Genomic DNA, 110,750 nt, shown 5'->3' on the forward strand with positions numbered 1-110,750 from the left:
TGCTCGAGCGCGAGCTGGCGGAGTGGACCAAGGCGCATGCCGCTGGGGGGCGATATTTCAACGATCCTGCCGCGTACGATGTCGCCGGGATGCCCTGACCTACCAGTTGACCCGTTCGTCCCAGCACGCGTCGCATTCGGTGCGGCCCGGCGGTGCCGCTTCGCCACAATCCCAGCAGATCCCGCCGTTGGGATAAGCCTTTCGACGCTGAAAGTATGCTCTGCGGTCAGCGACCATTTCGCGAAATGCGCTCAGCGCGGCTGACCAGAGTCTTTGGAACATCGCGAACATAGCCACTACGCTATCAGGCTAATTCGTGAAGAACAAATCTGCTCGGATCGCATCCGAAATGGATCGTTATTCCGCACATCATGCCGGAAGCGAAACAACACACTCCCAAATAGGCGAGGTACAGCTATGATCGAGGGCGCACCCTTTTGGCTGCAAGTTTTGTTGGGCCTTCTGGGTGCCGGGGGCGTGGGAGGACTTGCGGTTCGCGCTTGGGACCGTTGGCTCGGCTTCAGATCGGCGTCGCGCAAGCAAACTGACGACATGGCGCTTCATTCCAATGCGCAGTGGGAGGCACGCGTGCTGCGCGTGGAAGAGGAATGCCGGGCGCTGCGGGCTGAGCAAAAGGCAGAGCGCGAGTTCTGCGATCGCCAGCTTTCGGAACTGCGTCACAGCCTTTCGAACGAGTTGATGAGCTGGGAGGCGGTCGCCACCGGCATCCGCTTCCGCCCGGAGAGCGCGCTGGAGATCCTTAAGCACGTCGAAGAGGTTCGCGCCCGGCGCCGAACCGAGGGTCTGGAAGAACGGCGGTTGAGGTTGGCGGAGGCCCGGCACGCAGAACTGAGCGCGTTGAGGACAGAAGGGCAGCGCTCCGCCAGCACAGCTCACGTCGGCGAAGCCATCGCGGCGGCCGCTGCAGGATAGGCGCGCCAGCTCGGCGCAAAGATACGCGACAACCGAAAGGACAGACAGATGGACGTAGCGACGCTGCAGCGGCGCCTGGCGGCGCTTGGCTGCTATTCCGGCGCGATCGATGGGGTCTATGGCCCCGCGACGCGCGCGGGAGTGCTGAAGGCGCTGACCGATGGCCCCGACTATGCATTGACCGATCAGGACATTGCCGAGGCGGCCGCCACGCTGGGCGTCGATCCGGCGAAGATCTGGACGGTGTGGGACGTCGAAGCGGCAGCGAGCCCGTTCATCGACGGGCGACCGACGATCCTGTTCGAGCCGCACCGCTTCAGCCGTGCGACCGGGCACCGGTTCGATGCGTCGCACCCGCGCATTTCGTCGCGGGCGTGGAACAAGAAGCTGTATCCGGTCAGCCAGCAGGGGCGCTGGAACCAGCTGCTCGACGCTGTGGCGCTGGACGTCGATGCCGGGTTCGCGAGTGCCAGCTATGGCGGCTTCCAGATCCTGGGCGAGAATTATGCCGTGTGCGGGGCGCCGTCGCCCTGGGCCTTCGCCTGGCGGCAGTCGCAGACCGAGGGCGACCAGCTCGCCGCGTTCATCCTGTTCGTCGAGAACCGCGGCCTGAAAGGCGCGCTGCAGCGCGGCGACTGGGCGGCATTCGCGCGGGGTTATAACGGTTCGGCGTATCGCGCGAACCGCTATGACGAGAAGCTGGCCGCTGCCTATGCGAAGCGGCGGGCGGCATGAGCACGCGAAACTTCACGATGGCGCATGCGCGCGTGATCGCCGGCGGCGGATCCTTTGCCCTGACTATGATGGTCTTCGTCATGATGTGGCTGAAGCCCGAGCTGGCCGACAATGACCTGTTCAAATCGCTCTCGCAGGCGGTGGTCATTCAGGGGCTGATCGGCCTGGTGATGGCGTTCCTGTTCACCGGAAATTCGCGGGGCAACGATTCCGCGCCGACGCAGTCGGTGACGATCGACCAGCCCGCATCGAAGCCTGTCCCTGTCGAGGAGACCAAGCCATGATCCCCAATGTCGTTTCGATGAAGGCGACCGCGATTGCCGGCGCGGTGCTGCTCGCGCTTGGCCTCGCCGGCGGGTGGAAGCTCCACAATGCCTTCGTTCACCAGCCCCATCTTGCCACCGATCGCGCGGCCGAGCTGCGCGTCGTCAAGGCGGCCGCGCGGCTGACGGCCGAGGCGCAGCGGCTGGGCGAAGCGCGCCGCGCGCAGCTCGCCCGGCGCCAGGCCGAAATTCGCACTGTCACCAACACGATCCTGAAGGAGGTCCCCCGCTATGTCGAAGCAACCGTTCGGTGCCCCGCCGCGGATCCATTTGCCGGCGCCGGCAAAGCGATCGATCCGCCCCGGGTTGCTCTTGCTGACGTGTCTGTCGGCTTCGGCATGCTCCACAACTACGCAGCTGTCGGGATCGCTCCCCCTGCCACCCCCGCCGCCGGTGTCGACCTCGGCGCCCCTTCCGGCGTTGGCATGCCTGGAGTCGCCGCGGCTATCGTGTCCAACTACGGGCAATGCCACGCAGCCATCGCCGAAGTAGCGAGCTGGCGCGCGTGGCATCGGGACGATTTCAGCCCGTGGTGGATGCGGGTCGATGCGGAGCTGAGCAAGGCGGGGCGGCGGTAGGCGTACGCGCGGCCTGTTTTGAGAAGGATTGGTTCGATCCTGGTCCAAACCAGTAGGAAACTATTGCTTCGCCTTCCTCACTGTGTTCCCTTGCCCACCCTGATCTGAAGGGCGGACATGTGACAGCTGAGATTGCGATCCTAAACAAAACCGCAATTGCGCTAGCGGCAGATAGTGCCGTTACAATTTCTGTAGGTGCGGACCAGCAAAAGGTCTTCGATTCCGAAGACAAGCTTTTCGAACTTTCACGGTCAGACGCGATAGGCGTCATGATAAACAGCGACATGCATTTTCTTGACGCGCCACTCCCTGTATTAATCAAACGATACCGAACAAGCTGCCCGCGCTTTGAGAAGGTGAGCGATGCCGCGCAAAGCTTTCTCTCTTATCTCCATGAATTCGCCCAGAGCTCCTCACCTGAGGTTCGTCGCCGTTCTGTCGAAGGCGCGTTGACGCCTGTCCTTGTCCTGCTTCAGCGGCGCGCTGATAGAACATTTCAGCAGCGTCTTTTTGGTCCGGGGGCAGACCCCGAGGATATGATGAACGCCGCCAATCTCAGAGATGTCGTTCTTCTTGAAGAGGCGCTGGCGCTTAGTCGCCTTATTAACACCTTCCCCGAAACAATCGCTATAGGCGAATTTGTCGAAGACCCTGCCTTAGCTGATACGATCAATGGGGTGATTGACCAGAATTGGCCGGGAATAGGCGCCAATCTTCGCGCGGTACTTTATTCGTTGGCCGAATCCGTACTTGGGCGGAGGGTCCTTGCATCGGTTCATACCGGGATCGTCTTCGCGGGCTTTGGGTCATCAGAAATTTTCCCGACCCTGGTTTCGTTTGAGATGTTCGGCTGCGTCAATGGACAACTTCGCGTTTATCAGACGAACGAGGTAGACATTCGCAGGTCAGGGATACGCGCGAAGGTAATACCCTTCGCGCAGAAGGAGATGGTCGAGCGCTTTCTTTACGGTTTGGATGACCAGATCCAGCATGAGATCACCGATTTTGTGAAATCTGCGCTGCCACGAATCCGAGAGCGGACAATGGAAGGCCTCGTCATGTCCGAGGACGATCGAGAGGCGATGGTCACGGACATTCAGGAGGCTGAGCAAGCCGTACTTGAGGGGCTGCAGGTCGAAGCTTTTGAGGCCCTGCGCGAACAGTCACGCCGCGAGATCGAGGATATGGTTGAGTTCATGCCGAAGTCGGAGTTGGCCCGAATGGCAGAGGCGCTCGTTAACCTCACCTCAATAAAGCGCCGCGTATCGCGGGGTGTTGAGACCGTCGGTGGACCGATCGATTGCGCGGTCATATCGCAGGGGGACGGATTCGTATGGGTCAAGCGGAAACACTATTTTCCGAGTGAGTTGAACAACCGATATTTCGACCGTATGCGCGAGCAAAATTCGAAGAAGGAGGCCTGACATATGGATTTGAGCTGCAGTCTCGATGTCCTGATGCCGCAGGACGCTTCCGTTTATCGATCACAGCGCCATGCCCGGTTGATGGCGGCTGCGATTCGACACACACAAGAGAAAATTGACGCAGCATTCGCAGGCGCGCCGAAAGTGAAGGCGCAGCGAAAAGTTCGTTGAACAGTGACAGCTGTGGCTTCAAGTGTGAAGCCCGGATCGGTGCCATCCAGCCGCTTCTGGCTTACGCGTCGGCGGTGGATACATGCAGTGCCACGCGCCGCCCCATCGGCCTTCGCCCGTTCGACAGCAAGTCGAGCGCGTTCGTCACGAGCACTGTCGCGCGATAGTTCGGCAGGATTGAGCGAGCCCGGCCGTCCCAAGTAAGAAAGGGCGCGGCGGCACCGGAGGAATGCCACCACGCCCTTCGCTCGGCCCAATGGGGACTGTTCAGCCCGCCGGTGTCTGGAGCGGCTGCACGCGTTCGATCTTGGCCTTGAAGCCTTCGCGACGCTCGCGCTCCTGGGCGAGATCATAGGTATGCTGATAGGCGATCAACAGATCAGCGACCTGGTCGTTCATCAACGCCCCGAGCTTGTACGCCAAATCACGGCTGACGGCATATTTCCCGTCCAGGACGCCGGTAAAGCCGGCGCGATCGACGCCGATTCGCCGCGCCGCTTCCGACACCGACAGGCCATACTCGGGAAGTAGCGTGTTACGGATAAAGTGCCCGGGGTGCTGCTCGATCGGGGGCAATGCATCCACGATCATGTCAGCCGCCACCTCGATCTTGTATGCGGATTTGTCCCGCTCCATCACTGATCTCCTATCCAATGCCCAATTTATAGAGCCTTGCTCTACACGTTGCAAGCGAATTGTTTAGCATCACTCTACATTGCCGACCGGGTCAGGCGGGGGATTTCTCCCCCGCCCCTCCCCTCAGTGGTAATCTTCGTAGTCGAGGACGCTGACTTCCTGTTCGTCCAGATCGACCATGAAGGTCAGGCGGTAGTTCCGGGTGACGGTGAGGCTCCACTTCCCGGGCTGACCGGGGATCAATTCGTGCGCCTTCCACGAGGGGACCGCCAACAGCTGGAGCGGGTGGGACATGACCCGGATCGCGGTGATCATTTCAACGATCTTGCGCACTTCCATCTTGTCGAGCCCCTTGACCGAGGTGCGGTTGGGCTCTTCGACCAGAGCCTTGACCCGCTTATCCCGAACCGACACGATCTGCATTTCTTTTCCTCCGTTGTTGATGAGTGTCACTCTACAGCATCCAGCGACATTTGCAATATAAATGTTGAGTACCGCTCTACATTTTTGCAACCTGAGGCTGAAATCTGGCTCACTTCTTGCGAACGTCCGTGCCCCTCGACCTAAGGGTTTGTTCACTTCATGTTCCGTACCCGATGGACTGGCGTGATCACCGATTCGAAGAGATGGCCGGACACCCGGTCGAGCTTGGGCTGCGGTGCGATTGCACGCGCGTGCTGGTGGGCCGTCCGGCCTATTTCATCGATCGGCTGGGCGCGGGCGCGACCCCGCGCGACGCTGAACGGCGCATGGTGTGTCGCGCATGCGGGGCGCGGCCGCGCCTGTCGCTGGCGCTGATCTGGTCGGTCGCCGGCGGCCGCGATCGCCGGCCCAATCAGCCGCCCCTGCCCGAGTGGATCGCAGCGGCGGTATCAGCTCAACAGTCCGTCTATCAGCACGACTCCGACGCGGGCCGGTAGCCACCTCATCCGACATGATCCAGCGCCCATGCCTTTCACCGCATTGATACCCGAACTCAGGACATCGCGGCCGAGGCAGGACCCCGGATCGACATTCGCTGTCGATCGGTGCACGATCCCGGACATGGATGCGCCCGAACCGCAGAGCATGACTGACGACGAGCTGGTCAAGGAATGGCTGGCAGGGGATGGGGAAGGTGCGCGCGCCGAGGCGCTAGCGGCCGAAATGGCGCGGCGCGATATCGATTTCTAGGCCGCGGCGATGTGCAATCTCTACCGCATGCGCAGATCATCGGCCGAGGTGGCCGGGCTGTTTCGCGCTGCTGGCGTCACTGCGACCAATTCGGGTGAAGAGATTTACCCGGGAGCGCCGGGGCTGGTCGTGATCGAACACGAAGGCGCGCGAGCTCTCCGCTCGATGACCTGGGGGTTTCCGCTTCCGATGAAAAGCAAGCGCACCGGTCTGCCAATCAAACCAAAGCCGGTGAACAACATTGCCGACCTGACAAGCTGGATGTGGCGACACATTGCGCCGCACCCGGCGAATCGTTGCCTGATCCCGGTGACCGAGTTTGCAGAGGCGGAGGGTCAGGCGGGAAGCAAGACCCGCACCTGGTTCAGCGTGTCGGATGAGCCAATCTTCGCCTGGGCGGGCCTCTGGCGCGACAGCGACGAATGGGGGCCGGTCTATTCAGGGCTGATGACGGACGCCAACGCGGCGATCGCGCCGGTGCATGATCGGATGCCGGTCATTCTGCGGCCTGACGAACATGACGCTTGGCTCCATGGGTCGATTGACGATGTAATCGCGTTTCAGCGGCGCGTGTATCCACCCGAACGGATCTCGATGGACCGGACGCGTGACCCGTGGATCAGGAAAGCGGCAGTCAACGGTCCGCTGATCTAGGCGGCGGTCAGGCGAACAGGTTGGCAATTGTGATCGCAGCGCTGAGCAACACCAGCGCGGCGATGATCACCGCTTCCAGATGCTGCAGGAGCCGTTTCATCTGCGCCGCGCGGCGATCGTGATACCGAGTTCGCGCGCCTTGGCGCGGATCGCGGAAGGCGTTCGATGCAGGCGCGCTGCGATCATGTCGGTCGTCTCGCCCTTCGCGGTGAGTTGGCGCAGGCGATCGACATGATCCGGCGTCCATGGCTCGCCCCGATAGTCGCTGCGCGCCGGCGCCGCATCGTCGCGCCGTCCGCTGCGCTCTATGTCGGCCGGGACCGGCAGAAACCACTCGCGCTTTGATCGATCCCATGAGGCCAGGCCAAGCCCGATCGCATCCTGCAAAGCCTCGTCGCGGCTGGCGCGCCACGGCGCCCGGGGCTCGCCCAGGGTCGTGACGCGGAACAGCTCAGGCATGATTTGCGGGCGCAGCTGACACGGAAATCAGTGGGCCTCATGTTCCGACAAAAATCAATTGCCCAGAGGGGAGCAACGCAGTACAGAAAGAGAATATGTCGGAACGGACATTGAAATTGCTTGAATCCCGCTGACTCTTAATCAGCGGGTCCTAGGTTCGAGCCCTAGTGCGTCCACCATCCCCCCTCAGTGCTGACTGTCAGAGCGATGGCGCGCGCGGCCGGTGGCGCTGACCCCGACCGTCGGCGTGACGGTCAGGACTGGATCAGCGCTTCCAGCAGTTCGGCCTGAATCAGGTGCATCGCGGCGGCGCGCGTTTGTTCCGCGGTCGCGGCCGCCGCTTCGCGCTCGGCGTCGAGCAGAGCGAGGACGGGGGCGGCGCCAGCCTTGACCTCGAGCCGCGTGCCGCGCAGCGCCGTTTCGGCTGCGGCCATACGTGCCTGCGCCGCCACCAGCGTGTCGTGGGCGCTCATCAGCCCTTCATAGGCGGCGACGGTCTGCCGCTCGATCTCCGCCTCGGCCGCGCGCAGTTCGGCTTCGCGTTCGGCGAGCGCCGCGGCCGCGCCATCCTGTCGCGCACGATTGCGCCCGCCATCGAACAGCGTCCAGCGCGCGCGCACGCCCACACTGGCACTGTCAGCGGCATAGCCGGGGAAAAACTGGTCGCGCACGCTCGCCGCCTCGGCATAGGCGCCGACCGTGGGAAGCCGCTCCGCCCGCGCCCCGGCAACGCCGCCGCGCGCAGCATCGACCAGTTGGCGCGCCGCGCGGATGCGCGGGTTACCGCTGCGCGCACGCGCAACGGCCTCGGCACGCGACAGCTCCGGCACCGCCGCATCGGGCAGGCGCGCATCGGGCACCACGTCGACCCCGGCCAGCGCGCGCAGCATCGCCAGCGCCTGACGCTCATCCCCGGCTGCCGCCGACCGCGCCGCACGCGCTTCGGCGAGGCGGGCATCAGCCTGCGCGACTTCGGTACTGGTCGCCGCGCCGACTTCATAGCGCAGCCGCACCTGGCGCGACGCTTCCTCGAGCGCGCTGACCATCTTGGCATAGCCGGCGCCGGTCTCGCGCGCCGCAATCGCCGCAGCATAAGCGCGGACGACCGCGACCTTGAGCTCAAGCGCCGTCGCATCGACGCCGGCGCGCGCCGCCTCGACGCCGGCAACGGCCTGGCGCTGTGCTGCACCGATGCGTCCACCGGTGAACAGCGGGACGTCCACCCCGAACCGGGCCGAGCGGGGGGAGACATCATCCGCGGTCAGCCCGAAGAAACCCTGTGGGTCGATCCGGCCGACGCCGACCTGGCCCTCGATACTCGCGCTCGGCATGCGTTCCGCCCGCGCCGCGTCCACCCGCGCCTGTGCGCCGGCTTCGCGTGCCCGCGCCGCCGCAAGCTCCGGCGCCTGCTCCAGCGTGGCAGCGACGACGGCGTCGAGCGACTGTGCCTGTACCGACGCGGCAAGCAGCGGGGTGGCGGCCACAGCAACCAACAGCGCCGAGACCGTCTTCCTCATCGGAACGCCGCTCCCGAACGCAGCCCCATCGCCTTGAACAGCATCGCCGCGGGACAGAATCCGGTAACCGACGCCTGCAGCATGTTGAGCCCGGCAAAGGCGGTCAGCGCGATCCACCACGGGTGGACGGTCAGCGACAGGATCACGCTGGCCAGGACGACGCATCCGGCAAAGGCCATCACGGCACGATCGAGATTCATGGGAATCCTCCTTATTTGAAGTGAAGCTTTTTGATGCCGAGCACGTGCAGCGCGAGGCGTTCGTAGAAGGGCTCGCTCTCGCCGACCCGCACCTTGCGCAGGAAATATTTCTCGAACCCGATCTTCGCGAGATGCACCCATTTGCCCGATGCCGACCAATTGGTGTTGCGCGGCGGGATCTGGGGCTTGGCGACGAAGGCGACCCCGCCATCCCCGAAATCGGCAAGGCAGATGGCGTTCCACGTCGCCTCGTGCGTCGGAGCTTCGCCGTCCAGGATCTGCTTCAGATTCTGTGCGATCGCGGTGACCATGCTCTCGATCATGAAACCGGTCTTGGGCACGCCGACCGGCAGCGGGGTCGGCCCGACCGGCGGGATCGCGATGGCAACGCCCAGCCCGAAGATATTCGGCCAGGTCGGGTTGCGCTGATGCTTGTCGGTCAGCACGAAGCCGCGCGGATTGCTGAGGCCCGGCACGTCGCGCACTGCAGCAACCCCGCGAAATGCGGGCAGCAGCATCGCCCACCCGAACTCCAGATCATGCGCCTTGCGCAGCGATCCGTCCTCATTCACCTCTTCGGCATGCAGGACGCCGTCCTCGACCTGGGTGACGCGGGTATTGGTCAGCCATTTGATATGCCGGTCGCGCATCTCGCTTTCCAGCATCGACTTGGTGTCGCCCACCCCGTCCAGGCCGAGATGGCCGATATAGGGTTCCGGGGTGACAAAGGTCATCGGCACCTTGTCGCGGATCTTGCGGCGCTTGAGCTCGGTGTCGAGCACCATCGCCATTTCATAGGCCGGGCCATAGCAGGATGCGCCCTGCGCCGCGCCGACCACGATCGGGCGCGGATTGGCGCATAGCTCCTCGAACCGGATATAGGCCGCTGCGGCATGATCGGTGTGGCAGATCGACTGGGTATGCCCGTCCGGCCCGAAGCCGGGAATCTCGTCGAACGCCAGTTCCGGCCCGGTGGCGATGACCAGATAGTCATAGTCAATCGCGCTGCCATCGAGCAGTTCGACCCGGTTTTCCGCCGGATGCACCTTGGCGGCCCCGACATTGTTGTAGGCGATGCCGTGCTTTTTCATGACCGGCGGCAGGTGCACGCGGATCGCCTCGGGTTCGCGCCAGCCGACGGCGACCCACGGGTTGGAGGGGACGAACCAATAGTCGTCGCCCCTGTTGATCACCGTCACCCGCGCCCGGCCCTTCAGCGCTGCGCGAATTTCATAGGCCGCGATCGTGCCGCCGAGCCCGGCGCCCAGCACGACAATATGAGACTCCGACATCGCCCTCTCTCCCGTAAATTCGAATTGACTTATATTCCTGTAATTGCATATTAGCAACAATCAATTTATAGAGGATGCGATGTTCGGATTTTTCAGGAGACGATCGATGCGCGACGTGACGGCAACCGAGTTGCAGGGAATGATCGACCGCGGCGAAGCGATCGTGGTCGATGTGCGCGAGCCGGACGAATTTGCCGGCGGCCATATTCCCGGCGCGATCAACATTCCGCTCTCGCGTTTCGATCCGGCGGCCCTGCCCGATCCGGGCAGCCGGACGCTGGTGCTCAATTGCGCCGGCGGAAAGCGGTCGGCGATGGCGCTTGACCGCTGCGCGGTCGCGGAAGCTGCAGTCGACACCCATCTCGCCGGCGGCTTCGGCGCGTGGCGCCAGGCCGGTTTGCCGGTCGCGCAGGAGGGCTGATCATGCGGCGGCCCCTTGCCTCGCTCGCCCTGTTCGCGGCCGTCCCCCTTGCAGCCTGCGGGGACGCCGCAGAGGCGCCATCGGCGCCCGCTCAGCGCTATGCAGGGCCGACACTGACCGTGGCACAGGGGGAGACAGCCGATTGGCGCGACGTCAGCGCGATGGTGACGAGCGTCGATCAGGCTCAGGCAATGGCCCGGATCCCCGGCGTGCTGACGAGCCTGTCGGTCAAGGAGGGCGATCGTGTCGCGCGGGGCCAGGTGATCGGCCGCATCGTTGACAGCCAGCTCGGCTACCAGGGTAGCGCATATGGCGCGCAGGCCGCCGCCGCGGAGGCACAGGCCGCACAGGCACGCGCCGAACTGGCGCGCACCAAATTCCTCTATGACAATGGCGTCTATGCCCGCGCGCGGCTGGACCAGGCGGAAGCCGCAGCACGCGCGGCAGACGCGCAGATTCGTGCCGCCCGTGCGCAGCAATCGGCGGTCTCGGCCGTCGCAGGCCAGGGCGCGGTGACCGCGCCGTCGGCCGGGCGCGTGCTGATTGCGGACGTGCCGGCCGGGTCTGCGGTTGCGCCCGGCATGGCGATCGCAACGATCACCTCCGGGCCGGTCGTGCTGCGCCTCAGCCTTCCCGAAAGCCTTGCCGCGACGGTTCGTCCCGGCGCGGCCGTCATCGCCGATTTCGGCAGCGGCCAGTCGCGCCGCGGCAGCGTGACCACCGTGTACCCAGCGGTCAGCGGTGGGCAGGTCAGCGCCGATGTCGCGATTGACGGTCTCGACGACCGGCTGATCGGTCGTCGGGTGGCCGCCAAGGTCGAGGCGGGGCGCCGTCCAGCCATTCTCGTCCCCCGCACGGTCGTGAAGACCAGCTATGGCGTCGACAGCGTCCGCCTCGTCGGGCGCGACGGCAGCCTCGCCACGGTCCCGGTTCAGCTCGCGCCGACGGTTGACCCGGCCCGTGTCGAGATCCTGTCGGGCGTCGCCCCCGGCGACCGCCTCGCGACCGGAGGCGCACGATGAACCTTGGCATTTCGGGCCGGCTGACGCGCGGCTGGATCAACTCGCCGCTGACCCCCTTGGCGCTGCTCGCGGCCATTCTGGTCGGGCTGCTCGCGACGATCACCATCCCGCGCGAGGAAGAACCGCAAATCTCGGTGCCGATGGTCGACATCATGGTCGCCGCGCCTGGCCTGTCGGCGAGCGACGCGGTTGAGCTGGTGGCCAAGCCGCTCGAGACGATCGTGAAATCGGTCGACGGCGTCGAGCATGTCTATACCCAGGCCGAAGCCAGTGGCGTGATGGTCACCGCCCGCTTTCTGGTCGGCTCCAAGCCGGAGGACGCGGCGATCCGGATCGAGGAGCGGCTGCGCGCCAACAGCGACCGGATTCCGGTCGGCATCGCCCCGCCCCAGGTTACGGTGCGCGGCATCAACGACGTGCCGATCGTCGTGCTGACCCTGACCCCGGCCCCTGGCGCGCCGGGAAACTGGAACGATCAGGCGCTGGCACAGCTGGCGTCGCGCCTGCGCACCGAAATTGCCAAGATTCCCGACATCGGCCTCACCTCGATCATCGGCGGCCAGCGCCAGGCGATCCGCGTCACCCCCGACCCGGCGCGCCTCGCCGCGCTGCAGGTGCCGCTCGGCGCCGTGATCGACGCGACGTCACAGGCCAATCGCAGCTTCCCGGCCGGACAGGTCCGCGAAGCAGGCCAATCCGCCCAGCTCGTCGCCGGCACGATGCTCGGCTCCGTCGATGAAGTCGGTGCGCTGATCGTCCGCTCGGTCACCGGGGCTCCGGTCTATCTTCGCGACGTTGCAACCGTCACCAGCGCGCCGACCCAGGATCAGGCACGCGCGTGGCGCTGGGTGCGCGACGCACAGGGCAACTGGACCAGTGCGCCGGCCGTCAGCCTGGCGGTCGCCAAGCGCGCGGGTGCCAACGCCGTGACCGTTTCCAACGCGATCGTCGATCGGGTCGCGGCGCTCAAGGGCAGCCTGATCCCGGACACCGTCACCGTCGCGGTGACGCGCAATTATGGCGAGACGGCCGATCACAAGGCGAACGAACTGCTGTTCCACCTCGCCCTTGCTACCGTATCGATCGTCCTGCTGATCGGTTTTGCGATCGGCTGGCGCGAAGCCGCGGTCACCGCCATTGTCATTCCGACGACGATCCTGCTGACGATGTTCGCATCGAACCTGATGGGCTTTACGATCAACCGGGTCAGCCTGTTCGCACTGATCTTTTCAATCGGCATCCTTGTCGATGATGCCATCGTGATGATCGAGAATATCGCGCGGCACTGGGCGATGGGCGATGTCGCAACGGAGGGCGGGCGTACCCGCGTTGCCGCTGCAGTCGATGCCGTGGCCGAAGTCGGCAATCCGACGATCGTCGCGACGCTGACTGTGGTTGCCGCGCTGTTGCCGATGCTGTTCGTGTCCGGATTGATGGGGCCGTATATGGCGCCAATCCCGATCAACGCGTCTGCGGCGATGATCTTTTCCTTCTTCGTCGCGGTGATCATCGCGCCCTGGCTGATGATCCGCTTCGCCCGCAAGACGCTGGCCGGGGGGCATGGCGCGCATGATGCGCATGGCGGCAAGCTTGGCGCGCTATATGGTGCGGTCGCCGCCCGGGTCATCGCGACGCGGCGCAGCGCGTGGACGTTTTTGATCGCGGTCGGGCTCGCCACGCTGCTGGCCGGATCGATGTTCTACTTCAAGGGCGTGACGGTGAAGCTGCTGCCGTTCGACAACAAGTCGGAAGTGCAGCTCGTCGTCGACCTGCCCGAAGGCACCAGCCTCGAAGCGACCGGTCGCGTCCTTGAACAGGCCGCGGCGATCGCCCGCACGGTTCCCGAAGTCACCGCGATGGAGGCCTATGCCGGCACATCGGCGCCGTTCAATTTCAACGGTCTGGTCCGCCACTACTTCCTGCGCGCCAAGCCGTGGATGGGCGACCTGATGGTCACGCTCGCCCCGAAGGATGAGCGCGCTCGCAACAGCCATGACGTTGCCGTTGCGCTGCGCGATCGGCTGAAGGCGCTGCCGCTCCCATCCGGCGGATCGATCAAGGTCGTCGAAACGCCGCCCGGTCCGCCGGTGCTGGCAACGCTGCTTGCCGAAATCTACGGCCCGGACGAAGCCACGCGGCGCAAGGTCGCGGCGGAGGTGGAAACCCTGTTCCGCAGCGTACCCTTCGTCGTCGATGTCGACAACAGCTTTGGCCAGCCCGCGCCGCAACTGCAGCTGGTGCCGCAGCGCGACCGGCTCGATCATTACGGCCTGTCGGAGCGCGCATTGTTCGATTCGATCGGCGCGCTGATGGGCGATACCATCGTCGGCTATGCCCCGCAGGGCGATGGGCGCGACCCGTTGCCGATCCAGATCGGGCTCGACCAGGCGCAGCGCAGCTGGAGCCAGGCGCTCGCGGCAACCCCGGTTGCCGTCACGCGCGGCGCAGCCGGGCCGCAGCTGGTGCCGCTTGGCGAACTGGTCGAGGCGCGCATGGACAAGGCCGAACCGGCAATGTTCCGACGCGACGGGCGCGGCGCAACCATGGTCAGCGCCGAGCTGGCCGGTCGCTACGAAGCGCCGATCTACGGCATGCTGGCGATCAATGCGGCGATTGACGGCCATGACTGGGCGGCACGCGGCCTGCCCAAGCCGACCATCCACCTCAACGGCCAGCCCGAGGATGAAACCACCCCGTCGCTGCTGTGGGATGGCGAGTGGGAGATTACCTGGGTCACCTTCCGCGACATGGGCGCTGCCTTCATGGTCGCGCTGCTCGGCATCTATGTGCTGGTCGTGGCGCAGTTCGGCAATTTTAAGCTGCCACTGGTGATCCTGACGCCGATCCCGCTGACGCTGGTGGGCATCGTTGCGGGACACATGCTGTTCGCCGCTCCCTTTACCGCCACCTCGATGATCGGCTTCATTGCGCTGGCGGGGATCATCGTCCGCAACTCGATCCTGCTGGTGGATTTCATCCGTCATGCACGGTCTGCGAACAAATCGCTCCGCGACACGTTGCTGGAGGCCGGGATGATCCGGTTCAAGCCGATCGTCCTGACGGCGGCGGCGGCGATGATCGGTGCAGCGGTGATCCTGACCGATCCGATCTTTCAGGGGCTTGCGATTTCGCTCCTGTTCGGCTTGGCATCGTCGACGCTGCTGACCGTGCTGGTCATCCCGGCGATCTATGTGGTGCTGCGCGACGATGGGCGCGCGATGACAAGGGCAAGTGAATGACGACGTTGGACCTGACCCTCGATCAGATGCGCGAACAGGCCGACGGCCTGGCCCGGCACCTGCGCGCGCTCGCCAATCCCGCCCGCCTGCTGATCCTGTGCCGGCTTTCGGGCGGCGAGGCGTCGGTGGGCGAGCTGGTCGAGGTCACCGGCCTGTCGCAGTCGGCGGTATCCCAGCATCTTGCGATGCTGCGCGAAGCCGGCGCGGTCGCTGCGCGGGTCGATCAGCAGTCGCGCTTCTATTCGATCAGCGACCCGCATGTCAGCCGGATCTTCGACGCGCTGTGCAGCGCGTGCCAGCTGCCCGCAGCGGCGGAGTGAGCGCCGCGCCTGTGCCATGAACCCAATTGCGCGGGCGGGCGTTCGACACGCAGAGGAGACCGTTGATGCCCGTTGAGCCGCCAATCCCCGCCCAGCCGACCATTCCCCCGCCGGAGGCTCCGCCCCAGCCGTTGCCGGGGCAGCCGCAACCGGGCCAGCCCGCTCCAGCGACCCCGGAAATCCAACCCCCTGCGCCGGACATCGACATTCCCGCCCCCAATCCCGGCGGCGACCCGCCCGCTAGCCCGGTTCAGCCGGTGGCGTGAGCCGGGCGCAGAGCGCAGAGTGCCGTCGAGACAGGCACTTAGCGCTCCCCGCGCCTCCCCGCATTTCGCCACATCGCCGCGCGATCGGCAGTTGACCGCCCCGCCTTTGCAAGGCTAGCCTCTCGACCAAGGCGGGGGGAATCGCGAAAATGGGCGTTGTTTTTGTGGCAGCCGCAATGCTTGCGGCAGCCGGTGTTCAGGACGCGCCCGGCGCGACGACGTCGCAGACGACGGCGTGCGAACTCCATGTCTGGCCGGGATCGAAGCTCGGCTCGGTTTACAGCGGCTGGACCCGCGGCGGGATCGTCAACGGGGCGGTTACCGGGCGCGACGGCTATCCCCGGACTCCTGCCGACGCGATCAACACCCGCGAACAGGCTGAGTTGCTGCAGGCTGCCGATCTGCAAAACTTGCTGAAGCTGGAAAGCTATCGGGTCGTGATGCACCCGGATGCACTGCCCAGCAGCGTGATCCGCCGGACGCCGATCCGCATCGCCGCGTCCGCGACGCCCTGCTACGCCGAACTGATCGTCGATGACGTGATGATGCAGCATGACGACTTTGCGTCGGGACGGTTCCTGAAGGTCTTGTTCCGCTACCGCGAGTTCGGCAGCGACGCGGCGCCGGTGCGCAGCTTTGGAACCTGGGTCCAGACGCGGCTCGTCAAATTCCCCCCAAAGCTTCCGGAGGAGGAAGAGGAAGCACTCGCCGAGATGCGGCAGGCTTTCTCGAAAAACATCACGGCATTTGCCACTGCATTGCATGCCCCGCCGAAAAAGCGCTGAGCGCCTCGACATGGTGCTCGCGCGAACCCGCGCTCAATCCGCTTGCTTCGACGCTGCGAAGCAACCTGGTCTCGCTCCTCGGATGCCCGGGGCTCGGACAGCAACCCCCAGCGATCACCAAAGGGAAGAGTGAACAGGATGAACACATTCATCAGTCGCGTCGCAATCGCGGCCTTCGGCGCCGCGCTCTGCACATCGACCGGGGCGCTGGCTCAGGAAACCGCTCCGTGCGAACTTCATATCTGGCCAGCCGAGCGCATGAACTCGGTCACCACGGGTCTGCTCGGCGGGGGTCTGCTCGATGCCGCGATCCACAGCGGCCGCGATGCCAGCAACAAGGCGAGCATGGCGAGCGCGCTCGACAGCCCGTCGCAGCTGGACGCCCTCGAATCCCTGAACCTGCACGAACTGCTTGAGCTCAAGCCCGGGACCGTGCTCGTCAAGCACGACACGCCGCTTGAGCGGAAGACCATGAACAAGATCAAGACGCGCCGTTCGGACTCGACGGCCGCCTGCTACAGCGAGCTGATCGTGGCCGATGTTTTCTACCAGAAGGCCATGATCTACGGTCGTTCGCTCAATACGCTGTTCATGCTCCGCGAATTCGATCCGGCCCAGAAAATCGCGTTCCAGTACAAGGCATGGGGTGGCAACGGCCTCAAGCTGTTCCCGCCCAAGGAGGGCGAAGATTCGATCGCCGCGCTCGATGAGCTGGTGAGCGTGTTCAAGAAGAATTTCGAGGAATATGCGGCCAACGCGCGCAAGGCGATCGCGGCCCGTCCCAAGCCGAAGGCGAAGGCAAAGGGCTGACCGCGACACGCGACTGAATGACCGATCGCCCGGAGCCGCGCGCGCCATCGCGCGTTGTTCCGGGTGAAAGGATCACATGATGACCAGCCCCACGCCAAATCCGCACCCCGATAGCCCGCCCGAAGCGGACCATGACCGCCGCAGCGATCTTGAGCGCGCTGTCACCGACACGAACCGCGACATCGAGAACGTGCATGACGAGGCCCCACCCGCGGGCGTCGATGGTGCCGTCGGCGGGACCGGTGGCGTCACGAAGAATCAGGATGACACCGCGCAATAGGGGGCGGCCCGATCACAGACCCGATTTGCGATCCGCTTACCGTCCGGTGGCGCCACCGCGCGCCGGTTGCCCGGACTTGAGGTCGATTGGCCTGCCGCGCACATAGTCCAGCACCGCCGGCACCGGGCCGAGCCGGTTGACGCCGCCGTTGTTCAGATCGACGAAACTTCCCACGGCAAAATAGTCGGCAGGCGAGATCGCTACGCCGGACAGGACCGCGGGGAGCGCGCCGTCACGCCGATCTGGCCGAACCGTGCCACCGATCAGGAACCAGGGCGTGTCGCTGCTCGGCCCAAAGCCGGTCTCATCCTTCAGCTCCGGAATCTTCGACCGGAATTTGGCGGTGTCGAAGAACATGGTGCCAAGGTCGCTGACCGTGCCGGCTTTTGCCGTGAACCCGACCGTTCCCAGGCACCAGCATACCGCCAGCCCCTGCGGACCCGTGCCCCATGACGTTCCATAAAGCACGTAATCGCCCGGGATCGCCTCGATCAGATAGAGGTTGTCGGGGACACCCTTGGCCAATGGAAAATTGTGCCGAATCCCCGCAAGGTTGGCGACTGCGGGATAGAAATAGGTGAAATTATCCAAGGACGGTTCAGGCGGAATGCTCACGCTCGGCTTGCGCCCCTGGCGCTCCTGCTCCGCCCGACGTTGCAGGGCCTTTTCGCGTTCCTCGATCAACTTCGGCCGGGCTTCTTCGAACGCTTTCGCCCGCGCCGCGCGATAGTCCGCGAGTTCGGCCGGTGTCGGCTTGCGCAGAAAGATCGGCTCGAATGAAGGCACGCCCTTCGGCCGGTGCACGCGAAACAGCAGGTAAGCGCGATCCTGACGGATCGTCACCGGCTGCCCCTCGGTAATTTCGACCAGCATCGGCTGCGGCGTGGTGGGCGCCTGCGCGGCGGGCGGTGCCGATACCGACAACAAGGCGAATAGAGCGGGCAGCATCAACGGTCCTCCGGCAGCGGGTCGCCATCGGGCCGTGGGCCCGACGCCGCCTTTGCCTGCATCGCGATCGATGCGGGCGAGAAATTATCGGTGAGTTCCTCCCAGCGCCGTTCCTGCAGCGGATAACGCTGATAGCCGCGCGGTTCCATGCAGCGGCGAAGCCGGGACTGGTGCGCCCGCCGCACCAGTGGTCCGGCAATGATCTCACCGATCACCGCGCCGACAATGCCATAAGGCTGGATCGCCGGGGGCTGCACCGTCGCGACGCTGGCGGCCTCTTCCCACGGAACGAACCGCGGAACCGATGCCGTGGCATTGGGCGCCGGCATGAACCGATAGCAATCGGCGATATCGGCATAGGCCTCGGCGTAGCTCGTGTCGGCGCGCCAGAAATAGAAATATTTCCATCCGTTGGACACGACCGCCGGGTCGCGACCACCCGACAGATCCGGGATGGTCACCGTGCCGGGATCGGGCGGCTCAGCCGCTGTCTGAGCGAGGCCCGATGGTGCCGTCGCGATCAGCAGCAGCGATGCGCATGCTACCCTGAGCCCCATCCGTCCCTCCCTTTCGGGAACGGTATCGCGCGCATTCACAGCGCGCAATGCAGAGGATCAGCCCGCCAGCGCTTTCTTCAGCAGGTCGTTGACGACGCCCGGATTGGCCTTGCCGCCCATCGCCTTCATCGTCTGACCGACGAAGAAGCCGAACAAAGCTTCCTTGCCGCCGCGATACTGTTCCAGCTGGCCGGGGTTCTTCGCCAGCACTTCGGCGATCACCGCCTCGATCGCGCCGGTGTCGGACGTCTGCTTGAGCCCACGCTCCTCGACGATCTTGGCCGCGCCGTCGCCGGTTTCGAGCATGATCTCGAACACCTGCTTGGCAAGGCTGCCGGAAATGGTGCCGTCGGCGACGAGGCCAAGCAGTTCAGCCGCCTGCGCCGCGCTGACCGGCGACTCCTCGATGCTCTTGCCCAGCCTGTTGAGCGCGCCGAACAGTTCCGATGTCACCCAGTTCGATGCCGCCGCGCCCTTGGCACCCGCGTCGAGCAGCGCGTCGAAATAGCGCGCAGTCTCGACCTCGGCGGTCAGCACGCCGGCATTGTACGGCGTCACGCCCGCGGCGATGTAGCGCGCGCGCTTGGCATCGGGCAGTTCGGGCAGCGACGCGCGGCATTCCTCCAGAAACGCGTCGTCCAGCTCGAGCGGGAGCAGGTCGGGATCGGGGAAATAGCGATAGTCATGCGCGTCTTCCTTCGACCGCATCGACCGCGTCTCGCCGCGATCGGGATCGAACAGGCGCGTTTCCTGCACCACCGTCCCGCCGCTCTCCAGCACCTCGATCTGGCGCTTCGCCTCGATCTCGACTGTCTGCACCACGAAGCGAACCGAGTTGACGTTCTTGGTCTCGGTGCGCGTGCCGAACTCCGCACCGGGCTTGCGCACCGACACGTTGACGTCGGCGCGCATCGAGCCCTGGTCCATATTGCCGTCGCATGAGCCGACATAGCGCAGGATCGAACGCAGCTTGGCCAGATACGCCCCGGCCTCGGCAGGCGAGCGCATGTCGGGCTTCGACACGATCTCCATCAGCGCGACGCCGCTGCGGTTGAGGTCGACATAGGACAGGCGCGGATGCTGGTCGTGCATCAGCTTGCCGGCATCCTGCTCGACATGGATGCGCTCGACCCCGATCGTCTTGGTCGCGCCATCGACGTCGATCTCGATCGCGCCCTCACCCACCAGCGGGTGATAGAGCTGGCTGATCTGATAGCCCTGCGGCAGATCGGCGTAGAAGTAATTCTTGCGGTCGAAGCGCGACCATTTGTTGATCTTCGCGTCGATCGCCATGCCGGTGCGTACCGCCTGACGGATGCACTCGATATTCGGCACCGGCAGCATCCCCGGCATCGCCGCGTCGACGAGGCTGACCTGCGTATTCGGCTCCGCCCCGAACGCGGTCGCGGCGCCCGAGAACAGCTTGGCGTTGGACGTGACCTGCGCGTGGACCTCAAGGCCGATCACGACCTCCCACTCGCCGGTTTCGCCTTTGATGCGGTAGATGGAGTCAGTCATCTCGTTTCAATCCACGGGTCGAGCGACACAATAACCGATGCTTCGCTCTAGGTTCTTCATTCTGGTCCATCACAAACGTCGGTTGACGCTTTGCTGGTCGATCATCGTCGCGCTTCACGGTTCGATCGGAGATCAGGCTGGCGAGATCGCCAAGCCCGCTCACCCAATCGAGCAGATTTACCACCACTGCTCCGGCCGCGCCGTGAACCCCGCCCGCTGCTCGATCGCGAGGCTCGCGTTCAGCACGCCCTGCTCGTCCAGCGGCTTGCCGATGATCTGCAGGCCGAGCGGCAGCCCGTCCTTGTCCAGACCGCCCGGCACCGACATCGCCGGGATGCCCGCCAGCGAGGACGGCACGGTGAAGACGTCGTTCAAATACATCGCCAGCGGATCGGCGCTCTTCTCGCCCAGCGCGAACGCCGCAGACGGCGCGGTCGGGGTGAGCAGCAGGTCGCACTGCGTCCACGCCCGCTCGAAATCGCGCGCGATCAGGGTGCGCACCTTCTGCGCCTGGGTGTAATAGGCGTCGTAGAAGCCGGCCGAGAGCACATAGGTGCCGATCAGGATGCGGCGCTGAACCTCGGGGCCAAAGCCAGCCGCGCGGGTCGCGGCGTACATGTCCTGCAGCCCCGCCCCATCGGGCAGGTCGCGCAGGCCATAGCGCACGCCGTCATAGCGCGCGAGGTTGGACGACGCCTCCGCCGGGGCGATGATGTAATAGGCGGGCAACGCGTACTTCGTATGCGGCAGCGAGACTTCGACGATCTCCGCGCCGGCGTCCTTCAGCCAATCAATCCCCTGCTGCCACAGCGCCTCGATCTCGGACGGCATGCCGTCCACGCGATATTCCTTGGGGATGCCGACCTTCTTGCCGCGCAGATCGGGGTTCAGCCCCTGCTCCCACTTCGGCACGTCGAGCTTGAGCGAGGTCGCATCCTTGGCGTCGAAACCCGCCATCGCCTCCAGCATGATCGCGCAGTCGCGCACGTCGCGCGCCATCGGCCCGGCCTGATCGAGCGACGAGGCGAACGCCACCACGCCCCAGCGCGAGCATCGGCCATAGGTCGGCTTGATGCCGCTGATACCGGTGAACGCCGCAGGCTGACGGATCGAACCGCCGGTGTCGGTGCCGGTCGCCGCGGGCACGAGCCGCGCGCTGATCGCCGCCGAGCTGCCGCCCGACGAACCGCCCGGCGCGAGCGGGGCGTTACCGCCATCCTTGCGCCGCCACGGGCTGATCACATTGCCGAAATAGCTGGTCTCGTTCGACGATCCCATCGCGAACTGGTCGAGGTTCAGCTTGCCCAGCATCCCCGCGCCCGCGTCCCAGAGCTTCTGCGAGACGGTGGACTCGTAAACCGGCTTGAACCCCTCCAGCATGTGGCTGGCGGCAGTGGTCTGCACGCCCTTGGTGCAGAACAGGTCCTTCATGCCGATCGGCACGCCGGCGAGGGGCTTGAGCGTCTCACCAGCTGCCCGCGCGGCATCGGCTTCACGCGCGGCGGCGAGCGCATGCTCGGGCGTTTCGACGATGAAGGCGTTGAGCTGCTTGGCCGCGCTCACCTTGACGATAAACGCGTCGGCGACTTCGCGCGCCGAGAATTCGCCCGCGCGGATCCCGTCGCGCAGCGCGGCGACGCCGAGGTTGGTAAGGTCGGTCATTATTCGATCACCTTGGGCACGGTGAAAAAGCCATGCTCGGCGAGCGGCGCATTGGCCAGCACCGCGTCGCGCATGTCGCCGTCGTTCACGACGTCCTCGCGCAGGCGCAGCGTGTTGGGGATCACGGCGGTCATCGGCTCGACGGACGAGGTATCGACCTCGCCCAGCTGCTCGATCCAGCCGAGGATGTTGTTGAGCTCAGGCGCGAGCCGCTCGGCGTCGGCATCGCTGATCGCGATGCGCGCAAGGCTCGCGACCTTCTTCACGGTGGCGGGTTCTACGGACATGGGGAGCGCCTAGCAGCGACGCCCCCGTTTCAGCAAGCGGGGTTATTCGAACGGATCGCCGACTGGAACGCCACCGACGAAGACCTGGCGGCGTTGGACGGGGCGGACTTCGATCTGGCCCGAGTCCAGCCCGGCTTTCGCGCGTGGATCGGAGACGGTGTCGGTGGAAGACGCGATCGCTTCGTCCGCGTCCACCCATTTCCCGCCAAACAACAGGTACCGCTCAACGATATCGCTGCCCCCATACCGCGCACTCCTTACGACGCGGCTCGATGTGGCCGGCTTGGTGGCGGGGGTAGGTTCGGGCTGGAACTGCGAATGGACGAGCAGCACCGCCTCCTTGCCCTCCGGCAGAAAGGCCAGCGTGCAAGGTTCGCCGCGACACTTCCAGCTCTCGGCAATAGCTTCGCGCAACTCCGTGGGCAGCGGAGTCCCCGCAGGCAGGATCCGAAGCGTCTTGTCGAGCGACTCTTCCCGAACCGCCTGTGTCCCGTCCGGCGCATCCCAGCGATACGTGGCGGTTGCCGCTTCGGTCGCCCCCTTGCGGATCGCCTCGTTCTTCGACGCTTTAAAGCGCTCCAATGCCTTTCGACCCGGCTCACCGAAGTCAAACGCCAAGGCGCGCCAGTCAAATTTGTCCGGCGACACCTTCCCCGACTCCAGCCGTGCGACCTGATCGCGGGTCGAGATCGCGTTGAAGCTCACCAGCGGCGTCGCCAGCAGCAGCGCGACGCCGCACACGATCATCGCCAGATGCAGGTTCGCGGGCCGCACCCGCTGCGGCCAAGCCCGGCGCCCGCGGATCACGCTGACGAGGTACGCGACCGCGACCACGCTCGCGATGACGACAAAGGTGAGGCCCCACAGCCGCTCGGGCGTAAAGCCGTACTGCCCTATCCGCAGCCCCGTCGCGACGGCCGCAATCCCGATCAGCGGCAGGATCGCCACCGCCAACACCAACGCCGCCCAGCGCAGCACGCGGTTGCGCGGGGCATCGTCGCCGCCATTGCCGATCACCGCATTGACCAACAGCAGCGCCCCGACCGCACAGGCGAGCAGGATCGGCGTGGTCGACTTGGTCGCCTCCCACAAGGGCTGCAACCCCGTGAACGGCAACGCGATCAGGAACAGCCCCAGCCCCACCGCCAGCACCGGCGCGAGCACGCCCAGCACCAGCATCGCGACATTCTGGAGCAATCCCACGATGCGCCGCTGCTCGCGCAGCAGGGCGAGGCCCAGCCCGAACGCCAGCCCGACCAGCGGCCGCCAGAACCATTCCTCCCGCAACAGGTCCGAAAGCAGGTCGATGCCGATCAGGTCGAACAGTGCGGCGAGCAGGAACGACAGCAGCAGAACGACACCGACAAACGCCCAGCCGAGGCACCACAGCACCGCATTGGTCCAGGCATGGTCATGCGCCAGAGGATAGGAGATCGGCCGAAACCCGCCCTCACGCCCCGCTTGAAACAGCGGCGCGGCGATGCCGATGGCAAGCGCGAGGCACACGACGCGCCACCCCTCGGTCGCGCTCCACCCCGATGTCGCGCCGTTAAAATAGAGGATCAGCGCAGCAACCGCGCCGCAGCCCAACGCGAACAGGGCCGAGCGAACCAGATCGCTGCGGATCACGACGAACCCGAACAGGATCGCCGAAACGGTGACGAAGCTGAGCAATGCGAGTCGCACCGCGCCAACCTCGGCCTGATAGCCGATGCCGATGATCCAGTGCGCAATCAGCCCAGCGACCAAGCCCAGCGCGGCAAGGATCGGCGGCAGCAGCGGCCAGCGCTCATCCCGTTGTTCGACCGCTTCGCTCATCCCCAGCCCCCTCGTTATCCGTCCCCGAGCTTGCATCCTTCGCAACCATCGCGCAACGGAAAGCGATTGCCCGGCAGCTCCTCATGCTGCATTGCACAATGGAGAGGCCCGAGTGGCACGCAAGTTCCTCTATATCGTGGCGGTGTTGATCGTGCTCGCGCTTGCAGCGACCTTTGCGTACCGGATCTGGGGTGTGGAACTGCTGCGGCAGGCCATGGTCCCGGGCGGTCGCTTTGAAGCGCAGGCGGCGCTGCCGACCGACAGCTACGCCCGCGCCGACATGTGGCTCGCCCGCCCCGACAAGCCGGGCAGCCCTGCGCTGTGGACGCCGCAGGGGATCAAGCCCGCTGCCAGGCCCGAAGCGGCGGTGTTCTTCATCCACCCGACCTCCTACCTCAACCGCGCCAAATGGAACGCGCCGCTGGACGACACGGAGGCGAACGACCGCGCCAACCTGTTCCTGCGTGGCCAGGCAAGCCCGTTCAACGGCGCCGGCGCGATCTGGGCGCCGCGCTATCGCCAGGCGACGTTCGGCGCATTCCTCACGACCAAGGCGGATGCGCAGCAAGCGCTCGACCTCGCCTATCGCGACGTGACCGCCGCGTTCGACCAGTTCCTCAAGGAAGCCGGCGACCGCCCGATCATCCTTGCCGGACACAGTCAGGGCGCGCTCCACCTCACCCGCCTGTTGCATGACCGCGTGGCGGGCAAGCCGCTGGCGAAGCGGATCGTCGCGGCCTATGTCGTCGGCTGGCCGGTATCGCGGACCGCGGACCTGCCCGCGCTCGGCCTGCCCGAATGCACCGCCGCCGACCAGAGCGGCTGCATCCTGTCGTGGCAGAGCTTCGCCGAGCCCGCCGACCCCTCGCTTGTCGTCGAAAGCTTCGATCGCTCGACCGGCTTCACCGGGGCCCCGCGCAAGGGCACGACCATGGTCTGCACCAACCCGGTTACCGGCGCTCCGGCGTCCGGCGAGGCTACCCGGTTCGACATCGGCAATCTCGTTCCCAAGTCCGACCTGTCGAGCGCGACGCTCGGAAAGGGCGCGACGACGCTGCGCTGCGACGCGCGCGGCATCCTGCTGCTCGGAACGGTGCCGGACGGCGTGGGCGGGCAGTATGTCCTGCCGGGTAACAATTATCACGTGTTCGACTATGCGTTGTTCTGGGCCAATGTCCGCGCCGATGCGGAGCGGCGACTGGCGGCGCATCGTGCCAAGCGCAGCGCATGGATCGATCTGTTCGTGCGCCGGGCGGTCGGATGATCACGACCGACGCTGCCACGTTCCGCGACGCACTGCCGACCGGCGGGCGGCTGCTCGGCCTTGACGTCGGGACCAAGACGATCGGCACGGCTTTGTGCGACGCCGGCTGGTCCTTCGCGAGCCCCGCGCACCTCATCAAGCGGACCAAGTTCACCGCCGACAAGGCCGAACTGGCAACGCTGATCGCGCAGCAGCAGGTCAAGGGGCTGGTCATCGGCCTCCCGCTCAACCTCGACGGGAGCGACAGCCCGCGCACCCAGTCCACCCGCGCCTTTGCCCGCAACCTCGCCGATCTCGATCTGCCGATCTTCCTGTGGGACGAACGCTGGTCGACCGCCGCGGTCGAGCGCCAGATGATCGCCGAGGACCTCTCGCGGGCCAAGCGTGCGGAGCGGGTCGACAAGCTCGCGGCAAGCTACATCCTGCAGGGCGCGATCGACGCGCTGGCAACCGGCTGACCCGTTGCGTCGTGACCGCTGAACGGGCAGCGTGACGTCTCCAGATTCGGGGGACATTCATGCGCCAGTTGCTTCTCGCCGCCACCCTGCTCGCTGCGCCCGTGCTGGCGCAGGACAAGCCGACCGCCAAGGCCGAGGCCGAAGCAGCGCAGGCCCGCGCGCCGGTCGAGGAACAGGCGTTTGTCAGCAAGGGGCAAGTGACGGTCAGCGGCCAGCGCATCGCCTACACCGCCACGGCAGGCACCCTCACGATCCGCGACGATGACGGCAAGCCGAGCGCGAGCTATTTCTACACTGCCTATACCAAGGATGGCGGCGGGAACCGTCCGGTCACCTTTTTCTACAATGGCGGGCCGGGATCGCCGACGATCTGGCTGCACATGGGCAGTTTCGCGCCGGTGCGCGTGGCCACCGCCAACCCCGAATATATCCGACCGGCCCCTTATGGCTTCGGCCCCAACCCCTATTCGCTGATCGACAAGAGCGACCTGGTGTTCATCGACATGATCGGCGCGGGCTGGTCCCGCCCGCTTGGCGACAAAAGCGGCCGGGATTTCTGGGGTGTCGATCAGGATGCCGAGGGATTCGCGCGTGCGATCACCCGCTACATCGTCAAGAACAACCGCTGGCAAAGCCCCAAGATCCTGTTCGGCGAAAGCTATGGCACGCTGCGCAACCCCGTGGTCGCGGCGCGGCTGGAACAGGCCGGGGTCAGCGTCAACGGCATGGTCCAGTTCGCGACGATCATGAACTATGGCGTTCGCCAGTCGGGCTATGACCAGAATTATCTCACGCTGTTCCCGACCATGGCGGCGACCGCCTGGTATCATCAGCGCCTGCCGAACCGTCCCGCCGACCTGAAGTCCTTCCTTGACGAGGTGCGCGGCTTCACTACCGGCCCCTATGCCGCCGCACTCGCCAAGGGATCGAACATCGGCGCTGCGGAAAAACAGGCGGTGGCGCGCCAGATGGCGGCCTATACCGGCATCAGCGAAGCGTTCATCCTGCGCGCCGACCTGCGCATCGATCTTCAGCGTTTCCAGACCGAATTGCTGCGCGACCGCCGGCTTGCCGTCGGGCGCCTCGATTCGCGCTACACGCTCAACGTCGCCGATGCCAATGCCGACAGCCCGGACGACGATCCGTCCTCGACTGCGGTTACCGGCGCGTTCGTCGCGACGTTTCAGGATTATGCCAGCCGCGTCCTCGGCTACAAGACCGACCTTGCCTATCGCATGAGCGCCCGCGGCCCCGGCTTCACCTGGGACTGGAGCCACCGTCCGCCCGGCGCGACCAACCCCCAGACCACGCCCAATTCGGGACTGGACCTCGCCTGGACGATGCGCACCAATCCCCATCTCAAGGTGATGTTCGTCAACGGCTATTATGATTTCGCGACCGCGTTTTTCGGGGCAGAGTTCGACGTTTCGCACATGTTGCTCGACCCGACGCTGCAGCGGAACATCGCCTTCACTTATTACGAGGCGGGGCACATGGTGTACCTCAACCCCGACGAACTCGCGAAGATGCACGCCGATCTGGGCCGTTGGTATGACACGCTCGGGGGTGTCGCGCGCTGAGGCCTACCCCAGCTGGAGCGGACGGATCAGCCCGCCGCGATTGAACCGCGCGATCAGCCCGTCGAGCGTACGGATCGTCATGTCGCCCCGCCACCGGCTGCGATGCTCTGGCGATTCCGGGTCGATCGCGTGGAGCTTGCTGCCAAAACACGCAATGTCGCGCGCCAGTGCGCTGGCGTCGTCGTCCGCGGCATCGAGCTGCGCGCGCGCCGGACCCCGGCGCATCTGCCGGGCGGACCGGGACAGCGCCGCGCGACTGGTGGCGACGTCGGCGGCGAAGCGATCGGCGAGGCGCGACAGTTCGTCCAGATAGCGCGCGGACACGACCTGCCCGGCCCGAAAGCCCAGCTGGTCATCGCCGTAAGCAACGTTGCTGCCGACCCGGACCGTCGCCTCGCGCAGGTACAGGCTGGTCAGATCGCGCAGCACGGTCGCGGCGGCGTCGCACAGCGCGATCGCTGCGAGAACCGCCGGCGCAGTGCGCGCATCCACGGCATGGCCAAGGACGGCGCACTGGCGTTCGAACTGCGCGGCCGCTTGTGCCTGATGCGCGATTGCCCGGCGTACGCGATCCAGCCGCTCGAGTGGCGAGGCCTGGTTCTCCCGGAACAGCGCCCGCGACACTTCAAGCGCGCTGCGCGCTGCCTCGACATGGGCATTCATCGCGCCTGTGATGAGCTGGCGGCGCAGCCCGCCCCAGCGCCAGCGATCGGTCAGCCAGCTCCATAGCGGGACCGCGACGAGCAGCAGCGCCGCCTGAATGCCGATCACCATCGCTGCCACCGCCGGCGCGCTCGCCAGCCAGCGTCCCCATGTCTCGATCACCACGCCACCCCCCGGTTCGCGATTTTCGCCCGGATAGGGCCGAATTGCTTCAAGTACAGGACTCCTTGCGCACGCCGCACGGCACCGCTAACCGGCAGCTTTAATGCTACCGCCGATCGATCATCGCCCCGGCGCCCAGATTCAGGGGCGCGCCGTGTTTCCGCACGCGCACCTGACGGGCATTTCCGGGCTTCAGCCGCACGAAATCCTGTTCCTGCTCGATGAAGCGGAACAGTGGGTCGAGGCGAACCGCAACCGTGCGCCCAGCGACCATCGGCTCGACGGGCTGACCCAGATCAACGCCTTTTTCGAAAACTCGACCCGCACGCTGCTCAGCTTCGAAATCGCGGGCAAGCGCCTCGGCGCCGACGTCGTCAACATGCACGCCGCGCAATCGAGCGTGAAGAAGGGCGAGACGCTGATCGACACCGCGATGACGCTCAACGCGATGCGCGCGGACGTGATCGTGATCCGGCACATGAGCTCGGGTGCGGTGCAGCTGATCGCCGACAAGGTCGATTGCCCCGTGCTCAATGCCGGCGACGGCAGCCATGAACACCCGACTCAGGCCCTGCTCGACGCGCTCACCATCCGCCGCCGCCGGGGCAGCATCGCGCACCAGCGCGTGGTGATCTGTGGCGACATCCTGCACAGCCGCGTTGCGCGTTCCAACATCCTCGCGCTGACCGCGCTGGCGGCCGAGGTGCGCGTCGTCGCTCCCTCGACGCTGATGCCCGCCGCGATCGAGAAGATGCACGTGACCCCCTTCACCGATTTCGATGCGGCGCTCGAGGGCGCGGACGTGGTGATGATGCTGCGGCTGCAGAATGAGCGCATGTCCGGCGCCTACATCCCCTCGACCCGCGAATATCACCTCAATTACGGGCTGACGCTTGAACGCCTCAAGCGCGCCAAGCCCGATGCGCTGGTGATGCACCCCGGCCCGATGAACCGCGGGGTCGAGATCGACTCGGTCGTCGCCGACCTGCCTGGGCGCTCCGCGATCACCGAACAGGTCGAGATGGGCGTCGCGGTGCGCATGGCGTGCCTCGACGTGCTGACCCGGCGCGCACGCGGCGTGGAGGGCTGGGCATGAACCGCATTTTCCGCAACGCCCGGCTGATCTGTCCCGAGCGTGGCGAGCGCAGCGGCGACCTGTTCGTCCGTGATGAGCGGATCGTCGATACTGCGCCCGAGGGCGCCGAGGTGATCGACTGCGGCGGCAAGCTGCTCGCCCCTGCCCTTACCGATCTTGGCGTATTCGCGATGGACAAGGCGGCGTGTCGCGCCGGCGGGATCGCCCGCATCGGCCTGATGCCCGACCAGTCACCCGTGCTCGACGGCCCCGGCCTGGTTCAGCGCGCTGCGGACATGGGCAAGCCGGAATTGTGGGTCCACCCAATCGCCGCCGCGACACGCGGGCTGGAAGGGACGGACCTTGCCGAATATGCCACCAACGCCAGCGCCGGCGCGCGCGCGGTGAGCACCGGGCGCGGCTGGATCGCGGACAGTGGCGTGATGCGCCGCGTGCTTGGCTATGCGCGCGATTGCGGTCTGGTGGTGATCGCTCACGCAGAAGACACCGGCCTGACCCGCAACGCCGTGGCGACCGAGGGCGAGACCGCAACCCGGCTCGGCCTGCCCGCCGCGCCTGCCATTGCCGAAGCGCTGGCGGTTCAGCGCGACCTGACGCTCGCCGAAGCGACCGGTGCGGCGATCCATTTCCGGCAACTGACCACCGCCGCCGCGTTCGCGCTTGTCCGCGCAGCCAAGGCACGCGGCGTGCGGGTCACCTGTGGCATCACGCCGGCGCATTTGCTGCTCTCGGATATCAACCTGTCCGACTTCCGCACCTTTGCGCGCCTGTCGCCCCCGCTGCGCGACGACAGCGACCGCGCCGCCGCGCTCGCGGCGCTCGCCGACGGGACGATCGATGTGCTGTGTTCCAGCCATGATCCACGCGGGCCGGAGGAAAAGCGCCTGCCCTTCGCCGATGCGACGCCCGGCATGGCTGGCGCGGCAACGCTGCTGACGCTGGGTCTGGGGCTCGTGCGCGACGGCCACCTGACGCTCGACCGGCTGTTCGCGCTGGTCGCGCGCAACCCGGCACGGATCCTCGGCATCGATACCGGTACGCTCGCGCCCGGCATGCCGGCCGATCTGGTGCTGGTCGATCCCGAAGCGCCCTGGCAGATCGTCGCCGACACGATGCCGGGCAAAGCGGGCAACACGCCGTTCGACGGCCTCCCGGCTCAGGGCAAGGCGCTGCGGCTTTTCAAGGGCGGCAGCGAGGTTCGCTGAGACGAAAACGGGCCGGAGGTCGCCCTCCAGCCCATTGTCGCGCTTCGGGTGTTCGGGTCAGCGCAGCCAGCTGGCTTTCCGGTCGCCCGCCGCGGTGCGGACGAAGCAGTTTCCGCCATCGCTGCGAACTTCGCGGCACAGCGCATCGGCATCGGCGCGGGCGAGCCCGCCAACCGACAGCCGCTGGAACGCCCCGGCCTTGGTCGAAATGCTTGCGCTTGCCGGCGTCAGCGCCTTGAGCTCGGGCGTCCGACGGATCATCCGGCCCCAGGCATCCCGCGCCACGCCGACGCTGTCATAGGCGCCAAGCTGGACATACCAGCTGCCCTTGGCAAAGCGCTGGCTCGACGGCACATCGATACGGGCCGGTTTGCGTGCGCCGACGCTGGCGACCGCCGTTTCGGCACGCACGGCGCGGGCGGGTATGGCCTGGACAATTTCCTGGCGCGGACCGAACACGATCTGCGTCCCGCTCGGCGCGGTAATCGTCGGCCCCTGCGCAACGTCGGTCAAGCCGGTGTCCACGCTGGTCACCTCAGGCACCGCCGCAGCCACCTCAACCGGTGCAGGGCCGGGCACATAGGCTTCGACCGGATCGGCGACCCGTGCCGCAGCAACGGCGCTGGTCATCGTCCGTGCCAGCGCCAGCCGCTCGGGCTGTCCATTGTCCGCGATCGGCGTCACGCCAAGCAGCGATGCCACCTGGTCATAGGCGTTTTGCGGCCGGGCAAAGCTGGCCCATTGCAGCATGCGCCCATCGATCTGGTCGGGCGCGAGATCGAGCGACGCGACGGCGCGCGCCTGCTGCCACTGTCCGGCGAGCGCGAGGCTGAGCGCCAGGTTCTGGCGTGTCTTGGCATCCGCACCGGGCTGCCGCGCAATCTCCATCAGCAGCGCGACGGCACCCGCCGGATCGCCAGCCAGCGCCATGGCGAGACCACGATCGCTCGCGGGGATGGTCGCCGCGTGGGTGGTCAGCGTCTCGCGCGCTGCGTCCCATGCCCCGGTCGCGATCTGCGCCAGCGCAAGATTGAGTGCAGTCCGACCATTGGCCGGATCGAGCGACAGCGCCTCGTTCAGCGCCTGTGTCGCCGACACGAAGCGGCCGGCGAAGAGATAGGTTTCGCCCAGCAGCTTGCGATATTCGCTGTTGCGCGGATCATGCGTGACCGCCGCTTCGGCATGGGTCACGGCCTTTTGCGCCTCGCCCTTGCGCAGGGCCTTGGCGGCGGCGGCCGCTTCCTTGGCAGCGCGGCGCATATCGGCCGTCTCGACGGCGCCATTGGCGACCGCGAGGCCGCCGATCAGGGACGGTGCGCCGAGCAACGGTGCGCCCAGCACCAGTGCTGAGACGGACAGGGTCAGGGTGCGACGAAGGTTCATGGCGTTCAATTCCCCCGGGGTCGACGCGACTTGCCCGCCGGAAGCCGCTCGAGCAGCGGCTCCAGTTCAGGCAGCGAGTCGAGAAATGCGTCGAGCGCTTGCGTCACCAACATCTGGGCCGACTGCCCCGATACCGCCGATGCAAGGCGCAGCTTGAGGTGGCGATCCTGATCGAGCCGAAGCGTGAACGCCGCCTTGCCAGTCCGCGCGGCGACTTCGCGCCCGATCCGGGCTGCGGTCGCGGTCGATACCGGCCGGGGCGCGACATCGGCGACCGGCAAGGATGGCGCAGCTTCGGCAACAGGAGCCGTAACCGGCGGCTGCTCAAGCACCGGCGCAGGCGCAGGCGTGAATTCCTCCACCAGCGCCTGGCGCTGGGCAAGCACCGGCGGCACCGGCTCCGGCATGTCGCCGCCCATATCGTTCCAGCCAAGATCGTCGAGCGATGTGCCCGGATCGAGGCCGACAAACCCCTGCGGGCGCATCGCGGGGCGCGCCTGTCCCTTGCGGGCGAGCAGGCCCGAAGACAGCGACGCGGCGGGCTTGGCCGAACCGAACATCAGCTCACCACCCGGCGGCCAAAGCCACCCTGCGGTCGTCCGGCAAAGACGGCGTGCGGCGCGGCCGCAGCCGGCGCGCTGAACACGGTGCGGCGGAAATTCTTCTCGAGCCGGTCGTTGATATAGGCCCACAAGGCGGTCACCTCGGCGGCGGACTTGCCGTTGGGGTCGACCTCCATCACCGTGCGGCCATCGATCATCGATGCCGCGAAGTCCGTGCGATGGTGCAGCGTTACCGGCGCGACCGTGCCGTGCTGCGACAGCGCAACCGCGGCCTCGCTGGTAATCCGCGCCTTGGGCGTCGCGGCGTTGACGACGAAGATCAGCGGCTTGCCCGCGCGGTCGCACAAATCGACCGTGGCGCCGACCGCGCGCAAATCGTGCGGCGACGGGCGGGTCGGAATGACGATCAGTTCGGCAACCTGGATCACGCTCTGGATCGCCATGGTGATCGCCGGCGGCGTATCGATCACGGCAAGGCGAAAGCCCTGCTGGCGCAATACCTCAAGATCGGCGGCGAGCCGCGCGACCGTGGTCTGCGCAAAGGCGGGAAAATCCGTCTCGCGCTCGTTCCACCAGTCGGACAGCGACCCCTGCGGATCGATGTCGATCAGGACGACGGGCCCATGGCCGGCCCGCTGCGCCTGCACCGCCAGGTGCCCGCTCAGCGTGGTCTTCCCCGAACCACCCTTTTGTGATGCCATCGCGAGTACGCGCATCTACCCCTCGAACTCATCCCGGTTACCCAGTCTGGGGGATGCCATCGGGAAGCTAAGAAGGTGTTAATACGGTAGTCGCCGCCGCATTTGTCCCATGGCGGGCTTAACCCTGCCGCAAGCTTTGCTTGGCCATAAGATGGTTAACTGGCATGATCGGCAAGGCAGGCGGGACCGGGGACTGACCGAATGAAGCATTGTTACTGGACGCTGTTCGCGGGCGTGGCATTGGTCGCCAGTCCGGCGCAGGCCGACGTCAAGGCAGGGGTGGATGCATGGCAGCGCGGCGATTATCGCGCCGCCGTGGCGGAGTGGCGCGGTCCGGCTGTGGCGGGCGACCCCGACGCCCAGTTCAATCTTGCCCAGGCTTATAAGTTCGGGCGCGGCGTCCCCGCCGACCTGGCGCAGGCAGAGGAATGGTATCGCAAGGCAGCGCTACAGGGCCACCCGCAGGCCGAGGTCAATTACGGCCTCGCGCTGTTCGAGAATGGCAAGCGGCTTCAAGCGGTCGAATGGCTGGAAAAGGCTGCCGCCCGGGGCGAACCGCGCGCGCAATATGTACTTGGCACGATGTTCTTCAACGGCGATGCGGTCGCCAAGGACTGGGTCCGCGCCTATGCGCTGACCGCCCGCGCCGCCGCGCAGGGCCTGCCACAGGCATCGACCGCGCAGGCACAGATGGACGGCTATATCTCGTTGCAGGACCGGCAAAAGGGGCTCGAGCTTGCCCGGGTCTACGAACGTGACGCCGGGCGTCCGCAGGTTGTGACCGTCCCGGCCCCGCGCACCACCCAGCCGCCGGCAGCGATCGGACGGACCGCCCTGCCCCCGTCGACGGCCTATCAGCCGCGCGACGTGACCCCCGCGCCCGAGCCGACGCAGAGCGTCGCGGCGCGCCCGGCCCCGCCGATCGTCCGCCCGGCACCCAAGCCAACGCCGAAGCCGGCCACGCCCCCGCCGCCATCGGCCACGGCGGCGATCCGCGATGGCGGCTGGAAACTTCAGCTCGGCGCGTTCGGTGAAGCGGGCAATGCGCAGAAGCTTTGGTCGCAGGTTGGCGGCCGTTTCCCGGGCCGCAAGGTCAGCTATGTGAAGTCCGGCCGCCTGACCAAGGTGCTGGTCGGCCCATTCGCCTCCAGCGCCGAAGCGAGCGCCGCATGTCGCGGGCTCAGTCCGTGTGTACCGGTGCGGGAATAGCGACACATCCTCGCCCGCCAGGGGAAGGATAAAGTGGCTTCACTCGACCCACTCGCTCCGCGCGATCCCCTGCGCGTAGAGCAGCGCCGTCAGATCGCCATGGTCGATCCGCGCGCCCGCCGCCGCGGCGACGATCGGCTTGGCGTGATAGGCCACACCCAACCCCGCCTGTCGGATCATCGCAAGGTCATTCGCGCCATCGCCCACCGCCATCGTCGCCGAAGCGTCCAGCCCCAGTTCCGCCATCGCACCCAGCAGGGTCACCTCCTTGGTCGATGAATCGACGATCGGCTTGGTCACCGCGCCGGTCAGCGCATCGCCCGCGATCAGCAATTCATTGGCGATCACCCGGTCGAACCCGATCTGCGCCCGGACCGGTTCGGCAAAGCGCGTGAAGCCGCCGGACACCAGAATCGCGGTCGCACCGCGCGCCTTCATCGTCTGGATCAGCGTGCGCGCACCTGGCATCAGCTTCACCCGCTCGGCCAGGCAGCGGTCGATTGCGTCGGCGCCCAGCCCCTTGAGCAGCGCCACCCGTGCGTCCAGCGCCTCGGCAAAGTCCAGTTCCCCGCGCATCGCCGCTTCGGTCACTTCGGCGATCTGCGCCTTGATCCCGGCATAATCGGCGAGTTCGTCGATGCATTCGACGGTGATCATCGTCGAATCCATGTCGGCGACGATCAACGCCTTCTCGCGCCCCTCGACAGGCTGCACGACCACATCGACCCGATCGAACGCGCCCTCCAGCGCCGCACGTGCCGCAGCGGGATCGGAGACGAAGAGCAGGTCGACCGCTTTGTCTTCGTCCAGCGTCTCCACGCCGCGCGGGCCGCACCCGGCATCGCTCAGCTTGTCCAGCGCGGAGGAAATATCCCCCTCAACCAACCGATCCGCTGCTATCAGCGTCGCGATGAACATGCCGCACTCCTCCAGGCCAAGGGTCGCGCTCATTGCAGGACCGACCGCCAGCGGCAAGTCCGCTTTGGCGATCGCACTCGCGCAGGCGGCCGGGGGGACGGTGATCAACGCGGATTCGGCGCAGGTCTATGCCGAGCTGCGCGTCCTGAGCGCGCGCCCCTCGCCAGAGGAAGAGGCGCAGGCACCCCACCGCCTGTTCGGCCATGTCACCGGCACCGACGATTATTCAGCAGCGCGCTGGGCGGCAGAGGCCAAGGCTGAGATCGCGGCGGCGCACGAACGCGACAGCCTCCCGATCCTCGTCGGCGGGACCGGCATGTACATCCGCACCCTGCTTGACGGCATCGCCCCGGTCCCCGGAATCGACCCGGCGATCCGCGCCGAGGTCCGCGCGCTCCCGGTCGCCGCCGCCCACGCCCTGCTCACCGAACGCGACCCCGAGGCCGCCGCGCGGCTCGCCCCCGCCGACACCACCCGCGTCGCGCGCGCGCTGGAAGTGGTGACCGCCACCGGCCGCACACTCGCCGAGTGGCAGCGGGCGAAGGTCGGCGGGATCGGCGACCAGATCGACCTCGTCCCCCTGATCCTACTTCCCGACCGCGGCTGGCTGACCGAACGCTGCGACCGCCGCCTCGCCGCGATGTTCGAAGGCGGCGCGATCGACGAGGTCGCCGCCCTGCTTACGCGCGACGACATCCCGCCCGAGGCACCGGTGCGCAAGGCGATCGGCGTGCCCGAGATTGCCGCACTGCTCGCCGGAGAAATCGGGCGCGGCGAAGCGCTCGAACGCGCTCAAGCGGCGACGCGCCAATATGCAAAGCGGCAATATACCTGGCTGCGGCATCAGCCTCCCGGTGACTGGCCCCGCACTGACGAGACAGATATTATCAATCGAATGACCCATTTCGCACGAATCGTATAAAATCAAAACTTGACACGCATCTTTCATACGCATAGCAGCGCGCTTCCCCAATCGCATTGCACTGCGGCAAACCAAGGAGAACGACCGTGACCGAGAAAAGCGGAGCAGACATTCTGATCGAGGCGCTGGTCGACCTCGGTGTGGAGGTCGTGTTCGGCTATCCGGGCGGCGCGGTGCTCCCGATTTACGACGCGATCTTCAAGCAAAAGAAAATCCGCCACATCCTCGTCCGCCACGAACAGGCGGCGACGCACGCGGCGGAGGGCTATGCCCGCTCGACCGGCAAGCCCGGCGTCGTGCTCGTCACCTCCGGCCCAGGTGCGACCAATGCGGTCACCGGCATCACCGATGCGCTGATGGATTCGATCCCGATGGTCGTCATCACCGGCCAGGTGCCGACGCACCTGATCGGCAGCGACGCGTTCCAGGAAGCCGACACGGTCGGTATCACCCGCCACTGTACCAAGCATAACTATCTGGTGAAGGATCCCGCCCAGCTCGGCGCGGTGGTGCATGAGGCGTTCCATATCGCGACCTCGGGCCGCCCCGGTCCGGTGGTCATCGACATCCCCAAGGACGTCCAGATCGCCACCGCGCGCTATGCCAAGCCGGGTCCGATCCAGCACAAGACCTATCGCCCGCAGGTCAAGGCCGACAAGGCACTGATCGAAACGGCGGTCGAGATGCTCGCGGCGGCGGAACGGCCGGTCTTCTATACCGGCGGCGGCGTGATCAATTCGGGGCCAGGCGCGTCGCAGCTGCTGCGCGAGCTGGCAAGGATCACCGGCGCGCCGGTCACCTCGACGCTGATGGGCCTCGGCGCTTTTCCGGCCTCGTCCGACCAGTGGCTCGGCATGCTCGGCATGCACGGCACCTATGAAGCCAATTATGCGATGAACCAGGCCGACCTGATCATCGCGGTCGGCGCGCGCTTCGACGATCGCGTGACCGGACGGCTCGACGCCTTCGCGCCGCATGCGAAGAAAATCCATATCGACATCGACCGCTCGTCGATGAACAAGACGGTGCGTGTCGACCTGCCGATCGTCGCCGATGTCGGTCACGCGCTGGAGGACATGGTCCGCATCTGGAAGGCGCGCCAGCATCCCAGGCCCGACCTCTCCGAATGGTGGCGGCGGATCGAAGGATGGCGCGCGGTCAAGTGCCTCGACTATGCCGAGGAAGGCCCCGGCATCGACGCCGGCACCATCATGCCGCAGCGCGCGATCCAGGCGCTGTGGGAGGCGACGCGCGATCAGGCCCCGATCATCACGACCGAGGTTGGCCAGCACCAGATGTGGGCCGCGCAGCACTTTCATTTCGAGGCACCGAACAAGTGGCTGACCAGCGGCGGCCTTGGCACGATGGGCTATGGCCTGCCCGCCGCGATCGGCGCGCAGCTCGGCAACCCCAATGCGCTGGTGATCGACATCGCCGGTGAAGCGTCGATCCAGATGAACATTCAGGAACTGGCGACCGCGACCCAATATCGCCTTCCAGTCAAGATCTTCATCCTGAACAATGAATATATGGGGATGGTCCGCCAGTGGCAGGAACTGACCTATTCTAGCCGCTATTCGGAAAGCTACAGCGACTCGCTGCCCGATTTCGTCAAGCTCGCCGAAGCCTATGGCTGGAAGGGCATCCTGATCGAGCATCGCAGCGATCTGGAAAGCGGTATTCAGGAGATGCTGGCCCATGACGGGCCGGTGATCGTCGACTGCCGCGTCGCCAAGCTCGCCAACTGCTTCCCGATGATCCCGTCGGGCGCCGCTCATACCGACATGCTCCTCCAAGCCGCCGAAGTGTCCGGCGAAATGGACGACGAAGCCAAGGCGCTGGTGTGATGTCGTTCTGGCTTCCGTTGTTGTTATCGCTGTTCGCGACCGCGTTTTGCATTGCCCGACTCGTAGTCGAGGTGCGGGCTAAGCGTTGGTGGTGGGCATCGGCTGCAGCTGTAAGTGCGTTCGCGATCCTCGCGACGCCGATGCCGGTGGTTACGCACACGGTAAAAATCGATCTGCCGAGTAACTGACATGCATATCAAGGAAGAAAAGGCCGAGCGGCATACGCTCGCCATCATCGTCGACAACGAACCGGGCATCCTTGCCCGGATCGCCGGCCTGTTCACCGCGCGCGGCTATAATATCGAGAGCCTGACGGTGAGCGAGATCAGCGACGACAAGTCGGTGAGCCGAATCACGATCGTCACCAGCGCCAGCGCGCATGTACTGGAGCAGATCGTGTCGCAGCTCGACCGGCTGGTGCCCGTGCACAAGGTCCGCGACCTCACCGCCGAGGGGGATCATGTCGAGCGCGAGCTGGCACTGGTCAAGGTCGCTGGCACCGGCGACCACCGGATCGAGGCGCTGCGTCTCGCCGATGTCTATCGCGCGCGCGTCGTCGATGCGACCACGTCGAGCTTCGTGTTCGAAGTGACGGGCAGCACCGAAAAGATCGACAAGTTCATCGAACTGATGGGCGAAGTCGGGCTGATCGAGGTCGCCCGCACCGGTATCGTCGCCATCGCGCGGGGGCGCGAGGCGGCCTAGATCAATCCGTCACCCTGGCGAAAGCCAGGGTCTTGCGCGGCAAGCGCACGGCATAACCACGGGGGACCCCGGCTTTCGCCGGGGTGACGAGCCCGGACCAAAGGGAAGAAAACTATCATGCGTGTCTATTACGATCGTGATGCCGACCTGAACCTGATCACGGGCAAGAAGATCGCCATCGTCGGCTATGGTTCGCAGGGCCACGCCCACGCCCAGAATCTGCGCGACAGCGGCGTGGCCGAGGTCGCGATCGCGCTGCGTGCCGGCTCGGCGACCGCCAAGAAGGCGGAAGCAGCGGGCTTCACGGTGATGTCGACCACCGAGGCGGCGAAGTGGGCCGATATCGTGATGATCCTTGCCCCCGACGAGCATCAGGCCGCGATCTGGGAGAACGACATCAAGGGCCATATGAAACCGGGCGCCGCGCTCGCCTTCGCGCACGGTCTCAACGTTCATTTCGGCCTGATCGAGCCGCCGGCCGACATCGACGTCATCATGATCGCGCCCAAGGGCCCGGGCCATACCGTGCGCAGCGAATATGTCCGCGGCGGCGGTGTCCCCTGCCTGATCGCGATCCATCAGGACGCGACCGGCAACGCGCATGACGTCGCGCTTGCCTATGCCTCGGGCGTTGGCGGTGGCCGTTCGGGCATCATCGAGACGAACTTCAAGGAAGAGTGCGAGACCGACCTGTTCGGCGAACAGGCCGTGCTGTGCGGCGGCATCACCCACCTGATCCAGGCCGGATTCGAAACGCTGGTCGAGGCGGGCTACGCCCCCGAAATGGCCTATTTCGAGTGCCTGCACGAAACCAAGCTGATCGTCGACCTGCTGTATGAAGGCGGCATCGCCAACATGCGCTATTCGATCTCGAACACCGCTGAGTACGGCGACATCAAGACCGGCCCGCGCATCATCACCGATGAGACCAAGGCCGAAATGAAGCGCGTCCTCGCCGACATCCAGTCGGGCCGCTTCGTCAAGGATTTCGTCCTCGACAACCGCGCCGGGCAGCCCGAGCTGAAGGCGAGCCGCAAGGCCGCCGCCGCGCACCCGATCGAAAAGGTCGGCAGCGAGCTGCGCGCGATGATGCCGTGGATCGGCGCGAACAAGCTGGTCGACAAGGACAAGAACTGACGGACGAACCGTCGCGTCGACACCGGGGCGGGGTTGGCTTCCCCGCCCCGCCTCCATAAAGCTGGCGCCATGCGCTTTCCTGTCCTGCCCCTCGCCATCGCGCTTGCCCTTGGGTTGAGCGGCTGCGAGCGGCGCCCGGACGATGTGCCGGTGGTCGTCAGCGCGATCGGCGACGTGCCCGAGTCGCTCGATCCGACTCGGCGCCCCCTCGCCTTTCCCGATGCGGTGCAACTTGCCGCAACCGCGCAGGGGCTGGTGCGATTCGATGCTGGCGGCGGGATCGAACCGGGCCTGGCCGAGCGGTGGATCGTCACCGACAATGGCCGCAGCTATATTTTCCGATTGCGCAGTGTGACCTGGCCGGACGGCGATCGCGTCACGGCCGAACAGGTCGCTGCCAGCCTGCGCGCGGCCGTCTCCCCACGCACGCGCTCCGGCCTCGCCCCGTTCGTTGCAGTGATCGACGAAATCGTGGTGATGACGCCCCAGGTGATCGAAGTCCGGCTCAAACAGCCGCGACCGGACCTGCTCAAATTGTTCGCCCAGCCCGTATTTGCGATTTTGCGCCGCCCGGGAATCGTCGGCAGCGGCCCCTTTCGCCTTGAGAGCGGGCTGCTTCGCCCGGTCCAGGACCCGATGGTGCTGGAGGATGAGGATGCCGTGCCGCCCGATGCGGCCGAGAATGTCCGTCTGATCGGTGAGCGCGCCGCGCTGGCGCTCGCCCGGTTCGCCGCGCGCGAGTCCGACCTGATCCTTGGCGGCACCTATCGCGACTGGCCGCTGCTTGCCCATGCCGCTGTCGCCCCCGCGAATTTGCGCATCGACCCGGCCGTGGGGCTGTTCGGCTTCGCGATCGTGTCGGAAACCGGATTCACTGCGGAACCGCGCAATCGCGCCGCGCTTGCGATGGCAATCGACCGCGCGGCGCTTACCGCGCTGTTCCGGTCCGACTGGACCCCGGTCGAAACGCTGCTCCCCGCGCAGCTCGACTCCGCGGCACTTCCGAGCGTCCCGGCATGGGCCGCGCTTCCGCTGGCAGAGCGTCAGACCACGGCGCGCAACCGCGTGGCAGCATGGCGCGCCGCCAATCCCGACGCCGACGGGGTGATCCGGGTGGCGCTGACGCGTTCCCCCGGCGCCGTGCTGCTGTGGAGCCGGATCGCCCGCGATCTCAGTGCAATTGGCCTGCGACCGCAATGGGTCGATCCGCGCGCAGACGCCGATCTGCGGCTGATCGACAGCGTCGCGCCCTATGACAGCGCGCGCTGGTATCTCGTGACCGCATGCCCGAATTGTTCCGACGAACTCGACGCGTTGCTGACCGCAGCGCGCGACGCTCCGACGCTGGCCGAGCGCGGTCAGCGCATTGCCGAGGCAGACCTCGCCATCAGCGAAGCGGCGCGCTATATTCCGATCGCCCAACCGCTGCGCTGGTCGGTGGCGGCGCTCAGGTTGCGGGCCTTTCAGACCAATCCGCGCGCCTGGCACCCGCTGACGCATCTGCGCGAACCTTGATCGCCGGGAGGATTTGCCTTGGCCAAAGCGACCCGCATGACGCGCAATGCCGGAACCCTCCCCATCGGTCGCGGACCCGAAGCGGTGCGGCAGCGGATCGAGGTGATGGAGCGCCTGCTCGAACGCAGCTTCACCATCCCCGGCACGCGACAGACGGTTGGCCTGGATGCGCTGCTCGGGCTGGTCCCCGTCGGCGGTGACGTCATCACCGCGCTGATGGGGCTCTACATGGTCTGGGAAGCGCGCAACCTCGGCATGTCACGCGGCGCAATGCTGCGCATGGCGGGCAATGTCGGGGTGGACTGGCTGATCGGCCTGATCCCCGGCGTGGGCGATGTGGCCGATTTCTTCTTCCGCTCGAACACCCGCAACCTGCGGATCCTGCGCAAACACCTCGACCGCCATCACCCCGCAACCGCGACGATCACGCTCTGACCCGGCGGGTCAGGCGAGCGGATCCTCGGGCATGCTCCCGACCGGCTCCGGGTCGCTGCCGCGGAACCACGCCCGCGCATCGGCGCGGAACAGCATCACGACGGCCACCGCATTCAGCACGAAGGTGAGCAGGTTCAGCGCCACCGGCACGATCCCGGTCATCTCGAAATTGGCCAGCGTGAACGGCAGCCCGACCGCCGAGAGCGCAAAGAATGCGACGATGATCCACTTGGTCACCTCGCTCGCCTTGCGCGCGGTGAAGTACCACAGCAGCAGCGATACCAGCAGCGCGAACAGCGTGAAGCCCAGCAGCATCGCCTGGCCAAAGGGCAGCATCTCGGGTGCCGCCGCAAACCCCGCTTCGATCGCTGCTGTCTGCTTTTCCCAACCCAGCGCCGCGTTGAGTCCCCAGACCAGGATCGAGCCCAGATAGGCCTGTTCGAACCGAATAATCGATGTTGGACGCATGCCCGTGTCTCCCCCGCTATTCGCCACAGGCTAAGCGTCAGGCAGGGGCAAAGTCCAGCCCGATATCCGCTGCCGGCGCCGATTGGGTGAGGCGGCCGACACTGACATAGGTCACGCCGCTCGCGGCAATCTCGGCAATCGTTTCGAAACGAACCCCGCCCGATGCCTCGGTCGGGACCCGCCCCGCGACCAGCGCCACCGCCGTGCGCAACTGCGCCGGCGCCATATTGTCAAGCAACAGGTGCGTCGCGCCGGCGGCAAGCGCCGGCTCGATCTGGTCGATCCGGTCGACTTCGACGATAATCGACCCGATTCCGGCGCGCACCGCCCGCGCGACTGCCTCACCAATCGATCCGGCAACGGCGATATGGTTGTCCTTGATCATCGCCGCGTCCCACAGGCCCATGCGATGGTTGCGCGCGCCGCCCATCCGCGTCGCATATTTCTCCAGCCGGCGCAGGCCGGGGATGGTCTTGCGCGTGTCGAGCAGTGTCGCCCCGCTTCCGGCGATGGCATCGACATAGGCGCGCGTCATCGTGGCGATGCCCGACAGATGCTGGACCGTATTGAGCGCCGACCGCTCGGCCGTCAGCAGCGCGCGCGCATTGCCGCGCAGCCGCATCAGATCGCATCCGGGCGCGACCGCTTCTCCCTCTTGCGCCAGCACCGCAATCTCGACCGTCGGGTCGAGCGCGCGGAAAAACGCTGCCGCGATCGGCAGCCCGGCGACGGTGATCGCGTCGCGGCTGTCCATCACGCCGTCGAACACCGCGTCTTCAGGAATGACCGCATTCGCCGTGACATCGCCACTGCCGACATCCTCGGCCAGCGTGGCTGCAACGAACGCGTCGAGGTCGAACCCGGCAAGCTCGAACAATGGCATGGCAACTCCCTCAGACCTGGTTGCGCGCGGGCCTAGCCCGGCATCTTCCCGGCGGCAATGCGCGTCGCTGGCTCAACGCCCCGTTGTCAGGGACGCGGCCTGTCACTATCTGCCCGGAGGAGCATCATTTTGGGGTAACCGACCATGACCACCTTCGACGATCGCGAACGCGCGTACGAGGCCAAATTCGCCCGTGACGAGGAAATGGCGTTCCGCGTCACCGCTCGTCGCAATCGCCTGCTCGGCCAGTGGGCCGCCGAAAAGATGCAGCTGACTCCCGCTGAAACCGACGCCTATGCCAAGGCGGTGGTCCAGGCCGATTTCGAGGAATCGGGCGATGAGGACGTCATCCGCAAGCTGCTGGGCGACCTCACCGCTGCCGGCGTCGAAGTCGACGATGCGGCGGTACGCAAGGCAGTCGAGGACATGACGGTCGAGGCCCGCCGCCAGCTGATCGAGGCGCAGTAACCATGCCCATGGCCGCAAGCGAGATCGAGGCGCTGATCCGCGCCGCACTCCCGGACGCGTCGGTGGAAATCACCGACCTTGCCGGGGATGGCGATCATTATGCGGCACATGTCGTAAGCGAACAGTTCCGCGGGATGCCCCGGGTTCGCCAACACCAGACCGTCTATGCCGCGCTCGGCGGTCGCATGGGGGGCGTGCTGCACGCACTCCAGCTGACCACCGCAGCCCCGGCCCGGAGCGAATGACCATGACCGATACCACCAACGCCAAGATCCAGGCGCTCGTCGACGCCAATCCCGTCCTGCTGTTCATGAAGGGGACGCCGCTGTTTCCGCAGTGCGGCTTCTCGAACCGCGCCGTGTCGATCCTCAACCATCTCGGCGTCGCGTTCGAGAGCGTCGATGTCCTGCAGGACCAGGATGTGCGCCAGGGGATCAAGGCCTTTTCCGACTGGCCGACCATTCCCCAGCTCTATGTGAAGGGCGAATTTGTCGGCGGATCCGACATCATGATGGAAATGTACGAGAGCGGCGAACTGGCCGAACTGCTGTCTGAAAAAGGCGTCGACATCGCCTGATCCACGGCGAGGCTGGGTCGGCACCGCGGAACCAGCCTCGACACCCGAGCGCGCATTCCGACGCTGAACGGGAAAGGGCGGACGGTCCGAAGACCATCCGCCCCTGAAGCGTCACACGATCGTGAACACTGATGCACATTCCTTTGCATCGACCGTGCCAGTTACGGCACCCCGCGCATTAGCGCGGATCGCGATGGTTAACGCGATCTCGCCCCGCTGGCGACTGTCAGCTTTTCCGACACCGTCAATCTGCGGTGCACCCCGTTTCATTCACCCGGCATTCAGTTTCACGACTACAAATGTGATCGTAACGATTACAGGCGTAGTCAGAGAGGGACGGAATGACCGAGCGGATCAGCGATGCCGAGCATGCGGTGATGGAGGTTCTGTGGGACGAATCGCCCCTGACCGCGCAGGATGTGGTCGAGCGGGTCGCCCCCGCGCGCGGCTGGAGCGCCAACACCGTCAAGACATTGCTCGGCCGGCTGCTGGCCAAGAATGTGGTCGCTGCCGATGAAGATGGTCGCCGCTACCAATATCGCCCGCTCGTCGCCCGGGGTGACTATGTCGACGGCGAATCCCGGCGGCTGATCGACCGGCTGTTCGGGGGCAAGCTGACCCCGCTTGTCGCCCATCTCGCCGAGCGCGACGCATTGAGCGCGCAGGACATTGCCGAGATCGAGGCACTGCTCCGGGAGATCAAGCAATGATCGCCTGGATCGTCGAAACCATGATCGCCACCACGCTGTTGATGCTGCTGGTGCTTGCGCTGCGCAAGCCGGTTGCCCGCCAGTTCGGTCCCGGCGTCGCCTATGCGCTGTGGCTGCTCCCGGTCCTGCGCTTCTTCGTCCCGCCCCTGCCGGGGGCGTGGCAGCCCAGCGTACTGCTGGCACCGCTGACCCGCGCCACCGAGGCGGCGCCAGCCACCTTCGCCGCGCGCACCGATTTCGTCGTCCAGCCGGCAACAGCGTTCGATGCGGTCGCGCTGCAGCCGTCGGTCGATCCGGTGCCCGCCCCGACCGGAGTTGATGTGCTCGCGGCAGCATGGCTGCCGGATGCCGCGACCATGATTGCCTGGCTGATCGGGCTGTGGGTCGTCGGCGCGCTCGCCTTTCTCGGCTTTCACCTGATCGCCCATCAACGCTTTTGCAGCCGGCTGTTGCGCGGCGCGCAGGTGCGCCGAACCGTCGCCGACGGACGCGTCCACATTCTCGAGACCGATGCCGCCACCGGCCCGCTCGCCTTTGGCATCTGGCGCAAATATGTCGCGTTTCCGCGGGATTTCGCGGACCGCTACGATCCGGTCGAACGCAACCTCGCGCTCGCCCATGAACTCGGGCACCACCTTCGGGGGGACCTGATCGCCAACTGGATCGCGCTGGTCGTGCTCGCGCTCCATTGGTTCAACCCGATCGCATGGCGGGCGTTCCGCGCGTTCCGTGCCGATCAGGAACTGGCCTGCGACGCCCTGGTGCTCTCAGGCCGCGCACCGGCGCTGCGTCAGGCCTATGGCCGCGCCATCGTCAAGTCCGCGCATGGGGGTGCGGTCTCGGCGGCTTGTCATCTGCATAGCGTCAACGAACTCAAAGGGAGGCTCAGAATGCTTTCGCATCATCAACCCAAGTCGCGTGGCCGGGTCCTGGCCGGAATTGCCAGTGCCGCTGCCCTGACCGTGACCGGCCTCGCAATGACCGCGTCGGGCGCCGGGGCGGCCATGCCCGGTGCCGACACGCCGGTCGCACCCCAGGCTCCGGCCGCTCCTGCCGCTCCGCCCGCGCCAGTCGCACCTGCGGCACCTGCGGCACCTGCGGTCCCGGCAGCGCCCGACGCACCCAAGGCCAAGCGCGTCGTCGTGATCGAACGCAAGGACGGTACGGACACGAAGACCGAAACGCGGGTCATCCGCCTGAAGAGCGATGGCAAGGAGATTGCCTGGTCGCCGACCGACGCCGTGCGCTCGGGCAAGTGCGGCGACACCAAGAGCGACGCGTTCACGGTCGAGACGAAGGAAGATGGCAAGCGCAAGGTTGTCATCTGCACCGATCGCATCGAACGCCGCGCCGCCGCAGCCGCCGATGCCGCCAAAGCTGCCGAAGCCGTTGCGCGCCATGCCGAGGTGATCGCGCTGGCCAGCGCAGAAATGGGCAACCGCCAGGCTATGGCCAGCCTCACCATGGCGCGCCGCACCATCGCGGCACAGAGCGATCTGCCACCCGAACAGAAGGCAGCCGCGCTCAAAGGGATCGACGACGCGATCCGCGAACTCGAAGGTGCCGCCAAGAACTGATCGCCACCCGAGCGACATGTGGCAGCCCATCGCCACGCGTCGCTCACCCGGACCGGCCGCGTTGAGGGAACGCGGCCGGTTCCTCCGGTCGCTCCGGGGTTGTGCAGACGTGCCGGACAGGCCATCTCAGGATCATGGATGACGTCCCAACCGGCGCAGCGATCCGACTTGAGCCGCTGGTGGCGCGGGTCCTCGCAGATAACCCCTCCCCCTTTACCTATACCGGTACCCAAAGCTACCTCGTCGGGACCAGCGACCTTGCGGTGATCGACCCGGGTCCCGACCTTCCCGATCATCTCGACGCGCTGCGTGCCGCGATTGCGGACCGGCCGGTGCGCGCGATCCTCTGCACGCACACCCATCGCGACCACAGCCCGGCCAGCCGCCCGCTTGCGGCCGCGACCGGCGCCCCGATCATCGGCTGCGCGCCGCTGGCACTCGATGATGACGGTCCGCGCGCCGATGCTGCCTTTGATCGCGATTATGCGCCCGATCGCGTCCTCGCCGATGGCGAGCGGGTGTCGGGGACTGGCTGGACGCTCGAGGCGGTGGCGACGCCCGGCCACACGTCGAACCATCTTTGCTTCGCGCTGATCGAAAGCGGCGCGCTGTTCACCGGCGATCATATCATGGGCTGGTCGACCAGCGTGGTCGCGCCGCCCGATGGCGACATGGGCGCCTATATGGCCAGCCTCGACAAGCTGCTCGCGCGCGCGGACCGCGTCTACTACCCCGCGCACGGCCCGGAGGTGACCACCCCCCAACGCCTCACCCGCGGCATGATGGGCCATCGCAAGCAGCGCGAGGGCCAGATCCTGCGCCTCCTCGACGCGGGAACCGGCGCGATCCCGGACATGGTGGAGCGGATGTATGTCGGTCTGGATCCCCGGCTCACCGGCGCGGCCGGACGTTCGGTCCTCGCGCATCTGATCGACCTCAGAAACCGGGGTCTGGTGGCGGAGAAGTCTGGCATATGGCACGGGATCGCATGATGAACCGCTCGCTTCGCCTGCTGCTTGCGGCCGCTGCGCTCGCGGTCATCGGCGCCGCCGCGTTCCTCGTGTGGGATCGCGTTGCCGAAACCCGGCTGGAGACGTTGCCCGACGATGGCGGCGATCCCGTAACCCAGATCGTTACCGCGCGCCTCGACGGCGCTGGCGCGCTCAAGGTCGCCGAGCTGACCGGCACGGTCCAGGCGACCGCATCCGACACGCGCGGCCTCGGCCTGTTACGCAGCGATCAGGTCGTGAAGATGCCCTATTCGGTCAGCTATTTCGTCGATCTCTCGCGGCTCGGCGCGGATGACCTGCAATGGAACAGCCAGACCCGCACGCTGATCGTCGATGCTCCAGACGTGACCGCAGCGCCGGCCAATACCGACGAAGGGCGCCGCACGCTGGTTCAAACCAAGGGACTGTTCGTCACCCGCGAAGCGGCAGAGGCCCTGAGCAAGAGCACCTCGGCCCGCGCCACCGCCGTGGCCGAACGCGAGGCCAACAGCCCCGAACGCATGGCGCAGGCGCGCGAGCTCGGTCGCGCTGCCATCGCCCGGCTCCTCGGCCAGCCGCTCGCCGCGGCCGGGCTCGGCGAAGTCCGCGTCGTCGTCACCTTCCCGCCCGAACGCGGGCGACGCGACGGCGAACGCTGGGACATGTCGAAGCCGGTCGATCAGGTGCTGCGCGAACGCGCAGCGCGCGAGGCGCAAACGAAATGAACGTGATCGCATCCGGCGCGCTGCCCCCAATGGGTTGAACCGCGTGCCGGACAAGGCCATGTGAGGCCCGAATCAGAGGGCTTTACGATGAACGCACGCACCGACCTGTCCGGCATCGACATCCGCGCCGAGATCGACCGCCTGCGCAAGGAGCGCAACGCCGTCATCCTCGCGCATTATTACCAGAAGCCGGAGATTCAGGATCTCGCCGATTTCGTCGGCGACAGCCTGGAGCTGAGCCGCAAGGCCGCCGAGACGGACGCCGAGGTGATCGCATTCTGCGGCGTGCGCTTCATGGCTGAAACCGCCAAGATCCTGTCGCCGGACAAGACCGTGATCCTGCCCGACATGAATGCCGGCTGCAGTCTCGAAGACAGCTGCCCGCCCGATCAGTTCGCCGCCTTCCGCGCGCAGCATCCCGACCATATCGCGCTGACCTACATCAACTGCTCGGTCGAGGTGAAGGCGCTCAGCGACATCATCGTCACCAGCTCGTCCGCGGAGAAGATCCTTAGCCAAATCCCGCCGGAACAGAAAATCATCTTCGGCCCCGACAAGCATCTCGGCGGCTATATCAATCGCAAGATGGGCCGAGACATGCTGCTGTGGCCCGGCGTGTGCATCGTGCACGAGGCGTTCAGCGAGACCGAGCTGCTCAAGCTCAAGGCGCAGCATCCGGACGCCCCAGTCGCGGCGCATCCCGAATGCCCGCCGCACGTGCTCGACCACGCCGATTATGTCGGATCGACCAGCGGCATCCTGCAATTCGCCAAGGATTTTGACGGCGACACACTGATCGTCGCGACCGAACCGCACATCATCCACCAGATGGAAAAGGCGGTTCCGGAAAAGACCTTCATCGGCGCCCCCGGTGCCGACGGCAACTGCAACTGCAACATCTGCCCGTACATGGCGCTCAACACGCTGGAGAAGCTCTACGTCGCGCTGCGCGACCTCGAACCGCGGATCGAGATTGCAGAGGATATCCGGCTCAAGGCCAAGAAGAGCCTTGACCGGATGCTGGCGATGGCGAGCGGCACGGTGGGCCTCGGCGACCTCGGCCCGTTGCGGGTGACGGGGGATTGAGGGCAAGCGCCACTGTGGTAGGATAGCGACATGACTGCGCAGGACGTCCTTCAGTCGCCGCACAAATACCGGCTCCGCGTCGCGGACTATCTCGCCCTGGCAGAATCCGGGGCGTTCGACGGGATGTGCACTGAGTTGATCGAGGGGGATGTCATTGTGATGAGCCCGGAGTTCCGGCCACACTGGTATGTGAAATCCGAACTCGCCTACCAACTCCGCAAATCGCTTGAACACTCTGGCAGCAGCCTGTTTTCCGGAGAGGAAGGCAGTGTGGCGCTTTCCGAGAATGACATGCCGCGCCCAGACATCATTGTGACGAATGAACCGCGCGGTGAGGGTCCAATCCCGCTCGTTTCAGTCCGGCTGCTGGCCGAGGTGTCGAACACCACGTCTGTAACGGACATGGGCTCGAAAGCGGATCTTTACGCCCGGTATCAAGTGCCGGAATATTGGGTGGCTGACGTCACCGGACGGGTTATTCATCAGATGTGGTCGCCCACCGATGGGCGCTACGTCGAGCAGCGCGCGGTCGCCTTCGGCGCGGCAATCACCGCCGCGACCATCCCCGGATTGACAGTCAAAACCGCGGCCCTCTGACGCCCCTCACCGCCAGTCGCGGTGCACCGTCAGCGTGGGCGAGTAGAAGTTCACATATTGCGCCATGCGCGGCCGGTTCGACCGGTTGGGGCTGGCGCCGTGCGGCAGGTCCTGGCGCCAGATCACCAGATCCCCCGCGCCCGCCGCGATCGGCACTGCTTGCGGGTCGAGATGCACCGTGCGCGGGTCGGTGTCGCCGAGCTCCTCCAGCCACGCGTGGAGCCGGTGATGGAAGCCGGGCAGCAGTGCGAACGCCCCCTGATCCGCCGCCGTGTCGGTCAGGTACAGGATCCCCTGCGTCGCGAACGGGATCGGCGGGGCAAGGCTGACATCCCAATGCATCGTCGGCCCCTGAAACGGCCGGCCGGGGATTTCGGGCGGGTTAAAGCTCAGCCGGTCGACAATGCACCACAGGTCGCTGGTGCCCCATAGCTGGGCGAACGCCTTGTGCACGCGCGGCGCGCGGCGCGCGATCTCCAGCGCCGGGTCCTGAAAATGCTGGACCATGATGCCGTTGAGCGCGTGTCCGTACCAGCTCTCGGGCCGGGCCGGATCGGCATCCAGCAGCCGCCACAGCAACGCCTCGACCTGCGCCGCCTCATCGCGCGAGATCGCCCCGCGCAGTGTTACCCAGCCCTCACGCTCCCACTGCGCAAGATCTTCGGCATCGAGCACGTCGGGCATCGCTTCGATGGCATCGAGCCGCGCCTGAACCTCAGCTGGCACCGGCGCGCTGTCCAGTGCCGCATGGTAGCGCGCGACGGTCAGCGGATCGGGCCGCCCCGCCGTCGCGACCACCCAATTTTCGAACGCGTCCAGATCCGGTTGGAACTGGCCGAGATACTGGATGGTCTGTTCCAGTCCCAGCCCGAGCGTGTCGAGCAGCATCCGCTCGCTCTGATCGCGCCGAACCGCGCGCGGGGCGCGGAACGTCAGCTCCGCCCAAAGGCTTTCAAAGCCACGAATGTCGCGAAGGCTGGCAGGACTGTGCATCGCCGCTACCCTCCCGGGCGCGGCGATGCAGGTCAATGGGACAATTACCGCGTCAGCTTCTTGTACGCCAACCGCGTCGGACGATCCGCCGCATCGCCCAGACGACGCCGCTTGTCCTCTTCATACGCCTCGAAATTGCCCTCGAACCATTCGACGTGCGAATTGCCCTCGAAGGCGAGGATGTGCGTCGCGAGACGGTCGAGGAAGAAACGATCGTGGCTGATGACCACGGCGCAGCCCGCGAAATTCTCGATCGCCTCTTCCAGCGCGCCCAGCGTTTCGACGTCGAGATCGTTGGTCGGTTCGTCGAGCAGCAGCACGTTGCCGCCACGCTTCAGCATCTTGGCGATGTTGACGCGATTGCGCTCACCGCCCGACAGCTTGCCGACATTCTTCTGCTGGTCCTGGCCCTTGAAGTTGAACGCGCCGACATAGGCGCGGGTCGACTGGTCGTGGCCGTTGACCTTCATGTAATCGAGCCCGTCGGAGATTTCCTCCCAGACATTGTTGGCCGGATTGAGGTGATCGCGGCTCTGGTCGACATAGCCGAGGCGCACGGTCGTGCCGATCTCGATCTTGCCTTCATCGGGCTGTTCCTGACCGGTGATCAGCTTGAACAGCGTCGACTTGCCCGCGCCGTTCGGCCCGATCACGCCGACGATGCCGCCGGCCGGCAGGCTGAACGACAGGTTTTCGAAGAGCAGCTTGTCGCCATAGGATTTCGACAGGTTCTCGACCTCGATCACCTTGCCGCCCAGACGCTCGGGCACCTGGATGACGATCTGGGCCTTGCCCGGCGTGCGGTTCTGCTGCGCTTCGACCAGCTGTTCGAACTTGGCGATACGGGCCTTCGACTTGGTCTGGCGGCCCTTCACGCCGGCGCGGATCCACTCCAGCTCGTCCTTGATCGCCTTCTGGCGCCCGGTGGCCTCGCGGTCCTCCTGCTCCAGGCGCTTGGCCTTCTTTTCCAGATAGGTCGAGTAATTGCCCTCGTACGGGAAATACTTGCCGCGATCGAGCTCGAGGATCCAGTTCACCACATTGTCGAGGAAGTAGCGGTCGTGGGTGATCATCAGCACCGCGCCGGCATATTCCTTGAGGTGGTTTTCCAGCCACTTGACGCTTTCGGCGTCGAGATGGTTGGTCGGTTCGTCGAGCAGCAGGATCGACGGCTTCTGGATCAGCAGCCGGGTCAGCGCGACGCGGCGCTTCTCACCGCCCGAGAGATTCTCGACCGACCAGTCGCCCGGCGGGCAGCGCAAAGCCTCCATCGCGATCTCGAGCTGGTTGTCGAGGCTCCAGCCATCGACCGCGTCGATCTTGGCCTGAAGGTCGCCCATCTCCTCCATCAGCGCGTCGAAATCGGTATCGTCCTTGGGATCGCCCATTTCGGCCGAGATCGCGTTGAACCGCTCGACCAGATCGGCGGTCTCGCGCGCGCCGTCCTTGACGTTCTCGAGCACCGACTTGGTAGGATCGAGCTGCGGCTCCTGCTCCAGATAGCCGACGGTGATATTCTCACCCGGCCACGCCTCACCGCTGAAATCCTTGTCGATTCCGGCCATGATCTTGATCAGGGTCGACTTGCCCGCGCCGTTCGGGCCGACGATGCCGATTTTCGCGCCCTGATAGAATTGCAGGTTGATATTGCTCAGCACCGGCTTTTGCGCGCCGGGGAAGGACTTGGTCATGTCCTTCATCACGAATGCATATTGGGCGGCCACTTATGGTCTCCGATCGATCGAACAGGTTGGTCTGGATGTTGACGCGCGATGTAGCGACGGCACGGCGCCAAGGCAAACCCGGCCAGGAAAGGCCGGAAATCAGGCTAACGCAGCCAGCGCACCATGGCGGGATAGACGGGTGTTCCGCGGCCGGCAGGCTGAAACGGGCTGTGCGCCATGCCCGCGGCCACCAGCTCGGGTAGCCCGACAAACACGCCCATCCGATATCCCGCCGCGATCGCTTCACCACGCCCGCGATAGCCGCCGGCGTGGAAGACCAGTGCCGGATCGATGCCGATCGCCAGCGCGGCGGCATAGGACCATGCCATGGCAGCGGCCTCGAGCGCGCTGTCGTCAGGGATCGGTTCGCGCCGCGCAGCCGCGTCGAGCACCGCCAGATGTCCCGCCTCGTGCAGAATGTCTCCCGGCCAGTCCAGCCGCTCGGGATCGACAACCACCCCGCCATCGACCAGCGCGACCGCGGGCAGAAACGAATCATCGGCGACGGCCGCGATCGTCACGGGAAGTCCGATGCTGCGCACAAAGGCGACGATCCGGTCAAGAATCGCTGGGTCGCGGTCCATGTCCACACTCTAACCCGCTGCCACTCCAACGGAAACGCGTTAGACTGGTGACGCAGCGATTTTCCGACCCTAGGGTCCGGTCGCATGACCAGCACCCTTTCCCGCTTCGCCATCGCGACTGCCCTGCTCGCGCTCCCCGCCACCGCCTTTGCGCAGGGCATGGATCCCGCCGCGCTGCGCGATGCCGCGCTGAAGGACGATCTGGCCTATGAAATCACCGAAGGCCTGACCACCGAGGTCGGGCCGCGGCTCGCCGGAACCGAGGCGGAGGCGCGCGCCCGCGCCTGGTCGCTCAAGAAACTGGCGGCGCTCGGCTTCAAGAATGTGCGCAACGAGCCATTTTCGATGCAGACCTGGGTGCGTGGCGCCGAAACGCTCGAGGTTCTCGCCCCCTTCCCCCAGCCGCTGCACCTGACTGCGCTTGGCAATTCGGGTGCGACCAGCGCCAAGGGGCTTGAGGCTGAAATCGTCTATTTCCCTGACCTCGCCGCGCTCCAGGCCGCGCCGGACGGCAGCCTCAAGGGCAAGATCGCCTTTGTCAGCCATGGCATGACCCGGACGCAGGATGGATCGCAATATGGTGCGTTCGGCGGCGCGCGGCGCAGCGGGCCGACCATCGCCGCGCGCAAGGGGGCAGCGGCAATCCTGATTCGCTCGATCGGCACCGACTATCATCGCAATCCGCACACGGGCGTCACCAACTTTGCCGAGGGCGTTGCCCCGATTCCGGCCGCAGCGCTGTCGTTGCCTGATGCCGAGCAGCTTGAGCGGATCGTCAAGCGCGGCCAGCCGGTAAAGGTCCGGCTGACCCTGACCCCGCGCCAGATCGGCACGACCGAGTCGGGCAATGTGATCGCCGAAGTGCCGGGCAGCGATCCCGCTGCCGGCATGGTCGTTGTCGCCTGCCATCTCGACAGCTGGGACCTTGGCACGGGCGCATTTGACGACGCCACCGGCTGCGGCATCGTCGCGGCGGCAGCGAAGCGGATCATGGATGCCGGCACACCGCGCCGCACGATCCGGATCCTGTGGGCCGGCGCCGAAGAGGTCGGCGTATTTGGCGGCAAGGCCTATTTCGACGCGCACAAGGGCGAAACGCACGCGCTTGCCGCCGAATCGGACTTTGGCGCCGACCGGATCTGGCGAGTCGATTTCAAGCTGCCCGACAGCGCAAAGGCAGTCGGTGACCGGGTCGCCGCAGTACTCGCGCCGCTTGGCATCAGCCGGGGCCGTGAGCGCGCCGGCGGCGGCGCGGACGTCGCCGCTCTGGTCGCGTCGGGTGTCGCTGGAATCGATCTGCAACAGGATGGCAGCCGGTATTTCGACCTGCATCACACGCCCGACGACACGCTCGACAAGGTCGACCCGGTCCAGCTGCGACAGAATGTTGCGGCATGGACCGCGATGCTCGCGGTGGTGGCCAATGCGCCCGAGGAAATCGGCCCGGTCAAGTGATGCGACGCACCATTTCCACGCGCTGCAAACCTTGCTGACAGATGAATTTCCATTGACGGACGCGTAACGGGCGCTATTCCGACTAACTCGCACGGCAATCGGGCCGAGGCGAACCGAAATAGCTTTGCTTGGGAGCAAACGAATGAAGAAGATCCTCATCGTCGCTGCCGCGACCGGCCTGATGTCGCTCGCCGCGTGCAACAGCGAGCCGGCCGCGAACAACACCGCCGAGAACGTCGCTGCTGACCTCGAAGCCAGCGCCGACAACATGGAAATGATGGCCGACAACGCCACCAACGAAGTCGCTGAAGACGCGCTCGAGAACGCTGCCGACAACATGGAAGACGCAGCGGCGAACGTCGCCCAGTAATTTACTGGATCTTCCCGGGCCCTCGGGCTTGGTTGGAAACGAAAGGGCGTCCCTCCGGGGGCGCCCTTTCTGTTTGCGCTGCGGTCGGATGCACGAGCGCGGGGGCCGGTTCAGCCGAACCGGACCGGCGCGATCACTCCTCCGGCGCGGTGGCGTCGATCGGCGGCGTGCCGGCCAGTCCCCGCGCAACCGCTTCGACCCGCTCCATCACGCGCAGGATATTGCCCTGGGCCAGCCCGGCAAGGTCGGCGTCGCTCCACCCGCGACGCACCAGTTCGGCGAACAGCAACGGATAGGCATCGACGCCCTTCATCTGCACCGGTCCGGTCCCGCTGATCCCGTCGAAATCCCCGCCCAGCCCGACATGCCCGCGCCCGGCGACGCGGGCGACATGTTCGACATGGTCCGCGACGTCGCGCACCGTCACCAGCGGCTCGGGATGGCTGCGCTCCCACTCTACAATCGCTGCGGGGGTTTCACGCCCGTAAAGGTCGGCCGGTAACCCGCGCTCACGCGCAAAGGCGGTGCGCGCCCGGTCCCATTCGCTCCACGCCATCGACAGGAAGGCGGGATAGAAATTGATCATCACCACGCCGCCATTGTCCGCAATGCGCCGCAACAGCGCGTCGGGAACGTTGCGCGTGCGGTCCGCCACCGCGCGGGCGGACGAATGCGATGCGATCACCGGCGCCTGCGTGACGTCGAGTACGGCGGCCATGGTCGCGTCGGAGACGTGGCTGACATCGACGATCATGCCGATCCGGTTCATTTCGGCGATCACCTGACGTCCAAAGGGCGACAGGCCATTGGCGCGGGGCGCGTCGGTCGCCGAGTCGGCCCAGCTCAGGCTCTTGCTATGGGTCAGCGTCATGTAGCCGACGCCAAGATCGCGGAATGCGCGCAGTACCGACAGTCGCCCGTCGATCTGGTGCCCGCCCTCGATCCCGATCAGCGACGCGACCTTGCCCTGCCGGGCGATGCGGCGGACATCGGCTGCGGTCCGCGCCATGGCGAAAGCCTCGGGATAGCGGCGGACGATCCGGTGAACGATGTCGATCTGCTCGATCGTTGCCTCGACCGCCTTGGGCCCGGTCATGCTCGACGGGATATAGACCGACCAGAATTGCCCGCCGACCTTGCCCCGGCGCAGCCTCGGAATGTCGGTCTGCAGCGGATTGTCCAGCGCGGCAGTATCGCGGCGCAAATCCACCGCCTCGACGCGCGCGCCATGGGCAGTGCGCAACTCCCAGGGCAGGTCGTTATGCCCGTCGATCACCGGCGCGCGCGAAAGCACCTTGTCGACGCGCCGCTGCGTAGCGGCGTCGGGCGGCGGGGGAAGCTGCGCCTGTCCGGCGAGCAGCAGCAGCGGGGCGAGGATCGGCATCGACATGCCGCAAGCCTAGCGTGGCGCGCGCGCGATGGAAGCCGGAACCGCGCAGGCCCCTCCCTCCAACCGCGTCAGAGCCGCTCGATCGCGCGTTCGATCTTGCGCAGGACAGCGCGGTCACCCGCTTGCGCATCGGCCGCGTCCTGCGCCAGCGCCATCAGCCGCACCGCACCGAAACTGGCCGCCAGTCCTTTGAGCCGCAGTGCAGCGCCACGCCAGCCTTCCGGATCGTCGCTCCCGCGCAACAGTTCCAGCGCGCGTCGCGCACTGTCGAGAAACGCACCGCGAAGCTCGGCAATCAGGCCAGGCTCATCGCCTACCGCCGCCGCCAGAGTCGCATCGATTGCACCGGGATCATACGCCATCCCCAATCCCTAGAATCCACGTGATTAATGAGGGGTTTCACAATGCTAGGCGATGGCGCGGCACTTGTGCTAAACCGGGACAATGAACGGGGGCACGAACAGGATCGGACCGCGTCCGATCGATGCGGATGACGAGCTTCTTCTGGTCGAAGAGGCTGGGCCGGCGACATTCGCGGCGGCCATGGCCGCGCAGGATGCAGGCGATCCATCGTCCCCCGCCGCCGATCTTGAAACAGTGTCTGCGGCGGTCCCGCGCCCGTGGTTCGCCATGGCGATTGTCGCCACGCTGGTGCTCGGCTGGTTCGGATTTGCGGGCTGGCTGCTCCAGCCGGTGATCGCCGCGCCGCTGCCGCCGGTCGACCTTGTCCAGCTGATCGCCGCGCTGTGCGTACCGCCGGCCCTGGTCGGCATCCTCTGGCTGCTCGCCCGCCGCAACAGCGTCGCCGAGGCGCGGCGGTTCGCCGATACCGCACGTGCGATGCGCGCCGAAGCCGCCAGCCTCGAGCGCGTCGTCGCCACCCTGTCCCGCAAGATCGAAGCAAATCGGGCGGAACTCGCCGAACAGACCACCGCGCTGATGGCGATGGGCGACCGCGCGGCGGAACGGCTTCAGGCGATTTCGAACGGCATGGCGGCCGAAGCCCGCGCGCTGGGCGACAGCGCGCAAAAGCTGGTCGACAGCAGCAGTGCGGCAGAGAACAGCGTCGGGATCGTGCTCGCCTCGCTGCCCAAGGCGCACGACCAGATGACCGGGATCGCCGCGACGCTCGACGCCGCCGGGCTCAAGGCAAGCGAACATGCTGCCGCGCTCGATGCCCAGCTGGTCGCGCTCGGCGAACGCGGGCGCGAGGCGGACAGCATCGCCGGCGGCGCGGCACAGCGGCTCGCCGCGCACATCACCCGCATGGAAGCGACCAGCGAAAATGCGGGGACCAAGCTCGAAAGCGTTGCCGCGCAGATGTCGGAAACCGTCGACGCGATGCTCGAACGCGCCGCCGCCGCAGTGGACGAAGCGCGCAAGGGCATTGCCGCACAGGGCGAAGCGATGCTCGCCATGCTGGCCGCCAACCAGGCGTCGCTCGACAAGGCCGGACGCGACAGTATCGACACGGTCGGCACCCGGATCGGCGAGGTCGAGGAGACGATCGGACGGATCGCCGAGCGACTGGGCGAGGAACAGACGCGCGTCGACATCCTGCTTGCCTCGGTGGCTGGCGGGATCGCGCAGGCCGATGGCCAGCTGGCTTCGCTGCACAGCCACGGGATGGAACGAACCCAGGCGCTTGCCGCCTCGCTCAGCGCGCTCGACAGCTCGGCCGCGGCAATGACCGCCACCTTGCGCGACGGCGACGACACCGCGCGGCGCGTGATCGCGACGGCTGAAGAACTGCTGACCGCGCTCGATTCGTCCGCGCGCGAGATGGACGAGACGATGCCCGACGCGCTCGCCCGGCTCGAGGAGCGGATCGGCGCCACGCGCGGCGTTATCGCCGCGTCCAAGCCCGAACTGCTCGCGCTCGTCACCGCTGCCGAAAGCACCCATGACGCGATCGAGGCGATCGCCGATGTGGTCCGCACCCAACGCGACATGCTCGCCAAGACACAGGCCGCGCTGCTCGACTCGCTCGAGGACGGGCAAGCGCGCACCGTCCAGCTTGAGGACGTGGTCGACCGCGCCATCGCCAATGCGCGCCGCTTCGCCGACGAAGCCGCGCCCGAACTGGTCGATGCGCTGCTGCGGATCCGCGAAACCGCCAATGCCGCTGCGGATCAGGCGCGCACAGCGCTCGCCAGCCTTGTCCCGGAGGCCACCCGTCAGCTCGAGGAAGCCGGCGCCGCCGCGCTGCGCCGTGCGCTCGACGCCAGCGTTCGTACCCAGTTGATCGAGCTGGGCGAGGTGACGCAGGGCGCGATCAGCGCCGCGGCGCGTGCGTCCGAACGGCTCGCGCAACAGATGCTGTCGATCAACGACGCCTCCGCCCAGGTCGAGGCACGCATCGACGAAGCCCGTGCCGAACGCGAGAACGCCGATCGCGACAATTTCGCGCGGCGCGTGTCGCTGCTGGTCGAGGCGCTCAATTCCGCGTCGATCGACATTTCAAAGGCATTTGCGCACGAGGTGTCGGACAGCGCCTGGGCCGCCTATCTGAAGGGCGACCGCGGCGTCTTTACCCGCCGCGCGGTGCGTCTGCTCGACAGCGGCCAGGCGCGCGAAGTGTCGTCGCTCTACGAGGGCGATCCCGATTTCCGCGAGCAGGTGAACCGCTACATCCACGATTTCGAAGCGATGCTGCGTCAGGTGCTCGCGCTGCGCGACGGGGCGCCGCTGGGTGTGACCTTGCTGTCATCCGACATGGGCAAGCTCTACGTCGCACTGGCGCAGGCGATCGAGCGGCTGCGCGGCTAATGCGATCCCTTCCCTGCCCGCGGGGAAGGGATCCTGAACATTATTGCCGGGCTGCTGCCTGCACCTTCATCGCGAACGCCAGCCGCGCCTGGGCGAGATCGCGGTCGCTCGCACGGGGCCAGGCCGCGCTGGTCACCATCACCAGCTTGCTCGACGGATCGACCAGGATCACCTGCCCGAAAATTCCCTGCGCGGCATAGGTACCGCCCGGCAGCACCCACCATTGATAGCCATAGCCGCCGCCCGGATAGGTAACCTGCGCCTTGGTCGCATCGGCGAACCAGCCGGCGGGGACGATGCCCTTGCCGCCCTCAAGCGCCATCTGGCCGATCCGCCCATAATCGCGCAGCGACACCGACAGGCAACAGCCCGAAACTTCCGCACCCGTCTGGTCGGTCATCCAGAACGCGTCGCGCTCCATACCGAACGGCTTCCAGATCTTCTCTTCCAGATAGGCCGATAGCGACTTGCCCGTCGCGCGGCGCACCAGCACGCCGATCAGATTGGTTTCGCCGGTCTTGTAGACGAACTTCGCACCCGGCTCGCTCTCCCGCGGCAGCTTGCGCATGTAGAAGACGGTCGGGTCCATTCCCGCCGGCACCGCCTCGGCGAACATCCGCGCCACATCGCTATTGGGATCGGTATAGTCCTCGTTCCACTTCACCCCCGACGTCATCGTCAGCAGCTGGCGGATGCTCACGCCGTCATAGCCCGCCCCGGCCAGATCGGGGATGTAGCGCGTCACGGGATCATCGATCGACTTGATGTAGCCGTCCTTGATCGCCGCACCGACCAGCGTCGATGTCACCGACTTGGCAACCGAAAAGCTCGTCCAGCGCCCCTCCGGTCCATAGCCGCGGGCATAGCGCTCCATCCGGACTTTACCGTCCTGCAGCACCAGCAGCCCGGTGACATTCTGCGCGGCCATGAACGCGGCCACCTCCGCCTCCGCGATTGGCAGCGGTGCGCCCTGCGGCAGCGCGCGAACCTTGCGCCCCGCCCGCGCGACGGTGCCGGGGAACAGCTTCTCCATCGCGGGAAAATTGCGGAACCGCTCTTCCTGCGACCAGAACAGCACCGCTGCACCGACCTGGCGCAGTTTCGCGGCTTCCTGCGGGGCGACCGCGACGGTCGCTGGCGGCGTGCCCCCTGTTGCTGCACAGCTCGCCAATGCCAGCGCGCCCAGCGCCACTCCAAATCCGCGCATGCCCCTCTCCCTGTCCGTCGCTCGACGCGATCCACGACACCCTTGTCCCGCAGGCCGCCCTGTTTACCTGTCCGCTCTTAGCGCGTCCGTCCGGGCAAACGGCACAAAAATCGCCCGGGTTTCTGCCGCGATGCGCCGGATCAAATCCCCCGCACCGCCGCCAGCGCGCGCTCGCGCGCTTCGCGGTGGCCGATGATCTTGCGCGGATAGTCGCCTGGCCGCCGCCCATGCTCCTCGGGATCGTGGATCACGTCGTCATGCAGTTTCGCCAGCTCGGGCACCCACTCACGGATATAGCCCGCCGCATCGAACTTCTCCGATTGCGACAGCGGCGCCATGATCCGCACGAACATGTTCGAATCGATGCCCGTCCCGGACACCCATTGCCAGTTGACCGCGTTGCTCGCGTAATCGGCATCGACCAGCGTGTCCCAGAACCAGCGCTCCCCCTCGCGCCAGTCGATCAGCAGATGCTTGATCAGGAAACTCGCCGCGATCATCCGCACACGATTGTGCATCCACCCGGTCGCCCATAGCTGGCGCATCCCGGCATCGACGATGGGATAGCCCGTCCGCCCCTTGGTCCAGGCGTCGAAGTCGTCGCGCGCCGCTGACGAGCGAAAATCGCGCCACGGGATCGCATCGAACTTCTCACGCGCATTCTTGGCGGCATAGTCAGGGAATTGCACGATCACATTCTGCGCATAATCGCGCCAGCCAATCTCGCTCAGAAACACATCGACCGACCCGCCCGCATCGGCCACGCGGTGCCAGACATAGGCTGGCGACACCTCGCCGAAATGCAGATGCGGGCTCAGGCGCGAACTCCCCTCGATCGAGGGCAGGTTGCGCGTGCGGTCATACTCCGCCGCCTTGTCAACAAAGGCGTCGACCCGTTTCCGCGCGCCCGCTTCGCCCGGCTCCCAATCGGCAAAGCCGCTCGCCCAGTCGGGCTTGGTCGGCAACAGCCCCCATTCCTCCAGCCTCTCGCACTGCGGCCACTGTGACGGCGCCGGAATCTCGCGCGGCCGGTTCGCCGGAGCAGCCGGCGGCATCCGCTGCTGCAACGCGCGCCAGAACGGCGTGTAGATCTTGTAGGGATCGCCCGATCCGGTCGTCACCGATCCCGGCGGGGCAAGGTAATTGCCGTCATGGCACACCAGCTCCAGCTGCTTGGCGACCGCCCGCTCGGCATTGCGCCACCACGGCTCGTAATGACGGATGCAGTGAACCCGCTTCGTCCCCACTTCCTCCGCCAGCGCCGCCAGCACCGCGTCCGACTTGCCCCGCCTCAGGATCAGCCGCGATCCCTTGTCGCGCAGCGCCGCGTCGAGGCTGGCGAGGCTATGGTGGAGCCACCAGCGCGATGCCCCGCCTATTGCGCGATGCTTCGGCGTCTCGTCGTCGAGGATATAGACCGGCACCACCGGCCCCTCCCCCGCCGCGGCGATCAGCGCCGCCTGATCCGACAGGCGCAGGTCACGGCGAAACCACAGGATGCTGGTCACTGCCCGTCCCCTTCCGCCGGAATCCGCGCGCTGAACTGACCGCGCGCCACGTCATGGCCAAAGCGCTGGTCCCAGATCATGAGGCTCCCGTCCGGCTTGCGCTCGGCAAAGGGCATGCGCGACCAGAACAGGAATGCCCGCACATTCGGGTCGCGCGCCGCCGCCGCCGCGATGCGCGGATCGTCCATCCCGATCGGCGCCGGCGCCTCGACCTCGAGCGGGAAGATCGTCGGCAGCGCGCCCTCCGCCAGGTTGATCACCCGCCGCCCGCGCTGTCCCGCGCCGCGCCACAATATCTCGCGCTGCCAGAAGGCGATCGGCACCGGATTGGCGACGACCAGTTCGGGCACGATGCCATGGTCGGCGCGCACCCGCGCTGCCGTCTGCGTTTCGGCAAGGCCGGTCAGCACGCCATTGCCCAGGATATAGACGCTGACGGTCGCGACCACGATCCCGCCGCGCCGCCGCCAATCGCCCCCGCGCCGCTCCGCCCGGCGCGACCACAGAAACCCGCCGATCAGCATCGCCCACATCCAGATGTCGATGATGAAGATGCTGTCGCCATAGAACCAGCGCGACGAAAACGGTTCGAGCAGCCGGATGCCATAGCTGTTGAGCCAGTCGAACGCCGGATGGCTCAGCGTCCCGATGAACGCCAGCAGCAGCAAATGCCATGGCCGCACCGGCGCGCGGGCCTCCGGGCGCTTCCCCCGCCGCGCCTGCCACCGGTCGAACCCGACCATGATCGCGGTCAACAGCACCGGCAGCACCAGCATCGCGATCGGCCCGTGCGTCAGCCCGCGTCGCATCGCGAGCGACTGGGTGCCATAAAATGTACAGGCCGCGTCTAGATCGGGGATGTTTGCCGCGATGATCAGCGTCGGCATGCCCAGGCCGGACAGCTTCTTCAGCCCCGCCTGCCCCAGCGCGGCCCCGATCATGCTGTGTGTCAGATTGTCCATGACCGCCGCGCTATGCGGTGCGCGGTTCCTTGTCCACCTGCCAGGTCTGGCCCTTGCTGACGAGCTTTTGCAGGTCGGCGATCTTGCCCTCGCCCACCGCCGCATTCTGCGCGACGACCGCGTTTTCGAAGGTCGGGGCGGGATCGTCGTAAATCACGCCGAGCGCCATCGGGAACGGGCCGAACGGCATTTCGACCAGCAGATGCGCGAGCATGCGGTTGGTCATGTCATGCACGAGCACGCCCGATGCGTCGCCATCGACCACATCGATGACGGTCAGCGTCAGGCGCGCGGTATCCAGCGCCAGCCCCTTGGTCCCGCCAGCGAACAGCATCGGCTGGCCATGCTCGACCCACAGCTGGTGCCCGGCATTCGCCTTGTCGGCAAAGGGCGCGAAGACGTCGGCGTTATAGACGATGCAGTTCTGGAAAATCTCGACAAACGCCGCGCCCTTGTGCGCATGCGCCGCCTTGAGCACGCTCGGCAAATTCTTGTTCACGTCGATCCCGCGCGCAATGAACCGCGCGCCCGATCCCAGCGCAAACGCGCACGGCTTCGCCGGATGATCGACCGACCCGAACGGGGTGGAGGGCGATCGCGTCCCCTCCCGGCTGGTCGGCGAATATTGCCCCTTGGTCAGGCCGTAAATCTCGTTGTTGAACAACAGGATCTGGCAATCGAGATTACGGCGCAGCAGGTGCATCGTGTGATTGCCGCCGATGCTGAGGCCATCGCCATCGCCGGTGATGATCCACACATCGAGATCAGGATTGGCCAGCTTCACCCCCGTCGCCACCGCCGGCGCGCGGCCATGGATGGTGTGGAAGCCATAGGTTTCCATATAATAGGGGAAGCGCGACGAACATCCGATCCCGCTGACGAACACCGTCTTCTCCGGCGTCGCCCCGATCTCCGGCATCGTCCGCTGCACCGCCTTCAGGATCGCATAATCGCCGCAGCCGGGACACCAGCGGACTTCTTGGTCGGTCTCCCAATCCTTCGGCGTCGACGGGCGGATGGTGGTGATCTCGTTCATCCCAGCATCTCCTCAATCGCCGCCTCGATCTCATGGATCCGGAACGGCTGCCCCGACACCTTATTGAGCGGCTTCGCGTCCACCAGAAACTGATCGCGCAGCAAGGTCTTGAGCTGCCCGGTGTTCATCTCGGGCACCAACACCCGATCATATCCCTTGAGCAAATCACCCAAATTCGCCGGAAGCGGCCAGATATGCCGGATATGGATGTGGCTGACGTCCAGCCCCTTGCGCCGCGCGCGCCGCACCGCCTGCGTAATCGGGCCATAGGTTGAGCCCCAGCCGACCACGACCAGTTCCCCTCCCGGCGCGCCCTGTTCGATCTCCTGATCCGGCACCTTGATGCCCGCGATCTTCGCCTGCCGCGTGTCGGTCATGCTCTGGTGCGTCGCGGGGGCATAGTCGATATTGCCGGTCCCCGGCGCCTTCTCGATCCCACCGATGCGGTGGAGCAGCCCGGGAGTCCCCGGCCTGACCCATGGCCGCGCCAGCTTCTCATTACGGGCGTAGGGCAGGAATTTCTCGCCCTCGGGTGGTGGATCAGTGCGGAATTCCACCGGGAACGGCGCGTAATCGCCCATATCCGGCACCTTCCACGGCTCGGCTGCATTCTGCAGATAGCCGTCGGTCAGCAGCATCACCGGGGTCATGTACTGCGTCGCGATCCGCACCGCCTCGATCGCGACATCAAAGCAATCGGCGGCGGAGCGCGCGGCGATCACCGGCACTGGCGCATCGCCATTGCGGCCATAGACCGCCTGATACAGGTCCGACTGCTCGGTCTTGGTCGGAAGGCCCGTCGACGGCCCGCCGCGCTGCGCATTGACGATCACCAGCGGCAATTCGGTCATGATGGCGAGGCCAATCGCCTCGGTCTTGAGCGCAATCCCCGGCCCCGACGAACAGGTGACGCCCAGCGACCCGGCATAGGACGCCCCAATGGCTGACGCGACCGCCGCAATCTCGTCCTCCGCCTGAAAGGTCGTGACCCCAAACTCCTTCAACCGCGCCAGATGGTGCAGGATCGCGCTCGCCGGGGTGATCGGGTAGCCGCCATAGAAGAGCTTGAGGTTCGCCAGCTGCGCCCCCGCGACCAGCCCCATGCTGATCGCATCCGCGCCGGTCACCGTGCGATACAGCCCCGGCGCAACCGGCGCGGCGGGAACGTGCAGCTGCCCGATCCCGGTCGCGCCCAGCTCCGCCGTCTCGCCATAGGCGTGGCCGGCATTGAGCGCCGCGATATTCGCCTCGGCCAGCTCGGGCGCCTTGGCGAATTTGGCCTTCAGCCAGTCGATCAGAGGCCCGCGCTCCCGGTCGAACATCCACAGCGCAAGGCCGAGCGTCCACATATTCTTGCAGCGCAACGCTTCCTTGTTGCCAAGCCCGAACGGCTTCACGGCGTCGAGCGTCAGTTGCGAGATGTTGAGCTTGAGCAGCTGCCATTTGGCGAGGCTGCCATCCTCCAACGGGTTCTGTTCGTACTTCGCCTTGTCGAGGTTGCGTTTGTTGAACTCGCCTTCGTCCGCGATGATCAGCCCGCCAGGCTTCAAATCGCCGACATTGGTCTTGAGCGCCGCCGGGTTCATCGCGACCAGCACATCGGGCGCATCGCCCGCCGTCTCGATCGCCGCCGATCCGAAATTGATCTGGAAAGCGGAAACCCCGAACAACGTCCCCTGCGGTGCGCGGATCTCGGCAGGGAAATCGGGGAAAGTGGCAAGGTCATTGCCCGCCAGCGCGGTCGACAGGGTGAATTGCCCGCCGGTCAGCTGCATCCCGTCGCCGCTATCTCCGGCGAACCGAACGACCACCGCTTCGGGCGGCGGATTGGCGGAGGCTTCCTCCGGGGTCACCTCATGCACGGCAGTCGCCATTCGGCCTTCTCCTGCAACCGCATCCTCGCCCTTCGTGATCGGGGCGTTGGTGCCATCAAGGTATAGCGATGGCGCGCACTTGCAATCGGTTCTTTTACGGCAGCTCCGTCAGCACCGCGCCCAGCGCCAGGATCGACGCGACATGCCGCGCCGATACCTCCATCGCGTCCAGCCCGTACCCGCCGCCCAGCGCGCTTGCGATCGGCAGGCCATGCCGGCGCGCCAGCCCCGCGATCCAGCGGTCGCGCACCATCAGCCCCTCGCGGCTGAGGCCCAGCCGCCCCAGCCGGTCGCCTTCCCACGGATCGACCCCGGCCTGGTACAGCAGGATCGTCGGCTCGAACGCATCGACCAGTCCCGGCAGACTCGCGCTCAGCGCGTCCATATAACCGGCATCGTCCACCCCGTCGGGCAGCGCGACGTCAAGCGTCGAGCGCGCCTTGCGCACCGGGAAATTCTTCTCGGCATGGATCGAATAGGTCGCGATGTCGGTCCGCCCCGCGGTCAGCGCCGCAGTGCCGTCGCCCTGATGCACATCGCAATCGACGATCAGCACCCGCTCGCCCTCTTCGGCCAGCCGATGCGCCGCGATAGCAAGATCGTTGAACACGCAAAAGCCCGCGCCGGTCGCGTGCAGCGCATGATGGCTGCCCCCGGCGGTATTGGCGGCAAAGCCCCGCTGCTGCGCGATCTTCGCCGCTGCATAGGTGCCACCCGGAACCGCCAGCGCCCGCGCCGCGACCTCCGGCGTCACGGGAAAGCCGATCCGCCGCTCCTTCTCACGCGGCACCCGCGTCTCGATCACCTCGGCGACATAGTCAGGATCGTGCACCGCCTCGATCCAGTCGCGCGCCATCGGCTCGGGCTCGTGCCAGTCCAGCGCATTGCCCAGATCGCGCAGCAGGTCGCGGACCAGCCCGTTCTTGTTCCACTGATACTGGCTGCGCGCCGGCGCGGGCGCCACATAGAGCGGGTGGTGAACAACAGCGATGGGCACGCCCCCTCCTACCCCGCTCGCCCTGAGCTTGTCGAAGGGTCGTTCGTCATCGCTTGCTGAAAACGGGTCAGGCCGCCAGAGCCTCCAGCGCCTCCTGCGCCTCCATCCACGCGGTTTCCGCCGCCTCGATTCCCTTCACCACCATGCCCCGCTGCTTCATCAGCTCGGTCATGGTCAGCTTCGCCAGATCGGGCGCGGCCGTTGCAGGATCGAACATCGCGCGGTCGATCGCGCTCAGCTTCTCCTGCAGCTTGGTCAACTCCACCTCGGCCGCCTTGGCGGCCTTGCGCATCGCATTGCCCTTTTCGCGCGCCTCGGCCGCCTCGCGCCGCGCATCCTTGCGGTTGACGCCGCCCTTGGCGCTGCCCTCGCCCTTGGGCTCCTTGGCGAGCACGAAGGCGATGTAATCCTCGATACTCCCGTCAAACGGGCGCGCCGTCCCGCCATCGACCAGCACCAGCCGGTCGGCGGTCATCTCGATCATGTGCCGGTCATGGCTGACAATCACGACACAGCCCTGATAGGCGGTCAGCGCCTGGATCAGCGCTTCTCGCGAATCGACGTCGAGATGGTTGGTCGGTTCGTCGAGGATCAGCATGTGCGGCGCGTCGCGGGTGATCAGCGCCAGCGCCAGCCGCGCGCGCTCACCGCCCGACAGCTTGCCCACCTGGGTCAGCGCCTTGTCCCCGGCAAAGCCGAACCGACCGAGCTGCGCGCGCACCGCGGCGGGCTTCTCCCCCTCCATCAACCGCTGCATATGGTCGAACGGCGTCTCGTCGCTGTGCAGCTCCTCGACCTGATACTGGGTGAAATACCCCACCCGCATCTTCGCCGACGCTGCCTTTTCACCGTCCAGCGGCGTCAGCTGCGCCGCCAGCAGCCGCGCCAGCGTCGTCTTGCCGTTGCCGTTGCGGCCGAGCAGCGCGATGCGGTCATCCGGATCGATCCGCAGGTTCAGCCGCGACAGGATCGGCGTCCCGTCATAGCCCACACTGGCATGGTCGAGCGTGATCAGCGGCGGGCGCAACTGGTCGGGATCGGGAAAGCCGAACGCCAGCGTCGGATCGTCGACCACCGCCGCGATCGGCTGCATCCGGGCGAGCGCCTTGGCGCGCGACTGCGCCTGTTTCGCGGTCGATGCGCGGGCGGAGTTGCGCGCGACATAGTCCTGCAGCTTCGCCCGCTCGGCCAGCTGCTTCTCGCGCGCCGCCGCCTGCTGCGCCTGCCGCTCGGCCTTTTGCCGTTCGAACTGGTCGTAGCCGCCGGGATAGAGCGTCAGCTTGCCCTTATCGAGGTGCAGGATGTGGTCGACCACATTGTTGAGGAAATCCCGCTCATGGCTGACGATCACGATCGTCGCGGGATAGGAAATCAGAAAATCCTCCAGCCACAGCACCGCCTCAAGGTCGAGGTGGTTCGAGGGCTCATCGAGCAGCAACAGGTCGGGCTGGCTGAACAGCAATGCCGCCAGCGCCACGCGCATCCGCCAGCCGCCCGAAAAACTGTCGAGCGGGCGGTGCTGTGCCTCCTCGTCAAAGCCCAGCCCGACCAGGATTCGCGCCGCCCGCGACGGCGCGGTGTAGGCGTCGATCGCGCCCAGCCGCTCGTGAATCTCGCCCAGCCGGTCGGGGTCTTCCAGCCCCTCGGCCTCGGCCATCAGCGCCGCGCGCTCGGTGTCGGCGGCCAGCACCGTCTCGAACGGCGTGGTCTTCCCCGCCGGCGCTTCCTGCGCGACATAGCCGATGCGGCTCCCACGCGGCATATCGGCGCTGCCCTCATCGGGGTCGAGCTGCCCCGCGATCACCTTCACCAGCGTAGACTTGCCCGCGCCGTTCCGCCCGACCAGCCCGATCCGCCCACGCGGCGGCAATGCGGCACTGGCGCGGTCGATGATCGTGCGCCCGCCCAGGCGGACGGTGATGGCGGAAAGGTTCAGCATGGCGGCGCGCCTAGCACCGCCACCCGATTCAGGAAAGCCGCCCCTCGAAATCGGCGTATCCGAAGCTCTTCACGATCCGCAGATCGTCGGTCCGGCTGTCCCACAGCGCGATGCTCGGCAGCGGCACGCCGTTGAAGGTCGTCGTTTTGACCATCGAATAATGCGCCTGATCGAGAAACGCGAAGCGCTGTCCCGGCACCGGCCATTGCAGAAAGCGGAAATCGCCCAGAATGTCGCCGGCCAGGCACGACGGCCCACCCAAGCGCACCAGCACATCGCCCTCCTCGCCCAGCATCGCCGGGCGGTACGGCGCCTCGATCACATCGGGCATGTGGCAGGTCGCCGAGATGTCGACCACGCCGATCGGCATGCCGTTGGTGAACACGTCAACGAACTCGCCGACCAGAATTCCGGTATCGAGCGCGATCGCCTCGCCCGGCTCCAGGATCACTTCCAGTCCGGTCTCCTCGCGCACCTGACGCAGGAAATCGACCAGATCGTCGCGCTGATAATCGGCGCGCGTGATGTGATGCCCGCCGCCGAAATTGAGCCATTTCAGCTGGCCCAGATAGGGCGCGATCCGCGGCCTCAGCGCTTCCCAGGTCCGGCGCAGCGGCGGGAAATCCTGTTCGCACAGCGAATGGACATGGATGCCGTCCACGCCCTCCAGATGCTCGGCCTTCAGCTGATCGGCGGGGAAGCCGAGCCGCGAATGCGGCTGGGCCGGGTCGTATTTCTGGACCTCACCCTCGCTGTGCATCGGGTTGAGGCGCAGCCCGACCTCGAATTTCTCGCCCCGCGCGCGCGCCGCCGCCAGTTCGCTTTTCATCGCCGCGTGCTGGAACGGGGTGTTGAAGATCACATGATCAGAGATCGCGCAGACCTCTGCCATATCGGACTTTTTATAGCCCGAACAATAGGTTGCGATCTCACCATGATAATGGTTCTTCGCCAGCCGCGCTTCCCACAGGCCCGACGTCGCGACGCCGTCCAGGTACCGCCCGACCAGATCGCCCAGCGACCACATCGAAAACGCCTTGAGCGCCAGCAGGATTTTCACCCCGGCGCGGTCGCGCACATCGGCGATGGTCTGGAGGTTCCGCTCCACTGCCGCCGCATCGACGACAAAGCAGGGCGAAGGCACACGGCTCAGGTCGAACCCGGCGAACGCGCCCGGATCCCCGGCCTTGGTGGACATGACAGGCGACGCGGCACGGGTTTCGGTCATTGGCAAACTCCAAAATCCTCCCCTGCAAGGGGAGGTGGCATCGCGAAGCGATGACGGAGGGGTGTCGCCCTATCGAGAGCGGGACACCCCTCCATCACCGCTTCGCGGCGGTCCCCCTCCCACTCCGGGGGAGGAGTTTTAGAACTTCAGCGGCTCGGCCAGTTCCTTCACCTGCCACGGCAGGCCATGCTGGTTCAGCATGTCCATGAAGGGATCGGGGTCGAACTGTTCCATGTTGAACACGCCCTCGCCACGCCACTGGCCATTGAGCATCAGCGCCGCGCCGATCATTGCCGGAACGCCGGTGGTGTAGCTCACCGCCTGATTGCCGGTCTCCTCGAACGCGTCCTCGTGATCGCAGACATTGTAGACGTAGAAGGTCTTCTCTTCCCCGTCCTTCATGCCGGTCGCGATGTCGCCGATATTGGTCTTGCCCTTGGTCGTCGTGCCCAGCGTCGACGGCTCGGGCAGCACGGCCTTCAGGAACTGCAGCGGCACGATCTCGCGGCCCTCATACATGATCGGCTCGATCGAGGTCAGGCCGACATTCTGCAGCACGCGCAGATGCGTCAGATACTGTTCGCCAAAGGTCATCCAGAAGCGCGCGCGCTCCATCTCCGGAATGAACTTGGCCAGGCTCTCCAGCTCCTCATGGTACATGAGGTACATGTTCTTGGCGCCGACCTGATCGAACTCGAACACCTGCCGCGTCGACAGCGCGGGGGTCTCGACCCATTCGCCATTCTCCCAGTGCCGCGCGGGCGCCGTGATCTCGCGGATGTTGATCTCGGGATTGAAGTTGGTCGCGAAATGCTGGCCGTGATCGCCGCCATTGCAGTCGAGAATGTCGAGCGTGCGGATCGTGTCGAGCAGGTGCTTCTTGATGTACATCGCGAACACGCTGGTCACGCCCGGATCGAAACCCGAACCGAGCAGCGCCATCAGGCCCGCATTCTTGAAGCGGTCCTGATAATCCCACTGCCAGCCGTAATGGAACCGCGCCTCGTCGCGCGGCTCGTAATTGGCGGTGTCGAGATAGTCGGTGCCGGTGTTCAGGCACGCGTCCATCAGGTTCAGGTCCTGATAGGGCAGCGCCAGATTGACGAGCAGGTTCGGCTTGACCTGCTCGATCAGCTTCGACGTCGCGGCGACGTCATCGGCATCGACCTGCGCGGTATCGATCGTGACGCCAAAGCGCTCCTTGACCGATTCGGCGATGGCATCGCACTTGAACTGGCGGCGGCTGGCGAGCGTGATCTTGCCGAACAGCTCGGGATTCTTCGCCATCTTGTGCACCGCGACCGACGAAACGCCGCCTGCGCCGATTACGAGAACGTCCTTCACGCCTGTGTCCTTCCTCTAATGTCCCGGGGGAATGCGGCCCCCATATGGGAGGCGCGCGCCGGATGCAAAGGGCGAAGCATGGGCTGGCCCCAAGCTGCTGAAATCCCCTATGACTGCGACATGAGCATGACGATCGGACGCAGGACATTCATCGGCGGCGCGGCCGCCTTCGGCCTTACCGGCACCGCCGCCGCACAGTCGGCGCAAAAGGTGTTTGCCCCCGCTCCGCCCTGGCCCCCGCGCGAAACGCTGATGCTGTGGCCGACCCTGCCGCCCGGCACCCCGCCCGGCATCGCGCCGTCCAGGGAACCCGTCCCCCTGCCCCCCGGCACGCCGCAGCGCTGGGAAAAGGGCATCCGCCACCCCTATCTCGGCATCTTCCGCCCGCAGCGGCCCGACGGGCGCGCGGTGCTGGTGATGCCCGGCGGCGGCTATGTCTTTGTCAGCTTGATCAATGAAGGGGTGAATGTCGCGCGCGTGCTCAACCCGCTCGGCATCACCGTGTTCGTCCTCGCCTATCGCCTGCCCGGCGAAGGCTGGTTCAACCGCACCGACGTGCCGCTGCAGGATGCGCAGCGCGCGATGCGCCTGATCCGCGCCAATGCTACGCATTACCGCATTGATCCGGCCAAGCTCGGCATCCTCGGCTTTTCCGCCGGCGGCCATCTCGGCGGCACCCTTACCGTCGGCCATGACGATCCGGTCTACAAGCCGCGCGATGCCGCCGACAGCCTGTCCGCGCGCCCGCGCTTCTCCGGCCTGATCTACCCGGTGACTCAGTTTGCGAGCGCCGGCCCCAACAGCCGCTCCGGCCCGAACCTGTTCGGCGGCCCGCCTCCAGCCGGAGCCGCCTCCGCCCGCTTCGACGTCCTCACCCGCGCCAGCCCCGCAATGCCGCCCTTGTTCCTCGCCCATGCGATGGACGACGGCACCGTGCCGGTCACCCAGAGCATCGCCCTCATTGAAGCCGCGCGCCGCCACAAGGTGCCGGTCGAAGCCCACCTGCTCGAACGCGGCGGCCACGGCTTCGGCGCGCTCTCGCTCAAGCCAAGCAATCCCGGCCACAAATGGCTGGAGTGGTTCGCCACCTGGACCGCGACGCACGTGAAGTAGCCAATTCCTCTCCTGAGCGTCGCTCGGGGGAGGAATTGGTTGCAAACCCGCACCGACCGTCGCACCCTTCCGCAAAACAGGGGGAGGACACATCATGCACAGCGCCATTTTCGGTCCGGTCATCGCATTGATCGGCTGGACGCTCATCATGTGGGTCTGGATGTACGCAAAGCGCATCCCGGCGATGCAGCGCGCCGGGATCGACGTCGCCAAGCTCAACGGCGGCACCGGCGCTGACCTGCGCGCACGGATCGAGACCAAGGCGCAATGGCCCGCCGACAATTACAACCATCTGCTCGAACAGCCGGTGATCTTCTACGCCATCTGCATCGTACTGGCGCTGATGGATCAGGGCGACAATCTCAACGCGACCATCGCCTGGGCCTATGTTGTGCTGCGCATCGCCCACAGCCTCGTCCAGGTGACGACCAACCGCGTCATCGTGCGCTTCTCGCTCTTCAGCCTCGCGACCATCGCGCTGATCATGCTGACGGTCCATGCGGCCATGGCGTTCTGGGGCTAAGCCGCCATCTCGTCGTCCCGGGCTTGACCCGGGACGGGGCTTCTTCTTCGCTGGCCCAGAAGGCAGCCCCGCCCCGGCGCAAGGCCGGGGCGACGGTTCAGGGAAACAGCCGCGCGAGACTCCGCTCCAGCATCATCAACTGCCACAGCGTCCGCCCATGCTCCGCGCGCCCGGCGCGATGCTCCTCCGCCAGCCGCGCGATCGCCTTGGGCTCGAACCACCCGCTCCCGGCGAGCACCCGCGAGCGCGCCAGCCCCGCCGCCTCCTCCGCCAGCGCCTTGCGGAACCATGCCGACACCGGCGTCACAAACCCCATCTTGGGCCGATACAGCACCTCTTTCGGCAGATACGGCTCCAGCGCCTTCTTCATCAGCCATTTGCCCTGTCCGCCGCAGATCCGCATCGACGCGGGCAACGTCGCGGCAAATTCGACGAAGCGATAATCCAGCAACGGCTCGCGCGCCTCCAGGCTCACCGCCATGCTGGTGCGGTCCATCTTGGTCAGGATGTCGCCGGGCAGCCAATGTTTGAAATCGGCATATTGCGCGCGGTCGAGCCCGTCGCGCGCGGGCGCCGCCCGCATCGTCTCGATATAGCGCGTCTCGGCGCGGTGCTCGCCCAGCGTCGCCCGCGCCGCATCGGTATACAATCCGCTGCGCACCTCCGGCGTCGTCACTCCGACCGCCTTGGCATAGGCCGCCCCGCCCTCATCGGCGAGCGCCAGCAGCGTCGTCTTCGCGCGCAGCGGGCGCGGCGCCCAGTCGGCCTTGGGATAAACCCGCCCCAGCGCGCCGAACACCCCGCGCACCGATTCCGGCAGCACCGATCGCACCCGCTCTTCCGCCGCATGAAATTTGTACCGGCGATACCCGGCCAACGCCTCGTCCGCGCCATCGCCCGACAGCGCCACCGTCACGCTCTCGCGCGCCAGCTCGCACACGCGGTACGTCGCCAGCGCCGACGCATCGGCAAAGGGCTCATCGAAATGATGCACCAGCGTGTCGATCAGCGCATGATCATCCGCCGCGACGGTCTTCACCCGGTGCTGCGTCGCAAAGCGCTCGGCCACCAGCGCCGCGTGCGCCGTTTCGTCATAGCCCGCCTCATCGAACCCGATGGTACAGGTCTTGACCGCCGCCCGGCTCGCCTCGGCCATCAGCGCCACAACCGCGCTCGAATCCACCCCGCCCGACAGGAATGCGCCCAGCGGCACATCGGCGATCATCCGCGAGCGCACCGCGCTGCGCAGATGGTGGATCAGCTCCGCCTCCAGATCGCGCGCCGACCCTTTGGCCCGCTGCGAAAAATCGATGTCCCACCATTTGACCGGCGCGGGCACCGGCTTGCCGCGCTCGAGCAGCAGATAATGGCCGGCGGGCAGCTTTTTCACCCCCGCCAACACGCTCGCATCGTCGGGAACGTATCCCAGCCCCAGGAAATCCTCGACCGCCGTGAAATCGGGCGTCCGCCGGAACAGCGGATGCGCCAGCAGCCCCTTGATCTCCGACGCGAACGCCACCGCCCCGTCCGACAGCTCGGCATAATGGAGCGGCTTCACCCCCATCCGGTCACGCGCCAACAACAGCGACTGTGCCCGCGCGTCATACAGCGCGAACGCGAACATCCCGTTCAGCCGCTCCAGCAACCGCGGCCCCCAAGCGCGCCAGCCATGCAAAAACACTTCGGTGTCGCTATGGCTGACAAATGCCGCGCCCCTGGCTTCCAGCTCGGCGCGAACTTCCTGGAAATTATAGATTTCGCCGTTGAAGCTGACGACGACATCGCCCTCGGGCGTCGCCATCGGCTGGCCGCCGCCTGCCAGGTCGATGATCGACAGCCGCCGATGCCCCAGCCCAACGCCCGGCGCAGTCCACACACCCGCCCCATCCGGCCCGCGATGTACCAGCGCGTCGCTCATCGCCCGCACCCGCGCCGGCTCCACCGGCTTCGGCGTCCCGGGATAGTAGAGTCCTGCAATTCCGCACATCGACGATCAGCGCCCCACCCTAGCCGTCACCCCCGCGAAAGCGGGGGCCCATCTCCGGCATTCTCGCACACTTCCACGGTTGTGCTTTTGACCCGTCCGGAAGATGGCCCCCCGCTTTCGCGGGGGTGACGAACGGTTGCAAGCTCAGCCCGACGAACCGAGCTTAATTTGCTCCCGCCGCCCAATCCGCCAGCACATCCACCGGCGGCATCGCCCCCAGAAACCGCTTGATCGCGGCACGTGTCGGCAGGTCGCCTTTCTCCGCCGACACCATCACCGCCACCGCGCGCTGCCGCCCGCCGAGCAGCTTCGCCTTCAGCGTCTCCGCCTTCACCCGCGACGGACTGCCCGTGACAACATCGCCGACGCGGTACCAGGTCACCACCTCGCGCTCGACCGGGCCCGGAGCGGTCATGCGCAGCGCGCTACCGCCCTCCAGCGCGGGCAGATCCTCGATCCGCACCCAGCTGTCATTCTCCCGGATCGCACCCTGGCCGAACCCGACCAGTTCCTTGCCCTCGCGCTGGCTCGAATAGACCGCGATGACCAGATCGACCTGCGCGCCCATGCCATCGGAGTAACGCGTCATCACGAAATGATCCGCGCCGGGAAAGTTCGGCTTCCACACTGCGCGCGTGCTCAGCGGACCCTGCGTCCACCCAGTCACCTGCGGCGCCACCACCTTGGCGGGCAGCGCATCGGCACGTGCCGCGATCACCCCGGCCCAGGCCATGAACAGGCTCACCACCGCCAGCGAAACCAGCGCTACCACCGCCGGCATCTGCGCCGTCCCCGGCCAGCGTGCCTGCAACTCTGCGGGATCGAACCATGGCGCGTCGGGGTCGCGGTCGAACCATTTCCACCCGATCGCCAGCACGCCCGCCATCACCGCGCCAAAGAATACCCAGCCATAGACGATATGGTCATAGCCCGTCGCCGCCTCGACCGATGTCAGATAGGCGGCATAGACCGTCCCGAACGCACGCACGCCATTTGCCAGCATCGGCACGACCAGCGCGACCGCCATGAACGCCGCACGCCGGGTCCAGCTGGTGTAGCAGACATTCGCCACCAGCGCGCCGTACGCGATCATCGCGATCACGAACTTCGCGCCGGAGCACGCCTCTGCCACCTCGAAATAGCCGTTCGGCGTGGTGATCAGCACGCCATCGACATGCGCCGGCACCCCGAACAGGTCGAGCAGCGGCACGAGGATGGCGACGGTCAGGTCCTGCAGCGGCTTTTCCAGGCCCTCCCCGAACGGCACCAGAAAGATCATGTACGCCAGCGGAAACGCCAGCGCGCGCACGACATTGGGCCCGAGCAGTGCGACCACTGCCCCCTGCAGCATCACCACCAGCCCAAGGTGCCGGAACAGCGCTACCCCGGCCGCGTCGCCGAGCAGCCACGCGCCAGCGCCGCCCGCCACGACGATCAGCCCGGGCCACCACGCGTCCGGCCGCAGCGCGGCCAGTCCCGCCCGACGCTGCCACACGAGCCAGCCGACAACCGGCGCCACGAACAGGCAATGGCCAAAAGTGGTGTTGGTCCAATAAATCGCAGCGAGGTCGCCGACATCGCCGCGGAACAGCAGCAGCAGCACGGCCCACACACCCGCCAGCATCGCGGCATGATGCTGCCACCGCGTGTCGAACACCGGGTTCGCCGCGTGCGCGTGCGGAGCCGCTGCGCTCGCCACGTTCAGGCCGCAGCCGGACGGTCCAGCCGCCGCTCGTTGCGCCCGCGCAGCCCCATGATGTCATCGAGCACCGCGAGGCGCGCGTCCCAGCTGTAATGGTCGATCACCCGCTGCCGCGCGAGCGCGCCGAACGCCGATGCGGTCAGCGGGTCGGACAGGATACGGTTCACGGCATCGGCGATCTCGCCGACCGTCCCGCCGACTTCGACCGTGCCGCCATGATCGATGCCGGTGGCGGCGGCGGTCGATGCAACCACCGGGCGCGCCATCGCCATCGCTTCGAGCACCTTGTTCTGAATGCCGCGCGCCAGCTTGAGCGGCGCGACGACGACCGATGCCGCATGCAGCCACGGGCGCACGTCCGGAACCTCGCCGGTCACGGTCACGCCGGGATGTTTGGTCAGCGCCTTGACCGCATCGGTCGGCTTGCGCCCGACAATGGCAAAGCGCGCCTTGGGATGACGCAGCCGGATATGTGGCAGGATCGTCTCGACGAACCAGGTCACCCCCTCGACATTCGGGCGATAGTCCATCTGCCCGGTAAAGACGATCAGCTCGCCCATCGTGTCGATGCGCTTGAACTGCGCGCCGGGATCGAAAATGCCGGTGTCGATGCCATTGCCGACCGCGTGCACCCGCTCCGCCCCGGTCCGCTCGCGGAACAGCTGCGCTTCTTCCTCGCTGACGAACAGGCTGGCATCGGCGCGGGCGGCGATGGCGCGCTCGTGCGCGCCCAGCAGCCGTGCCTCGCGCCGCATCATCCACCCGGTAAAGCCGCGGCTGGTCTCGCCATAGCTCGCAAACTTGGCCGAATCCATGTCGACAAAGTCCATCACGACCTTTTGCCGCGGGCGCAGCGGGACATATTGCGCCATCTGGCTGGAAAAGACGTAGATCGTGTCGATCGCATGGCGCGCCAGCATCGTCTCGACCGCGCGATGCACTTCGGCATTGTCGAACGCGGTCAGCGACACCGGCCGGTTGGACAGCAGAGACTGGACCCCGGCCAGCATCTGCGGCTTGCTCCGCCACACGATCTGACGGTTGCCCGTCAGCTTGGCGAGGCCCGACTTGCGCTTGAGATCCGCAGGGTCGTCGGCAAACGCCACCAGATGCACGCGCTTGCGCTCGCTCAGGTAGCGGATGACGTTGAACGCGCGGATCTTGTCGCCGCGGTCGGGCGGAAACGGCACGCGATGCGCCAGGAAGAGGATATCGCCCATCAGCCGAGCCCCCGCGATATCCATGGGCCCAGGCGATTGGCGATGGCGAGCGGAAGCTTGCTCCACAGCGCCACCTGCAACCGGTATTTGGGATTGAGCGGGTTGGCGTCGCGGATCGCCGCGCCTTCGGCAACGCGGTCATAATAGGTCAGCGGCTGCGGCACGAAGCCCCAGTTCTTCTTAAACGCGGCCGCGCCCGTACCGACCTTTGAGCGTCCGAAATCGAATCGCGTGCAACCGCGCGTTCGCGCATGGCGCATCAGTTCGAAATACATGCGGTCATTGGCGCGCAGCCGGCGCGCTTCCGCCGTTCCGCCACCCCAATAGGGAAACACCGTCCGCCGCCAATAGAGACTCAACACAGCGGACACCGCCTTACCCTCACGCCGCACAACCAGCACATCGGCTGCGCTACCAAATTCGTGCAACACTTCCGTGAACAGTGCACGCGGAAACACCGGGGTACCCAGATTGCGTACGGATTCGGCATAAACCGCATAGTGCGCCGCCACGTCCGCCGCGTCGCGCCCGATCGAGACCGTCAGATCGGTGTCCAGCGCCTTGCGCACCTCGGCGCGCTGCTTGCGCGGGATGGCGAGCAGTTCGGCGTCGTCGTCCTCGGCAAGCGGGCGGACGAAACCCAGATAATGGCTGTCGTCCACGGTCCATTCCGGCCCGGGCCGCGGGCCGCCACGCACCTCGACACTCGGACAGCTCAGCCGCTTTGCCAGTGCCCAGCACGCCTCGGCCAGCGCTTCGGCGACGACCGGCTTGTCAGCCAAGATGCCGCCCCCCACGCCAAACCCGGCGGACGCCAGCACCCGTCCGAACAGCGGCGAGTGCAGCTCGGTCAGCGGCATCACCCCGACGATTCCGCGCTCGCCGCGCTCGGCCACCAGATAATGGCTGCGCTGTCCGCACCCCTTGGCCACCGCCGCGCTCCACGCGGGCAGGTGGAACGGCGTCGCGTCGGGATGCTCATGGACATAGGCGCCGATCCGCGCGCGATCGATCGTATCGTTCAGGTCGGCGACGCGCAGCGTCAGCGGGCGCAGCTGGACCGGTGCGTTCACGCCGCCACCTCCAGCACCGGAACGCGGTCGAGCACCGCGGCCTCCGCTGCCGCCACCCGATCGGTGCGATCCCAGCGATGCGCCTTAAACAGCGTCCGCAGCTTCCCCGCCATCGCCCCCAACCGGCTGTAGTGGCGCAGCTTCGACTTGATCGGCGCATTCTCGACGCGCGGCTGGCGCGGATCGATCTCCCACGGATGGAAATAGAACACCGCCGGCTGCCCGCCCGCGTTCATGGCGCGGATCGCGCCCTGCACGACCGCACCCGGCAACAAGCGGAAGAACCCGCCCCCGGTCGTGACCTCCCGCCCCAGAAACCGCGCCGTGGTCACCGGCAGCTCGATCAGCTCGCTTCCCGCGACCGGGCGATAGGCGCGGCGCGGCGCGTCGGCCCAGCCATAATGGTCATGCCCGATCGGCGCGACGCTCGACGAATAGGCATAGCCTTCCTCCGCCAGCACCTGATGCGCCCAGGGGGTGCGGACATCGATCGAAAAGCTCGGCGCGCGATACCCGGTCACCTGCTGTCCGGTCGCATCCTCCAGCACCGCGCGGGCGCGGGCGATATCGGCACGAAACTGCTCCGGCCCCATGGTGAACACGCGCTGGTGATCCCAGCCATGGCTCGCCACCTCATGCCCCGCTTCGGCAATCCGCCGCATCAGCGCAGGATAGCGCTCCGCCACCCAGCCCAGCGTGAAGAAGGTCGCCTTGACCCCGCCCTCGCCGAACAGCGCCAGCACCGCCTCGGTATTCGCCTCGACGCGATGCTCCAGCGCCGGCCAATCCTCGCGCGCGATCACCGTCTCGAACGCGCCGACCTGGAACCAGTCCTCGACATCGACCGAAAGGGCATTGGCGATCATGTCAGGCAGCGGCTCCCCGCCGCGTCGGACGGGCATCCTCGACCTCGATGAAGTCGACCATCAGCGTCAGCACCCGGCGCAGCGCCGCGTCCTGTTCCTCGATCCGCGCTTCCAGCCGCGCGAACCGCGCCGCCAGCTCGGCGTCCAAGGCTGCCGCTGGAGCAGGCGCTGCCGCTGGCGCGGCCGGGGCCGACATTTCGCGCCGCAACGCTTCGCGCGCCGCCTGCGCCGCGTCGCGCGGAGCCGGAACCGGTGCCGGGCGCGCCGGTGCCGAAGGCGGCATCGCCCCCGACAGATCGCCCTCAAGATCGGCGATCACCGCCTCGACATCCGCGCCGGTAAAGCTCGTAATCTCCTCGATCGCGCCGAGCAGCAACACCCGGCCGGCAAGCAGGTTCACCTTGCGCGGAATGCCACCCGACCAGCGATAGATCGCCGCAACCGCATCGTTGGTAAAACGCGGCTTGCCCCGCCAGCCGACACACGACAGCCGGTGGATCAGATACGGCTCCAACTCGTCCGCGCCCATGCCGTCCAGCGCATGCATCGCGATCACCCGCTGGCGCAGCTGATCGAGCCGCGGGTCGGACAGGCGCGCGCGAAATTCGGGTTGGCCGAGCAGGAAAATCTGCAGCAGCGGATAGCCGCCCGCCTGGAAATTGGACAGCATGCGCAGCTCTTCCAGGCTTTCGATCGGCAGCGCCTGTGCCTCGTCCGCGATCAGCAGCGTGCGCCGCCCCTGCCGCGCCACCGCATGCAGCTGCTTCTCGATCGCCGCGAGCAATTGCGCCTTGGCCAGATGCGTCCCGTCGATGTTCAGGCCAGCCGCGACCATCAGCAACAGGTCCTCGGCCTCGACCTGAGTCGTCACGATCTTGATGACGTGCAGCCGTTCGGGGTCGATCGTTTCCATCAGGTGACCGACCAGGGTCGTCTTGCCCGCACCGGGCGCGCCTGTGATGACGATGAACCCCTCGCCCTGGCTCAGGCCATAGCCGAGATAGGCCATCGCCTTTTTGTGCGTGGCGGTATCGAACCAGAACGCCGGATCGGGCGTCAGCTGGAACGGTCGCCCGCTCAGTCCGTAATGGTCGTCGTACATCCTGCCATCCCTGGACCAAAAACCTTCAGAAACCGTAGCGAAGGCCAAGCTGCGCCTGCGCCTGCGTGCTGCTGCCCGCGCCATCGACCTCGAAGCTGGAGATGCCGAGCGACGCCACCGCGCTCAACGGCCCGAAATTGTGATAATAGGATCCGGCCGCGCCGCCACCGAACACGCCCGGCGCACCGGCGATGCTGCTCTGGAAATAATTCACGAACACGTTGCCGTTGATCCCGGACCGGCCGCTCAGCGCCTGCGACGCGAACAGCTGGGCGTAATAGGTATCGTCGCTGCTGCCCGCCAGCGCCGAACTGCCCGCCGGGACCAGATAGCGCCGGTTGGCATAGCCCGCCCCCAGCCCCAGCGTGGTCGGCCCGGCATTCAGCGCCAGCACCGCCGAAACGCCGCGTGCGCGGTAATTCGCGCTCGCGACCGATCCCAGCGCGTTGGTCAGGCACCCGCCCGCCGCGCTGCCGCTGTCGCCGAACACGCATCCGTCGAACGCGTCGCCAAAGACATTGCCCGGAATGTTGAAGCTGGTCGGTAGCGCCGCGAGGTCGCTCGCCAGCTGGCGGCCAAAGCTCTGTACCGAATCATACACGCCGACCTGCAATGCCGAACGGCGCGAAATCTGCCACTGCAGCGACCCGGTATAGCTCATCGAGTCGTACCGGCGCCCCGCGCGCGCCTCCAGCATCAGCCGCGAGCTGGGCTTGTACAGCACCCCCGCATCCCAGAAGATGCCCTCGATTTCGTACGCGATGCGCGGTGGCGATGCCGGATCGGTCACGAACCGTCCGGCGCCGTCGCGCACGATCGCGCCGGTCCCGTCGCGCAACGCATCCTTCTGCGTGATCTCGATCTTCTCATAGCCAACGCCGCCCACGACCGCGAGCCCGCGACCGATCGGCAGCACCGCGTCGGCGCGGCCATATTTGCCGTCGAAGGTCTGGTCGAGCTGGCTCATTTCCTCGCGCTGCCATGCGCCCGCGACACTCAGACCGACCGGCAGGATCGTCCCCGCCTTCACCCCCGCGCGCACCTGCGCCAGATGATTGGTCGCGCTGTCGAACACATCGACCGGCGGCGCGGCGGGATCGATTGCGGAGATCGACGGCGCCTCGACCTTGGTATAGCCGAAACGATAGGCCGCGCTGACGCTCGCCGGACCGTTGCCGGTATGGAAAGTCGGCCCGCCATAGACCGAATAGACCTGCGCGACGTTGCGCACATTGCCCGCCAGATTGGTCGGCGCATCGCCGCGAATGTCGCTGCGCGCCCGCGTCGCCAGCGCCCCGCCCTCGACCGTAAAGCCCGGCGCGACCTTCACCGCAGCGCGTGCGAGGCCGCTATGCGTGTCCTGATCGGCGACGTCATTCTGCCAGTCGAAGCGGCGTTCATATTTGTACGACAGCTGCACCTCGACCCGGCGCGTCTGGATCGACGCATCGACCCCCGCGCCGATGGTGGAGTAAGTCAGTACCTCACCGCCGCCCGAAAGGTCGGCGACCAGCACTTGCCCTGCATCGACATAGGGCTCGATCGACTTGCGCTTGTCCTTGGCCAGCGCGGGCGCGGCGATCAACGCGGTGGCGGCACATGCCGCGGCGAACAGCCTCATTGGTCGGGCTCCCCATAATAGGCGCCATAGCTCCCGAACCGGCGGCCATTGGGTTGGATGGAAACGCTGTTGAGCAACAACTGGATGTGCTCGCACCCGTCGAGCAGGCCGACAGCGTCGCGCAACTCGCTCTCGCGCGTGCGGTCGGCGCGGACCACCAGCATCACCTGCCCGACATGGCTGGCCAGCGCGCTGGCGGGCGATGCGGCAAGGATCGGGGGCGAATCGAAAATCACGATGCGGCGCGGATTGGCCGCCGCCAGCCCGTCGAGGATCGCAGCGGCGCGCGCGCTTGCCAGCAGCTCGGTGTCGGCAACGCTGCGCGTACCCGCCGGGAGCACCGACAGCTGCGGCACATCGGTATCGATGATGCAGTCCTCGACATTCTTCACGCCGCCCGACAGCACGTCGAGCAGCCCCGGACCATCCGGTGCGCCCAGTCGCGCCAGCACGTCGGGCTTGGCGAAATCGGCGTCGACCAGCAGGATCTCGACGTCCTTCTCCGCTGCCAGCGACAGCGCCAGGTTGATCGCACAGAATGTCTTGCCGTCATTCGGCTTGGCCGAGCAGACCAGGATCATCCGCGACCGGTCGTCCGCGCCCGCGCCGCCGTCCGCGCGGATCTGCCGCGCCGTGGTCAGCAACTGGCGCTTCACCAGCCGGAACTCCTCGGCCAGCGCGGTGATCACCGCACCGGGGACCAGCATGCCGTGATCGGCCAGCTTCTTGCGGTCGATGGCGATTCGCCGCCGCGCGGCTGCCGGTTGCGCGACCGGATCGACCGGGGCGACCGGTTCGGGCCGCACCAGCGGCGCACGCGGCGCCTCGACCGCGCCGAACGGCGGAATGTCGTGGCGCGGCAATGGCGCCGGGGCACTGGGCGCCGGGGCCGGCTGCTGCGCGGCCTGACGCTGGATCAGCGCCTGATGCGCCACCGCCCGCTCCACCAGCGATCCGCCAAGCCGTTTCGGGGTCTGGTCGTTCATGCCCTCGCCCTCACGCGCTCATGCCACGCTGGAGCATTTCCAGCCCCAGCAACGCCACCCATGCAACCGCCAGCCCGGCGGTCGCAGCGGCAAACATCTGCAGTCGCCGGCGTCGCAATGCGGACTGGCCAGCGGTCACCACTTCACCGATCGATCCGATCACCGGCATGCCGCTGATCCGCTCCAACTTCGCCGTCGTCGGGAAGGTCCCGGCAATCTGGCTCAGCGCAAAGGCGACCGCGACGCCTGCGCCGAGACCGACGACGAGCACGCCGGTCAGCAACAGCGGGCGGTTCGGCGATGTCGGCGATTGCGGCGCGCTGGGTGGATCGATCACGTTGAACTTGACCGCATCCGCCTGCCCCGCCGCCTGGCTGCGCAGCTTCACCTGCTCGCGGTCAGCAAGCAGCTTGTCATACGCCGCTTTCAGCACCTGATAGTTGCGGTCGATCTCCGCCTGTTCCTGCGCGGCTGCCGGGTCGCCGGCGATCTTCGCGTCGATCGCGGCCATATCGGCCTCGATCTGCGCCTTTCGGTTGGTCAGCGCGGCGACCTGCGCCGACTTGTCGGCCTGCATCGCGCGCAGGCTCAGATACAGCGGATTGGCGGTCGCGCCGCCCCCGCCGCTCGTCACCGGCTCGCGCCGCGCCGCGGCCTGCGCCGCCGCCATCTGGCTCTTCAGCGCGATCACGTCGGGGTGATTGTCGGTAAAGCCGCGCGCGCGCGCCTCGGCCAGCTGGCCCTGGATCGCGGACAGCCGCGCCCGCGCCGGGCCGGCCACGGCGCCGCCGCCGACCCCGGCGACCGTCGCTGACGTCCCCGCCATCTGGCCGTTGACCGCAGCAAGGCTGCTTTGCGCCGCTGCCAGTTCCTGATTGACCTGCGCCAGTTGCGCGCGCGCCGCCGACAGCCGCTCGGCCAGCGTACCGGTGCCGGGCAGCGATCCCAGATAGCGGGTCTGGAAATCCGCCTTCTTGGCTTCCGCTTCCTGCAGCGCCTTTTGCCGCTGGGCGAGCTGCTGGTCGAGGAACTGGAGCGACTGGCTCGCCTCGTCGCGGATCGTGCCGAGATTGTCCTCGACGAAAATGTCGATCAGCTTCTGGACGATCGTGCGCGACAGCTTGCCGCTGTCCGCAGTCGCGGTGATCTCGAACAGATTGTCCTGCTGCGCGGTGATCTTGATATGCTTCTGCAGCGTGCCGACGCGGTCGGCAACGTCGCGATCGGTCGCGACGGTGTTGGCAAGGTCGGTGCCGCGCACCACCTTTTCCAGATTGACCGCGCTGACCAATGTGGTGCGGACCCGGTCGATATCCTTCTGCTGCTCCTGCTGGGTCGCAATCCCCTCGCCGGGCAGCACCTGGCGCAGCTGCACGAAGATTCGCGCGCGACTCTCATACTGGTTCGGGATCTGCGACACGACCAGCCAGCCCGCCAGGCAGACCGCCCAGGCGACGGCCACGGCAATCCAGCGGCGCTGCCACACGCCGTGCAGGATCGTCCTGATCTCGTCCCACAATCCCCCCACCGGGCCGTCTCCGTGTTAGAACATGCTTTCGGGAATGATGATCACGTCGCCCGGCTCAAGCCGGACATTCGCGCTGGTGTCGCCGTTCTTGAGCAGGTCGGACAGGCGGACCTTGTACTCGCGCTGCTTGCCGCTGGCCTTGTCGTACCGGACCAGCCGCGCGCGATTCCCCGCCGCGAATTCGCTGAGGCCCCCGACCGCGATCATCGCGTCGAGCAACGTCATGTTGGCACGATACGGCAGCGACGCCGGCTTTTCGGTCGCACCGACGATGCGCACCTGCTGGCTGAACGTGCCCGAGAAGCTCTTGACCACAACCGACACGATCGGGTCCTTGATATACTCGCCCAGCGCGTACTTCAGATCATCGGCCAGCATCGCGGGCGTCTTGCCCACCGCCGGCATGTCGCTCACCAGCGGCGTAGTGATGCGGCCATCGGGGCGCACCTGCACCTCCGCCGACAATTCCTGATTGCGCCAGACAAAAATCTGCAGCGTGTCGAGCGGGCCGATGACATATTCCTCGCCCGGCCCTTCGCGGCTGGCGACGAACGCGGTCGGCGGCAGCTCCGGTCGGTTGCCGCCGCCCATACAGCCCGAAAGCGCCCCCGCCATCATCAGCGGAAGCGCCAGTCTTTTGCCGACCTGTCCCAAACGCATCACAATCGAACCTCCTGACGCTCGCGCGGCCCCGGCGTCCCGGGGCCATGACACGAACAACCGCTTTGCTATGGCGGCGGGAGGTAAAGATTGCGTTAGGAACGCCGCACCTGGCGGCGTGACGTCAGGGTCTTGAGCGCCTCCGGCGCTGCGGCACCGGCCCGCTCCCCCACCCGGCCACCCAAGCAGAGTATCCTAGATGGGTGGCCGGGTGGGGGAGCGGGCCGGTGCCGCTTCAGCGAAGCTGAAAACAACAGCTCAGGCGACGATTTCCGCGGCCGGTCCGTGGCCTAAAAATCCTGAAGGACTCGCACTCGCGCCATAGGCACCGGCAAGGAACACAGCGACCACATCGCCGACCTGCGCCGCGGGCAGCGCCACCTTGTCGCCCAGCCGATCCAGCGGCGTGCACAGCGGCCCAACCACCGAAACCGTCTCCACCGGCTCAGCACCCATCTTCCCCGCAATCGCGATCGGATAGTTGCGCCGCACCACCGTCCCGAAATTGCCCGAAGCGGCAAGCTGATGGTTGAGGCCGCCGTCACAGATCAGGAAAATCTCGTCCCCGCTGACCTTACGGTCGACGATCTGCGTCAGATACACGCCGCACTCCGCCGCGATCCACCGCCCCAGCTCGATCGCATAGGCCTGATCCGGCTCCAGCACCTCCGCCAGCCGCGCGCCGACTCGCTCGATGTTTACCGGCATATCGCCCGCAAAATAGGGGACGCCTAACCCGCCGCCGATATTCACCAGTGGCGCCTTCGTCCCGACAGCCTCGGCCAACTCGCGCGCGAGGCCAACGGTCGCCGCCTGCGTCTCGCAGATCGCTTCGCTGTCCAGCGCCTGCGACCCGGCAAAGATATGAAACCCGCGCCAGTCCGCCCCCGCCGCGATCAGCCGCTTGACCAGCTCTGGCACCCGAACCGCATCGATTCCGAACGGCGAAGGCCGCCCGCCCATCTTCATGCCCGAGCCCTTGAGCTCGAACGAGGGATTGACCCGCACCGCCAGCTTCGGCGTCACGCCCAGCCGTTCGGCAATCGCCAGCGCCCGATCCGCCTCACCCTCGGACTCAAGGTTCAGCGTCGCCCCGGCGACAATCGCCGCCTCCAGCTCAATGTCGCGCTTCCCCGGTCCGGCAAAGCTGATATGCTCCGCATCCTTGACCGCCAGCGCCGTCGCCAGCTCGCCCCCCGACGCCACATCCAGCCCCCCGACCAGCGGCGCCACCGCCGCGAGAAACGCCGGCAACGGATTGGCTTTAATGGCAAAATGGATTTCGACCGCATCCGGCAGCGCCGCCCGCAACTGCCCGATCCGCGCGCGCACGATGGCGGTGTCGTAAACGAACACCGGCGTCCCCGCCTGCGCCGCCCAGTCGCGCGCAGCGCGCCCGGCGATGTGCAATTCCCCGCTCTCCCCCGCAAAATAGGGCGGGATCGGCCCCATCGGCTTCATGCCGTCATCTCCGCCTTCAGGCCCGACCGGTCGAGCTTCCCGTTCGCATTGCGCGGCAAATCCTCGCGCCACACATAGCGCGCCGGCTGCATGAACGCCGGCAGCTCACGCCGCAACCGCTCGCGCAACGCCGCTTCGGCCGCCTCCGCCTCGCCCCGCGCCACCGCAACCACCACCACCGCCTGCCCCAGCCGCGCATCCGGCACCCCCAGCGCCACCGCCTCACGCGCCTCGCCACCGGCCAGCACCGCTTCCTCGACCTCGGTCGGACTGATCCGGTTGCCGGACGATTTGATCATCTCGTCATCGCGCCCGACGAACCGCAGCAAGCCGTCCGCGCCCTCGACTACCGTGTCCCCCGAAAACACCGCCATCCCGCCATAGCGGGACTCCGCCGGCGCTGGCTTGAACCGCAGCGCGGTGCGCTCCGCATCCTGCCAATATCCCTGCGCGACCAGCGGCCCGGCATGCACCAGTTCGCCCGCCTCGCCCGGATCGGCGCGCGTCCCATCGGGCCGCATCACCAAGATCTCGGCGAACGGAATTGCCCGCCCCATCGATTCCGGGTGCGCGTCGACCAGCCCCGGATCGAGATAGGTCGAGCGAAACGCCTCGGTCAGCCCATACATCGGATACAGCGCAGCCTGCGGGAACCGCGCCCGCAGCCCGCGCACCATGCCCACCGTCAGCGCCCCGCCCGAATTGGTCAGCCGCTTCAGCTTCGCGGCGACCTCGACCGGCCATTCCGCCTCCAGCAGCTGAGTCCACAGCGGCGGCACCCCCGCAATCGTGGTGGCGTCATGCCGGTCCACCGCCTTGATGACGTCGCGCGCGGTGAGATAATCCAGCGGAATTACCCGCCCGCCAGCCGCCCAGGTCGACAGCAGCTGGTTCTGCCCATAGTCAAAGCTCAGCGGCAGCACGCCCAGCACGCGGTCGCCCGGCGTCACCTTCAGATAATGCGCCACGCTGATCGCCCCCAGCCACAAATTGGCATGGCTCAGCATCACCCCCTTGGGCCGCCCCGTCGAGCCCGAAGTGTACAGGATCGCCACCAAATCCCTTGGATCGCGCGGCGAGGACCCCAACCCCTCGCCCGCCAGCGGCGCATCGCCATCGAACACGACGCGGCACCCTGCTGGCACATCGCCCGGCTCCAGCGTCCCCGCCCGCGCCCCTTGCGTCAGCAACAGCCGTGCCCCGCTATCGGCCAGAATATGCGCGACCTGCGCGCGCTTCAGCACCGGGTTGACGGGCACATGCACCAGTCCAGCCCGTGCCGCCGCCAGCGGCATCACGCACGCATGCCGCGTCTTGGGGAGCCAGGTCGCCACGCGATCCCCCGCTTCCAGGCCCTGCCCGCGCAACCACAACGCCAGCGCCGCGACCGCCGCCTCCAGCTCGGCATAGCTCAGCGTCCCCGCACGATCTTCCAGCGCAATCGCATCAGGCGCACCGCGCGTCGTCAGTGCATCAATTGGGTAAGGGGTCGGGTCGAGTTCCACCATCGCGCCTGCATATCCCGCATCGGTTAACGATCCAGTGTCTATTATCGCTTAGCAGGTGCAGCACTTGGCATCGCCGTGTGCAACGCGTAACGGGCGCCAAAACAACCGGGGATTTGGGGCCGTGCAGCCTGACGGATACAACGAAGTCGAAGAAACCGTGCGCGGCGTACTGCGCGACGTGCTGGGCATCGACGCCGCCCGCGCCGCGACCTTCGACGAAACGACGCCCTTGTTCGGCGCACTCCCCGAGCTCGATTCGATGGCGGTCGCCGGCGTGCTGACCGAGATCGAGGATCGCCTCGGCATCATCATCGACGATGACGAGGTGGACGGCGACATGCTCGAAACCTTCGGCGCGCTCGTCCGCTTCGCCGCGTCAAAGGCGCTCAGCTGATCCGCGCCGACGCCTATGACTGGCCCGGCGGCCGCGAAGCGATGCTGCGCTTCGGCCCCGACACCGGCCCGGTCGTGGTCGTCGCGCTCCCCCTGTTCGAAGAAGCCAACCGTACCCGCGCCTTCGCGGTGAGCATCCTGCGCGCGCTGGCGGAGCGCGGAATCGCCGGGGCGCTGCCTGACCTGCCCGGTCAGGGCGAGAGTTTGCTGCCGACCCACGAAACCGATCTCGCCAAACTGCGCACAGGCTTCGCCGCCGCCGTCGCCAGCCTCGACACGCCCGCCTTCGCCCTCGCGATCCGCAGCGGCGCCCTGCTCGATATCGAAGCGCAGGTCACTGCCCGCACCCACCTCTCCCCCATGACCGGAGCAGACCTGCGCCGCGAACTCGTCCGCGCGCGCCAGGCATCGGCGCGCGAGGCCGGCGAACCGTTCGATCCCGCCAGCCTCGAAACCGCTACCGCCCCGGTCGAACTGGCCGGCAATCTGATCAGCCCTGCCCTGCTCGCCCAGCTCAGCGACGCCACGCCGTCAACCGAGCAAACCCGCACCGTCCGCCTCGCCACTGAAGCCAAGCCCGCCGACGCCAAGCTCCCCGGCAGCCCGCTCTGGCGCCGCGCCGAGCCCGATAATGACCCCGCCTTCGCCCAGGCCGTCGCCGACGACATCGCCCAATGGATCGCGACATGCGCCGCCTGACCAGCTTCCCCTGCGCCGGCGAAACCCTCGCCGCCACGCTTGATGAAGCCCCCGGCAGCACCGGCCTGCTGATCGTCTCGGGCGGCAATGAAATCCGCATTGGCGCGCATCGCGGCATGGCCGAACTCGCCGCCACCGTCGCCGCATCGGGCCATCCCGTATTCCGCTACGACCGCCGCGGTATCGGCGATTCATCGGGCGAAAACAGCGGCTTCGAATCGACAGCGCAGGACATTTCTGAAGCCGCCACCGCCTTCCGCCGCGAAGCGCCCCACCTCACCCGCGTCATCGCCTTCGGTAATTGCGACGCCGCCAGCGCCCTCATCCTGTTCCACGCACAGGCAAACATCGACGCCCTGATCCTGACCAACCCCTGGACGATCGAACCCAGCGCCGACGGCAACGACCTACCCCCCGCCGCCGCGATCCGCTCGCGCTATCTCGAAAAGCTGAAAAACCCCCGCGAACTCCTCCGTCTGCTCACCGGAGGTGTTAATATTCGGAAATTAATCAGCGGCTTGGCCAAAGCATCGGCGAAACAATCTCAACCCCCAACCGGCCTCCCCGCCCGTCTAGCCACATCGCTCGCGGCGACCACGGTGCCGGTAACAATCCTGCTAGCCGAACGCGACAACACCGCGCTGGCCTTCGCCGACCACTGGAAAAGCGCGACCTTCGCCCCAGCCCGCATCACCGCAACGCTGACAACCTGCCCCACCGACAGCCACAGCTTCGCCCGCCCAGCGGACAAGGCCTGGCTGACCGAACAGGTGCTGGCCGCCCTCGACCCATACCCTACGTCGCCCCGGGCTTGACCCGGGGCGGGGCTTCTATTTCAGCCGCTCAAGAAAGCCGGACCCCGGGTCAAGCCCGGGGCGACGAACGAGGGGGCTTTCCTACAAACCCTCAAAAAGCGCATAAGCTGGTCGATGCGCCCTCGACCCGCCTTGCTCCGGCCCACACGCCGCAATCCCGGCCCCGGCAAACCCGCGCAAAGCAACGCCGATAGTGTAAAGCCAGTGTCAGCTTCCGCGTCGCACGCGCATGATACCCCGCATATTCTGTCAGTTTCGTCACCCGAAACCAACAGAAAGACACGCGTTGCCCGTAACTTCGTCAGCTTGCCCGGCTCACTCCGCGGCGTGCGCCACCGCCTCGAAATCCGCCTCGGCCAGAAAGCGTTCGGCGTCCAGCGCCGCCATACAGCCAGTCCCCGCAGCCGTGATCGCCTGGCGATAGACCTTGTCCATCACGTCGCCGCACGCGAACACCCCGGGCACGCTGGTGCGCGTCGAACCGGTCTCGACGGTGATGTAGCTGTCCTCGTCCAACGCCAGATGCCCGCGGAACAGCTCGGTCGCCGGGTGGTGGCCGATCGCGACGAAGCCGCCCTCGACATCGATGCTCGATTCCTCACCCGTGACGGTGTCGCGCAGGCGCAGCGCGACCAGCCCCTCGGGATCGCCCCCGCCGACGAATTCCACCACTTCCTTGTTCCACAGCGTCTTGATCTTCGGGTTGGCGAACAGCCGCTCCTGCAGGATCTTTTCGGCGCGCAGCGTGTCGCGGCGGTGGATCAGCGTGACGTCATGGCTGTGGTTGGTCAGGTACAGCGCCTCTTCGACCGCAGTGTTGCCGCCGCCGATCACCGCGACCTTCTTGCCGCGGTAGAAGAACCCATCGCACGTCGCGCACGCCGAGGCGCCCTTGCCCTTCATCGCCTCTTCGCTCTCCAGCCCCAGCCACTTGGCCTGCGCGCCGGTCGCGATCACCAGCGTGTCGCCCGAATAGACGGTGCCGCCATCGCCAATCAGGCGGAACGGGCGCTGCGACAGGTCGACCTCGACGATCGTGTCGTACATCATCCGTGCGCCGACATGTTCGGCCTGCGCCTGCATCTCGCCCATCAACCACGGGCCCTGGATCACCTCGCGAAAGCCGGGATAGTTCTCGACATCGGTGGTGGTCATCAGCTGCCCGCCGGGCTGGATGCCCTGCACCACGATCGGCGCCAGCCCCGCGCGCGCGCCGTAAATGGCGGCGGACAGGCCGGCCGGGCCGGAACCGAGGATCAGCATACGGGTCGAGTGGGTGGCGGTCATTCGAAAATCCTGTTCAGTTCCGGAAAGCGAGGTCCGGCGCTGCATCTAGGGGGGCAGCGCCGACTAAGGCAACATGGGTGGTGTCACATCCGCTGCCAGCAAAGCGATTCTGTTGTGGACGAAAGCCGGTTGAAGCCGCGCGCCCTGCCCGGCAGACTGGTGGCATGACGTTCCGCCGCACCCTGCTCGCCGCAGCCCTGCTGCTCCCGCTCCCCGCTCTGGCGCAAGACGTTCCCGCGCCGACGCCGACGCCGACGCCCAAGCCAGCGACGCAAAAGGTGGCGATCGACACCAGTTTCGGCCGCATCGTGCTGGAACTGGAGACCGAGCGCGCGCCGATCACCGCGCGCAATTTCCTGCGCTACGCCGACCAGAAGCGGTTGGACGGCATCGCCTTCTACCGCACGGTCAAGGTCGCCGACAAATTCGGCTTCATTCAGTTCGGGATCGATAACGACCCCAAGCGCATCCTGCCGCCGATCAAGCATGAACCGACCACGCAAACCGGGGTGAAGCACGTCAACGGCGCGATCTCGACCGCGCGGCTGGCTCCCGGCACGGCGCGCGGTGAGTTCACGATCAGCGTGGGCGACCAGCCTTCGCTCGACGCCGACCCGTCCAAGCCCGGCGACAATCTCGGCTATGCCGCGTTCGGCAAGGTGATCGACGGGATGGAGGTGGTGTGGAAGATCCTCGACGCACCGACTTCACCGACCGCGGGCGAAGGGGTGATGAAGGGCCAGATGCTCAGCCCGCGGATCCGCATCCTCAAGGTCAGCCGGATCCCCTAAGCGTCAGAGCCCGCTGAACATCAGGAGGACGAACAGCCAGAACAGCAGCGAGCCGCCCATGACGATCAGGAACCCCGCACCGGCAGGCATCCCGTCCTCGTCCTGGGCAATGGCGATCAGTTCGCGATTGGGTCCGGCATCGATCTGGCGATAGCGAGGCATGGCACCGCTCCTTTGACGATGCCAATCTGCGCCTTTCCACCGGAAATTCCATATCGGGAAAGCCCGAACGGGATTTTACGGAGGCGCCGGTTAACCGCTCCCGCCGGCAACGGTCAGTGGATCTGCGGCTGCAAGCGGTCCGGTCGCCCCGACCGGCGCTTGCAGCCCCTTGCTGCACCCTTGGTGTGCGATGCTATTCGACCGGCTTCACCTGCAGCCCGGTCCACTTTGCCGCGAAGGCATAAAGGTCGGACGTTTCCTCAATCACCTTGTCGGTCGGTTTGCCCGCGCCGTGGCCGGCACGCGTCTCGATGCGGACAAGGTGCGGCTTGGGGCCGATATCGGCGGCCTGCAGCGCGGCGGTATATTTGAAGGTGTGGCCCGGCACCACGCGGTCGTCCGTATCCGCCGTCGTCGCCAGGATCGCCGGATAGGTCACCCCCGACCGGATATTGTGATAGGGCGAATAGGCGCGCAGCCGCTTCCAGTCGGCTTCCTTCGACGGGTAGCCATAGTCATCGACCCAGTAGCGCCCTGCGGTGAAGCGGTCGAAGCGCAGCATGTCCATCACGCCCACGGCCGGCATCGCCGCCGCGAACAGGTCGGGCCGCTGATTGACCACTGCGCCGACCAGCAGGCCGCCGTTCGACCCGCCCTGGATTGCAAGGCCGTCCTTTTTGGTGATGCCCTGCGTGATCAGATATTCGCCGGCCGCGATGAAATCGTCGAACACATTCTGCTTGTTCGCCAGCCGCCCGCCGTCGTGCCACGCCTTGCCATATTCGCCGCCGCCGCGGATGTTGGCGAGGACGAACGCCCCGCCCTGCTCCATCCACGCGACGCGCGCTGCGGAAAAGGCCGGGGTATAGGCGATGTTGAACCCGCCATAGCCCCACAGGATCGTCGGTGCTGGACCGGTCGTCGTCTTCTTGCGCACCACGAACATCGGCACGCGGGTACCGTCCTTGGAGGCGTAGAATTTCTGGTCGACGACATAATCGGTCGGGTTGAACGCAACCTTTGGCTGCGCCCATACCGTCGCCTTGTCGGTCGCGACGTCGTAGCGGAAGATCGTGGTGGGGTAGTTGAAGCTGGTGAAGGCGAAGAATGTCTCATTCTCGTCCGGCTCACCGCCAAACCCCGATGCCGTGCCGATTCCGGGCAGCGTCACCTTGCCCAGCAGCTTCCCGTCAAGCGCGTGGCGGCGCACCTCGGTCTTGGCATCGACCAGATAGGACAGGATCAGCTTGCCGCCGACGATCGATGCGCTGCCCAGCACAGCGGCATCCTGCGCCACGATTTCGCGCGGGGCCATGTCGGCGCTGGCGACGTCGATCGTCACGATGCGGCTGCGCGGCGCATCCTTGTTGGTCGAGATGTAGAAAGTCGACCCGACATTGCCGATCACCGACCACTCATTGGTCAGTTCGCCGATGATCGTCTTCGGCTTGGCCGCCGGATCCTTGAGATCGATGACGTGCAGAAGGTTGCGGTTGTCGGTCCCCTCGCTGGTATAGATCACCAGCCAGCGACCATCGTCGGTCAGGCCCGAATAATGGCTCTGCTTGGGCTGGCTCGGCGTTTCATACACCAGCCGGTCAGCGCTCTGCGGCGTGCCGAGCTTGTGGAAATAGATGCGGTGATTCTCGTTCAGCGCCTGGAACTTGGCGTCCGCCGGAGGTTCGGGATAGCGCGAATAGTAGAAGCCCGACCCATCCTTGGCCCACGACGCGGCCATGGTGAACTTGGCCCATTCAATCTTGTCGTCCAGCACCTTGCCGGTCGCGACGTCGAGGACGCGGATCGTGCGCCAGTCGCTGCCGCCATCTTGGATTGAATAGGCGAGCAGCTTTCCATCCTCCGACGGCAGCCATTCGCCAAGCGCGGTCGCGCCATCGGCAGCCCAGGTGTTGGGATCGATCAGCACGCGGCCTTCGCCGTTCAGGCCATCGCGGACATAGAGCACGGACTGGTTCTGCAGCCCCGAGTTGCGCGAGTAGAAGTAACGCCCGCCCTTGCGATACGGCATGCCGAAGCGTTCATAGTCGAACAGCTTGGTCAGGCGCGCCTTGAACGCGTCGCGGCCGGGCAGCGTGTCGAGATAGGCGTCGGTCACCTTGTTCTGCGCCGCGACCCACTCCGCCACTTCCTTGTCGTTGCGGACATCGTTTTCGAGCCAGCGATAGGGGTCGGCGACCTTTTCCCCGAACTGCTCGTCGACGACATCGACGCGGCGGGTTTCGGGATAGGTGATCGGTGCGGTCATGGTCGGCGCGGACTCCGGGCTGGCGACGGCGGTGGGCGAAACAAACAACAGCGGCAGGGCGAGAATCGACGCGCGACGCATTGGTATCTCCTGAAACGGAACCGCCTTACCCTATTGCCACACCGTTCCGGGTCAAGCGGGCGCCGGACAAAGCGGACACAAAAGCGGCCTTTGTCCGGCCGATATGCCCACCTGCGTCCTAGACGAGCGCCGTCAGCGCGCTTTCATGCGCGACCCAGCCCATGACCAGCAGCGGGAGCGTCGCGAAGGCGATCGCCACGGCACCGGTTACACCCTGTCCATATGTCCGTTTCATCCGATCCTCCTGCGCGCCCGGCACGCGTTCCGATCGGGAGATGGGGGTGCGCCCGCCATGCTCAAGTTCAGCGTTTCTTACGGCCGCGCAACATTCGCTTGGGGCGCCGGACCTTGTCGGATCCAGCAACGCGAAGGGGCGGCCGCACCGTCGCGCGACCGCCCCAGCTCTGGTCGACAAGTACCTGAAATCAGGCCGCTTCGTCGAAATCCTCGTCGCCCATCACCGGACCCGAATCCTGGCCCTTGGCCGAGACGTCGCGGTCGACGAATTCGATGATCGCCATCGGTGCCGCGTCCGAAGCGCGCGGGCCGGTCTTGATGATGCGGGTATAGCCACCGTTGCGGTCGGCGTAGCGCGCCGCGAGCACGTCGAACAGCTTCACCAGCTGCGCATCGTCGAGCAGACGAGCATGCGCGAGACGGCGGTTCGAAAGACCACCCTTCTTCGCCAGCGTGACCAGCTTTTCGACGTAGGGACGCAGTTCCTTCGCCTTGGCGACGGTGGTGGTGATCTGCTCGTGCTTGATCAGCGCGGCCGACATGTTGCGGAACAGCGCAAGGCGATGAGCCGAGGTACGCTGAAGCTTACGACCGCCGTACTTATGGCGCATGGGTATTTCCTTTCAGTTCGTCAGGCAGCCGTTTCAGGTACTGCCGGCCAGGTGGGACGCATGGCCACCCAATCTCACGTCACCCCCGCGAAAGCGGGGGCCCATCTCCCGCCGTCGAACCCAGCTCCGCGGTTCGGAGATGGGTCCCCGCTTTCGCGGGGATGACGGCGGTATGGGCGTTAGCCCATAATCTCCTGTTCGAGCTTCTTGGCCATCTCTTCGATATTCTCAGGCGGCCAGCCCGGGATTTCCATGCCGAGGCGCAGGCCCATCGACGACAGCACTTCCTTGATTTCGTTCAGCGACTTGCGGCCGAAATTCGGGGTGCGCAGCATCTCGGCTTCGGTCTTCTGGACCAGATCGCCGATATAGATGATGTTGTCGTTCTTGAGGCAGTTGGCCGAACGGACCGACAGCTCGAGCTCGTCCACCTTCTTGAGCAGGTAGCGATTGATCGTCGCGGTGTCGCTGCTGCCCTCTGCAGCCGACGCCTGGGCGGCGAGGCCGACCGGAGCGCTGGTGCGGGTGATTGCCGAATCGTCGAAGTGGACGAACAGCGCCAGCTGGTCCTGCAGGATGCGCGCGGCATAAGCGAGCGCGTCTTCCGGGGTGACGGTGCCATCGGTTTCGATCGACAGGCTCAGCTTGTCGTAATCGAGTTCCTGACCCACGCGGGTGTTCTCGACCTTGTAGCTAACCTGACGGACCGGCGAGTAGAGCGCATCGACCGGGATCAGACCGATCGGCGCGTCGGCCGGACGGTTGGCGCTGGCCGGGACATAGCCCTTGCCGGTGTCGGCAACCAGTTCCATGTTCAGCGTCGCACCATCGTCGAGATGGCACAGCACCAGTTCCGGGTTCATCACTTCGATGTCGCCCGACACGGCGATGTCGCCGGCCTTGACTTCGGCCGGGCCGGTGGCGCTGAGCTGAAGGCGCTTGGCGCCCTCGCCCTGCATCTTGAGCGCGATCTGCTTCACGTTGAGGACGAGATCGGTCACGTCCTCACGCACGCCGGCGAGCGAGCTGAACTCGTGCAGGACGTTTTCGATCTTGATCGAGGTGACCGCGGCGCCCTGGAGCGACGAGAGCAGTACGCGGCGCAGCGCGTTGCCGAGCGTCAGACCAAAACCACGCTCAAGGGGTTCGGCGACGAAGGTCGCCTTGCGCTTGCCGTCACCACCCTTTTTCTCAAGGCCGTTCGGCTTCTTCAGTTCCTGCCAGTTCTTTGCATTGACAGACACAGGCTTCCCCAAGGTTGGGCAGGATGAGGGGTGCATCCTGCCAGTAGAGAGACCCGCCCCGCCCCGGATCCGGCATCCCGGATCCGCAGGCAAGGCGGAGAGGTAAATCAGACGCGACGACGCTTGCTGGGGCGAACGCCGTTGTGCGGGATCGACGTCACGTCGCGGATCGACGTGATCTGGAACCCAACCGCCTGCAGCGCACGGAGCGCCGATTCGCGGCCCGAACCGGGACCCTTGACCTCGACCTCGAGCGTGCGGACACCGTGCTCGGCAGCCTTGCGGCCCGCGTCCTCGGCAGCGACCTGAGCGGCGTACGGGGTCGACTTGCGCGAACCCTTGAAGCCCATCATGCCGGCCGACGACCAGCTGATGGCATTGCCCTGGGCGTCCGTGATCGTGATCATGGTGTTGTTGAAGCTGGCGTTCACATGGGCGACGCCGGCGGTGATGTTCTTGCGTTCGCGACGGCGAAGACGCTGCGGTGCTTGTGCCATTGTTCAGTAATCCTTCGAAATGCGAAGCAGGCGGGCCGTCGTGAAACGGCCCAGCGGCTTACTTCTTCTTGCCGGCGATCGGCTTCGCCTTGCCCTTGCGGGTGCGGGCGTTGGTGTGCGTGCGCTGACCGCGAACCGGCAGCCCCTTGCGATGACGCAGGCCGCGATAGCAGGCCAGGTCCATCAGGCGCTTGATGTTCATCGCGGTCTGGCGGCGCAGATCGCCCTCGACGGTGTAGGCAGCGTCGATGGTTTCGCGGATCTGCAGCACTTCCTGGTCGCTCAGGTCCTGCACGCGACGCTCGCTGGCGATGCCAAGCTTGTCGGTGATTTCCTTGGCCTTGGCCGGACCGATGCCGTGGATATACTGAAGCGCGATCAGAACGCGCTTGTTGGTGGGCAGGTTAACGCCCGCAATACGTGCCATGAATTCGTTTCTCCCAGCTCCACGGGGTCTGCATGGCAGCACACCCCATCTCGTCGCGTTGACCCGGAACGCAAGCGCGCGGCAGACGCGCACGCACGCTGCCGTTCACCGGTGTTTCGGAAGATGGGCGACATATTGACCACGGCCCGCACTGTCAAGCGCCGGATCGCGTGGAAAATCGGTTCGGACGACATAGCCCAAAATGAAGCGATGGCCAAGCGAGGCCGCGGCGCGCATTGCCCCTATTCGGCACGCTCCGCCGCCGCCTTGAGTCCCGGCATCTGCGCGGCGATCACGCCGTCGACCGGCGCGGCCAGCGTGGCGAGGCCGGCGGGGTGGAAGCCGCCGACGACATAGGTGACGGTCAGCGCGGTCCCCTGCCCATCCGGCTTGAGCGCGAAGGTCATCGTCGCGGTCACCGCCCCGCTCTGCAGCGGCCCGAACGCGCCCGACAGGCGCAGCGTCTTGCCGCGTACGGCGTAGAGCGTGCGGCCATGTTCGACCGCGCCGCCATCCAGCTTTTCGCACCAGCAGCCGCCGGGGCGCGTGTCCCAGCTGATGTTCGCGCTGTCGCCGGAGTAGGTGTGATCCTTGCTCCACCAGAGCGATGGCCGGGCGATGGTGTCCCACACCTTTTCCGGCGGGGCGGCGATGACCAGCTTGTGGGTCGAGACGAAGGCGGTGGCATCCGACTGGTCCAGCTCCGCCGCTGCCGGCCCGGCGGCCAGCGTCGTTGCCAGTGCGGCTGCAACCAGTGCCCTCATGCTCCCCCTCCCCGCCATGTCGGACAGGGAGGGTGCGCCGCCGCCACCGGACGGTCAATTCATTTCGCGGGCGGCGCGTCCTTGCCCATGTGACGGTCGAGGAAGTTTAGGATCGTCGTCCACAGGTGCACGCTGATGCCCGGCCCGGCAACGCGGTGCGTCTGGCCCGGGTAGAGCATCGTTTCGAACGGCACTGCTGCGCCCTGCATCTTTGCCATCATCACGGTCGAATGTTCGAGCACGACATTGTCGTCGGCCATGCCGTGGATCAGCAGCAGCGGATCGGTGATCTTGGTGGCATCCGCGACTGTGTTCGCCTTGTCATAGGCCGCCTGAACCTGACGCGGGTCGCCCATGTACCGCTCGGTATAATGGGTGTCGTACAGCTCCCACTTGCTGACCGGCGCGCCGGAGATGCCGGCGGCGAAGGTGCCGGGCGCGGCCTGGAGCATCTTGAGCGTCATATAGCCGCCATAGGACCAGCCATAGGTGGCGATGCGGTTGGCATCGACAAAGTCGAGGCCCTTCAGATACGCCGCACCGGCGAGCTGGTCCTCGACCTCGACCCCGCCCATCGCCTGATAGAGATGATCCTCGAACGCCTTGCCGCGATTGGCCGCGCCGCGATTGTCGAGCACGAACCAGACATAGCCGCGATCGACGAGATATTGCTGAAGCGCCCCGCCCCATGCGCGACTGACCTGCTGCGAATGCGGGCCGCCATAATGGTGGAAGAAGACGGGGTATTTCTTGCCCGGTTCCAGCTTGGGCGTGATCATTTCCCAGTGCAAGACGGTGCCGTCCGCCGCCTTGATCGTGCCGAACTGCTTCTGCCGATGGCTGGCGAGATAGGGGGCGTAGGGATGGTCGCCCGCGACCTTGTTCTCATTGACCCAGGCGAGGCGCTTGCCCGCCGCGTCGGTGAGCATGACCTGCGCCGGCTGGTCGCTCTTCGAGCGGGTCAGGATGATCTTGCTGGCGGTGCCGTTGGCGCTGGCGCCGTGCCACCAGCCGGGTTCGGTGATGCGGGTCACGACGCCGGGCTTGTCGAGGTTCACGGTGTAGAGATGGCGTTCGAGCACGCCGTCCTTGTTGCCGGTGAAGGTGATGCGGCCGCTCTTTTCGTCCACCCCGACAATGTCGGCAACTTCCCAGTCGCCCTGGGTCAGCTGGGTCCACTTGCCGGACTTGAAGCGGTAGAGATGGCCATGGCCGTCGCGTTCGGACCACCAGATCAGGCTGCCGTCCTTGAGCGGGTGATAGGCGTCGGACAGGTTGATCCAGCTGCGTTCGCCCGACTTTTCGCTGAACAGCACACGCGACGCGCCGGTCGCGGGATCGACCGCGAGCATATCGAGCACGGTCTGCGCGCGGTTCTGGCGCTGGACGAGCAACGTCTTGCCATCGGGCGTCCAGTCGACGCGGGCGAGGTAGATGTCGGTCTCGCTGCCAAGGTCGACCTTGACCCGGCCGGAGCCGTCGGGGTTCATCACATAGAGGTCGACCAGCACGTTGGCGGTGCCCGCCTTGGGATAGCGCTGATCGTAGATCCTGGTGCCCTCCGCTCCGATCGCGGCGCGGCTGACGATGCCGACCGGGCTTTCGTCGAAGCGCTGGACGGCGATGCGCGTGTCGTCGGGCGACCACCAGTAACCGGTGCGACGGCCCATTTCTTCCTGCGCGACGAACTCGGCCTCGCCAAAATAGACGGTGCCCGCGCCCTCGGTCGTCGCCTTGACCTCCTTGCCGCTGGCGAGATCGAGCACGACGAGATTCTGGTCGCGCACGAAGCTGGCAAAGCCGCCGCGCGGGCTGATCACCGGATTGAGCTCGCCGCCTTCGGTCGCGGTCAGGCGGCGGACATTGCCGTCGAGCGTGGCGAGATAGAGGTCGCCGTCGAGCGGGACGAGGATCGACTTGCCATCGGGGGCCCAGTCATAGGCGACGATGCCCTTGCTGCCGCCGATGCGCGCGCGCTCGCGCTGCATCTTCTCGGCCTCGGACAGTTCCGCGCCGGTGCCGAGTTTCAGACTGTCGACCAGCATGCGCCACTGCCCGGTGGCGGTGTCCATCGCCCACAGGTCGAAGCGCTGATTGTCATCCGGGCGGTTGCGCAGGACGGTGACGAGCGTGCCATCGGGCGACAGGCGCAGCGCGCGCGGGGTGGTGCCGGCGAGATCGGGGCTGGCGAAGACGCGTTCGAGGGTCAGGTCGCTACCTGCCACCTGCTGTGCCTCAACGGGCATTGCCACCCCCGCCGACAGTATTGCCATCGCACCCAGTGCCGCTTTCCACATCCTGTAACCCGTCCATTTTGCTCACGATCCGCCACCTATCGGGCTTCCCGCAGGCGAGGTAAAGCCTCAGCTCCGCGCCGCGCGTACCGCGCACAGGCCGAGCATGCGGTTGGCGATTTCGCGTTCGCCCAGCACGACATCGCCTGCGCCGCGTGCTGCGAGATGCTCGACCTCCGCGTCGGAGTGCGCGCGGGCGACGATCGCGATGGCGGGGTTCAGCGTTCGTGCGGCCTCGACCACAGCGCCGCCCTCGAACCCTTCGGGGATCGCGATCAGCAGCTTGGCAGCGCGATCGACGCCGGCGGCCTTCAGCGCTTCGGGGTCGACGCCATTGCCGCGCACGACGTCAAGGCCGGCCTCCTTGGCGGCGTTGGCGATGTCGGCCTGATCCTCGATCAGGATGAACGGGCGCTTGCGGGCCAGCAAATCGCGCGCGATCAGCTTGCCGACCTGACCATAGCCGACCAGCACGATGTGCCCGGTGCGGTCGCCGGTGTCGCGCGGCGGCTCGATCGGATCGGTCTGCTCCTGCCGGCGCGGGACCAGCCAGGTGAAGATGAACGGGTTGGCGAGGATCGACAACAATGCGCCCGCCAGCACCAGATCGCGCCCTTCCGGCGGCAGGATCTCCAGCGACACGCCAAGGCCCACCAGTATGAACGAGAATTCGCCGATCTGGGCGAGGCTGGCTGCGGCGGTCACCGCGATCCGGTGGGTGCGGCCGAGCGCGCGGACGATGGCATAGGCGACGAGCGACTTGCCGACCACGATGATCAGGAAGGTCGCGATCAGCGGGATCGGCTGCTCCACGATCACCGCCGGGTTGAACAACATGCCGACCGATACGAAGAACAGCACCGCGAACGCATCGCGCAGCGGCAGTGTCTCCTCGGTCGCCTGACGGCTGAGCGGGGTTTCGCCCAGGATCATGCCGGCGAAAAAGGCGCCGAGCGCGAAGGACACGTCGAATACCAGTGCCGCGCCGAAGGCGACGCCGAGCGCGATCGCGAGCACGGCAAGGCGGAACAGCTCGCGCGAGCCGGTATGCACGACCCAATGCAGCGCCATCGGGATCACGCGGCGCGCGACCAGCAGCATGACGACGAGGAAGCCGGTCACCTTGAACCCGATCTGCGCCAGCGGGACCAGCAGCGCGCTCCAGCTCATCGGGCCGTCGCTTTTCATCACCTGTGCCAGCACCGGCAGCAGCACCAGCGCGAGCACCATCACCAGATCCTCGACGATCAGCCAGCCGACCGCGATCCGTCCGCGTTCGGTATCGACGATGCCGAAACTCTGCAGCCCGCGCAGCAGCACCACGGTGCTGGCGACCGACAGCGCAAGACCGAAGACGAACCCGGCAAGCGGGTCCCAGCCCAGCAGCCAGGACAGGCCCATGCCCATCACCACGGCCGATGCGATCTGGGCGATCGCCCCGGGCACCGCGATCTTGCGCACCGCGAGCAGGTCGCGCAGCGAGAAGTGCAGACCGACGCCGAACATCAGCAGGATGACGCCGATCTCCGCCAGTTCTGCGGCCAAATTGCCATCGGCGACGAAGCCGGGCGTGAACGGCCCGACCATGATCCCGGCGAGCAGATAGCCAGCGATGGGCGACACCCTCAATTTGTGGGCGATCGCCCCCATGATGAAGGCGATGACGAGACCCGCGACGATGGTGGCGATCAGCGGTGTATGGTGCATAGGCTGGCAGTTGTCCCGGTTGAGGCCCGGACCGCAGCGCGCGGCCCGGGCAGTGCGGTCAGCCGGTGGTGCCACCGATCACGAGCGCTGCCGCCGCCGTGCTGGCGGCCATTCCGCTCCAGACGATCGGCGCAAACCACCAGGGCTGCCGCTTGTCGTGCGCATTGTTCATGACATTGCTCCTGAAACCGCGCCGGAGCGCGAACGGGGAATGTCAGACGACAGGCGGAGCGCGCGGGCGGCCGACACGCGGCGGGTGGGACGGGTTTATGGGGGCAGTCGCGAAACCGGACGGTCGCGCCGCAACGGCATCGGGGGGTGGGACGATCGGCGACGTCGCGCTGGCAAACGTCGCGCTACCGGCCCCCGTCACCGGATCGGGGTCGGGCCGGACATGGGGTGCGACGATCCGCGGCGATGGGCGCAGCGGGCGAAGTGCCTCGACCGTGGTTGCGGGATTGAACGCCGAGCCGAATGCGACGGTGCGCGGCGCGCCGCCGCTGAGCAGCGACGAGGCCAGCGCGACGAGCAGCGCGATCCACAGCGCCGCCGCCCGGACCGACCGGGCGTGTGTGGCGGCAAAGGCGGCGGATCGAGCGGTCACCCGGATAACGTAGGATCGCAGGACGCAGAATCAAACGGGGCGCGGAAGCTTTCGCCCCGCGCCCCGCGCTTGTTCGTGCCGAAGGCCGATTATTCGGCGGCTTCGGTGGTCTTGGCCGGACGCGGATCGCGGCGCTCGGCGATACGCGCCGACTTGCCGGTACGACCGCGCAGATAATAGAGCTTCGCACGACGCACGACGCCGCGACGGACGACTTCGATGCTGTCGATGTTCGGCGAATAGAGCGGGAAGACGCGCTCGACGCCCTCACCGAACGAAATCTTGCGCACGGTGAAGTTGCTGCCCATGCCCTTGTTGGCGCGGGCGATGCAGACGCCTTCATAGGCCTGAACGCGGGTGCGCTCGCCTTCGACGACCTTCACGCCGACGCGGACGGTGTCGCCGGGGCGGAATTCGGGGATCTTCTTTTCGGCGGAGAACTTCGCGACGTTCTCGGCCTCGATCTGCTGGAGCAGGTTCATGGCTCTCATTCCTTTTCGCGCCGCGCGCCAGAGGGAGACTGGACCCGAGCGCCCTCATGGCGCTCCCAAAGATCCGGCCTCCTTAGCCGTGTATCGGTCTCGGCCTGATGCTTGCGCCAGGCGTTGATCCGCGCATGATCCCCCGATCGCAGCACTTCGGGAATCGTGCGCCCTTCCCATTCGACGGGTCGGGTGTATTGCGGATATTCGAGAAGGCCGCTTTCGAAGCTTTCCTCGACTCCGCTGGAAGGCGCGCCCATTACGCCGGGAAGCAGCCGAATGCAAGCGTCGAGCAGCACCAGCGCGCCCATCTCTCCGCCCGACAGCACATAGTCGCCGATCGACACCTGTTCGATGGGACGCGCATCGAACAGCCGCTCGTCAAACCCCTCGAACCGGCCGCACAGGATCGACACGCCCGGACCGGCGGCGAGCGCGCGCACCCGGTCCTGCGTCAACGGTGCGCCACGCGGGGTCATGGCGAGCATCGGACGGTTGTAGCCGACGCTGTCACAGGCGGCGGCGAGGATATCGGGCTTGAGCACCATCCCCGCCCCGCCCCCGGCCGGGGTATCATCGACGGTGCGATGCTTGTCGGTCGCGAAGTCGCGGATCTGAACGGTGTCGAGGCTCCACTTCCCCTCGTTCAACGCGCGTCCGGCGATCGACGCGCCGAGCGGGCCGGGAAACATGTCCGGGTAGAGGGTGAGTACGGTGGCAGCGAAGGTCATCGGGTCCAGTTTTCCACTTTGAGACCCGGCACGTCGGCGAAGTCACGTTCGTTATTCGTCACCAGCAGCAAGCCGCGCGAACGGGCATGTGCTGCGATCAATCGATCAAAGCTGCGGCGGCGCACGCCCACGTGTCGGACGATGTCAGCATAGTCCTCGGCAGCCGCGGCGTCGAAATCGAGCAAGGTGAGCGACTGGATTAGCAGGTCCAGGCGCCGCGCGTCCATCGGATCCGCGCCGGGTGCCTTCGCGCCGACGCGCAGTTCGGCGAGCGTCACGGCGGAGATTGCGAGACCGCTCTCGAAGGCCTCTGCCAGCCGATCGCGCAAACGGTCGCTGCGGGCCTTGGCGAAATCGAAACAGGCATTGGTGTCGAGCATGATCATGCGGCGCGATCCGGCGCCGAACCGCTCCAGTCGCGCTCGTCCTGATCGGTGTCGCCGCGACCATCCGCCATGAAGCCGTCGGAAAAGGCGCCATACAGGCTTAGGAACACGCGCTTAGCCGAACCGCTGGGCCAGAAGGAGAAACTGCCATCGGCGTGCGGCACGATCGTCACCTCGTCGCCATCGCTCAGGCCCAGTGCCTTGGGCAGGCGTAGCGCGACCGAATTGCCCGATTTGAATGTGCGGGTTTTGAACTCGTCACCCATATGCGCCTCCGTATAGTCCGAACGTATATACATTCGGGTCACTGGCTTCAAGGAACCTACCCGCCCCCGCCGCGCTATGGCGGGCATGGAAGACTGCATCATCGTCGGCGCAGGGCCGGCCGGGCTGACGGCCGCGATCTATCTGGCGCGCTATCACCTGTCGATCCGGCTGTTCGATTGCGGGTCGAGCCGCGCGGCGCTGATCCCGCGGACGCACAACCATGCCGGCTATCCTGAGGGGATCGAGGGCGTCGAGTTGTTGCGGCGGATGCTGGCGCAGGCCGAGCTGTACGGTGCGGTGCGCGAGCCGGCCAAGGTGACGCGGATCGAGCCGGTCGAGAGTGGCTTTGTCGTCCATGCGGCCGAGCGCCGGTTCGAGGCGCGGGCGGTGTTGCTGGCGACCGGGGTCGTCAATCACCGGCCCGAGGGGATCGACGAGAGCGTGCATGACAAGGCGCTGGCGCGCGGGCTGCTGCGCTACTGCCCGGTGTGCGACGGATACGAGGTGACCGACAAGCGCGTCGGCGTGATCGGGACCGGCGATCATGGGATGCGCGAGGCGCTGTTCCTGCGCGGCTTTACCCGCGACGTGACGCTGATCGCGCCGGATGTGGAGCATCGGCTGGACGCAGCGTGCGTGGAAAAGCTGGAGGAAGCAGGGATCGCGCGGGTCAATGGGCCGTGCGGCGGCTATGCGATCGAGGGGGATCGGATTGGGGTGGATACCGCGCAGGGCCGACTTGCGTTTGACAGTATCTATCCGGCGCTGGGGTCGCGCATCCGCTCCGACCTCGCCGTCGCGGGGGGCGCAGCCGCGACGGCTGAGGGGTGCCTGGAGGTGGACGACCACCAGCGCACCAGCATCCCCGGCCTGTTCGCGGCGGGCGATGTGGTGAAGGGGCTGGACCAGATCAGCAATGCAATGGGTCAAGCGGGGGTCGCGTCGACGACGATCCGGAATATGCTGAGCGCGCAGCGGGCGATTTTGCGCTAAAGCATGCCACCGTTGCCCCGGGCTTGACCCGGGGCTGGCTTCTTTGCCAGCGTGACAGAGGCAGCCCGGCCCCGGGTCAAGCCCGGGGCGACGATCGGGTTAGTTAGGCCGTGGCGCGAACCGCAGCGCCTGGATCGTCGGCGGGTTGGTCGGGGCGAGCAGGATCTGGCCGTCGAGCTTGCCCTTGGTGCAGTTCCAGCGGAAATTGACCGAGAGGTTGCCCGTTGGCTGAAGCGGTTCGGCGGTGGGGCAGTCGCCGACAACACCCTTGATCCGCGCGAATTCCGTGCGCCAGTGCGCGGCGTCGCGGTCGAGCAGGAAGTTCATCGCGAGCTTGCCGTCGAGCGGCTTCACGTCGCCCGCGGCATAGGCGGCGCGGGCGGCGTCGTGCATCTGTGCCAAGAGCGGATTGAGCGGGGTCGCGCGGGGCGCTGCCGCCCCGCCCTTCGCCAGCGACCAGAGCGATTGCCACACCGGCACTGCGGGAGCCGTGTAGGTCTTGTTGGTGAAGGCGAAGGCGGCGATGCCGCGCTCCGGGGCGAGCACGACATAGCTGCCGTAGCCGGGATAGCCGCCGCCATGCTCAAGCGCGGTGCCGAGGTCGCAGTCGCTGGTGATGCGCATGCCCATGCCATAGGCGGTCGCGACGATGCATTTGTCACCCTCCGGCGCGGCGCGGCGCGGGCCGGTCCGGACGAAGTTCAGGCCCTGCACCATCTCGCGCACCGTGGCGCGCTTGACCGGGCCGGTCTCGGCGCCGTCGCGCGGGGGCCAGGCGGAGAGGAGGAAGCCGATCCACTTGGCATAGTCGTTGGCGGTGGTGATCATCCCGCCCATTGCGCCGAATGCGCCGTCGCGCATTTCCGGCTCGGCGACCCATTTCTCGTCCTCCCAGCGATAGCCGAGCGCGAATGTGTCGCGCGGCACCTGCGCAATGTCATAGGTGGTCGCGCTCATGCCGAGCGGGGCGAGGATCGTGCGCCCGACATAGGCCTGATAGGGCTCGCCCGAGGCGTTGGTGATGATCCGGCCGAGCAGCGCATAGCCATAGTTGGAATATTCGTGCGCCATGCCGCCGGTGCGGCTCCACGGCACGCCCTGCGCGATCATCGCGCTGAACTGCGCCTCGCTCAGCACCTGTTGCCGGTCGCCCCAGGGATCGTCGGTGACCATGCCGCCGACATGCGCGAGCAGGTCGCGGATGCGGATGCGCGGGCTGTCGCTGGTCGGATAGGTCCAGCCGCGCATTTCGGGGATGTGCGTCTCGGCGAGATCGTCGAGGCGCAGCTTGCCGTCGTCGCGGAGCTTGAGGATCGCGAGCGCGGTGAACGCCTTGCTCATCGATGCGATGCGGAAGCGGGTGTCGAGCGTGACGGGCGCGCCGCCCGGCGTCTGGGTGCCGACCATCGCCGAGAGCGCGGGCTTGCCGTCCTTGATGACCATATAGACCATGCCGGGGGTCGGGTTCTGGTCGCGGTACCTGGCGAAATGGTCGCCGATCTCGGTGACCTGCGCGGGCGGGATTTGGCCCGCTGGCGCCTGGGCGAGCGCGGGTAGCGGGGCGAGCACGAGTGCGGCGGCGAGGCGGAGCTTCATGACGCGCAGCCAATCAGAGATGGCCAGCGATGGAAAGGCGATTTTTCGACGCTTCAGGCGGGCCAGCGCTATTCGGCCCAGCCGTCGGCGATGGTCAGCGTGGTCGTGTCCCAGGCGGGCACCGCTTGTGCGCGCATCGGGACCATGAAGCGCTTGCCGTCGGGCTTTTCGATTTCGAGTACGTCACCCGCGCCGAAATTCTCGACCGTGACGATGGTGCCGATGGGGTCGCCACGTTCCGACACGGCGGACAGGCCGAGCAGGTCGGCGTGATAATATTCGCCCTCACCCAGCGGCGGAAGCGCGTCGCGCGCGACGGTGAGTTCGGTGCCGCGCAGCGCCTCGGCGGCGTTGCGGTCGGCCAACTCGGCAAAGCGCGCGATTGCGCCGTTATTGCCGGGGCGCACCGATTTGAGCGTCAGCGCACCGCCGTTGAAGCGGCGGTGCACCGACAGGTCTTCGGCAAAGACCTTGAGGCGGACCTCCCCCGTCACGCCGTGCGCGCCGATGATGACGGCGAGCGTGACCGGGGCGTCGTTAGCCAAGGATCAGCCCTCGGCCTTTTCTTCGCCAGCTTCGGCAGCCGGAGCCTCTTCAGCGGCGGGCGCTTCGGCCGGGGCAGCGGCGGCTGCTTCGGCAGCGGCCTTGGCTTCGGCGGCGGCTTCCTCGGCGGCCTTCAGCTTCTCGGCCTTTTCTTCGGCGCGCTCGACGGCCTTTTCGCCCGGCTTGCCCTTGTTCGGGTTGTTCTTGGCAGCGCGCTCCTTGACGCCGGTGACGTCGAGGAAGCGGGCGACGCGGTCGGTCGGCTGTGCGCCGACGCTCAGCCAGTGCTTTGCGCGGTCGGTGTCGAGCACGATGCGCTTCTCGTCATCCTTGGCGAGCAGCGGGTTGTAGGTGCCGATCTTCTCGATGAACTTGCCGTCGCGGGGCGAGCGCGCATCGGCAACGACGATGCGGTAATAAGGGCGCTTCTTCGAACCGCCACGCGACAGACGCATGCTGAGAGCCATTGTGTATTTCCTTCTGTAAATTCAAAGCGTTGAAACGATTACTTCTTCTTGTTCAAAAACTTGGCGAGTTCGGGCGGAATGTCGCCGCCGCCGCCGGGCAGACCCGGAAGCCCGCCGCCGGGGCCGCCCAGCTTGCCCATCATGTCACCCATTGCCGGGCCGCCCAGCGCATTGCCGAGGCCACCCATGCCACCCTTGCCGAGCATGCCCAGCATCCCCTTGAGGCCGCCCATCTTCTTGAGCCGCTTCATCGCGGTGGACATTTCCTGGTGCATCTTGAGCAGCTTGTTCACGTCCTGAACGGTCGTGCCCGAGCCCTTGGCGATGCGGATCTTGCGCTTGGCGTTGATCAGGTCCGGCTTGGCGCGCTCCTTCACCGTCATCGAGGTGATGATCGCGTCCATGCGCAGCAGGATCTTGTCGCCACCGGCCTGTTCGACCGCGCCCTGCGCCTTCTTCATGCCGGGGATCATCCCGGCGAGCGCGCCAAGGCCGCCCATGCGGCGCATCTGCGCGAGCTGGTTGCGCAGGTCGTTCATGTCGAACTGACCCTTGGCCAGCCGCGCCGCCATCTTTTCGGCGTCTTCGACCTCGATCGCCTGCGCCGCCTTTTCGACCAGCGACACCACGTCGCCCATGCCGAGGATGCGGCCGGCAACGCGCGAGGGGTGGAACGGCTCGATCTGGTCGAGCTTTTCGCCGATGCCCGCAAACTTGATCGGCTTGCCGGTGACGGCGCGCATCGACAGCGCAGCGCCGCCGCGCGCATCGCCGTCCATGCGGGTCAGCACGACGCCCGTCAGCGGCACCTGATCGCTGAAATTCTGCGCGACATTGACCGCGTCCTGACCGGTCAGCGAGTCGACGACGAGCAGGATTTCCTGCGGTTTCGAGATGTCGGCGACCGCCTTCATCTCGTCCATCAGCTGCTGGTCGACGTGCAGGCGGCCCGCGGTATCGAGCATCAGCACGTCGAAGCCCTGCAGCTTCGCTGCCTGCATCGCGCGGCGCGCAATGTCGACCGGCTGCTGGCCAGCGACGATCGGCAGGGTCGCGACCTCGGTCTGCGTGCCGAGTACCGCCAGCTGTTCCTGCGCGGCCGGACGATTGACGTCGAGCGACGCCATCATCACCTTCTTGCCCTGCTTCTTCAGCAACTTGGACAGCTTGGCGGTGGTGGTCGTCTTGCCCGAGCCCTGCAGACCGACCATCATGATCACGGCGGGCGGGGTAACGTCGATCTGAAGCTCGGCCGTGTCGGGGCCGAGCATCGCGACCAGCGCGTCGTTGACGATCTTGACGACCTGCTGCCCCGGCGTGACCGAACGCAGCACCTGCTGGCCGACCGCTTCCTCGGTCACCTTGTCGACGAACTGGCGTGCGACCGGCAGCGCGACGTCAGCCTCGAGCAGCGCGATACGCACTTCGCGCATCGCGGTCCGCACATCCGCTTCGGTCAGCGCGCCACGGCCCTTGAGACGGTCGAAAACGCCGCCAAGCCGTTCGCTCAGACTGTCAAACACGCACTTCTCCTCTTGTTCTCAGGTCCGAAACGCACAAAGCGCCGGCGGACGAAACCTCGTCGGCCAGCGTTGCCCAATGGGCATATGTCGTCGCGTCCCTGGGAACGGTCGGAAGCGCGCTTAGCCGCATTTGCAGATAAGCGCAACCACCCCCGGCTTTAACCCCTTCTACACGGTCGTCATGGGATAGCCGGAGCGATGAGAAACGGGAGTGCCTCCAGCATGAAGCTGGATCAAGACGAACCGCCGGTCCGCGCAGGCGCGGGATCCGATCTGATCGCC

At 66.5% G+C, this 110,750-nt stretch carries 114 protein-coding genes (2 of these 114 only partly in view); 49 read left to right on the forward strand and 65 right to left on the reverse strand.

Annotated elements, in window-relative coordinates; all coding sequences use genetic code 11:
* The 6 genes from J2Y54_RS03025 to J2Y54_RS03050 form a co-directional block, all read left to right on the forward strand.
* Positions 1 to 98: the 3' end of a hypothetical protein gene (locus J2Y54_RS03025; protein ID WP_310036809.1), read on the forward strand. The gene continues 847 nt to the left of window position 1, outside the view; only the last 98 of its 945 coding nucleotides appear in the window; its start codon lies beyond the left edge, outside the window; the stop codon is at positions 96 to 98.
* 319 nt (positions 99 to 417) lie between these two features.
* Positions 418 to 933, forward strand: coding sequence for a hypothetical protein (locus J2Y54_RS03030; protein ID WP_310036810.1), 516 nt, complete (start codon positions 418 to 420; stop codon positions 931 to 933).
* 48 nt (positions 934 to 981) lie between these two features.
* A complete protein-coding gene (locus J2Y54_RS03035; protein ID WP_310036812.1) occupies positions 982 to 1,668 on the forward strand; it encodes an N-acetylmuramidase family protein in 687 nt (228 codons plus the stop codon).
* Positions 1,665 to 1,952 carry a hypothetical protein gene (locus tag J2Y54_RS03040; protein ID WP_310036814.1) on the forward strand — a complete coding sequence of 96 codons (288 nt, stop codon included), beginning with the start codon at positions 1,665 to 1,667 and terminating at the stop codon, positions 1,950 to 1,952. The genes J2Y54_RS03035 and J2Y54_RS03040 overlap by 4 nt, the downstream gene beginning before the upstream one ends.
* A complete protein-coding gene (locus J2Y54_RS03045; protein WP_310036815.1) occupies positions 1,949 to 2,569 on the forward strand; it encodes a hypothetical protein in 621 nt (206 codons plus the stop codon). Before J2Y54_RS03040 ends, J2Y54_RS03045 begins: the two co-directional genes overlap by 4 nt.
* 119 nt (positions 2,570 to 2,688) lie before the next feature.
* On the forward strand, positions 2,689 to 3,993 hold the full coding sequence (locus tag J2Y54_RS03050) for a hypothetical protein (RefSeq protein WP_310036816.1): 1,305 nt from the start codon (positions 2,689 to 2,691) through the stop codon (positions 3,991 to 3,993).
* Positions 3,994 to 4,431: 438 nt separating this feature from the next.
* On the opposite strand, the gene J2Y54_RS03055 is transcribed toward J2Y54_RS03050, so the two are convergent.
* Both J2Y54_RS03055 and J2Y54_RS03060 read right to left on the reverse strand, forming a co-directional pair.
* Complete coding sequence (locus tag J2Y54_RS03055) at positions 4,432 to 4,800, reverse strand: hypothetical protein (protein ID WP_310036817.1); 369 nt, start codon at positions 4,798 to 4,800, stop codon at positions 4,432 to 4,434.
* 123 nt (positions 4,801 to 4,923) lie between these two features.
* Positions 4,924 to 5,253, reverse strand: coding sequence for a type II toxin-antitoxin system RelE/ParE family toxin (locus tag J2Y54_RS03060; RefSeq protein ID WP_310036818.1), 330 nt, complete (start codon positions 5,251 to 5,253; stop codon positions 4,924 to 4,926).
* Between the two features lie 143 nt (positions 5,254 to 5,396).
* Here J2Y54_RS03060 and J2Y54_RS03065 point away from each other — a divergent pair, with 143 nt between their 5' ends.
* The 3 genes from J2Y54_RS03065 to J2Y54_RS03075 all read left to right on the forward strand — a co-directional run bounded on the left by J2Y54_RS03065 (position 5,397) and on the right by J2Y54_RS03075 (position 6,627).
* A complete protein-coding gene (locus tag J2Y54_RS03065; RefSeq protein WP_310036819.1) occupies positions 5,397 to 5,720 on the forward strand; it encodes a hypothetical protein in 324 nt (107 codons plus the stop codon).
* Between the two features lie 124 nt (positions 5,721 to 5,844).
* Positions 5,845 to 5,973 carry a hypothetical protein gene (locus tag J2Y54_RS03070; RefSeq protein WP_310036820.1) on the forward strand — a complete coding sequence of 43 codons (129 nt, stop codon included), beginning with the start codon at positions 5,845 to 5,847 and terminating at the stop codon, positions 5,971 to 5,973.
* Positions 5,974 to 5,982: 9 nt separating this feature from the next.
* Complete coding sequence (locus tag J2Y54_RS03075) at positions 5,983 to 6,627, forward strand: SOS response-associated peptidase family protein (protein ID WP_310036822.1); 645 nt, start codon at positions 5,983 to 5,985, stop codon at positions 6,625 to 6,627.
* A 96-nt stretch (positions 6,628 to 6,723) separates the two neighbouring features.
* On the opposite strand, the gene J2Y54_RS03080 is transcribed toward J2Y54_RS03075, so the two are convergent.
* The 4 genes from J2Y54_RS03080 to J2Y54_RS03095 form a co-directional block, all read right to left on the reverse strand.
* Positions 6,724 to 7,086, reverse strand: a complete 363-nt coding sequence (locus J2Y54_RS03080) for a hypothetical protein (RefSeq protein WP_310036824.1) — start codon at positions 7,084 to 7,086, stop codon at positions 6,724 to 6,726.
* Positions 7,087 to 7,340: 254 nt separating this feature from the next.
* Positions 7,341 to 8,603: a TolC family protein gene (locus tag J2Y54_RS03085; RefSeq protein WP_310036826.1), complete on the reverse strand. Its 1,263-nt coding sequence runs from the start codon at positions 8,601 to 8,603 to the stop codon at positions 7,341 to 7,343.
* On the reverse strand, positions 8,600 to 8,803 hold the full coding sequence (locus J2Y54_RS03090) for a DUF2892 domain-containing protein (RefSeq protein ID WP_310036828.1): 204 nt from the start codon (positions 8,801 to 8,803) through the stop codon (positions 8,600 to 8,602). Before J2Y54_RS03090 ends, J2Y54_RS03085 begins: the two co-directional genes overlap by 4 nt.
* Positions 8,804 to 8,814: 11 nt before the next feature.
* Positions 8,815 to 10,095 carry an FAD/NAD(P)-binding oxidoreductase gene (locus J2Y54_RS03095; RefSeq protein ID WP_310036829.1) on the reverse strand — a complete coding sequence of 427 codons (1,281 nt, stop codon included), beginning with the start codon at positions 10,093 to 10,095 and terminating at the stop codon, positions 8,815 to 8,817.
* Between the two features lie 79 nt (positions 10,096 to 10,174).
* Between J2Y54_RS03095 and J2Y54_RS03100 the strand changes: the two genes are divergently transcribed.
* From J2Y54_RS03100 to J2Y54_RS03130, 7 genes are all read left to right on the forward strand, one after another.
* On the forward strand, positions 10,175 to 10,516 hold the full coding sequence (locus J2Y54_RS03100; protein ID WP_310036830.1) for a rhodanese-like domain-containing protein: 342 nt from the start codon (positions 10,175 to 10,177) through the stop codon (positions 10,514 to 10,516).
* Positions 10,517 to 10,518: 2 nt separating this feature from the next.
* The gene (locus tag J2Y54_RS03105; RefSeq protein ID WP_310036831.1) at positions 10,519 to 11,538 is read left to right on the forward strand and encodes an efflux RND transporter periplasmic adaptor subunit; all 1,020 of its coding nucleotides are present in this window, start codon (positions 10,519 to 10,521) and stop codon (positions 11,536 to 11,538) included.
* A complete protein-coding gene (locus J2Y54_RS03110) occupies positions 11,535 to 14,777 on the forward strand; it encodes an efflux RND transporter permease subunit (RefSeq protein WP_310036832.1) in 3,243 nt (1,080 codons plus the stop codon). Before J2Y54_RS03105 ends, J2Y54_RS03110 begins: the two co-directional genes overlap by 4 nt.
* Positions 14,774 to 15,097, forward strand: a complete 324-nt coding sequence (locus J2Y54_RS03115) for a metalloregulator ArsR/SmtB family transcription factor (RefSeq protein WP_310036834.1) — start codon at positions 14,774 to 14,776, stop codon at positions 15,095 to 15,097. The genes J2Y54_RS03110 and J2Y54_RS03115 overlap by 4 nt, the downstream gene beginning before the upstream one ends.
* A gap of 442 nt (positions 15,098 to 15,539) precedes the next feature.
* Positions 15,540 to 16,148 (forward strand): hypothetical protein, encoded by a 609-nt coding sequence (locus J2Y54_RS03120; RefSeq protein WP_310036836.1) that lies wholly within the window; start codon positions 15,540 to 15,542, stop codon positions 16,146 to 16,148.
* A 138-nt stretch (positions 16,149 to 16,286) separates the two neighbouring features.
* Entirely contained in the window at positions 16,287 to 16,958 is a 672-nt protein-coding gene (locus J2Y54_RS03125; protein WP_310036838.1) for a hypothetical protein, read from the forward strand.
* Positions 16,959 to 17,037: 79 nt separating this feature from the next.
* Positions 17,038 to 17,238, forward strand: coding sequence for a hypothetical protein (locus J2Y54_RS03130; protein ID WP_310036839.1), 201 nt, complete (start codon positions 17,038 to 17,040; stop codon positions 17,236 to 17,238).
* 36 nt (positions 17,239 to 17,274) lie between these two features.
* Here the strand turns inward: J2Y54_RS03130 and J2Y54_RS03135 are convergent, their stop codons facing one another.
* From J2Y54_RS03135 to J2Y54_RS03165, 7 genes are read right to left on the reverse strand one after another with little or no spacing between them, the layout of a single operon-like run.
* Positions 17,275 to 18,186, reverse strand: coding sequence for a hypothetical protein (locus J2Y54_RS03135; RefSeq protein ID WP_310036840.1), 912 nt, complete (start codon positions 18,184 to 18,186; stop codon positions 17,275 to 17,277).
* Positions 18,186 to 18,743, reverse strand: a complete 558-nt coding sequence (locus J2Y54_RS03140; RefSeq protein ID WP_310036841.1) for a hypothetical protein — start codon at positions 18,741 to 18,743, stop codon at positions 18,186 to 18,188. Before J2Y54_RS03140 ends, J2Y54_RS03135 begins: the two co-directional genes overlap by 1 nt.
* Positions 18,744 to 18,800: 57 nt before the next feature.
* Positions 18,801 to 20,261, reverse strand: coding sequence for an Asp-tRNA(Asn)/Glu-tRNA(Gln) amidotransferase subunit GatB (gatB, locus tag J2Y54_RS03145; RefSeq protein ID WP_310036843.1), 1,461 nt, complete (start codon positions 20,259 to 20,261; stop codon positions 18,801 to 18,803).
* Positions 20,254 to 20,445, reverse strand: a complete 192-nt coding sequence (locus tag J2Y54_RS03150) for a hypothetical protein (protein WP_310036844.1) — start codon at positions 20,443 to 20,445, stop codon at positions 20,254 to 20,256. Before J2Y54_RS03150 ends, gatB begins: the two co-directional genes overlap by 8 nt.
* Entirely contained in the window at positions 20,439 to 21,923 is a 1,485-nt protein-coding gene (gatA, locus tag J2Y54_RS03155) for an Asp-tRNA(Asn)/Glu-tRNA(Gln) amidotransferase subunit GatA (RefSeq protein ID WP_310036846.1), read from the reverse strand. The genes J2Y54_RS03150 and gatA overlap by 7 nt, the downstream gene beginning before the upstream one ends.
* Positions 21,923 to 22,210 (reverse strand): Asp-tRNA(Asn)/Glu-tRNA(Gln) amidotransferase subunit GatC, encoded by a 288-nt coding sequence (gatC, locus tag J2Y54_RS03160; protein WP_310036847.1) that lies wholly within the window; start codon positions 22,208 to 22,210, stop codon positions 21,923 to 21,925. Before gatC ends, gatA begins: the two co-directional genes overlap by 1 nt.
* Positions 22,211 to 22,252: 42 nt before the next feature.
* Positions 22,253 to 24,028: a DUF4153 domain-containing protein gene (locus tag J2Y54_RS03165; RefSeq protein WP_310036848.1), complete on the reverse strand. Its 1,776-nt coding sequence runs from the start codon at positions 24,026 to 24,028 to the stop codon at positions 22,253 to 22,255.
* Positions 24,029 to 24,140: 112 nt separating this feature from the next.
* Here J2Y54_RS03165 and J2Y54_RS03170 point away from each other — a divergent pair, with 112 nt between their 5' ends.
* The 3 genes from J2Y54_RS03170 to J2Y54_RS03180 are packed head-to-tail and all read left to right on the forward strand — an operon-like array spanning position 24,141 to position 27,330.
* On the forward strand, positions 24,141 to 25,292 hold the full coding sequence (locus tag J2Y54_RS03170; RefSeq protein ID WP_310036849.1) for a DUF3089 domain-containing protein: 1,152 nt from the start codon (positions 24,141 to 24,143) through the stop codon (positions 25,290 to 25,292).
* Positions 25,289 to 25,750, forward strand: a complete 462-nt coding sequence (gene ruvX, locus J2Y54_RS03175) for a Holliday junction resolvase RuvX (RefSeq protein ID WP_310036850.1) — start codon at positions 25,289 to 25,291, stop codon at positions 25,748 to 25,750. The genes J2Y54_RS03170 and ruvX overlap by 4 nt, the downstream gene beginning before the upstream one ends.
* A gap of 59 nt (positions 25,751 to 25,809) precedes the next feature.
* Positions 25,810 to 27,330 (forward strand): S10 family serine carboxypeptidase-like protein, encoded by a 1,521-nt coding sequence (locus J2Y54_RS03180; RefSeq protein ID WP_310036851.1) that lies wholly within the window; start codon positions 25,810 to 25,812, stop codon positions 27,328 to 27,330.
* Positions 27,331 to 27,333: 3 nt separating this feature from the next.
* Here J2Y54_RS03180 and J2Y54_RS03185 read toward each other — a convergent pair whose 3' ends face one another.
* Positions 27,334 to 28,158: a hypothetical protein gene (locus J2Y54_RS03185; RefSeq protein WP_310036853.1), complete on the reverse strand. Its 825-nt coding sequence runs from the start codon at positions 28,156 to 28,158 to the stop codon at positions 27,334 to 27,336.
* A gap of 100 nt (positions 28,159 to 28,258) precedes the next feature.
* Between J2Y54_RS03185 and J2Y54_RS03190 the strand changes: the two genes are divergently transcribed.
* The gene (locus J2Y54_RS03190; protein ID WP_310036854.1) at positions 28,259 to 29,251 is read left to right on the forward strand and encodes an aspartate carbamoyltransferase catalytic subunit; all 993 of its coding nucleotides are present in this window, start codon (positions 28,259 to 28,261) and stop codon (positions 29,249 to 29,251) included.
* Positions 29,248 to 30,456: a dihydroorotase gene (locus tag J2Y54_RS03195; RefSeq protein ID WP_310036855.1), complete on the forward strand. Its 1,209-nt coding sequence runs from the start codon at positions 29,248 to 29,250 to the stop codon at positions 30,454 to 30,456. Before J2Y54_RS03190 ends, J2Y54_RS03195 begins: the two co-directional genes overlap by 4 nt.
* 57 nt (positions 30,457 to 30,513) lie before the next feature.
* Here the strand turns inward: J2Y54_RS03195 and J2Y54_RS03200 are convergent, their stop codons facing one another.
* From J2Y54_RS03200 to J2Y54_RS03210, 3 genes are read right to left on the reverse strand one after another with little or no spacing between them, the layout of a single operon-like run.
* Entirely contained in the window at positions 30,514 to 31,839 is a 1,326-nt protein-coding gene (locus J2Y54_RS03200; RefSeq protein WP_310036857.1) for a tetratricopeptide repeat protein, read from the reverse strand.
* A gap of 5 nt (positions 31,840 to 31,844) precedes the next feature.
* Positions 31,845 to 32,399, reverse strand: a complete 555-nt coding sequence (locus tag J2Y54_RS03205; RefSeq protein WP_310036858.1) for a hypothetical protein — start codon at positions 32,397 to 32,399, stop codon at positions 31,845 to 31,847.
* Positions 32,399 to 33,118 carry a ParA family protein gene (locus tag J2Y54_RS03210; RefSeq protein ID WP_310036859.1) on the reverse strand — a complete coding sequence of 240 codons (720 nt, stop codon included), beginning with the start codon at positions 33,116 to 33,118 and terminating at the stop codon, positions 32,399 to 32,401. Before J2Y54_RS03210 ends, J2Y54_RS03205 begins: the two co-directional genes overlap by 1 nt.
* A gap of 186 nt (positions 33,119 to 33,304) precedes the next feature.
* Here J2Y54_RS03210 and J2Y54_RS03215 point away from each other — a divergent pair, with 186 nt between their 5' ends.
* Entirely contained in the window at positions 33,305 to 34,312 is a 1,008-nt protein-coding gene (locus J2Y54_RS03215; RefSeq protein WP_310036860.1) for an SPOR domain-containing protein, read from the forward strand.
* Positions 34,313 to 34,351: 39 nt separating this feature from the next.
* Here the strand turns inward: J2Y54_RS03215 and serB are convergent, their stop codons facing one another.
* A complete protein-coding gene (serB, locus tag J2Y54_RS03220; RefSeq protein ID WP_310038438.1) occupies positions 34,352 to 35,230 on the reverse strand; it encodes a phosphoserine phosphatase SerB in 879 nt (292 codons plus the stop codon).
* On the opposite strand from serB, the gene miaA reads away from it, so the two are divergent.
* The 7 genes from miaA (at position 35,229) to J2Y54_RS03255 (ending at position 41,791) form a co-directional block, all read left to right on the forward strand.
* Positions 35,229 to 36,152 carry a tRNA (adenosine(37)-N6)-dimethylallyltransferase MiaA gene (miaA, locus tag J2Y54_RS03225; RefSeq protein WP_405052867.1) on the forward strand — a complete coding sequence of 308 codons (924 nt, stop codon included), beginning with the start codon at positions 35,229 to 35,231 and terminating at the stop codon, positions 36,150 to 36,152. The genes serB and miaA overlap by 2 nt on opposite strands.
* Positions 36,153 to 36,238: 86 nt before the next feature.
* Complete coding sequence (locus J2Y54_RS03230; protein WP_310036863.1) at positions 36,239 to 37,999, forward strand: acetolactate synthase 3 large subunit; 1,761 nt, start codon at positions 36,239 to 36,241, stop codon at positions 37,997 to 37,999.
* Entirely contained in the window at positions 37,999 to 38,187 is a 189-nt protein-coding gene (locus J2Y54_RS03235; RefSeq protein WP_310036864.1) for a hypothetical protein, read from the forward strand. Before J2Y54_RS03230 ends, J2Y54_RS03235 begins: the two co-directional genes overlap by 1 nt.
* Before the next feature lies 1 nt (position 38,188).
* Complete coding sequence (gene ilvN / locus J2Y54_RS03240; RefSeq protein WP_310036866.1) at positions 38,189 to 38,704, forward strand: acetolactate synthase small subunit; 516 nt, start codon at positions 38,189 to 38,191, stop codon at positions 38,702 to 38,704.
* Positions 38,705 to 38,821: 117 nt separating this feature from the next.
* Entirely contained in the window at positions 38,822 to 39,841 is a 1,020-nt protein-coding gene (gene ilvC, locus J2Y54_RS03245) for a ketol-acid reductoisomerase (RefSeq protein ID WP_310036868.1), read from the forward strand.
* Positions 39,842 to 39,910: 69 nt separating this feature from the next.
* Positions 39,911 to 41,356, forward strand: a complete 1,446-nt coding sequence (locus J2Y54_RS03250; RefSeq protein WP_310036870.1) for an ABC transporter substrate-binding protein — start codon at positions 39,911 to 39,913, stop codon at positions 41,354 to 41,356.
* 36 nt (positions 41,357 to 41,392) lie between these two features.
* Positions 41,393 to 41,791 carry a DUF4112 domain-containing protein gene (locus J2Y54_RS03255; protein ID WP_310038440.1) on the forward strand — a complete coding sequence of 133 codons (399 nt, stop codon included), beginning with the start codon at positions 41,393 to 41,395 and terminating at the stop codon, positions 41,789 to 41,791.
* Between the two features lie 9 nt (positions 41,792 to 41,800).
* Here the strand turns inward: J2Y54_RS03255 and J2Y54_RS03260 are convergent, their stop codons facing one another.
* Both J2Y54_RS03260 and nadC read right to left on the reverse strand, forming a co-directional pair.
* The gene (locus J2Y54_RS03260) at positions 41,801 to 42,259 is read right to left on the reverse strand and encodes a hypothetical protein (protein WP_310036872.1); all 459 of its coding nucleotides are present in this window, start codon (positions 42,257 to 42,259) and stop codon (positions 41,801 to 41,803) included.
* Between the two features lie 37 nt (positions 42,260 to 42,296).
* Positions 42,297 to 43,142 carry a carboxylating nicotinate-nucleotide diphosphorylase gene (gene nadC / locus J2Y54_RS03265; protein WP_310036874.1) on the reverse strand — a complete coding sequence of 282 codons (846 nt, stop codon included), beginning with the start codon at positions 43,140 to 43,142 and terminating at the stop codon, positions 42,297 to 42,299.
* A 144-nt stretch (positions 43,143 to 43,286) separates the two neighbouring features.
* Between nadC and J2Y54_RS03270 the strand changes: the two genes are divergently transcribed.
* The 9 genes from J2Y54_RS03270 to J2Y54_RS03310 all read left to right on the forward strand — a co-directional run bounded on the left by J2Y54_RS03270 (position 43,287) and on the right by J2Y54_RS03310 (position 49,871).
* Positions 43,287 to 43,610 carry a DUF1476 domain-containing protein gene (locus J2Y54_RS03270; protein WP_310036875.1) on the forward strand — a complete coding sequence of 108 codons (324 nt, stop codon included), beginning with the start codon at positions 43,287 to 43,289 and terminating at the stop codon, positions 43,608 to 43,610.
* Positions 43,611 to 43,612: 2 nt separating this feature from the next.
* Positions 43,613 to 43,855, forward strand: a complete 243-nt coding sequence (locus J2Y54_RS03275) for a BolA family transcriptional regulator (protein WP_310036876.1) — start codon at positions 43,613 to 43,615, stop codon at positions 43,853 to 43,855.
* A 2-nt stretch (positions 43,856 to 43,857) separates the two neighbouring features.
* Positions 43,858 to 44,187 carry a Grx4 family monothiol glutaredoxin gene (grxD, locus tag J2Y54_RS03280; protein WP_310036877.1) on the forward strand — a complete coding sequence of 110 codons (330 nt, stop codon included), beginning with the start codon at positions 43,858 to 43,860 and terminating at the stop codon, positions 44,185 to 44,187.
* Between the two features lie 341 nt (positions 44,188 to 44,528).
* Positions 44,529 to 44,897: a BlaI/MecI/CopY family transcriptional regulator gene (locus J2Y54_RS03285; RefSeq protein ID WP_310036878.1), complete on the forward strand. Its 369-nt coding sequence runs from the start codon at positions 44,529 to 44,531 to the stop codon at positions 44,895 to 44,897.
* Positions 44,894 to 46,474 carry a M56 family metallopeptidase gene (locus J2Y54_RS03290; RefSeq protein ID WP_310036879.1) on the forward strand — a complete coding sequence of 527 codons (1,581 nt, stop codon included), beginning with the start codon at positions 44,894 to 44,896 and terminating at the stop codon, positions 46,472 to 46,474. Before J2Y54_RS03285 ends, J2Y54_RS03290 begins: the two co-directional genes overlap by 4 nt.
* A gap of 134 nt (positions 46,475 to 46,608) precedes the next feature.
* On the forward strand, positions 46,609 to 47,466 hold the full coding sequence (locus J2Y54_RS03295; RefSeq protein ID WP_310036880.1) for an MBL fold metallo-hydrolase: 858 nt from the start codon (positions 46,609 to 46,611) through the stop codon (positions 47,464 to 47,466).
* Positions 47,466 to 48,188: a DUF4230 domain-containing protein gene (locus J2Y54_RS03300; RefSeq protein ID WP_310036882.1), complete on the forward strand. Its 723-nt coding sequence runs from the start codon at positions 47,466 to 47,468 to the stop codon at positions 48,186 to 48,188. Before J2Y54_RS03295 ends, J2Y54_RS03300 begins: the two co-directional genes overlap by 1 nt.
* Before the next feature lie 87 nt (positions 48,189 to 48,275).
* Positions 48,276 to 49,274, forward strand: coding sequence for a quinolinate synthase NadA (gene nadA, locus J2Y54_RS03305; RefSeq protein WP_310036883.1), 999 nt, complete (start codon positions 48,276 to 48,278; stop codon positions 49,272 to 49,274).
* Positions 49,275 to 49,304: 30 nt separating this feature from the next.
* On the forward strand, positions 49,305 to 49,871 hold the full coding sequence (locus tag J2Y54_RS03310) for a Uma2 family endonuclease (RefSeq protein WP_310036884.1): 567 nt from the start codon (positions 49,305 to 49,307) through the stop codon (positions 49,869 to 49,871).
* 6 nt (positions 49,872 to 49,877) lie between these two features.
* Here the strand turns inward: J2Y54_RS03310 and J2Y54_RS03315 are convergent, their stop codons facing one another.
* From J2Y54_RS03315 to J2Y54_RS03325, 3 genes are all read right to left on the reverse strand, one after another.
* Positions 49,878 to 50,864, reverse strand: a complete 987-nt coding sequence (locus tag J2Y54_RS03315) for a phytanoyl-CoA dioxygenase family protein (protein ID WP_310036885.1) — start codon at positions 50,862 to 50,864, stop codon at positions 49,878 to 49,880.
* Positions 50,865 to 50,908: 44 nt separating this feature from the next.
* The gene (gene ettA / locus J2Y54_RS03320; protein WP_310036886.1) at positions 50,909 to 52,588 is read right to left on the reverse strand and encodes an energy-dependent translational throttle protein EttA; all 1,680 of its coding nucleotides are present in this window, start codon (positions 52,586 to 52,588) and stop codon (positions 50,909 to 50,911) included.
* A 104-nt stretch (positions 52,589 to 52,692) separates the two neighbouring features.
* Positions 52,693 to 53,172 (reverse strand): hypothetical protein, encoded by a 480-nt coding sequence (locus J2Y54_RS03325; protein ID WP_310036887.1) that lies wholly within the window; start codon positions 53,170 to 53,172, stop codon positions 52,693 to 52,695.
* An 84-nt stretch (positions 53,173 to 53,256) separates the two neighbouring features.
* On the opposite strand from J2Y54_RS03325, the gene J2Y54_RS03330 reads away from it, so the two are divergent.
* Both J2Y54_RS03330 and J2Y54_RS03335 read left to right on the forward strand, forming a co-directional pair.
* Positions 53,257 to 54,627: a M28 family peptidase gene (locus tag J2Y54_RS03330; protein WP_310036888.1), complete on the forward strand. Its 1,371-nt coding sequence runs from the start codon at positions 53,257 to 53,259 to the stop codon at positions 54,625 to 54,627.
* A 142-nt stretch (positions 54,628 to 54,769) separates the two neighbouring features.
* Positions 54,770 to 54,997: a hypothetical protein gene (locus J2Y54_RS03335; protein WP_310036890.1), complete on the forward strand. Its 228-nt coding sequence runs from the start codon at positions 54,770 to 54,772 to the stop codon at positions 54,995 to 54,997.
* Positions 54,998 to 55,130: 133 nt separating this feature from the next.
* On the opposite strand, the gene J2Y54_RS03340 is transcribed toward J2Y54_RS03335, so the two are convergent.
* Together J2Y54_RS03340 and J2Y54_RS03345 are read right to left on the reverse strand one after the other, a co-directional pair.
* On the reverse strand, positions 55,131 to 56,387 hold the full coding sequence (locus tag J2Y54_RS03340) for a dipeptidase (protein ID WP_310036892.1): 1,257 nt from the start codon (positions 56,385 to 56,387) through the stop codon (positions 55,131 to 55,133).
* Positions 56,388 to 56,455: 68 nt separating this feature from the next.
* A complete protein-coding gene (locus J2Y54_RS03345) occupies positions 56,456 to 56,749 on the reverse strand; it encodes an Hpt domain-containing protein (RefSeq protein ID WP_310036893.1) in 294 nt (97 codons plus the stop codon).
* Positions 56,750 to 56,831: 82 nt separating this feature from the next.
* Between J2Y54_RS03345 and J2Y54_RS03350 the strand changes: the two genes are divergently transcribed.
* The gene (locus tag J2Y54_RS03350) at positions 56,832 to 59,156 is read left to right on the forward strand and encodes a hypothetical protein (protein WP_310036894.1); all 2,325 of its coding nucleotides are present in this window, start codon (positions 56,832 to 56,834) and stop codon (positions 59,154 to 59,156) included.
* Positions 59,157 to 59,196: 40 nt separating this feature from the next.
* Here J2Y54_RS03350 and J2Y54_RS03355 read toward each other — a convergent pair whose 3' ends face one another.
* From J2Y54_RS03355 to J2Y54_RS03395, 9 genes are all read right to left on the reverse strand, one after another.
* Positions 59,197 to 60,363, reverse strand: a complete 1,167-nt coding sequence (locus J2Y54_RS03355) for a serine hydrolase domain-containing protein (RefSeq protein WP_310036896.1) — start codon at positions 60,361 to 60,363, stop codon at positions 59,197 to 59,199.
* 140 nt (positions 60,364 to 60,503) lie between these two features.
* Positions 60,504 to 61,871, reverse strand: a complete 1,368-nt coding sequence (locus J2Y54_RS03360) for a deoxyribodipyrimidine photo-lyase (protein WP_310036897.1) — start codon at positions 61,869 to 61,871, stop codon at positions 60,504 to 60,506.
* Positions 61,868 to 62,833 (reverse strand): metal-dependent hydrolase, encoded by a 966-nt coding sequence (locus J2Y54_RS03365; protein WP_310036898.1) that lies wholly within the window; start codon positions 62,831 to 62,833, stop codon positions 61,868 to 61,870. Before J2Y54_RS03365 ends, J2Y54_RS03360 begins: the two co-directional genes overlap by 4 nt.
* Before the next feature lie 10 nt (positions 62,834 to 62,843).
* Complete coding sequence (locus J2Y54_RS03370; RefSeq protein WP_310036899.1) at positions 62,844 to 63,869, reverse strand: 2-oxoacid:ferredoxin oxidoreductase subunit beta; 1,026 nt, start codon at positions 63,867 to 63,869, stop codon at positions 62,844 to 62,846.
* Entirely contained in the window at positions 63,866 to 65,743 is a 1,878-nt protein-coding gene (locus J2Y54_RS03375; protein ID WP_310036900.1) for a 2-oxoacid:acceptor oxidoreductase subunit alpha, read from the reverse strand. The genes J2Y54_RS03370 and J2Y54_RS03375 overlap by 4 nt, the downstream gene beginning before the upstream one ends.
* Before the next feature lie 94 nt (positions 65,744 to 65,837).
* Positions 65,838 to 66,740 (reverse strand): histone deacetylase, encoded by a 903-nt coding sequence (locus tag J2Y54_RS03380; protein WP_310036901.1) that lies wholly within the window; start codon positions 66,738 to 66,740, stop codon positions 65,838 to 65,840.
* Between the two features lie 67 nt (positions 66,741 to 66,807).
* A complete protein-coding gene (locus J2Y54_RS03385) occupies positions 66,808 to 68,679 on the reverse strand; it encodes an ABC-F family ATP-binding cassette domain-containing protein (protein ID WP_310036902.1) in 1,872 nt (623 codons plus the stop codon).
* Positions 68,680 to 68,707: 28 nt separating this feature from the next.
* Complete coding sequence (locus tag J2Y54_RS03390) at positions 68,708 to 69,877, reverse strand: carboxynorspermidine decarboxylase (protein WP_310036904.1); 1,170 nt, start codon at positions 69,875 to 69,877, stop codon at positions 68,708 to 68,710.
* A 168-nt stretch (positions 69,878 to 70,045) separates the two neighbouring features.
* On the reverse strand, positions 70,046 to 71,251 hold the full coding sequence (locus J2Y54_RS03395; protein WP_310036906.1) for a saccharopine dehydrogenase family protein: 1,206 nt from the start codon (positions 71,249 to 71,251) through the stop codon (positions 70,046 to 70,048).
* A gap of 120 nt (positions 71,252 to 71,371) precedes the next feature.
* Here J2Y54_RS03395 and J2Y54_RS03400 point away from each other — a divergent pair, with 120 nt between their 5' ends.
* Both J2Y54_RS03400 and J2Y54_RS03405 read left to right on the forward strand, forming a co-directional pair.
* Positions 71,372 to 72,364, forward strand: coding sequence for an alpha/beta hydrolase (locus J2Y54_RS03400; protein ID WP_310036908.1), 993 nt, complete (start codon positions 71,372 to 71,374; stop codon positions 72,362 to 72,364).
* Between the two features lie 94 nt (positions 72,365 to 72,458).
* Positions 72,459 to 72,887 carry an MAPEG family protein gene (locus J2Y54_RS03405; RefSeq protein WP_310036909.1) on the forward strand — a complete coding sequence of 143 codons (429 nt, stop codon included), beginning with the start codon at positions 72,459 to 72,461 and terminating at the stop codon, positions 72,885 to 72,887.
* Positions 72,888 to 72,984: 97 nt separating this feature from the next.
* On the opposite strand, the gene J2Y54_RS03410 is transcribed toward J2Y54_RS03405, so the two are convergent.
* The 12 genes from J2Y54_RS03410 to J2Y54_RS03465 form a co-directional block, all read right to left on the reverse strand.
* Complete coding sequence (locus J2Y54_RS03410) at positions 72,985 to 74,874, reverse strand: XrtA/PEP-CTERM system amidotransferase (RefSeq protein WP_310036911.1); 1,890 nt, start codon at positions 74,872 to 74,874, stop codon at positions 72,985 to 72,987.
* Positions 74,875 to 75,037: 163 nt separating this feature from the next.
* Positions 75,038 to 76,498, reverse strand: coding sequence for an exosortase A (gene xrtA / locus J2Y54_RS03415; RefSeq protein WP_405052893.1), 1,461 nt, complete (start codon positions 76,496 to 76,498; stop codon positions 75,038 to 75,040).
* Positions 76,499 to 76,575: 77 nt separating this feature from the next.
* Positions 76,576 to 77,796: a TIGR03087 family PEP-CTERM/XrtA system glycosyltransferase gene (locus J2Y54_RS03420; RefSeq protein WP_310036913.1), complete on the reverse strand. Its 1,221-nt coding sequence runs from the start codon at positions 77,794 to 77,796 to the stop codon at positions 76,576 to 76,578.
* Positions 77,796 to 78,869 (reverse strand): FemAB family XrtA/PEP-CTERM system-associated protein, encoded by a 1,074-nt coding sequence (locus J2Y54_RS03425; RefSeq protein ID WP_310036914.1) that lies wholly within the window; start codon positions 78,867 to 78,869, stop codon positions 77,796 to 77,798. The genes J2Y54_RS03420 and J2Y54_RS03425 overlap by 1 nt, the downstream gene beginning before the upstream one ends.
* Positions 78,866 to 79,735: an XrtA system polysaccharide deacetylase gene (locus J2Y54_RS03430; protein ID WP_310036916.1), complete on the reverse strand. Its 870-nt coding sequence runs from the start codon at positions 79,733 to 79,735 to the stop codon at positions 78,866 to 78,868. Before J2Y54_RS03430 ends, J2Y54_RS03425 begins: the two co-directional genes overlap by 4 nt.
* Before the next feature lies 1 nt (position 79,736).
* Entirely contained in the window at positions 79,737 to 80,837 is a 1,101-nt protein-coding gene (locus J2Y54_RS03435) for an AAA family ATPase (RefSeq protein ID WP_310036917.1), read from the reverse strand.
* Between the two features lie 25 nt (positions 80,838 to 80,862).
* Positions 80,863 to 82,458, reverse strand: coding sequence for a hypothetical protein (locus J2Y54_RS03440; RefSeq protein ID WP_310036918.1), 1,596 nt, complete (start codon positions 82,456 to 82,458; stop codon positions 80,863 to 80,865).
* Positions 82,455 to 83,444 (reverse strand): AAA family ATPase, encoded by a 990-nt coding sequence (locus tag J2Y54_RS03445; protein WP_310036919.1) that lies wholly within the window; start codon positions 83,442 to 83,444, stop codon positions 82,455 to 82,457. The genes J2Y54_RS03440 and J2Y54_RS03445 overlap by 4 nt, the downstream gene beginning before the upstream one ends.
* 10 nt (positions 83,445 to 83,454) lie before the next feature.
* A complete protein-coding gene (locus J2Y54_RS03450) occupies positions 83,455 to 84,972 on the reverse strand; it encodes an XrtA system polysaccharide chain length determinant (protein ID WP_310036920.1) in 1,518 nt (505 codons plus the stop codon).
* Between the two features lie 15 nt (positions 84,973 to 84,987).
* Entirely contained in the window at positions 84,988 to 85,632 is a 645-nt protein-coding gene (locus J2Y54_RS03455; protein ID WP_310036921.1) for an XrtA/PEP-CTERM system exopolysaccharide export protein, read from the reverse strand.
* A 258-nt stretch (positions 85,633 to 85,890) separates the two neighbouring features.
* Positions 85,891 to 87,093, reverse strand: coding sequence for a pyridoxal-dependent decarboxylase, exosortase A system-associated (locus tag J2Y54_RS03460; RefSeq protein WP_310036922.1), 1,203 nt, complete (start codon positions 87,091 to 87,093; stop codon positions 85,891 to 85,893).
* Positions 87,090 to 88,601: an acyl-CoA ligase (AMP-forming), exosortase A system-associated gene (locus J2Y54_RS03465; RefSeq protein ID WP_310036923.1), complete on the reverse strand. Its 1,512-nt coding sequence runs from the start codon at positions 88,599 to 88,601 to the stop codon at positions 87,090 to 87,092. Before J2Y54_RS03465 ends, J2Y54_RS03460 begins: the two co-directional genes overlap by 4 nt.
* Positions 88,602 to 88,722: 121 nt before the next feature.
* Between J2Y54_RS03465 and J2Y54_RS03470 the strand changes: the two genes are divergently transcribed.
* The 3 genes from J2Y54_RS03470 to J2Y54_RS03480 are packed head-to-tail and all read left to right on the forward strand — an operon-like array spanning position 88,723 to position 90,508.
* Positions 88,723 to 88,995 (forward strand): acyl carrier protein, encoded by a 273-nt coding sequence (locus tag J2Y54_RS03470; RefSeq protein ID WP_310036926.1) that lies wholly within the window; start codon positions 88,723 to 88,725, stop codon positions 88,993 to 88,995.
* A gap of 41 nt (positions 88,996 to 89,036) precedes the next feature.
* A complete protein-coding gene (locus J2Y54_RS03475) occupies positions 89,037 to 89,693 on the forward strand; it encodes a hypothetical protein (protein ID WP_310036928.1) in 657 nt (218 codons plus the stop codon).
* Positions 89,681 to 90,508, forward strand: a complete 828-nt coding sequence (locus tag J2Y54_RS03480; protein ID WP_310036930.1) for a hydrolase 1, exosortase A system-associated — start codon at positions 89,681 to 89,683, stop codon at positions 90,506 to 90,508. The genes J2Y54_RS03475 and J2Y54_RS03480 overlap by 13 nt, the downstream gene beginning before the upstream one ends.
* Before the next feature lie 315 nt (positions 90,509 to 90,823).
* Here the strand turns inward: J2Y54_RS03480 and trxB are convergent, their stop codons facing one another.
* The gene (trxB, locus tag J2Y54_RS03485) at positions 90,824 to 91,795 is read right to left on the reverse strand and encodes a thioredoxin-disulfide reductase (RefSeq protein ID WP_310036932.1); all 972 of its coding nucleotides are present in this window, start codon (positions 91,793 to 91,795) and stop codon (positions 90,824 to 90,826) included.
* Between the two features lie 164 nt (positions 91,796 to 91,959).
* On the opposite strand from trxB, the gene J2Y54_RS03490 reads away from it, so the two are divergent.
* Positions 91,960 to 92,586: a peptidylprolyl isomerase gene (locus J2Y54_RS03490; protein WP_310036934.1), complete on the forward strand. Its 627-nt coding sequence runs from the start codon at positions 91,960 to 91,962 to the stop codon at positions 92,584 to 92,586.
* A gap of 3 nt (positions 92,587 to 92,589) precedes the next feature.
* On the opposite strand, the gene J2Y54_RS03495 is transcribed toward J2Y54_RS03490, so the two are convergent.
* The 14 genes from J2Y54_RS03495 to J2Y54_RS03560 all read right to left on the reverse strand — a co-directional run bounded on the left by J2Y54_RS03495 (position 92,590) and on the right by J2Y54_RS03560 (position 105,345).
* A complete protein-coding gene (locus tag J2Y54_RS03495) occupies positions 92,590 to 92,748 on the reverse strand; it encodes a hypothetical protein (protein WP_310036936.1) in 159 nt (52 codons plus the stop codon).
* 193 nt (positions 92,749 to 92,941) lie between these two features.
* Complete coding sequence (locus tag J2Y54_RS03500; protein WP_310036938.1) at positions 92,942 to 95,095, reverse strand: prolyl oligopeptidase family serine peptidase; 2,154 nt, start codon at positions 95,093 to 95,095, stop codon at positions 92,942 to 92,944.
* Positions 95,096 to 95,520: 425 nt separating this feature from the next.
* Positions 95,521 to 95,943: a 50S ribosomal protein L17 gene (gene rplQ, locus J2Y54_RS03505; protein ID WP_310036939.1), complete on the reverse strand. Its 423-nt coding sequence runs from the start codon at positions 95,941 to 95,943 to the stop codon at positions 95,521 to 95,523.
* A gap of 179 nt (positions 95,944 to 96,122) precedes the next feature.
* Positions 96,123 to 97,187 (reverse strand): DNA-directed RNA polymerase subunit alpha, encoded by a 1,065-nt coding sequence (locus J2Y54_RS03510; RefSeq protein ID WP_310036940.1) that lies wholly within the window; start codon positions 97,185 to 97,187, stop codon positions 96,123 to 96,125.
* Positions 97,188 to 97,294: 107 nt separating this feature from the next.
* Complete coding sequence (rpsK, locus tag J2Y54_RS03515; protein WP_066579261.1) at positions 97,295 to 97,684, reverse strand: 30S ribosomal protein S11; 390 nt, start codon at positions 97,682 to 97,684, stop codon at positions 97,295 to 97,297.
* A 58-nt stretch (positions 97,685 to 97,742) separates the two neighbouring features.
* Positions 97,743 to 98,111, reverse strand: coding sequence for a 30S ribosomal protein S13 (gene rpsM / locus J2Y54_RS03520; RefSeq protein WP_310036941.1), 369 nt, complete (start codon positions 98,109 to 98,111; stop codon positions 97,743 to 97,745).
* A 242-nt stretch (positions 98,112 to 98,353) separates the two neighbouring features.
* Positions 98,354 to 98,875: an SRPBCC domain-containing protein gene (locus tag J2Y54_RS03525; protein ID WP_310036943.1), complete on the reverse strand. Its 522-nt coding sequence runs from the start codon at positions 98,873 to 98,875 to the stop codon at positions 98,354 to 98,356.
* Between the two features lie 59 nt (positions 98,876 to 98,934).
* The gene (locus tag J2Y54_RS03530; RefSeq protein ID WP_405052869.1) at positions 98,935 to 101,172 is read right to left on the reverse strand and encodes a DPP IV N-terminal domain-containing protein; all 2,238 of its coding nucleotides are present in this window, start codon (positions 101,170 to 101,172) and stop codon (positions 98,935 to 98,937) included.
* Positions 101,173 to 101,238: 66 nt separating this feature from the next.
* On the reverse strand, positions 101,239 to 102,876 hold the full coding sequence (gene ybaL, locus J2Y54_RS03535) for a YbaL family putative K(+) efflux transporter (RefSeq protein ID WP_310036945.1): 1,638 nt from the start codon (positions 102,874 to 102,876) through the stop codon (positions 101,239 to 101,241).
* Between the two features lie 214 nt (positions 102,877 to 103,090).
* Positions 103,091 to 103,480, reverse strand: coding sequence for a hypothetical protein (locus J2Y54_RS03540; RefSeq protein WP_310036946.1), 390 nt, complete (start codon positions 103,478 to 103,480; stop codon positions 103,091 to 103,093).
* Positions 103,481 to 103,569: 89 nt separating this feature from the next.
* A complete protein-coding gene (rplS, locus tag J2Y54_RS03545) occupies positions 103,570 to 103,962 on the reverse strand; it encodes a 50S ribosomal protein L19 (protein ID WP_300493595.1) in 393 nt (130 codons plus the stop codon).
* A gap of 5 nt (positions 103,963 to 103,967) precedes the next feature.
* Positions 103,968 to 104,693 (reverse strand): tRNA (guanosine(37)-N1)-methyltransferase TrmD, encoded by a 726-nt coding sequence (trmD, locus tag J2Y54_RS03550; RefSeq protein WP_310036948.1) that lies wholly within the window; start codon positions 104,691 to 104,693, stop codon positions 103,968 to 103,970.
* Positions 104,690 to 105,079 carry a type II toxin-antitoxin system VapC family toxin gene (locus tag J2Y54_RS03555; protein WP_310036950.1) on the reverse strand — a complete coding sequence of 130 codons (390 nt, stop codon included), beginning with the start codon at positions 105,077 to 105,079 and terminating at the stop codon, positions 104,690 to 104,692. The genes trmD and J2Y54_RS03555 overlap by 4 nt, the downstream gene beginning before the upstream one ends.
* On the reverse strand, positions 105,076 to 105,345 hold the full coding sequence (locus J2Y54_RS03560; protein WP_310036952.1) for an AbrB family transcriptional regulator: 270 nt from the start codon (positions 105,343 to 105,345) through the stop codon (positions 105,076 to 105,078). Before J2Y54_RS03560 ends, J2Y54_RS03555 begins: the two co-directional genes overlap by 4 nt.
* Before the next feature lie 85 nt (positions 105,346 to 105,430).
* On the opposite strand from J2Y54_RS03560, the gene J2Y54_RS03565 reads away from it, so the two are divergent.
* Positions 105,431 to 106,339 (forward strand): NAD(P)/FAD-dependent oxidoreductase, encoded by a 909-nt coding sequence (locus J2Y54_RS03565; RefSeq protein ID WP_310036953.1) that lies wholly within the window; start codon positions 105,431 to 105,433, stop codon positions 106,337 to 106,339.
* A gap of 99 nt (positions 106,340 to 106,438) precedes the next feature.
* Here J2Y54_RS03565 and J2Y54_RS03570 read toward each other — a convergent pair whose 3' ends face one another.
* From J2Y54_RS03570 to ffh, 4 genes are all read right to left on the reverse strand, one after another.
* Positions 106,439 to 107,935, reverse strand: a complete 1,497-nt coding sequence (locus J2Y54_RS03570; protein ID WP_310036956.1) for a serine hydrolase domain-containing protein — start codon at positions 107,933 to 107,935, stop codon at positions 106,439 to 106,441.
* Positions 107,936 to 108,003: 68 nt separating this feature from the next.
* Positions 108,004 to 108,480, reverse strand: a complete 477-nt coding sequence (gene rimM, locus J2Y54_RS03575; protein WP_310036958.1) for a ribosome maturation factor RimM — start codon at positions 108,478 to 108,480, stop codon at positions 108,004 to 108,006.
* Positions 108,481 to 108,483: 3 nt separating this feature from the next.
* A complete protein-coding gene (rpsP, locus tag J2Y54_RS03580; RefSeq protein ID WP_310036960.1) occupies positions 108,484 to 108,945 on the reverse strand; it encodes a 30S ribosomal protein S16 in 462 nt (153 codons plus the stop codon).
* Positions 108,946 to 108,983: 38 nt separating this feature from the next.
* On the reverse strand, positions 108,984 to 110,468 hold the full coding sequence (gene ffh, locus J2Y54_RS03585; protein ID WP_310036962.1) for a signal recognition particle protein: 1,485 nt from the start codon (positions 110,466 to 110,468) through the stop codon (positions 108,984 to 108,986).
* 222 nt (positions 110,469 to 110,690) lie between these two features.
* Between ffh and J2Y54_RS03590 the strand changes: the two genes are divergently transcribed.
* A protein-coding gene (locus J2Y54_RS03590) for an EAL domain-containing protein (RefSeq protein ID WP_310036965.1) crosses the window boundary here: on the forward strand, positions 110,691 to 110,750 show its 5' portion. It continues 1,575 nt past the right edge of the window; the window shows 60 of its 1,635 coding nt (coding positions 1–60); its start codon is at positions 110,691 to 110,693; the stop codon falls past the right edge of the window.

Origin of the sequence: Sphingomonas sp. BE123 (assembly GCF_031456015.1) — a bacterium.
Taxonomy (GTDB): Bacteria; Pseudomonadota; Alphaproteobacteria; order Sphingomonadales; family Sphingomonadaceae; genus Sphingomonas.

What these genes read in the sequence shown, in the direction of transcription:
- J2Y54_RS03115 (WP_310036834.1), top strand. Translation starts at nt 14,774, where the DNA reads ATGACGACGTTGGACCTGACCCTCGATCAGATGCGCGAACAGGCCGAC.
- J2Y54_RS03475 (WP_310036928.1), top strand. Translation starts at nt 89,037, where the DNA reads ATGCTGCGCTTCGGCCCCGACACCGGCCCGGTCGTGGTCGTCGCGCTC.
- J2Y54_RS03355 (WP_310036896.1), bottom strand. Translation starts at nt 60,363, where the DNA reads ATGCGCGGATTTGGAGTGGCGCTGGGCGCGCTGGCATTGGCGAGCTGT.
- trxB (WP_310036932.1), bottom strand. Translation starts at nt 91,795, where the DNA reads ATGACCGCCACCCACTCGACCCGTATGCTGATCCTCGGTTCCGGCCCG.
- J2Y54_RS03180 (WP_310036851.1), top strand. Translation starts at nt 25,810, where the DNA reads ATGCGCCAGTTGCTTCTCGCCGCCACCCTGCTCGCTGCGCCCGTGCTG.
- rplS (WP_300493595.1), bottom strand. Translation starts at nt 103,962, where the DNA reads ATGAACCTGCTCCAGCAGATCGAGGCCGAGAACGTCGCGAAGTTCTCC.
- J2Y54_RS03260 (WP_310036872.1), bottom strand. Translation starts at nt 42,259, where the DNA reads ATGCGTCCAACATCGATTATTCGGTTCGAACAGGCCTATCTGGGCTCG.
- J2Y54_RS03195 (WP_310036855.1), top strand. Translation starts at nt 29,248, where the DNA reads ATGAACCGCATTTTCCGCAACGCCCGGCTGATCTGTCCCGAGCGTGGC.
- rpsM (WP_310036941.1), bottom strand. Translation starts at nt 98,111, where the DNA reads ATGGCACGTATTGCGGGCGTTAACCTGCCCACCAACAAGCGCGTTCTG.
- ilvC (WP_310036868.1), top strand. Translation starts at nt 38,822, where the DNA reads ATGCGTGTCTATTACGATCGTGATGCCGACCTGAACCTGATCACGGGC.
- J2Y54_RS03065 (WP_310036819.1), top strand. Translation starts at nt 5,397, where the DNA reads ATGGACTGGCGTGATCACCGATTCGAAGAGATGGCCGGACACCCGGTC.
- ilvN (WP_310036866.1), top strand. Translation starts at nt 38,189, where the DNA reads ATGCATATCAAGGAAGAAAAGGCCGAGCGGCATACGCTCGCCATCATC.
- J2Y54_RS03370 (WP_310036899.1), bottom strand. Translation starts at nt 63,869, where the DNA reads ATGAACGAGATCACCACCATCCGCCCGTCGACGCCGAAGGATTGGGAG.
- grxD (WP_310036877.1), top strand. Translation starts at nt 43,858, where the DNA reads ATGACCGATACCACCAACGCCAAGATCCAGGCGCTCGTCGACGCCAAT.
- J2Y54_RS03080 (WP_310036824.1), bottom strand. Translation starts at nt 7,086, where the DNA reads ATGCCTGAGCTGTTCCGCGTCACGACCCTGGGCGAGCCCCGGGCGCCG.
- J2Y54_RS03205 (WP_310036858.1), bottom strand. Translation starts at nt 32,399, where the DNA reads ATGTTCGGTTCGGCCAAGCCCGCCGCGTCGCTGTCTTCGGGCCTGCTC.
- J2Y54_RS03290 (WP_310036879.1), top strand. Translation starts at nt 44,894, where the DNA reads ATGATCGCCTGGATCGTCGAAACCATGATCGCCACCACGCTGTTGATG.
- J2Y54_RS03310 (WP_310036884.1), top strand. Translation starts at nt 49,305, where the DNA reads ATGACTGCGCAGGACGTCCTTCAGTCGCCGCACAAATACCGGCTCCGC.
- serB (WP_310038438.1), bottom strand. Translation starts at nt 35,230, where the DNA reads ATGTTCATCGCGACGCTGATAGCAGCGGATCGGTTGGTTGAGGGGGAT.
- J2Y54_RS03345 (WP_310036893.1), bottom strand. Translation starts at nt 56,749, where the DNA reads ATGGCGTATGATCCCGGTGCAATCGATGCGACTCTGGCGGCGGCGGTA.
- J2Y54_RS03480 (WP_310036930.1), top strand. Translation starts at nt 89,681, where the DNA reads ATGCGCCGCCTGACCAGCTTCCCCTGCGCCGGCGAAACCCTCGCCGCC.
- J2Y54_RS03275 (WP_310036876.1), top strand. Translation starts at nt 43,613, where the DNA reads ATGCCCATGGCCGCAAGCGAGATCGAGGCGCTGATCCGCGCCGCACTC.
- nadA (WP_310036883.1), top strand. Translation starts at nt 48,276, where the DNA reads ATGAACGCACGCACCGACCTGTCCGGCATCGACATCCGCGCCGAGATC.
- J2Y54_RS03440 (WP_310036918.1), bottom strand. Translation starts at nt 82,458, where the DNA reads ATGAGGCTGTTCGCCGCGGCATGTGCCGCCACCGCGTTGATCGCCGCG.
- J2Y54_RS03090 (WP_310036828.1), bottom strand. Translation starts at nt 8,803, where the DNA reads ATGAATCTCGATCGTGCCGTGATGGCCTTTGCCGGATGCGTCGTCCTG.
- J2Y54_RS03200 (WP_310036857.1), bottom strand. Translation starts at nt 31,839, where the DNA reads ATGAACCTTCGTCGCACCCTGACCCTGTCCGTCTCAGCACTGGTGCTG.
- J2Y54_RS03385 (WP_310036902.1), bottom strand. Translation starts at nt 68,679, where the DNA reads ATGCTGAACCTTTCCGCCATCACCGTCCGCCTGGGCGGGCGCACGATC.
- J2Y54_RS03125 (WP_310036838.1), top strand. Translation starts at nt 16,287, where the DNA reads ATGAACACATTCATCAGTCGCGTCGCAATCGCGGCCTTCGGCGCCGCG.
- J2Y54_RS03565 (WP_310036953.1), top strand. Translation starts at nt 105,431, where the DNA reads ATGGAAGACTGCATCATCGTCGGCGCAGGGCCGGCCGGGCTGACGGCC.
- J2Y54_RS03120 (WP_310036836.1), top strand. Translation starts at nt 15,540, where the DNA reads ATGCTTGCGGCAGCCGGTGTTCAGGACGCGCCCGGCGCGACGACGTCG.
- gatA (WP_310036846.1), bottom strand. Translation starts at nt 21,923, where the DNA reads ATGACCGACCTTACCAACCTCGGCGTCGCCGCGCTGCGCGACGGGATC.
- J2Y54_RS03405 (WP_310036909.1), top strand. Translation starts at nt 72,459, where the DNA reads ATGCACAGCGCCATTTTCGGTCCGGTCATCGCATTGATCGGCTGGACG.
- nadC (WP_310036874.1), bottom strand. Translation starts at nt 43,142, where the DNA reads ATGCCATTGTTCGAGCTTGCCGGGTTCGACCTCGACGCGTTCGTTGCA.
- J2Y54_RS03350 (WP_310036894.1), top strand. Translation starts at nt 56,832, where the DNA reads ATGAACGGGGGCACGAACAGGATCGGACCGCGTCCGATCGATGCGGAT.
- rpsK (WP_066579261.1), bottom strand. Translation starts at nt 97,684, where the DNA reads ATGGCACAAGCACCGCAGCGTCTTCGCCGTCGCGAACGCAAGAACATC.
- J2Y54_RS03525 (WP_310036943.1), bottom strand. Translation starts at nt 98,875, where the DNA reads ATGAGGGCACTGGTTGCAGCCGCACTGGCAACGACGCTGGCCGCCGGG.
- J2Y54_RS03215 (WP_310036860.1), top strand. Translation starts at nt 33,305, where the DNA reads ATGAAGCATTGTTACTGGACGCTGTTCGCGGGCGTGGCATTGGTCGCC.
- J2Y54_RS03100 (WP_310036830.1), top strand. Translation starts at nt 10,175, where the DNA reads ATGTTCGGATTTTTCAGGAGACGATCGATGCGCGACGTGACGGCAACC.
- J2Y54_RS03085 (WP_310036826.1), bottom strand. Translation starts at nt 8,603, where the DNA reads ATGAGGAAGACGGTCTCGGCGCTGTTGGTTGCTGTGGCCGCCACCCCG.
- J2Y54_RS03105 (WP_310036831.1), top strand. Translation starts at nt 10,519, where the DNA reads ATGCGGCGGCCCCTTGCCTCGCTCGCCCTGTTCGCGGCCGTCCCCCTT.
- gatB (WP_310036843.1), bottom strand. Translation starts at nt 20,261, where the DNA reads ATGACTGACTCCATCTACCGCATCAAAGGCGAAACCGGCGAGTGGGAG.
- J2Y54_RS03465 (WP_310036923.1), bottom strand. Translation starts at nt 88,601, where the DNA reads ATGGTGGAACTCGACCCGACCCCTTACCCAATTGATGCACTGACGACG.
- J2Y54_RS03270 (WP_310036875.1), top strand. Translation starts at nt 43,287, where the DNA reads ATGACCACCTTCGACGATCGCGAACGCGCGTACGAGGCCAAATTCGCC.
- J2Y54_RS03410 (WP_310036911.1), bottom strand. Translation starts at nt 74,874, where the DNA reads ATGTGCGGAATTGCAGGACTCTACTATCCCGGGACGCCGAAGCCGGTG.
- ruvX (WP_310036850.1), top strand. Translation starts at nt 25,289, where the DNA reads ATGATCACGACCGACGCTGCCACGTTCCGCGACGCACTGCCGACCGGC.
- J2Y54_RS03375 (WP_310036900.1), bottom strand. Translation starts at nt 65,743, where the DNA reads ATGGCGACTGCCGTGCATGAGGTGACCCCGGAGGAAGCCTCCGCCAAT.
- J2Y54_RS03095 (WP_310036829.1), bottom strand. Translation starts at nt 10,095, where the DNA reads ATGTCGGAGTCTCATATTGTCGTGCTGGGCGCCGGGCTCGGCGGCACG.
- J2Y54_RS03140 (WP_310036841.1), bottom strand. Translation starts at nt 18,743, where the DNA reads ATGGGGCTCAGGGTAGCATGCGCATCGCTGCTGCTGATCGCGACGGCA.
- J2Y54_RS03130 (WP_310036839.1), top strand. Translation starts at nt 17,038, where the DNA reads ATGACCAGCCCCACGCCAAATCCGCACCCCGATAGCCCGCCCGAAGCG.
- miaA (WP_405052867.1), top strand. Translation starts at nt 35,229, where the DNA reads ATGCCGCACTCCTCCAGGCCAAGGGTCGCGCTCATTGCAGGACCGACC.
- J2Y54_RS03315 (WP_310036885.1), bottom strand. Translation starts at nt 50,864, where the DNA reads ATGCACAGTCCTGCCAGCCTTCGCGACATTCGTGGCTTTGAAAGCCTT.
- J2Y54_RS03365 (WP_310036898.1), bottom strand. Translation starts at nt 62,833, where the DNA reads ATGGACAATCTGACACACAGCATGATCGGGGCCGCGCTGGGGCAGGCG.
- J2Y54_RS03460 (WP_310036922.1), bottom strand. Translation starts at nt 87,093, where the DNA reads ATGAAGCCGATGGGGCCGATCCCGCCCTATTTTGCGGGGGAGAGCGGG.
- J2Y54_RS03235 (WP_310036864.1), top strand. Translation starts at nt 37,999, where the DNA reads ATGTCGTTCTGGCTTCCGTTGTTGTTATCGCTGTTCGCGACCGCGTTT.
- J2Y54_RS03430 (WP_310036916.1), bottom strand. Translation starts at nt 79,735, where the DNA reads ATGATCGCCAATGCCCTTTCGGTCGATGTCGAGGACTGGTTCCAGGTC.
- J2Y54_RS03295 (WP_310036880.1), top strand. Translation starts at nt 46,609, where the DNA reads ATGGATGACGTCCCAACCGGCGCAGCGATCCGACTTGAGCCGCTGGTG.
- J2Y54_RS03325 (WP_310036887.1), bottom strand. Translation starts at nt 53,172, where the DNA reads ATGGACCGCGACCCAGCGATTCTTGACCGGATCGTCGCCTTTGTGCGC.
- J2Y54_RS03070 (WP_310036820.1), top strand. Translation starts at nt 5,845, where the DNA reads ATGGATGCGCCCGAACCGCAGAGCATGACTGACGACGAGCTGGTCAAG.
- J2Y54_RS03045 (WP_310036815.1), top strand. Translation starts at nt 1,949, where the DNA reads ATGATCCCCAATGTCGTTTCGATGAAGGCGACCGCGATTGCCGGCGCG.
- J2Y54_RS03055 (WP_310036817.1), bottom strand. Translation starts at nt 4,800, where the DNA reads ATGGAGCGGGACAAATCCGCATACAAGATCGAGGTGGCGGCTGACATG.
- J2Y54_RS03250 (WP_310036870.1), top strand. Translation starts at nt 39,911, where the DNA reads ATGCGCTTTCCTGTCCTGCCCCTCGCCATCGCGCTTGCCCTTGGGTTG.
- J2Y54_RS03435 (WP_310036917.1), bottom strand. Translation starts at nt 80,837, where the DNA reads ATGTACGACGACCATTACGGACTGAGCGGGCGACCGTTCCAGCTGACG.
- J2Y54_RS03455 (WP_310036921.1), bottom strand. Translation starts at nt 85,632, where the DNA reads ATGCGTTTGGGACAGGTCGGCAAAAGACTGGCGCTTCCGCTGATGATG.
- J2Y54_RS03285 (WP_310036878.1), top strand. Translation starts at nt 44,529, where the DNA reads ATGACCGAGCGGATCAGCGATGCCGAGCATGCGGTGATGGAGGTTCTG.
- xrtA (WP_405052893.1), bottom strand. Translation starts at nt 76,498, where the DNA reads ATGCTGGCGGGTGTGTGGGCCGTGCTGCTGCTGCTGTTCCGCGGCGAT.
- J2Y54_RS03555 (WP_310036950.1), bottom strand. Translation starts at nt 105,079, where the DNA reads ATGATCATGCTCGACACCAATGCCTGTTTCGATTTCGCCAAGGCCCGC.
- J2Y54_RS03400 (WP_310036908.1), top strand. Translation starts at nt 71,372, where the DNA reads ATGAGCATGACGATCGGACGCAGGACATTCATCGGCGGCGCGGCCGCC.
- J2Y54_RS03075 (WP_310036822.1), top strand. Translation starts at nt 5,983, where the DNA reads ATGTGCAATCTCTACCGCATGCGCAGATCATCGGCCGAGGTGGCCGGG.
- J2Y54_RS03210 (WP_310036859.1), bottom strand. Translation starts at nt 33,118, where the DNA reads ATGCGCGTACTCGCGATGGCATCACAAAAGGGTGGTTCGGGGAAGACC.
- J2Y54_RS03420 (WP_310036913.1), bottom strand. Translation starts at nt 77,796, where the DNA reads ATGGGCGATATCCTCTTCCTGGCGCATCGCGTGCCGTTTCCGCCCGAC.
- J2Y54_RS03340 (WP_310036892.1), bottom strand. Translation starts at nt 56,387, where the DNA reads ATGTCGATGCCGATCCTCGCCCCGCTGCTGCTGCTCGCCGGACAGGCG.
- J2Y54_RS03495 (WP_310036936.1), bottom strand. Translation starts at nt 92,748, where the DNA reads ATGCCTCGCTATCGCCAGATCGATGCCGGACCCAATCGCGAACTGATC.
- trmD (WP_310036948.1), bottom strand. Translation starts at nt 104,693, where the DNA reads ATGACCTTCGCTGCCACCGTACTCACCCTCTACCCGGACATGTTTCCC.
- J2Y54_RS03445 (WP_310036919.1), bottom strand. Translation starts at nt 83,444, where the DNA reads ATGAACGACCAGACCCCGAAACGGCTTGGCGGATCGCTGGTGGAGCGG.
- ybaL (WP_310036945.1), bottom strand. Translation starts at nt 102,876, where the DNA reads ATGCACCATACACCGCTGATCGCCACCATCGTCGCGGGTCTCGTCATC.
- J2Y54_RS03030 (WP_310036810.1), top strand. Translation starts at nt 418, where the DNA reads ATGATCGAGGGCGCACCCTTTTGGCTGCAAGTTTTGTTGGGCCTTCTG.
- J2Y54_RS03570 (WP_310036956.1), bottom strand. Translation starts at nt 107,935, where the DNA reads ATGAAGCTCCGCCTCGCCGCCGCACTCGTGCTCGCCCCGCTACCCGCG.
- J2Y54_RS03500 (WP_310036938.1), bottom strand. Translation starts at nt 95,095, where the DNA reads ATGCGTCGCGCGTCGATTCTCGCCCTGCCGCTGTTGTTTGTTTCGCCC.
- J2Y54_RS03300 (WP_310036882.1), top strand. Translation starts at nt 47,466, where the DNA reads ATGAACCGCTCGCTTCGCCTGCTGCTTGCGGCCGCTGCGCTCGCGGTC.
- J2Y54_RS03560 (WP_310036952.1), bottom strand. Translation starts at nt 105,345, where the DNA reads ATGGGTGACGAGTTCAAAACCCGCACATTCAAATCGGGCAATTCGGTC.
- J2Y54_RS03330 (WP_310036888.1), top strand. Translation starts at nt 53,257, where the DNA reads ATGACCAGCACCCTTTCCCGCTTCGCCATCGCGACTGCCCTGCTCGCG.
- J2Y54_RS03040 (WP_310036814.1), top strand. Translation starts at nt 1,665, where the DNA reads ATGAGCACGCGAAACTTCACGATGGCGCATGCGCGCGTGATCGCCGGC.
- J2Y54_RS03530 (WP_405052869.1), bottom strand. Translation starts at nt 101,172, where the DNA reads ATGTGGAAAGCGGCACTGGGTGCGATGGCAATACTGTCGGCGGGGGTG.
- rplQ (WP_310036939.1), bottom strand. Translation starts at nt 95,943, where the DNA reads ATGCGCCATAAGTACGGCGGTCGTAAGCTTCAGCGTACCTCGGCTCAT.
- J2Y54_RS03390 (WP_310036904.1), bottom strand. Translation starts at nt 69,877, where the DNA reads ATGTCCACCAAGGCCGGGGATCCGGGCGCGTTCGCCGGGTTCGACCTG.
- J2Y54_RS03335 (WP_310036890.1), top strand. Translation starts at nt 54,770, where the DNA reads ATGAAGAAGATCCTCATCGTCGCTGCCGCGACCGGCCTGATGTCGCTC.
- J2Y54_RS03490 (WP_310036934.1), top strand. Translation starts at nt 91,960, where the DNA reads ATGACGTTCCGCCGCACCCTGCTCGCCGCAGCCCTGCTGCTCCCGCTC.
- J2Y54_RS03135 (WP_310036840.1), bottom strand. Translation starts at nt 18,186, where the DNA reads ATGCTGCCCGCTCTATTCGCCTTGTTGTCGGTATCGGCACCGCCCGCC.
- J2Y54_RS03165 (WP_310036848.1), bottom strand. Translation starts at nt 24,028, where the DNA reads ATGAGCGAAGCGGTCGAACAACGGGATGAGCGCTGGCCGCTGCTGCCG.
- J2Y54_RS03255 (WP_310038440.1), top strand. Translation starts at nt 41,393, where the DNA reads ATGACGCGCAATGCCGGAACCCTCCCCATCGGTCGCGGACCCGAAGCG.
- J2Y54_RS03190 (WP_310036854.1), top strand. Translation starts at nt 28,259, where the DNA reads ATGCTACCGCCGATCGATCATCGCCCCGGCGCCCAGATTCAGGGGCGC.
- gatC (WP_310036847.1), bottom strand. Translation starts at nt 22,210, where the DNA reads ATGTCCGTAGAACCCGCCACCGTGAAGAAGGTCGCGAGCCTTGCGCGC.
- rpsP (WP_310036960.1), bottom strand. Translation starts at nt 108,945, where the DNA reads ATGGCTCTCAGCATGCGTCTGTCGCGTGGCGGTTCGAAGAAGCGCCCT.
- J2Y54_RS03110 (WP_310036832.1), top strand. Translation starts at nt 11,535, where the DNA reads ATGAACCTTGGCATTTCGGGCCGGCTGACGCGCGGCTGGATCAACTCG.
- J2Y54_RS03035 (WP_310036812.1), top strand. Translation starts at nt 982, where the DNA reads ATGGACGTAGCGACGCTGCAGCGGCGCCTGGCGGCGCTTGGCTGCTAT.